Genomic DNA, 113,791 nt, shown 5'->3' with positions numbered 1-113,791 from the left:
CCTAGCAGTGCGCCGGACGGGTAACAATCCGCCACGGAAAATGTAAACGCTTTTCCTATGGTGCAATGCACAATAAATGCGTAAAGCCGTATGCCATTGCGGCAGAATATTCCCGCCGCGAATATTAAAGGCCTCAATATGCTTTACACCGGATATGACCTTCAACGCGGCTGGCTTGCTGGCGCAGGCTGGGTTGCGCAAAAACAGGCAGAATGGCTCAGCGCGCTGCCTTCGCCGTTCAATTACGGCGGCATGGCGCCAGTTGCGGCTTCTGCGCTTGAGGTTTTTGCACATTCGGTTCTGCCGCGCGGAAAACCTGCGTTTGGATTAAATGAAGTTGTCATCGGTGACAAAAGTTTCGCGGTTCAGGAAGAAAATCTCGCGCGCAAGCCCTTCGGTCAATTGAAGCGTTTCGTCTATGAAGGCAGCAGCGAAAAGCCACGGCTTCTCATCTGCGCGCCTATGTCCGGGCATTTTGCGACGCTCTTGCGCAGGACAGTCGAGCGCATGATGGTCACGCATGATGTGTATATCACCGACTGGAAAGACGCGCGCGATGTGCCGCTGACGGGCGGCGGTTTCGATCTTGAAACCTATATTGATTATCTGATCGAGTGGCTCGAATTCCTTGGCCCCGATGCAGGTGGACGCGGCGCGCATATGTTGGCCGTGTGCCAGCCGTCGGTTCCGGCTTATGCCGCGGCCGCAGTAATGAGCGCAAAGGACCATCCGCTGCGTCCACGCACGTTGACGATGATGGGCGGGCCGATCGATACACGCGAAGCGCCAACGGTGGTGAACAACCACGCGACCCAGCGTCCGCATGAATGGTTTGTGCAAAATGTGATCGCGACTGTCCCGCCTTATTACAAGGGCGCTGGCCGCCGCGTATATCCGGGTTTTCTGCAGCTTTCGGGCTTCATGTCGATGAACCTTGGCAATCATATGATGAGCCATTGGTCGATGTTCTCTGACCTCGTCAAAGGCGATGGCGAGAGTGCGGATCGGCATAAGGAATTTTACGACGAATATCGGGCGGTCTGCGATATGACGGCGGAATTCTACCTGCAAACCGTGGATACAGTGTTCCAGCGCCATTTGCTGCCCAAGGGTGAATTCAACTATCGCGGCCATTTGGTGGATCCTGCGGCCATCACCGATATTGGCTTGCTGGCGATTGAGGGCGAACGCGATGACATTAGCGGTTTGGGCCAGACACAGGCCGCGTTGACTATTGCAACCGGCTTGCCCGCGGCGTTGAAGAAATATCATATGGCGCCAGAAGTTGGCCATTACGGTATTTTCAACGGCAGCAAATGGCGCGAAAAAATTGCGCCCGTTGTGGAAGAATGGATATCTAGCCACAATTGAACGACGATATGTTCCCCGTTATTTGGACCTGCTTAATAGCATTTTGCGTAGCAAGGATTTCTGCGGGTTTTCAGCGATGACCCTGCATATTAACGCCACAGTCGAACGCTGGCCGGTCAATGGCCATTTTACCATCGCACGCGGGGCAAAGAAATGTGTCGATCTGATCGTAGTTGCGGTCAGCGATGGCACACATATCGGACAGGGTGAGGGCACGGCGATTTATTATCGCGGGGAGACCGCCGAAGAATGTCTGCGCCAGATCGCGCGCGTCACCGACACCATCGCCGCGCAGGATGTTCCGATGACACGCGCGCTTTTGCAATCCGAGCTGCCACCCGGCGCGGCGCGTAATGCGTTGGATTGTGCGCTGTGGGATTTGGAGGCCAAGCAGACCGGACAACCCCTTTGGGCATTGACCGGCATGATATCACCGCCCACGCCGCTGGAGACTGCCTTCACCATATCGCTGGGAACGCCCGATGCGATGCATGCCGATGCGCGGACTGCGGCCGAAAGTGGCTATGGCCTGCTGAAGCTCAAACTGAATGGCGATGCCGACCGTGACCGTGTCGCTGCGGTGCGCGCGGGCGCACCCAAAGCGCGTATCATTGTGGACGCCAATGAAAGCTGGGGCGCATTGGATATTGCGGCTGAGGCAGAAGTCCTGAAGATGCTGGGCGTTGCCATGATTGAGCAACCCTTGCCCGCAGGCCAAGACGCAGCGCTTGCCAACCTATCATCGCCCCTGCCCATTTTTGCCGATGAAAGCTGCCATGTTGCGGCGGACGTCCCGCGCCTTGCCGGATTATATCAGGGCGTGAATATCAAGCTGGATAAAGCCGGTGGCCTGACCGCGGCTCTGGCGCTCTCTAAGGCCGCGGAGAACGCAAAGATGGATATTATGGTTGGTTGTATGCTGTCGACCAGCCTTGCCATTCAGGCGGCGTTTCTGGTGGCGCAGACGGCGTCTTGGGTTGACCTTGATGGACCAGCCTTGTTGCAAAAGGATCGGCCGGGCGGATTTCGCTTTGCAGACGGACGCCTGTCCCCGGCCTAATGCAGATTTTAATCCTTATAGCGCGTCAAGATACTCAATCTCGGGTGCGCCGGCGAGGCAGGGGCCAAGCTTGGGGCCAGCGGCCTTGAAATAGGCGCTGGCGCCATGTGCGGTGAGCGCGTCTTGATCGACATATTGTTCAAGCACTTTGTACACTTGCGGGTTGGACCGTGACCGGGTGAGCGTATAAAATAGGTTCCCCGGTTCACGAGGGTCAGGACCACTTAAATCCACCTTCGCGGCGTTAAAATGGCAAAGATATCGAAGTGAAATGGCCGCTGTCAGGCAGTCGTTTTGCCTGCAAAGTCATTTCGCTTTGAGATCGAAGCCATTTTAACGCCGCGAAGGTGGATTTAAGTGGTCCTGACCCTAAGCCCGAACCGCTGCAGACAATTCTGCAAAAACAGCCTCAAAATCTGCGTTCTTGCCTTCGGCAACGGTTAATGTTGCGATTACACCAATGGCGGACATGAGGCTGTTCCTTGTTTTCTTATGTGCGATTAAAAGATTTCGAAGAGGCCAGCGGCGCCCATGCCACCGCCGACGCACATGGTGACGACACCATATTTCGCACCGCGACGCTTGCCTTCGATCAAGGCGTGGCCCGTGCAGCGTGCGCCCGTCATGCCATAAGGATGGCCAATCGAAATTGACCCGCCATTGACGTTCAGCAACTCGTTTGGAATACCCAATTTGTCGCGGCAGTACAGGACTTGCACGGCAAAGGCTTCGTTCAATTCCCAGATGCCGATATCGTCCATCTTCAGACCGAAACGCTGCAGCAATTTGGGGATGGCGAATACGGGACCAATGCCCATTTCGTCTGGTTCCGTGCCTGCAACCGCCATGCCGACATAACGGCCAAGCGGGTTGAGGCCCTTTTTCTCGGCCAATTTTGCTTCCATCAGGATGGAGGCCGACGAACCGTCGGACAGCTGGCTTGCGTTACCGGCTGTGATCGTCATGTCAGGGCCAAGCACGGGCTGAAGCGCCTGTAGACCGGCCAACTGCGTATCGGCGCGATTGCCTTCATCCTTGGCTATGGTCACTTCCTTTTGGCTGACTTCGCCGGTTTCCTTGTTCACGACGTTCATCATCGTGGTTACGGGAGCGATTTCAGCATCGAAATAACCGGCGGCTTGAGCAGCGGCGGTGCGTTGCTGCGATTGCAGGGCATATTCGTCCATCGCATCGCGGCTGACATTGTACCGCTTGGCGACGACTTCAGCGGTCTGCAGCATCGGCATGTAGATCGAATTGTGCATTTCGACTAACGCATGATCAGGCTGAACGCGCATTTCCTTGGTTTGCACCAGTGAAATCGATTCTTGTCCGCCAGCCGCCATAACATCGATATTGTCGACGATGATCTGCTTGGCCGCGGTCGCAATCGACATCAGGCCCGACGAACATTGTCGATCCATCGTCATGCCCGATACGGACACGGGCAGGCCAGCGCGCAGCGCAACTTGGCGCGCAAGATTGCCGCCTTGTGTGCCCTGCTGCAGCGCGGAGCCCCAAAGAACGTCGTCGATTTCGCCGCCTTCGATGCCAGCGCGCGCAACAGCGGCCTTCAACGAATAGCTGCCGAGTGTTGCGCCCGATGTTGCGTTGAACCCGCCGCGATAGGCTTTGCCAATGGCGGTACGGGCGGTGGATACGATTACTGCGTCACGCATGTGAGAAATTCCTTAAAGTGAAAATTATACGAAAAACTGGCTGATCCATTCCGCCTGAAGGGCTGGCTTTTCCTCGCCCTCAATCTCGACAGTGAATTCAAGCGTCTGTTGCCATTGGCCGGGGCGCTTTTCGGTAAGCTCAAGCAGTTTGAAATGGCCGCGTACGCGCTTGCCCGAACGGACAGGGGCGAGAAAACGGGTTTTGTTACCGCCATAATTTACGCCCATTTTGACGCCCGCAACCTTGGGGCAATCGGACTTGGCGCTCATCACCGGGAACAAAGATAAGGTTAGAAAGCCATGGGCAATCGTGCCACCGAACGGTGTCTGCTTCGCCATTTCTTCGTTGATATGAATGAATTGATGGTCGCCCGTGGCATCGGCAAATTTGTTGATCATGTCCTGATCCACCAAAATCCATTCTGATACGCCAATATTCTCGCCGACTTTGGTTGCGAATTCAGCGGGGGTAATTGCGGTCATACGGAGTCTCCTGCTTTCTAATTTCGGCCTATCGTGGCGGTTTCAAACGCGCAATACAAGCCCCGCTTGTTTGCCGTTACGGCATGCTAGCGGCGCTCTGACTTGTAAACGGCGAATCAGCTTTTTGAACGCGCCTTGGCTGTTTTGGGCGGCGCGGCATAGGGCATCACCATTGTGCCGTCTGGCGCGGCGGTGAAAGTCGTCTGCGTCGGATAGGCAAAAGAAATCCCTTCACGCGCGAAGCTATCGATGATCGCAATGCCAATATTGTGGCGCGCCTGAAACATCTCTTCGACATCATCGCTTTCAATGTCGAACACTACATGGAAATCGAGCGAGCTTGCGGCAAAATTGTTGAAACCCGCGCGAATGAATTGCGCATTATTCGCTTCCACCGCTTGGCGTAGAATGTCCGGCACACGGCGGGCAAGGGCAGGGGGTGTTTGATAGACAAGGGTCAGCACGAAGGTGACGCGCCGATACAAGGTCATCGTGTTGTTGGTGATTTCCTTTTCCAGCAATTTGCTGTTGGAAATAATCTTCTCTTCCCCCGTCAGCGCGCGCAGTCGCGTGCTTTTCATGCCGATGACTTCAACCCGCGCAACCGTATTGTCATAAGACACCGTGTCGCCGCGCCGGAACGGCTTGTCGAAAATGATGGATATGGCCGCAAACAGGTCGGAGAATATGCCTTGCGCGGCCAGGCCGATGGCAATGCCGCCCACACCAAGTCCGGCGACAAGACCCGTGACATTGACGCCCAGATTGTCGAGCACGACAATGGCGGCCACCGCAAATAAGACGAAGCTGACGAGCAGGCGAATGAGCACCATCGCGCTTTGCAACGTATCATGTTCATGAATGCCTTCGCCCGCGCGCCGTTCAATCAAGCCCAGGATGATTTCACGCAACCAGATCGCAACCTGAATAACAATCGCGATGGTGAACAATATGTCGACGGTCTGGGTCAGTGCCGCTGGCGCATTGGCAATCTGGTTGACCAATTCAATCGACACCATGACGCGGAAAAATCTGCTTGTCCGTGCCAAGGTGCGGGCAATGATGGATTTTAGATGCGCGCGGTGCTCACTGGCGCGGGCGATATTTGCGGCGATTCTTTGCAGCCAGCTCAGCGCAACGAAAACCATTATCGCCGCGACAATGGCAATGCCCAGTTCGACATAATTGGTCTGCACCCAGATGGTCAGGGCGTCCCAATAGCTTTGGAGATGTAGGCCAATGGCTTCTGGAGCGATGCGCGGTAAGGTCGGTGCGGTTTGTGTGGTCATGCACCCTGTTTACGGTCGATGGCGGCGGCACACAAGTTTTGCGATGTGTTAGCCCTCAAGCAATAAAGCATCGATGATCAGACATTGCACGCCTTGGGCTACAACGGCCCGCGATATCGCAATGTCGGCGACGATGTGGCGGGGCAAATCAAATTCATGTTCGGCTAACATCTGCGATAGCGCCTCCGCGTCGCCGTGCCATGTTCCATCTTGCAATTGCACCGACAGGCATATTTGCATCCCCGAAAAGGTGAGTCTGTGCCATGGCCGTTCGTGCAATATGCGGATGTCGGCAACGGGGATGATTGCGCGTAATGCGTTTATGAGGGCGCCTGCTTGTGTCCGCCTGCTCATATTCCCTTCCTACCGAGGATAGAGGCCTGTTGGCCATAATTTGACATGAACTGCCGCAGTTTTAACTCCATTTCGGGTCTAATTTCTCGGCCCATGCGTATGTCCAGCACAAGCCGCGGATCCCCCGCCGCCAAGCGCCCGAATTTGGTCGGTGGTAGGTCTTGTTCCCGAAGAAACCGTTCAATAAGGCGCGTGATGTGCATGTTGTCTCCTCCACGATCGACCCGGATTGGCTTGCCCGAATCAGTAAGAACAAATATAGAACAAAAATGGTAGGATAAATCCTACAAGTCTAGGAAATTTCCAACCGAACCGGAGGGAACAAAATGGGGGAAGACCCAAGGGCTGCTTTGGAGCGCTTGATTGCGGAAAATGCAGAAGATTTTGCGGGCCTGTCGAAACTGGTCGGCCGTAATCCCACCTATATTCAACAATTTATTAAGCGCGGATCACCCAAAAAACTGCCAGAGACGGAACGCGGGATATTGTCGCGCTATTTTGGTGTGGACGAAAGCGTGCTCGGCGGGCCAGATGCGGGCGCGGCCAGAACGGGGATGCGGCTTATTCCAAAGCTTGCGGTTGACGCGTCGGCGGGGCCCGGTGCCATTCCGGGGCGCGAAACGCTGGCCGGCAAAATCGGCTTTGACGAAAAATGGTTGCGCAAGCAGGGGCTGGATCCGGCCAAGCTCTCCTTGATTCAGGTGGATGGCGATTCGATGGCGCCCACATTGAACCATGGCGATGACATCATGGTCGACAACCGCGCGGCGGCGGGCCCGTTGCGCGACGGCATTCATGTCATTCGGCTGGATGATGTCTTGATGGTCAAACGGCTGGCCGGCGGCCCCAGCGGGCGTTTGTCGGTTTTGTCGGATAATCCGGCCTATCCCGCTTGGCCCGATGTGGACGGCGCAACCGTTGCCATCATCGGCAGGGTGGTATGGGCAGGGCGGCGGCTTTGAAGGCTTGCTTCGGCCGCTTCCGTGCGGCACATGAATATCTATGTCTAACGTCACATCTACGCCCACACAGACGCCGCCGCTAAAGGCTGCGATCATTCCTGTCACCCCGTTGCAGCAGAATTGCACGCTGTTTTGGTGCACCGAAACGAACAAGGGCGCTTTGGTTGACCCCGGCGGTGATCTCGACAAGTTGAAAGCCGCTGTCGCGCAAACGGGCGTTGAGCTTGAAAAATTATTGGTGACGCACGGTCACCTTGACCATTGCGGACAAGCAGGGATGCTAGCCCAAGAATTGGGCTTGAAGATTGAAGGCCCGCATGAGGACGATCGTTTCTGGATCGAGAAGCTCGACGGTGACGGCGCGCGCTATGGCATGGAAGCGCATAGTTTTGAGCCTGACCGCTGGCTGGTCGACGGCGACACCGTGACCGTGGGTAATCTGACGCTCGATGTCATCCACTGCCCCGGCCATACGCCTGGACATGTCATTTTCCATCATCAACCCAGCCGTCTGGCGATTGTCGGGGATGTTTTGTTTCAAGGGTCCATCGGCCGCACCGATTTCCCGCGCGGCAACCATGCCGACCTTATCAACGCGATCACGACGAAGTTGTGGCCATTGGGGGATGATGTGACCTTCATCCCCGGCCACGGTCCGACCAGCCAATTTGGCTATGAGCGCAAGCACAATGCCTTTGTGGCGGACGATGTGCTTGCTGCGCGATAGGTTGGGCGAAGTTAAAGGATCGCTGCGTAGACGTTCCACAAGGCCCAGCCAGCAAGGGCGAGCAAACTAATCATCGTGGTCAGCGTGCCGACCATACGGCCTTTGCCCAATGACCCGCCATCCATGCCGAGGCCATGGGCGAAACGACCGATGATGTAAACGAGGCCAAGCCCCCAAAGCCATTGGTTGGTTCCGCTTGTCGCCTCAAGCGCGGCGATGAGTATCAAGATGAACGGTGCGCTTTCCACGAAGTTCGCGTGCGCGCGCATCCGGCGGATGACAAATTCATTGCCGCCATCGCCAATCGAGACGCTTTCCTTGGTGCGCGCCTGACCACAACGGACCATGAGCCAAATATTCACCAACGCCGCACCTGCGGCTATTGTAAGCGTGACGGGTAAACTCAACATATATTCTCTCCCAGTTTGTGGTCCTGACCCTAACGGCTATCTCTCGGCTTGCAAAGCACCGAAAAACAAGTATAGCGCGCCGCTCACACAGACATGTGCGGACGAATGCGGCTGATTCTGGCGATTGCTTGCCACGACCATCTCTTTCGCCTAAACATGCCTTAGACCTTATTGATTTTGAAATGGAACAGGTGCCGAGATGGCTGTCCCCAAAAGAAAAACATCCCCTTCGAAGCGCGGCATGCGTCGCAGCCATGATTCGCTTAAGGTTGCTGCGTACCAAGAATGCGCTAATTGTGGCGAACTGAAGCGTCCACATCATTTGTGCGATGCCTGTGGCCATTATAATGGTCGCGAAGTGGTGGCAGTCGCCTAATCCTGTACAAGGAGAATAGCTGGTGTCGATGAAACCGCGTATCGCCATTGACGCGATGGGCGGTGACGAAGGCGTCCCTGTGATGATCGCAGGCGCGGCTTTGGCACGGCACCGGCATGAAAGCTTCCAATTTCTATTGGTAGGTGACGAACCGCAGATTAAATCTGCGCTCGATAAACACCCCAATTTGCGCGCAGCATCCGAAATCCTGCATAGCGACGTTGTCGTCACCGCGGATGACAAGGTCAGCGCAGCGTTACGCAAGGCCAAGACCAGTTCGATGGGCATGGCTATTAACGCCTTAAAGTCTGGCCATGCCAGCGCCGCCGTCAGCGCAGGAAACACCGGCGCATTAATGGCTACTGCCAAACTTGCCTTACGCACGATGCCCGGCATTGACCGGCCAGCTTTGTCTGCTTTGCTGCCGACATTAGAAGACACCGATGTGGTGATGCTTGATCTCGGTGCCAACACCGAGTGTGAGGCGAAGAACCTTGTCCAGTTTGCCGTCATGGGTGCGGCCTATTCGCGTATCATTTTCGGCTTTGACCGCCCGCGTGTCCGCTTGTTGAATATCGGTACCGAGGAAATGAAAGGCACGGAGCAACTGCGCGACGCGGCGCAGCATTTGCGCGATGCCACCGGCCTGCATATGGATTTTCAGGGCTTTGTGGAAGCTGACAAGATCAACCGTGGCGAATGTGATGTCGTGGTCTGCGATGGCTTTACCGGCAACATCGCTTTGAAATCTATTGAAGGCACGGCCCGTTTCGTAACCGACCTTTTGCGCCGGGCCTTCACCAGCTCCATCCGTTCGAAATTCGGTTTTCTGGTATCGCGTCCCGCGACCGAATTGCTGCGGCACCATCTTGATCCCAATAACCATAATGGCGCGGTGTTCATGGGACTGAATGGCGTGGTCGTCAAAAGCCACGGCAGCGCCAATATCAAGGGCGTGGCCAATGCGGTCGAGGTTGCGGCGCGATTGGTCGAAGAAGACATTACAGCGCGCATCACCCAAGATTTGGCGCGGATACAGGCCGAATGACGCAAGTCGCTCTTCGCGCCGTTATCAAGGGCACTGGGTCGGCGCTTCCACGCAGCCGCGTGTCGAACGCGGAACTGGCTAGCAAAGTCGATACGACCGACGAATGGATTACCGAGCGGACGGGTATTAAGTTCCGCCATATTGCCGAGCCCGATGAAACAACATCCAGCCTGGCGATCGAAGCATCGCGCAAGGCGCTCGACGCGGCTGGCATGTCGGCGCGTGACATTGATCTCATCATTTTGGCGACCGCAACGCCCGACCAGACATTCCCTGCTTCGGCTACCATCGTGCAACATGCGCTTGGCTGCAATGGCGGTGTTGCCTTTGATGTGGCGGCGGTTTGCTCGGGCTTCCTCTATGCCTTTTCCGTTGCGGAAAGCATGATCCGGGCCGGGTCCGCCTATAATGCATTAGTCATCGGGGCCGAAACATTTAGCCGCATATTGGACTGGGAAGATCGCACGACATGCGTGTTGTTTGGTGACGGCGCTGGCGCGATTGTCCTGTCGGGCGAAGTTGGAACGTGCGGTGCGCTCGCGACGAAATTGCATGCCGATGGCCAACATAATGAATTATTATATGTTGATGGTGGCCCATCCACGACCGGGACTGTCGGCAAATTGCGGATGAAGGGGCGCGAAGTATTCCGCCATGCCGTGACCAATTTGACCAGCGTATTGCATGAGGTGCTTGCCGCGACAGAATTGACGCCAGCCGACGTCGACTGGGTTGTTCCGCATCAGGCAAATGCCCGGATAATCGAGGCGACAGCGAAGAAGCTGGGGCTTGATCCGAGCAAAGTTGTCCTCACCGTTGACCAGCACGCCAATACATCGGCAGCGTCGGTTCCTTTGGCCTTAGATGTCGCAGTGCGCGATGGCCGGATCAGAGCAGGGGACATTGTCGTTTTGGAGGCAATGGGTGGCGGATTTACTTGGGGCGCATCCATCATACGGATGTAGGTTTCAGATAAAATCACTATTTTACAATTTGAAATTCTATTGTATGACATTATTCTGACAATATAAGTTAAGACCCGGAGACGAATATGGCAGAAGCAGGAACATTAACGCGCGCCGATTTGGCCGAGATGCTTAACCGTCAAATCGGTTTGTCGCGCGCAGACGCTGCGGCGATGGTTGAATCGATCCTTGGTCATATGACCAGTGCTTTACTGAATGGCGACAATGTTAAAATTTCCGGTTTTGGCACCTTCGTACTTCGGGACAAAGCGGAGCGTATTGGGCGCAACCCGAAAACGGGCGTTGAAGTGCCGATTACGCCACGCCGGGTTCTTACATTCCGTGCAAGCCAAGGCATGCGTCAAAAGGTAAAATAACTTCTATGCGCGAAAAATCGGCTGACGCTTTCCGTAATATTGGTGAAATGGCGGAGGCGTTGGGCGTTCGGACGCACATATTGCGTTATTGGGAAGAACAGTTCCCCATGTTGCGGCCGCTGACGCGTGCGGGTGGTCGGCGTTTGTATCGACCCGATGATGTTGCCCTGCTGCACACTATCCATCGCTTATTATATACAGAAGGCTATACCGTGAAGGGCGCGCGGCGTTTCCTGACGGAAGGCGGGGCACAGGATGTGCAGCAGAAGGCGGCTGCGCCAGCACTAGCACCAGCACCAGCGCCTGCGCCGATCCAATCATCCTTTGCTACGTTCGACTTTGGGGCTTTGCAGGCGGTGCGTGACCGGCTCGCGACCGCTTTGGCCGCCGCCTGATCAGTTAACGGTCTAACCTATATTCGAGGCGTAGACCAAATCGCGAAATGGCACTGGGCCGACCATGAAGACCGCTTCGCCAATGGCCGCAAAGCCGGCCCGTTCGTAAAAACCCAAGGCGCGCACATTTTTTTCGTAGACGGACAGAAGCAAGCGTTTTGCCCTGCGCTGATCGACCACTGCGAACACCAAATTTAACAGGTCTTTGCCGTTACCAACGCCCTGCCATGGCCCCAGCAAATAGATGCGTTTCAGTTCGATGTCGCCCTCTTGCTGCAACGTAGGATGTGATGGCGGCGTGATCATGGCATAGCCGACAGGCGCGCCCAGCGGTGTTTCACCAATCAAGATATCGGTAGCCGGATCGCGGAGCGCCGCGGCGTAATATTCGGCGCTATGTTCTTGCCCTAGATGCGCAATCAATGGCTTGCCGGGATGGTCAAAGGCGAAGGTTGCCATGAAAGTGGCCGCACCCAGATAAGCAAGCGCTTCGGCATCATCCGCATTGGCGGAGCGCCAGATAATAGGGGTCATTCGTCTTCGGGCCCGAGTTCGGGGTCGAGATCGCGGGGCCGTATGAAGTGGGTGAGTTGCCCACATTTGCGATCCAGTTCGGCCCAGCGCGTGATGTTCAGCTCCATCCGCGCAATGCCGGCTGTGGGATATTTCTCCCACACCAAATCGCGTAAGGGCGAACTGCCATCGTCTGGGCAGATGTCGAATACCAGATCTTCTAGCCCCGGATTATGCCCGACCATCAACAGATTTTTATGCTCATCCGCCTGATCGCGCAGCACATCCATCAACGTCGCAGACGACGCCAGGTAAATCCGGCGGTCCCAATTGGGGTCCATGCGTCCGCCTGTGCCCTTCACAAATTGGTCGATGGTTTCGATCACGCGCACGGCGGGGCTCGCGACCACATGGTCAAAGGCCAATCCGTTGCGTTTGACCCAGACGCCCATGGTAACCGCTGCCTTTTCACCGCGTTTATTGAGCGGACGGTCAAAGTCGCGCGGGACCGTGTCATCCCAGCTCGATTTGGCATGGCGGAACAAGGTAAGGGTAAAGGTCAAATCGGGTTGCTCTCTTCCAACGTGTCTGACGTGTCCTGCCGCAAATTTGTGTCAGACGAAAGACCTGATTTTATGGAATGCACGGCCTCCTCCAGCGTCACGCGGCGAATGGGGGTGCCGGGCGGAAATGCCGACAAGAGCCGGCTGGGCACCGCCGATGACAAGAGCACAAAATGGCCCTTGTCGCCGGCGCTCCGGATCAGGCGGCCAAAGGCCTGTGCCATTTTGGCGCGGATGATGCGATCATCATAGTCCATGCCGCCCTGTTTCAAACGCCGCGCGCGGTGCAATATGTCAGGGCGGGGCCACGGAATTTGCTCCATGACAACCAGCCGCAACGAATGGCCCGGCACATCCACCCCGTCACGCAATGCGTCGGTACCCAGCAAGCTTGCATGCGGGTCATCGCGGAAGATGTCGACCAATGTTCCGGTATCAATGGGGTCCACATGTTGCGCATATAAAGGCAGGCCATCGCGCGCCAAGCGGTCGGCGATGCGCGCATATGTCGATCGCAACCGCCGTATCGCGGTGAACAGGCCCAGCACGCCGCCGCCCGATGCGGTAATCAACGCGGCATAAGCGCCCGCCAAGGCGGCAGCATCGCCCTTTTTAATATCCGTAACGATCAACACTTCGGCCTGCGTGCTATAATCAAACGGGCTGCTTGCCGAAAAATGCGTCGCGGGCTTATCCAGATGGCTGGCCCCTGTCCGCGCTTCGGCATTTTGCCAGTCGCCACCGCTGCGCAAAGTGGCCGAGGTGGCGAGCACGCCATGGCTGGGTTTCAGCACGATTTCTGCCACGGGCTTCATCGGGTCGAGCCAGCGGCGGTGCATGCCAATGTCCATTTCGCGGCCTTCAAACCGCTCAATCGCCAACCAATCAACATATTCAGGGTCAATGGGGCCGACGGCGCGCGCCAACATCGATATCCATGCGCGTAATGTGTCGATGCGCCAGCTCAAGCTTGCGGTTGCGCCCTCAACGCGCGCACGGGCGCTGCCATCGAGCCAATCGGGCGGGTCGGCTATCATCGCCTCCAACCGTTGCCCCAATATCGTCAGCGGCCTTGCCAGCGCCTCCAGCGCGGTTGCGGCGTCGGCGGCGGCGTCAATGACTTGCGGGTCAGGATCGGCAAGCTCGGTCTCCAGACCATAGCCGCTTTCGGTCGCGTTGGTTTCGTCGCGCGCAAATACCATCGCTCGGATCGCGGCGAGCAAATGCTCGATTGGTCCCGATGGCGTGCCTTCGGCCAAGCGCGCAAGCCACCCGTCGCCGGGCAAAGCTTCGGCGGCGACGCGCGCCATTTCAATAGCAAGGCCGCCCTCTTCGTCATAAGAGGCAACATCAGCAAGTCGCGCCGAAAGCCCGCGCCGCCGCCCACGCGCCTTGCCTTCGGGGCCAATGACCCAGCGGCGCAGCTCAATCGTTTCTTGGCCCGTCAGCGCGGCGGCAAACATCGAATCTGCGGCATCAAACAGATGATGGCCTTCGTCAAAAATGATACGGCTTGGCCGATTTTGTTCGTCCCGCCCGCGCGCAGCATTGACCATCATCAACGCGTGATTGGCGATGACGATTTCGGCCTGCACCGATGAACGTGCGGCGCGTTCAATGAAGCATTTTTTATAATGCGGGCATCCGGCATAAATGCATTCGCCGCGCCGGTCGGTTAAAGCATTGGAGCCATTGCGGCGGAACAAGGTCGGCAACCAACCGGGCAAGTCGCCGCCGATCATATCGCCATCATGCGAATAAGCCGCCCAGCGTGCGACCAGATGCGCAAGGATCGCTGCGCGTCCGGCAAATCCGCCTTGCAAGGCATCTTCCAAATTGAGCAAGCACAGATAATTTTCGCGCCCCTTGCGCACCACAACCTTGGACTTGAAGGTTTCATGGTCGGGATACAAGCGCTTTGCCTCGCGCACCAATTGCCGTTGCAGCGCCTTGGTAAAGGTGGAAATCCACACGGTGCCATCGGCGGCGGTGGCCCACAGGCTGGCCGGAGCCAAATAGCCCAGCGTCTTGCCAATACCCGTGCCCGCTTCGGCCAACACCATATGCGGTTCGCCCTTGCCTTTGCGTGGCGCGAAAATATTGGCCGCCGCTTGGGCAAAATCGCGCTGACCCTGCCGCGTTTCTGCAGAGCCGCCGACGAGAGATGCCAAGCGGTCTTGCACGGCATCGGCCTGCAATGTCACGACGCGGGGCGGGGTGCGCGGTGGGGCTTCCTCCCATTCGGGCAGGCGGCTGAACAACCAGCGTTCGGGCCGCTCGGGCTTTTTGAGTGCAGCCAACACCAGATTGGCCCATGGCCAACGCAGCCGCATCAACGCTTGTGCCGAATCCCAAGCGCCCTCACGTTCGGCCCAATCCGCGGCGCGCAGCACCGACAGCAAATAATGCGCGGCGCGCAGTAAGAACAGCGGAACCTCTTGATCGGTGACTGGCGCAGGCAGGCCCAGCGTCTTTGCCAATCCCTTGGGCGTCGGCACGGCAAAGCGCGCGGGGTAGACAAAGGCATATAGTTCCAGAAGGTCCAGCCCCGACAAATCAGGATAGCCAAGCCTTTGTGCGACCAAAGGCGCATTGAGCATGACCATAGGCGTTTCTGCCGCGCGGCCTGCCGCTTCGCCCTTGCTTATAGTTTGCACCTGTCCGTCGCTGTTGCTCATCCAAATACCGGCATGGCTTGCATGGAGCGCAGGAAAGGCTAGTGGAGTTTCCATCAGCCCAGTTGGGCTATTTGGAACGAAAGAGCAACACGTGACTGACCTTCGCGACATAGCATTGGCATCAAAAGCCTGGCCTTATGAAGAGGCGCGGCGTTTGCTGAAACGCTATCCCAATGGCAAGGCCGATGGTCAGGCGATTATCTTTGAATGTGGCTATGGCCCATCGGGCTTGCCGCATATCGGCACCTTTAACGAAGTGCTGCGCACAACTATGGTGCGTAATGCCTTCCGGACATTGTCCGACGCGCCGTCGCGGCTCATCGAATTTTCGGACGATATGGATGGCCTGCGCAAGGTGCCGGACAATGTGCCGAACCAAAAGATGCTCGCCGAACATTTGGGCAAGCCTTTGTCGCGCATCCCTGATCCGTTTGAAAAGTTCGACAGCTTTGCCGCGCATAACAATGCGATGCTGCGCGATTTTCTGGATCAGTTCGGCTTTGAATATGAATTCATCTCATCCGCGTCGCAATATGAAAGCGGCGCGTTTGACGATGCGTTGAAAAATGTGCTGCGATATTATCAGGGCATATTGGACATCATGCTGCCGACGTTGCGCAAGGAGCGCGCCGCGACCTATTCGCCGATATTGCCGATCAGCGAAAAGAGCGGTGTCGTGCTGCAAGTGCCCGTTGAAGTTGTCGATGCCGAGGCGGGGCTTGTCCGGTTCGAGGACGATGGCGACATGGTCACGCAATCGGTCTTGGGCGGCAAGTCAAAGCTGCAATGGAAGGTCGACTGGGCAATGCGCTGGGTCGCGTTGGGCGTTGATTATGAAATGTATGGCAAGGATTTGACCGACAGCGGCGTGCAATCGGGCAAAATCGCGCGCGTGCTCGGCGGACGTCCGCCTGAAAGCCTGATTTACGAAATGTTCCTCGACGAAAAAGGCGAGAAGATTTCCAAGTCCAAGGGCAACGGCCTCGCGCTGGAGGATTGGTTGAAATATGGCACCGAAAATAGCGTAGCTTTTTACGCCTTCCGCGAACCCAAAAGCGCCAAGCAACTGCATTTGGGCGTGGTGCCAAAGGCCGTGGACGAATATTTTCAGTTCCGCGCGCAATGGCATGACCAGCCGATTGAAAAGCGGCTGGGCAACCCTGTACACCATGTCCACAATGGCCAAGTGCCCAGCGGGCAGCCGCCCGTGACCTTCGGCCTGTTGCTGAACCTTGTTGGCGTGATGGGGGCAGGCGCGACAGAGGCGCAGGTTTGGGCTTATCTTGGTAATTATGCCGATAATGTCTCGCCCGAAAACGCGCCGGAGCTGGCTGAGCTTATCCCGATTGCCTTGGCCTATAACCGCGATTTTGTCGCACCGACCTTGCAAAAGCGTAAGCCTGAAGGTGTTGAAATTGCCGCCTTGCAAACGCTGGATGCGCGGTTGGCGGGATTGCCTGCTGATGCCAGCGCTGAGGATATTCAGAACATCGTTTACGAAATCGGCAAAGAGGGCGGATTTGAAAATCTGCGCGACTGGTTCAAGGCCTTGTACGAGACGCTTTTGGGTTCAAGCGCCGGGCCACGCATGGGCAGCTTCATCGCGTTATATGGCTTGGCCAACAGCCGCCAGCTGATTGCGGAGGCGCTTGCATAGCCAAGGCGAGGGCCGTCCGGTTGGAACATTGCAGGAGTGTTATCATGAAAGAACTGCCGTCCGTCGAGAAGCTGGCGATTGATCTCCTGGGAAAGTCGCTGGACCAGTTGGAGGTCGAAGAGGCCAAGATACTGCACCATATTCACCATGTGCAGCTTACCAGCCGTGATGTCGGCGATATTGTCGATGAACAGGCGACCTTTGGTGAGCGCCTGTCGGACAAGGTTGCGGCGGTAGGTGGATCATGGAAATTCATCATGGTCTTTGCCGCTGTGTTGCTTGGCTGGATGCTTTTGAACACAGAGATATTGGGCAAATTGGGCAAAGCCTTTGACCCTTATCCGTTCATTTTTCTGAACCTTATGCTGTCAACCGTTGCCGCGATTCAGGCGCCCATCATCATGATGAGCCAAAATCGCCAGTCGGCCAAAGATCGTATTGCCGCCGCGCATGATTATGAAGTGAATTTGCGGGCCGAACTGGAAATCATGCGCTTGCATGCAAAAATCGATGCGCTTCTGGAAATCATCAAGCGCGAAAATGCCGGCGCATCCTCCGTTAAGTGACCACCTGCGCCAAAACGTCGCGATAATGGGGCGATAAAGTCATCTTTGGATGATGGCCGCCAGCTCCAAGCAAGCGATGGGTTTTTGCCAGATGATAGCAAGGCACGCCCATGAACAGATGATGCTCGCTATGATAATTGACCCAATAAGGCGCGACCGTCGCGCGCGCGATAAGGCCCGCATAAGTCGTCCGCGCATGTGTGAACGGATCACCGCTGCCCGTGGGTGTGCAGGCATGTTCGGCGATGTTGCGGATGCGCAGGAATAATTGAAAACTTGTGGCAAGTGCCGCGAGCCACAGCAGGAATGGCGTCCAGCCCCAGACGAGCAAAGATATCGTCAGCAATATAGCTTGCAAGACCAAGAACCGACCTACGGTGCGCGCGGTGGTGCTGGTCCCGCGCAGAGCAACCGCAAATTGTGCGCGGCGTTGCTTGTAAAATGTTTGCCCCGTCAGGTCGCGGATGCACTTGCGGCGCAGGCTATCGCGGCCGGTGGGGAAGGGCGCGGACAAGGACAAATCGGGGTCTTCGGGCTGCTGCGTATATTTATGATGCGTCAAATGATAGGTGCGATAGGCGAACAAATCGCTACCCGTCGCTGCGCCCGTCGGCCATTGGCCCAGCCAGTTGTTGGTACTGCGGTCAGGGTGCAGCAAACCATGCGCGCCATCATGCATCAGGATCGAAAGCCCCAATTGCCGCCCGCCCAATATCGCCAGCGCCAATGGCGTCACCAACAGCCCTGCAAGCCAATGATAGTCCCATGCCGCCGCGCCGCCAAAGGCCGCGAGTGCGACAAATATCCAAGCATGCAGAACAAGCCAAATGCCACGCCAACGTGACAAGGTGGTGATCGCGCGCCAGTCCTCTGCGGCGAAAACATCGCGCGGGTTGGCGGCCTTTACCGCTGGCATGATGCGTCCTTATTCATGCAAACAGCATAAAGCCTAGATGGCCGGCACGCAAATGCGTCAGGTGACGGCTGGTGCGACAAAATTGGCCATTTTGGCCTGCGCCTTGCGCGATTCAGCAAAGCTGAAAATGGGCCAATCATGCAGCATGCCGGCATGCTCGATAAGCTCCACCGAAGGCAGCTTGGCCTTCAGTGCCCGTGAGTCCGTGACCAAAATGTCGTCGCCACCGGCAAAGGCGAGGATCGGCGGTAATCCGTCCCAATTGCCGAAAATCGGGCTGCATCTTGGGTCATCGCGTGGCAGGTCGCCCGCATATAGCAGGCCGCCTGCGGAAATCCCGCTGATGGTCAGGATGCCGTCGCGTGGTTCCGTCTTCAACTGGTCGGGATGCGCGGGGTCAAGGTTCAACCAGGGGCAGATGAGCAACAGGCTAGCAGGCAAATTATGCCCCGCATCGCGCGCCATGTGCGCCAATGCGGCGGTCAAGCCGCCACCTGCAGAGTCGCCGCCCATGACAAATGTTTTTTCACCCATCTCCGCCAGATAGGCTGTATAATAATCCATCGCCCAATTGGTGATATGCGCGGCCGTATTTTCTGGTGCGAGCGGATAGAGCGGCGCAGTGACGGACCAGCCATGTTGCGCCGCCATCCGCGATAGAAATTTCCAATGGATGTCGGTTGCCGGATAGACATAGCCGCCGCCATGCCAGAACAGGATATGTGCCGATGGTGTGCGGCCCTTGGGCGCAAGGTGCCAAACAGGACGGCCCTGAAATTCACTGTGCCGAATGTCTACCTCTGGATGTGCTTTGGGCGATGGCAAGGGGCCAGAACGGATCTTTGCAATATTTTTTTCAAATTGCGGCCCGCCGCTGAACATTCGGCGATAATAGCCTGTGGTGCGCAGCACAAATCCAGCAAGGCTGGCGGCAAAACTTGGCATAATTCACTCTCCCCTGACAAGGGAGCTATATCAACCCGCCACACCAATCAAGTGCTTCGCCTCCCGGCAAATATTCTTGCCGGGAAGCGCATGCCTTTACTTCGACGTTGATATCCAATCGTCGATTTTCTTTTCGAGAACAGTCAGCGGCAACGCGCCAGTGTTCAAAACCTGATTGTGGAATTCGCGTACGTCGAATTTTTTGCCCAATTGCGTCTTGGCCTTGTCTTTTAGACGCATGATTGTCAGCGCACCGATTTTATACGCTAAGGCTTGTGTCGGAATGGCGATATAGCGCTCCACCTCTGCGGTTGCGTCGGTTTTGCCCATGTCGCTATTGGCGAGCATATAGCCGATCGCTTGTTCGCGCGTCCAACCCTTGCTGTGCAGGCCAGTGTCAACGACAAGACGCATGGCACGGAGCATTTCGTCCGACAATGTGCCGAAGCGTTGATACGGGTCTTTGAAAAGGCCCATGTCATAGCCCAAGGTTTCCGAATAGAGCGCCCAGCCTTCGACATAAGCGGTGTTACCGCCAAAGCGCATGAAGGCAGGCAATTTTTCATTTTCTTGTGCGATGCTGATCTGGAAATGGTGCCCTGGCGCACCTTCGTGCAGATAGAGCGTGGTCATGCCAGGGGTCGTGCGGCTTGGCAGATCATATGCGTTGAAATAAAATGTGCCGGGGCGCGAACCGTCGGGCGTGCCGGACTGATAGCTGCCGCCAGCTTCATATTTCTCGCGGAATTCTTCGTAAGGTTTGATCTCAAGCGGCGCCTTGGGAAGATATTTGAACTGCGTTGAAATCTTTCCATCAACAATCTTGCCGATGTCATAATAGCCTTGAGTCAAGGCATCACGGCTGGCGAGTTTGAACTTTGGATCCGAGCGCAAATGTTCGAAAAATTCCGGCAAAGTGCCTTTGAAGCCAACTTCCTTGCGGATCGCTTCCATGCCCGATGTGATCCGCGCGACTTCGGACAATCCGAGATTGTGGATTTCGTCGGCCTTCAACGGCAAGGTCGTCGTCTGCTCGATCATATATTGATACAGGCCTTCGCCGCCCTTCATCGCCGATAGGCCAACTTGCTCACGCGCCAGTGGCAAATAGCTGTCGCGCAGAAAATCGCGTAGGCTGGCATTGGCGGGGTAGAGGCCGTTTTCGATAATGTCGCGATATTCGGACGTGAGCCGCGCCTTGTCGGCATCGCTGAAACCTTCGGGGAATTTCAGGACTGGACCATAATAAGGCGATTCTTCGGTTTTTTGGGCGAGCTGCGTATTCAATTGATCGACGACGTTTGTGATTGTCATCTTCGTTTCGAACACGCCCGTTGCCATGCCCTGACGGAAGCGGTCAATCGACCGGTCCATGAGCACGATAAACTCCTTATGGCGTTTCAGGTTATTGTCATAATCCTGCATCGTCTTGAACGGCGCAGCACCCTGTCCGCTGGCAAAGGTCGGATAGAAAGTGTGAAAACCGAAAAAGTGATTGAGCGGACGGACAACGGTCAGGTCCATAATCTCTTTGGACAAGCCCTTGAGTGCGTCGGTCTGGTTTTGCTTGAACACGTCATAAGCGATCTTGTCGGTCGCGTTTAGCTTCGTGCGGTCAATGCTTTGCAGCGCCTCCAAATTGGCTTCGGCGGCTTTGCGTTCATTGGCGAAATAGGCATCGCTGATAAAATCACCAAAACGGTCAGCATAGCGCATGTCGCCCCGGAACATCGCGTTCAACGGGTTACGCTGCAGGCTCGCCTCATCATCGGCGGCAAATAATGCCGAGAGCTTCTGGCTTTCGGTGGAGACGGTCTCGGTCGCGGCGGTCTGCGCCTGCGCCGCGATAGGCGATAGCAAGGCAGCGCTGGCGAGAAGAAGGATATGGTGCTTCATTTTCATGCGATATTCTCCGACAATATTTCCGATGCACTTATGGGGGTGCGCTATGAGTATGGGATGGACTGTTGGCGTCCTGACGGCCAAGCGCAATATGGTTTCGACAGACGACAATAAGCGTGGGGCAAGCGAACTGCGATGCCCTTTACGACATTTGTGCAGTCGTAATCTCCAGCCAGTCATTTTGCCGGTACCATTTGGTGATGATATGCTTCACCCCACGCGTGACCGGCGTGCCGGTATGCAATGTTTTATAGTTGAGCGTCCCGTCGGGTTTCGCATTGTTCCACATCAGCATCATTCCGGCCTGCGGACGAATGCCAAGCCCAAGATGCGGAAATTCGGTCGCGCCGCCCTCTTTGGGTTCGTTTAAGAAGATCATTGCGGTCCAACTGCGTTGCCCACCCCCCGGGCCTTCCTGCGCCCAATAGCTTTGGCTTGGGTGGAAAAAATCGTGATGCGCTTTAAACTCTTGTCCGACTTGATAGCGCTGCCCCTGCATGGTTTCGGCATAATTATTGTCGATGCCCAAAACATCGCTCATCCGGGCCTCAACCTTGGCGATGAATGCGTCCCACCGGTTGAGATGGCAGCTATAACTGGTGCGAAAGCCCTCTTGCTCGGTGCCTTTGTACAAGGTGGAGGGCACAGCATCGGCATCAATTTTCGCAATCAATGTCTTGCAGTCTTTGGCGCTTAAAAAGCCTTGATAGATGTATAATTGCGCGTCTTCATGTTCGACCTGTTGCACCAGCAGATTGGCGTTCAACCTTTTGGTCACATGCGCGCCGATCCGCGCCAGCTTGGCGGGATCATTATTGGGATCAAATTCTTTGGCGGGCGTATCTGTCTGCATAAGATCACCGAATCACGGAATGATGCGTCCTCTTACCATGACCCATTCTGCCTTTTCGAGGGTGCGAATATTATTGAGCGGATTTTCATTCACCGCAACCAGATCCGCGGAATAGCCAATGGCAATGCGGCCAATATCATTTTCCATCCCAAGCGTTTTGGCGGCGACCGTGGTGGCGCTGGCCAATGCCTCGGTCGGGGTCATGCCTGCGTTGACCAATAAGGCATATTCGCTGCCATTGCGGCCATGTTCAAATACGCCTGCGTCGGTACCAAAGGCGACGGTGACGCCCATGGCCTTGGCGCGCCGAACCTGACGGCCCGCGGCCTCAACCGCTTGCTTGGCCTTGATCTCAACGGTGGGGGTGTAAATGCCCTTGCCCAAACGGGCGCGCACGCCCTCCAGCGCCATCAATGTTGGAACCAAGGCCGTGCCCTTGGCCTTCATAACCTTTAACGCCGCTTCATCGGCAAATGTGCCATGTTCGATGGAATCAATACCCGCCGCGGATGCCGCCTCAATGCCGCGCGCACCATGGGCATGCGCCATGACCTTTAGGCCAAGCGAATGGGCGGTGTTGGTGATCGAAACCATTTCCTCGCTGGTGAAATGTGCCTCTAGCCCGCGGCCCTGTTGCGACAAGACGCCGCCGGTTGCCGTGATTTTGATGACATCTGCACCCGCGCGCGACGATTTACGCACTTTCTCGGCGCATTCCACGGGGCCTGTGCAGGTGTAGCCCGATTCCAACGTGGCAATGACGTCATTGCGGAAGCCGGACACATCGGCATGGCCGCCGACGATGGATAAAGCCGGGCCGGCCGCGATGATGCGCGGGCCAATGATGCGGCCTTCGGCGGTGCCACGGCGCAGCACAAAGGCGGTATTTTGCGCAGAGCCCGCCTCACGCACTGTCGTAAAGCCAGCCTTGAGGGTCAACGCCGCGTTCTTCACGCCCATGACCACGCCCCATTCATCGGGGTTCACCGCCTCATCGCGATAATCATCGCCGGGGTCGCCCGTTAAATGGACATGGAGGTCAATGAGGCCGGGGACCAAGGTCTTGGTCGAGAGGTCCACGACGCTGTCCGCTTTAAATGGGTTGTTGATGCCTTTGGCGATGTCTTTAATCCGTCCATCTTCGTCCAAAATGACCGCCGGTCCAGTGGGGCCAGTTGCGGCATCGGGGATGAGATTGCCAACGATGATGGCTTGCGTCGTGGCGGACGCTGGCGCGGCCAATGACAAAGCGGCGCTTGCAAGTAATAGACAACGTAACATCAATAACTCTCCCCTTATTAATGGGCGAGTGTTTGGTCAGCTTGGGGCAAGGTTACAAGCAAAAAAGCCCGGAAGATGGGGTCCGGGCCATTTCGTTTTTCCGTGCTTACCAGAAAAAGTCGCGAATGACGTCAACCACACGGCCGTTGCGCACATCGACCAAAAGGACATCGTCATAATAACGCACCCAACGGTAGCTGCCATACGCCGCGGGCAAGCGATACTGCCAAGGATCATTGATCCAAAAGCGCGGACCAAAAAAAGCCGAACCGAGCGAAAACCCTATGGAGATGCGGCTGTATTTACGGTCACGATAGGGGGCGTAATACCGGCCGGGTCGGTAATAATTTCTGTTCTGCTCGCGATATTTGCGCCAATTATAGCGGTTGTCATTGCGCCAATTGTCGTTCCAGCGTCCCATTTGATTGCGGTCTAGCCGGCCGTCGCGGTTCCGGTCGTAACGACGGTCAATGCGTTCATCGTCATTGCGGTCAAAGCGGCGGTCCAGCCGTCCATCACGGTTCCGATCCCAATTCCGGTCCAGATTACCATCGCGATTGCGGTCCCAGCGGCGGTCAAGGTCACCATCACGGTTCCGATCATAATATCGGCCGTCCTGGCGGGCTTCGCGGCGTTCTGTGCGCGTAATATCCCGCTGACGTTCCGCGCGGATGCCATCACGCTGCGGCTCGGCGCGATTTATGACTTCTGCTGGTGTGGGTTCTTGCAATGACTGCCCGCGCTGCCGCTGGTTTTGTTGCCGCTCTGCAGGGCGTTCCGCGCGTTGCTCTGGGGGCTGGTTTGCGCGCGCCTCTTGCCGTTCGGCACGCCGGTCTTCGCGCTGAAAATCCGCAAAGTCTTCCACCATCACGTCGGCGCGAACGGGTGCGGACGGGGTAGCATGCGCCGCAATGGGCGAAAGCGCCGTCGCGGTCACCAAAGTCATGAGAATATATTTTTTCATGGCAGGTCTCCATGGCAGAGGCACCATGCGTCTGCGTTGGACCCTGTCTGCATCGATTCTGCTGAAGCGAAGCTGAACTATGTGTTCACGTTCATGAAAGGAAGCGTTTTGATGAACGAATATGTTAACGGATTTTGTTAAACGGAATATCCATGACGGGGAACTGCTCCCACCCTGTAAAATCAAAATGCCACCATTCGTTGGACAGGCCGACAAAACCTTCGGCTTCCAGATAGCCTGCCAGCCGCGCCCGGTTGGCAATGGCCGCCGCAGACGCCCCCATATAATTGCGGTGCGCTTTTTCCGAAAAATCATCAAACTCGGTCGGCATTTCGACAAGCTGTCCGGTTTGCAGATCATGCAAGGTCAGGTCGACGGCGCAGCCACGATTATGTTTGGACCCGCGTTTGGGGTTGGCGACATATTCCTTTTTCGGGCCAACCGGCGTTGCATCCCACAGCTTTTTGGTAATGCGCCAAGGACGATAGGCATCGTAAATGGTCAGGCCAAAGCCATCTGCCTGTGCCATTTTGCTGGCACGCGCGACGGCCAAAGCCGCTGGGGCCGCCAAAAAGGCGCGGGCTTCGTCATATAAAATACGGCCGGTAAAATTGTTGGCGGTCGCATAGCGCATGTCGAGCCAGATCGCGGGATCGAGCTTTATCAGCTCTAACAGCCGCTTCGGATCATCGGGCGTGAGCGCGGCGGCCTTGTCGGCGGGAATAAACAACACATCCCGGTCGGGGCCGACAGGCGCACAGCCGACGAGCGGCAGGGCCGCCAGCCCTAAGGCCGCCTCACGGCGGGAAAGACTTATTCCGCGTCCTTCGCCAGCCATTCTTCAAGCCATTTGATAGTGTAATTGCCGTTCTGGAAATCAGGCTCTTCCAAAAGCCGTTGATGCAACGGAATGGTGGTCTTCATGCCTTCAATCACAAATTCGCCCAGCGCACGGCGCAAGCGCATCAGGCACCCTTCGCGCGTCTGGCCATAGACAATCAGCTTGGCAATCATGCTGTCATAATAAGGCGGGACTTTATAGCCATGATAGAGGCCGCTATCGACGCGGACATATAGCCCGCCGGGCGGGTGATACCAGCTTACGGTGCCCGGTGACGGCATGAAGGTGCGGGGGTCTTCGGCGTTGATCCGGCATTCCACCGCATGGCCCGTGAAGGTCACATCCTCTTGCTTAAACGAAAGCGGTTTACCCTCGGCCACGCGGATTTGTTCGCGCACCAGGTCAATGCCCGTAATCATTTCGGTGACGGGATGTTCGACCTGCAACCGTGTGTTCATTTCGATGAAATAGAATTCACCATTTTCCCACAAAAATTCGATGGTGCCTGCGCCGCGATAGCCCATATCGGCCATTGCCTTGGCGCAGATATTGCCCATGCGATCCCGCTCGGCCGTTGCCAGCACAGGCGAGGGCGCTTCTTCCAACACTTTCTGGTGCCGTCGTTGCAAGGAACAGTCGCGCTCGCCCAAATGCACGGCATTGCCATTACCATCACCGAAAATCTGAAATTCGATATGGCGCGGGTTGCCGAGATATTTTTCAAGATACACCGTCGCGTCACCAAAGGCGGCTTTTGCTTCGGACCCTGCTTGCTGCATCTGGGTCTCTAGCTCTTCTTCGCTGTTCACGACCTTCATGCCGCGCCCGCCGCCGCCAGAGGCGGCCTTGATAATCACCGGATAGCCAATTTCGCGCGCTATGGCTTTGGCTTCATTGACATCCTCAATTGCGCCGTCGGAACCCGGGACAAGCGGCAAGCCCAGTGCGCCTGCGGTCCGCTTCGCCTCGACCTTGTCGCCCATGGTGCGGATATGTTCGGGCTTGGGGCCAATCCATGTGATGTCATGGCTTTCGACGATCTCGGCAAATTGCGCGTTTTCCGACAAGAAACCATAGCCGGGGTGAATCGCGTCGGCATGGCTAATTTCGGCGGCGGAAATAATCGCCGGAATGTTCAAATAGCTGTCGGTCGCAGAAGGCGGCCCGATGCAAATGGCCTCATCCGCCAACCGCACATGCATGGCGTCGGCGTCTGCGGTGGAATGGACCGCGACCGTCTTGATCCCCATTTCATGCGCCGCACGGTGAATACGCAGCGCAATTTCGCCACGGTTGGCGATAAGGATTTTTTCAATGGCCATGTTTACGCAATCACCATCAGGGGTTGGTCAAATTCAACCGGCTGGCCGCTTTCGACCAAGATTTCGGTGACGGTACCAGACGTGGCGGCGACAATTGGGTTCATGACCTTCATCGCTTCGATAATCAAAACAGTGTCGCCCGCCTTCACTTGTTGGCCGACGCTGACAAAGGGCGCTGCATCAGGCTCAGGCGTCAGATAGGCAGTGCCGACCATCGGTGACTTCATCGCGTTGGCGGAAACGGCAGGGGCGCTTGGCGCGGCAGCTGTTGCGGCGGCTACGGGAGCGGCAGCTGGCGCCGCGGCGGGCGCGGCCATCATCGGTGTGGCCACAGCGGTCATATTGCGGGATACGCGGATTTTGCGTTCGCCGTCCTCAACCTCAATTTCGCTAAGACCTGTGTCATTCAGCATCGCCGCCAGTTCGCGGACGAGGTCTGTGTCGACCTGCATGCTGCCAGTGGTTCCTGTCTTTGCCGCCATGTAAAACTCCTTGGCCCCTGAATTACTTTGGAGCGCCTAATGTCAAAGTTGTAACGCTACGTCCAGCGCCAGTTCGTAAGACTTTGCGCCATGCCCCGCAAACACCGCTTTCGCGGCCATGCTAACATAGCTCAAATGCCGGAAATCTTCCCGTTGATGCGGGTCGGATAAATGCACTTCAAATACCGGAACATTAATCGCCTTGATCGCGTCCAAGATCGCGATGGATGTGTGGGTGTATCCTGCGGCGTTGAGTAATACCGCCTTTGCGCCAACGGCCTGCGCTTCATGCAGCCAATCGATCAAATGGCCTTCATGGTTAGACTGCCGAAAATCAATGACGGCCCCTGCGGCGCGCGCGCGGTCGTCCAAATGGCCAGCGATATCGTCCAGCGTATCGGTGCCGTAAATTTCGGGCTCTCTTGTGCCCAGCAAATTGAGATTTGGTCCATTTAGAACAAAGATTATCGGCTGGTCAGCCAAAGTATATTCCCCAGATAATGTCAAAGCAGCGGTTGCGCACACCGCCCGCCCGTCACTATATGCACGTGAATAAAAATTGCGAGATGAAATGACTTCTACCCTGTCCTCCGATACTATCTCCCTGACGCTCAATGGCGATCTGCGCCGTTTTCGTAGCCATGCCACCGTGGCCGATCTGGTCCGCGATATTGGACTTGATCCGGCAAAGGTCGCGGTGGAGCGCAATTTGGAGATAGTCTCGCGCTCAACGTTGGAAGACGTGGTCTTGGCAGATGGTGACCGTTTGGAAATCGTCCATTTTGTCGGCGGCGGGCAGGACAGTGCCCCGAATGACAGCTGGTCCGTGGCGGGGCGCAATTTTCATTCGCGGCTAATTGTCGGGACCGGCAAATATAAGGATTTTGAACAAAACGCCGCTGCGCTTGTGGCGTCGGGTGCGGAGATTATCACCGTGGCCGTGCGACGCGTCAATGTGTCAGACCCTAAGGCACCGATGCTGACCGATTATATCGATCCCAAAAAATACACTTATTTGCCGAACACCGCCGGATGCTTCACCGCCGATGATGCCATCCGCACCTTGCGGTTGGCGCGCGAAGCTGGCGGCTGGGATCTGGTCAAGCTGGAGGTATTGGGCGAGGCGAAGACGCTTTATCCCGATATGCGCGAAACGTTAAAGGCGACCGAGGTTTTGGCCAAGGAAGGTTTCCTGCCGATGGTCTATTGCGTCGATGACCCCATTGCCGCCAAGCAATTGGAAGATGCTGGCGCCGTGGCCGTGATGCCGTTGGGCGCGCCGATTGGTTCGGGGCTTGGTATCCAAAACCGCGTGACGATCCGCTTGATTGTTGAAGGCGCGAAGGTTCCGGTTCTGGTTGACGCGGGCGTGGGTACGGCGTCCGACGCTGCCGTCGCGATGGAGCTGGGCTGCGAAGGCGTGTTGATGAACACCGCGATTGCCGAGGCCAAAAATCCTATCGCCATGGCAACGGCGATGAAATTGGCGGTCCAGTCAGGCCGGATGGCCTATCTGGCGGGCCGAATGGGCCGGCGTATGTATGCCGATCCCTCCAGTCCGCTTGCGGGATTGATTTAAAAGCATAATTTCATCGACGAAGTGGCCATTTTGGTCGTTGGTCGATCAGCTTGGTGCGTTCGCGGTGACTTTGGTCGGCTCATCGACTGTCTTTGCGCTTCATCGAAACTGTCATGCATGGGTAATACAGTCAGTGTATCTATCTGTCCGTAGGCGGGCTGCCTTTAATGCTCCCCAGCTTCGGATGCATGTCCGCCTGCACCCTCTCCCCCCCTTTGGCGGACTGCGCAATGCAGCGGCCAATTTGAAAGGTATATTTATGGCACTCCCCAAGCACATGATGTTATCGTTAACCCTTGCCTCTGCCGTGATGGTCACCACACCTGCCATGGCCAATGCAAAAACGCAGGAAGTGCGTCACGCCGATCTTGATCTTTCGTCGGTACAAGGACGCACACAGCTCGACACACGTATCCGGCAGGCTGTGAAGCAAGTATGCGGCACCCCGCGCGGATGGACATTGGCCGAACGCCAAGACCAACAGAATTGCGAAGCCGCCGCCTATCGTCAGGTTGCGCCAACGCGGGAGCGCATTGTCGCTACCTATCTGGAAAAGCGCGGCCTTGCTTTCGATAGCCGAGCAAGCGTCGCTACGAACTGATCACTATTGACCCCTAAAACCCCGGTAGACCGCTGCCGGGGTTTTTTATTTTCCGGCAAGCCGTTTGACGTCAGCGAGATATTTCCGCCCGATGCGCATTGCCTGATCCTCACCCAGCAAAGCGTGCCAGACCCCGCCACCTTCATGCCGAAGACCCGTGATGAGATCGCGCCGGACAATATGGCTGCGGTGTATGCGTTGAAATTGTTCGGGGTCCAATCTTTGCTCCAGCGCAGAGATCGTCTGGTGCAGCAAATAGCTGCGGCCATTGGTGTGCAGCCGCATATAATCCCGCTCGGCTTCAATCCGTTCAATGTCCATCGCCGCGACCCGAATAAGCTCCGCGCGGTGGGATACCCAAAATTCATGCGCGTATCGGCTATGCGTTTTTGCCGAAACCTCGGGCACAGCCGCCTCAGCCTCAGGCGCACCAGATGCGCGGGCGATTGCGCGGCCAAGACGCTCGCTCGACACAGGTTTCAGCACATAATCCACAACGTCGAGGTCAAACGCCTCAACCGCGAAATTATCATACGCCGTGATCAGGATGATGGCGGGCTTTTTCGGCATCAACCCCAAGGCGCGGGCGGCGTTGATGCCGTCCATTTTAGGCATGCCAATATCGAGAAAAATCAAGTCCGGCGTCAATGTCTGGGCAATACGCAGCGCCTCCAAACCGTCATTTGCTGTGCCGACGATTTCGATCGTCGGATGATCCGCGCTCAATATTTGTAAGCGTTCAATGGCCAGCGGCTCGTCATCGACAATCAACGTCCGCAGCCGCTTCATGGGGTTATCCTCCGGCTTAGGGGCAAGGTCAGCATGGCGACAAAGCCGCCGCCCGCAATCGCCTGCGCATCCAAGCGCGCGGCCGACTTATAGCGTGCCTCCAATCGGTCGCGGACATTGGCCAAGCCAATACCATTTCCGCCAATATGTTCTGGATCGACGGCTTCGCCATCATCGCGCACGCTGAGGATAAGAACATTGCCCTCAGCTTTGGCGCTGATGGACAATGCTACGGGACGGGTGCTGCGCGAGACACCATATTTAATCGCGTTTTCGACCAAAGGTTGCAGGATCAATGCGGGCACATGCTGCGCCATCAAGGCATCTGGAATGTCGATTTTGACACGTAGCCTTTTGGGATAACGCACGCTTTCAATTTCGAGATAGAGCCGCTGGAGCTCGACTTCTTCTGCAAGGGTAACATCGTCCAGCGGATCGGACGACAGGCTTGTTCGATAAAAATTGGACAGATTCTGGATCATCGCTTCGGCCTCTTTGGGCTTTCCGGTTATGACGAGGCTGGATAGCGAATTGAGCGTATTGAACAGGAAATGCGGATTGACCTGATAGCGCAAGGACCGCAGTTCGGCATCTTGCGCCGCTTGCGCAAAGCGGGAGGTTTTGCGCTCGGCCTCGCGCACTTCACGCGCATAGCCAATGGCAACGTAAAGCGAACCCCATGCGATTAGGAAAAAATAATGCGTTACCGAAATATCGGCAATTTCCTGCCAAAAGGACAGGCCCAATTGCGCCTTTAGATCTTCAACCGAACGGCCAATGCTTGGGTCTTTAAACAAGCTAACGGGGTCATATAGGTTGAAGATATAGAAATTGGCGGATGCCAGAAGCATGGCACACGGAATGGCCCCAACGAAGGCCAGACTAACCCGAAAGCCAAGGGAGCGGCGGTCAGCCATACGCAAACCGACATAGAGCAGCCATGTCACAAGCACGCCGACCAACGCCACGATCAAGCGACGTTCGAACAAGACCGCTTGCGCAGGGAAGTCCAGCAATGCGGCGCGCAGCGACAAGATCAGCGCATAAAATGCCCAAAAGCCAATGATGGTTAGCAATGCCATCTGGTGGCCAATGAGCGGATGCGGGGAAGTAGCTCTCTCCATATCCTGTCATACCGCATTTTGCGCCGCTTGCACCACGTGCATCGTCTCTCGTCGAACGCTTCGCCAATTTCGTCGAATGTTTATCTTCGGCTTAGGTTTCTTTGCGCCGATAGCGGAAATACCATACTTCATGCCCAAGGCGGCGCGCCTTTGCCGCATAGCGGGTTTCGGGCCAGCCGCCGGGGCGGTTCTGAAAATCGGACGCGGTGTTGCACAGCCAATCAAATTGTGGCCGATGCCGCTGCATAATCATCAGCGCGTGGCGGACATAGACAGGATGGTCCGTGCCAAAGCGGAATTCGCCGCCGGGTTTTAGTTTTGCCGCAATCAAATCGACTGGCCCGTCATTCATCATCCGGCGCTTTATATGCCGCGCCTTTGGCCAAGGGTCGGGATGCAGCAGATAGACGAAGGACAATGACCCGTCGGGAACACGGCGCAATATTTCGAGTGCATCACCCATATGGAGGCGCACATTGTGCAATCCGCCTTCTTTTATATGTGACAAAGCTTGCGCAACGCCGTTCAAAAACGGCTCGCAACCAATAAAGCCATGATCGGGCAGCAGGTCGGCGCGAAACGCCAAATGCTCGCCGCCGCCAAAACCGATTTCGAAATGCATCGCGCGGTCGTCTCCGAACAGCTCTCTGCTTCCCAGCGGCCCTTCGTCTGGCACCGAAATCTGTGGCAGAAGATTATCGACCAAGTCATTCTGCTCGGAACGCAGCTTTTTACCCTTTGAACGGCCATAGAGGCGGTTCAAGGTCGTTGGATCACCGATTTTGTTCGCAGTCATGCGGGTGGCGGCTAAACTTTCAGCCGCCACCCTGCAAGTTTAATTAAGCCAGCGCTGCTTTGAGGTCCTCGACCAAGTCAGTGCGTTCCCATGGGAAGAAGTCGCCTTCTGGCTTGCGACCGAAATGGCCATAAGCGGCGGTCTTGCGGTAAATCGGCTTGTTCAGGCCAAGATGCGTGCGAATAGCGCGCGGTGTAAGCCCGCCCAATTTCGCGATGCCCATGATCGCCGCTTCAATCTGATCATCGCCGACCGTGCCAGTGCGGTGCGTGTCGACATACAGTGACAATGGCTTTGACACGCCAATGGCATAAGCAAGCTGAATGGTGCAGCGTGTGGCAAGGCCAGCGGCGACGATATTCTTCGCCAGATAGCGCGTGATATAGGCGGCAGAACGGTCAACCTTCGTCGGGTCCTTACCCGAGAATGCGCCGCCACCATGTGGAGCCGCGCCGCCATAGGTGTCGACAATGATCTTACGGCCGGTCAGGCCAGCATCGCCATCAGGTCCGCCGATTTCGAAGCTGCCCGTTGGGTTGATGTGATATACGGTTTCGGTCAGCAGGCTTGCCGGCAACAGGTCCGCGATGACGCTCTTCACATAATTGTGCAGCTCGGCTTCCTTCGCACCTTGGTCATAACCCGGCGCGTGCTGTGTGGACACGACGATAGCGGTCGCGGCCTCTGGCTTGCCTTCGCTGTTGTAGCGCAAGGTCACTTGGCTTTTGGCATCGGGTTCAAGGAAAGGCGCGACGCCCGAATGACGGTCGGCGGCCATGCGCTCCAGGATCTTGTGGCTGTAATCCAGCGTCGCTGGCATCAGGTCAGGCGTTTCGGTGGATGCATAACCGAACATGATTCCCTGGTCGCCAGCGCCTTCGTCTTTGTCGCCTGAGGCATCTACGCCCTGCGCGATGTGCGCAGACTGGCCGTGCAGGTTATTTTCGAAACGCAGGGTTTCCCAGTGGAAGCCGTCTTCCGCGTAACCGATTTCCTTGACGGTGCGGCGGACGGTGGCTTCGATTTCTTCTTTGGCACCTTGGGCCCATTGACCATTTTCATATACGCCTTTGCAGCGAATTTCGCCCGCGAGCACAACCAATTGCGTCGTGGTCAATGTTTCGCACGCGATGCGCGCTTCGGGGTCTTTGGATAAAAACAGATCGACGATGGCGTCGGAAATCTGGTCCGAAACCTTATCAGGATGTCCTTCGGACACGGATTCGGACGTGAAGAGGTAATTTGAGCGCATGGTTTTTCCAGTCTATTGCTGTGTCTGCGTATAAAGAATTCTTTATATCGTGATGCGCCCTTAGCGAGAAGCGCGACGGTGAGCAAGCGGTAACAATGCCAACAGGATAAGCAGCGCCGCCAGAGCCAGCGGAATGATGTTCCCAAATCGCGCGAACAGGGTTGGTGCTTTGGCGCGCGGCAAAAACGCATCGATGCGGCCATCCGTACCCAAGGGCAGGCTGTGCAATATCCGGCCATCGGCGTCGATTATCGCGCTTATCCCCGTGGGCGTGGACCGGATGACGGGCAAGCCTTCCTCAATCGCGCGCAGCCGGGCCTGTGCCAGATGTTGCGGCGGGCCAATGGGACCAAACCATGCGTCGTTGGACGGGTTGAAGATGAAATCGGGCCGGTTTTTGCGGTCCACCGTCTGGCCGGAGAAAATCATTTCATAACAAATTTGCATGCCAATTTTTACAGGCTTGCCGTCAACGGTCACGGTCATGGTCCGCGCGCCTGGCCCAGGCCAGAAATCAAGGCTGCCCGGCACCAATCGCGCCAACCCAAGTGGTTTCAACAGCCATGGTAAGGGCAGATATTCGCCATAAGGCACCAAATGCGCCTTGTCATAATGGCCAAGTATCCGGCCATAAGCGTCCATGGCGGAGACGCTGTTACGCGCGGCTACCAATGCACGTTTTTCAAAAATAAGGCGGTTGGCACCCGTCACCAACACATCATCATCGGCCATCAGCGTGGTGAGCCGTGCGCGTGCGCCAGCGGCGCTCTCCCCCGGCTGCCCGTAATAAAAACGATAAGGATATCCGTCCTCCAGATAGTCCGGAATAGCGGCCTCCGGCCAAAGGATCAGGCGCGGCGCTTGATTTGGCAGCGGGCGACTGTGCATCGCCAGCTTGGCGAAATTCAGCGCGTCATAGCCGGGCGCATATTTGTCGGCTTGGGAGATATTGGGTTGCACCACAGTGACGGCGGTTCGATCGCTGAGCGACGGCTCCGTCACATACATTTTGGCCGACGACACAATGGCCACGCCGACAATCGCCGCCAAAACAAATCCGTTTGTCCAACGACGACTGCCGAGCAGCGCCATCGCACCGCTGGCCAAGATCATCAGCCCCCCAGCGCCGTAGGTCCCGATTGCCGGAAGCCAAAGATCAAACCAGTGCGAAACAAATCCGACCGCGAGCGGGTTCCAGACATAGCCGGTGAACACCCAACTGCGCAGCCATTCGGTGAGGATCCAAAGACCCGCAAAGGCCAAGATGAGCGGGAGTGTTTGTACAGAAGCTTCCGCCGCGTCCCCTTCGCCTGCGCGAGAAGGACCCACAATTTTCGCCGAGAAACGGCGCAACCAATAAGCGCCACTGGCTGCCAAGGCGGGGTACACCGCCAAATAGAGCGCAAGCCCCACGACAGCGATATAACCCAGCCAAATCGGCATCGCCGCCTGAAAGGTGAAGGCGACCGCAATCCATTGATTGCCAGAGGTGAAATGCCCGACGCCGAAAAGCCAACCAATCGCAAAAGCGCGCTTTGTTTTTTGGGCATGCGCGATCAGGTGGATCAGTAACGCAAAGCAAAGGAGCGTCAGCGGCCAAAGCCCCCAAGGTTCAAAGCCGTAAGCCGACAATGCACCAGCGCCGATAGCGGTCCAGCGCGGAAAACGATGAAGCAGGGCGGAGATTTTCTGCACGCCCCGCCTTTGCCGTCGATATGTGACAAATGCAATCGGGCAAACATCGTCATTGCTTGCGGTTCACAATGGGCCTGCTACTTCAGGTGCATGATATTTTTCACCATTGCGCTTGCCGCCATTACCCCTTCCGCGCTCACCGATGCCCATCAAGGCGATATCGCCTGTGTCGCCGTCATTGCGACCTTGGCCGAGAAACAGCGGACAGGCGCGGCGCCAGCCGATGCGCCCGACGTGCGCCAATCGGGCAAAAGATGGGCCGGCATTGTCGGCAATCGCATCACCACACAAAGCGGGCAACCGCGCGAATTGGTCGCGTTTGCCATGGCCGAAGCCGCCAAAGTGGAATTTCAGCGGCCAAGTGATCTTGCGCGGATCAACACTTGCGCCGTGCAAATGGCGGCGGAGCTTGCTAGTGCCGACAACATCGACAAACCCTTGCCCAAGCCGGTGATATCAAAATGAGCTTACGTCTATTCCATCTGGCCTTTCCCGTCCACGACCTTGCCGAAGCACGGCATTTTTACGGCTCTATCATGGGCTGCGCCGAAGGGCGTTCATCGGACCAATGGATTGATTTCAACTTTTTCGGGCATCAGCTTGTCGCGCATTTAGACGCATCGGCGCGCAGCATATCGACGCATAATCCCGTCGATGGGCATGACGTGCCCGTCCCGCATTTCGGCGTTGTTTTGGACATGGACCAATGGGAAGCCTTGGCCGAGCGCGTGAAGGCGGCGGGCATCCGCTTCGGCATCGAACCGCATGTCCGGTTCAAAGGCCAAGTGGGCGAACAAGCCACGATGTTTTTTTATGACCCAAGCGGCAATGCGTTGGAGTTCAAAGCCTTTGCCGATGATGCGAATTTGTTTGCGCGCTGACGCTTGCTTCTTGCCGCTTTAGGCCACAGCGCAACGTCATGGACCTTCAAAATTTCGACATTGACCAATTTCTGCGAGAATATTGGCAGAAAAAACCGCTGCTGATCCGCAATGCGTTTCGCGACTGGCAAAACCCGCTGGAGCCGAATGAGCTTGCGGGACTGGCGTGCGAAGAGGAAATTGAATCGCGCCTGATTTGTCAGACCGATGCGGGTTGGGAGATGGAGCAAGGGCCGCTGGCTGAAGAACGGCTGTCTGGCCTTCATGAAAGCCATTGGACCTTGCTGGTGCAAGCGGTCGACCATCATGTGCCCGCGGTTGCCGACCTGATCGCGCCGTTTCGTTTCATCCCCAATTGGCGCATTGACGATGTGATGGTCAGCCTTGCCGCCGACCAAGGCGGCGTGGGGCCGCATTTCGACCAATATGATGTTTTCCTCATTCAAGGGCTTGGCCGCCGCCGTTGGCAGATTGGTGGGCACTGCGACGCCGATACTTTGTTGTTGGAGCATGCGGATTTGAAACTGCTCAGCCAGTTTGAGGTGACCGAGGAATGGGTGCTGGAACCTGGCGATGTGCTTTATGTCCCGCCGGGCATCGCGCATAATGGTGTTGCGGTGGGGTCGGATTGCATGACCTATTCGGTTGGTTTCCGCGCACCATCGCGCGCCGACCTTTTGGGGCATTATGTTGACGATGTTCTGGACGGCATTCCAGATGATGAACTCTATCGCGACCCGGGTTTGACGGCCCAAGCCAATGCGGGGGAGATTTTGCCTGAGGCGCTGGCCCGATTGCAGCAGATGGTGCTGGAATCGCTGTCCGACCCCGCCCATTTTGCGCGCTGGTTCGGCACCTTCAACAGCACGCCCAAATATCCCGATATGGATTGGCGACCCGAAGTGCCCGTTGAAGCTGATGAGGTTCGTGAGGCCATTGCCGCTTCGGTGCCGCTTTCGCGTAATCCGGCGAGCCGCTTGGCTTTTGTCACCACGGATGCGGACGCGCTTATGCTATTCGCCGATGGTGTCTGTTTCGACTGTCATGGTGAGACGGCGGCGTTGGCGAAAGATTTGTGCGCTGCGGATAGCGTGGTTCTCGACGTTGAAATGGCGGGCAACGCGGCGGCCATCGATCTCCTCACGCAGCTCTGCAACAATGGTTGCATCGCGTTCGACAGCGAGGATTGATCTGCGCACGCGGTTAAGCATTTGCGCGAAGAAAGCGCGTTATGTGTCAGAGGCTGACGCGCTATCGGCGATTGCAAAGGCGACAATCACGCTGCGACATTATGCCTGCGACCGTTGTGGGCAATTTCATCTCACCAGCCGGACCAAAAGCAAGCGCATCCCCCGGCCCCCGAGCGATTGAAGGCGACGGATTAACCTTCGACTTCGCGCCAAGCGCCCGGCGCAAGGCCATCCATCGTCCATTCCCCAATCGCGCGCCGGACGAGGCGCAAGGTCGGATGCCCGACCGCGGCGGTCATGCGCCGAACCTGACGGTTGCGGCCTTCGCGAATGGTCAGCATGATCCAGCTATCGGGTACCGACAGCCGCACGCGGATGGGCGGGTTGCGCGGCCAGAGCATGGGGTCGGCAATCCGCTCGGTTTCGCAGGGCAGGGTCAAGCCATCCTTCAACGAAACGCCGCGCCGCAATTGCGCCAGCGCCGCGTCGGTCACGTCGCCTTCGACCTGCACCAGATAGCATTTGGCCATTTTATATTTCGGGTCCGAAATCCGCGCCTGCAACCGGCCATCATCGGTCAGCAGCATCAACCCCTCGCTATCCATATCGAGCCGTCCTGCCGGATAGACGCCGGGGACATCGACAAATTGCGACAAAGTCGGCCGCGGCGAGCCCTCCGTCCCCTTGTCGGTAAATTGCGGCAAGACGCCATAAGGTTTGTTGAACAGGATGATGCGCGACATGCAGGTGCTGTAGCGAAAGCGGAGGCGATGCGAAATGCTGTTGTGGGTGGGGGAAGCTAGTTGGCTATATGAGCTTTTGCGTAATAACCAAATAGGCTAAAAAACTATTGACATCGTAACCATAAAAGGTTAGTTTATGTCATAGTCGAAAATTGCGAGTCGCACACTGACCCGCTTTCATCATCACCTTTGGGGTCGAAGCGCAATCTTCGGCCCTTTTTCTTTGCGCTCAGGAGGGCTTTTATGGCCATCAATAAAACAGCCGTGCCGGATGCGCGGTTGAATATGAAAATCCGTAGCCTTTTTCTGGACCATTTGGCGCAGTCCGCCAATGTATCGGCGTCTGCACTGGCGGCAGGCGTAAAGAGCAGTGCGGTCTATGCCGAGCGGCGGCGGACGGCGGCGTTTCGCGATGCATGGGCGCTGGCTTTGGCGGAGGGCTATGCCCGGTTGGAGACAGAATTGCTGGCCGAGGCATTGCAGTCCGCGAGCGGGCGGACCGCCGATGGCACGTTGAAAGCGCGCGCGCAAAAGCATCGGCTGGCGATTGCCTTGCTCAACGCGCACCGTGCATCGGTAAAGGGTGGCGCGCCTGTCGCGGCGGCCAAGCCTGCAGTGCCGGATTTGGCGACATTAAAGGCGCAATTGGTCCTGAAGCTTACGCACATGCGGCAACGCGCCGAAGACAATGCCGCGGCGCGGCCTGCACCTGAAACCGAACCCGAAATTGAGGGCGCACCACATGCCGACGCTTAATGCGCAGACTTTGCTGGCGCTGCCTTATGAACAGATGGTCGAAGTCATCCGCCGCTGGACGCGAAAAAACATCGCCGACACGCAGTGTTGGAATTTTTGGGCGCGCGATGATCAGGCCGAGCCACCGGAAGATTGGCGCATATGGCTGGTGATGGCGGGGCGCGGCTATGGCAAGACGCGCATGGGGGCGGAATGGGTGAGCAAAGCTGGGCAGATCGCGCACTGGGTTGGCGGCAGTTGGCGTTTTGTTGTGCCCCATGAAGGGATGCGGGTTTGGAATAAATCCACACGGCGTCACAGCTGGTTTATAGCGGGCCAATGGACGACCGCACCTTCGATACCTAATCCAACAGGCGGCGCGACCGTCGACAGCGAAGCGCGGGCGGCACTGGTGGCGATTCTAATATATTTCAGATCGATAGGTATATTGGCAACATGAGCCGAGAACACCGAACAATGCCGCAAATATTATGATAAATCCCCAAAAATGGCGACATTTTGGCAACAGTATAGAGACATAGCGACTTGCATCGATGGAACAGAATTGGTAGGCAAACGTTCTCGAATTTCCGTTCCTAAGATAGATAAGGGGAAAGTTAATGCGTAAGTTAGCCATAGGTTTGGCGCTCGCTTCTACTGCTTTGGCGTCACCGGCTTTGGCCCGCGACAACCAGTGGTATGTGGGAGTTGATGGCGGTGCCATGATAGTAGAAGACCTCGCTTTGGATATTGCTGGCCGCAAAGATGCGGCAACAATAGACCCAGACAAAGGTTATGATTTCGGCGGCGTAGTAGGCTATGATTTTGGCGGTTTCCGTCTTGAATCAGAAGTCTCGTTTCGTCAGGCTGATTTGAGTGGCTTCACCAGCCAAGCTCCCCAGATCACCAGTGGCACAGGCACGGCGTTGGTACGCGGCGGCACATATGCCGTAGCTGGTAACGCAAATGCATTGAGCTTCATGGTCAATGGCTTGCTCGATTTCGGTGACGACGACGGCCTTCAGGGCTTTGTTGGCGGCGGCGTTGGTGTTGCACGCGTAGACGTACAGACCGTTTTGGCGGCCCCTGCATTCCTTGATGATTCGGATACGGGTTTGGCATGGCAAGCACTCGCTGGCGTTCGCGCGCCATTGAGCGACAATTGGGATATCGGCCTGAAATATCGTTTCTTTAACGCCAACAAGGTGAGCCTGGTTGATCGCCTTGGTCGTGCAGTGGACACACGCTTCCGTTCGCACAGCGTGATGGGCAGCCTGGTTTACAACTTCGGCGGCGCACCTGCGCCAGTTGAAGTTGTTGCACCACCGCCACCTCCACCATATGTGGCGCCACCACCACCGCCACCACCACCGCCGCCACCTGCGCCGGTTTGCAACACGGGTCCGTATATCGTGTTCTTCGATTGGGATAATTCGAACCTGCGTCCAGACGCGGCTTCGGTTCTCGACAATGCTGTTGCGCAATATGCGAACTGTGGCAGCGCGAAGGTGATGCTTGCAGGTCACGCCGATAAGTCGGGTACAGCAAAGTATAACGTTGGCCTCTCCGAGCGTCGTAACGGTACCGTTCGTGCGTATCTTGAGTCCAAGGGCGTAACAGCTGGCGCGATTGCCACTGAAGCATTCGGTGAAACTGCACCATTGGTAAAAACTGCAGATGGTGAGCGTGAACCGCAAAACCGTCGGGTAGAAGTTACCTACGGTCCAGGTTCGGGAATGTAATTCCCAATCTGATTTCAGGTTACAAGAAAGGCTGGTCGAAAGACCGGCCTTTTTTTTGCGTGGCCTGCATGATCCCGCGCATGGCAGTGCAGATTTTAGGCTGCAGCCTTTGCTTTCACACGCGCCTTCACGGTCGCGGCTTCCAAAAGCCGGGTTTCAAGTGCCTTTAGCTTGTTTTTGTTTTCGATTTTGCCACCGAACAAATCCGTCACATAAAATGTGTCGACGGCGCGCTCCCCGTAAGTTGCGATATGCGCACTGTGCAATGTAACTTTGGAATCAAATAGCGCGAGCGCCAAATTGTTGAGCAAGGCGGGACGATCCAGCGCATTCACCTCAATCACCGTAAACCGGTTGGAAGCTTGGTTATCAATCAACACCGATGGCACGATTTTAAAGGCGTCTGCTCGGCGAAGCGCTTTCGGTTTGGCATCTAATTGCGTCATCAGACGTGCCCGATTGGTGAGCGCCACTTCAATGTTACGCTTGAGGCGGTTTAACTGGATCTGCTCCTGAAAAGGACGGCCCAGAGGGTCTTGGATAAGGAAATTGTCGACCGCCATGCCATCGCTACTGGTGTGAATCCGCGCATCGATAATGTTGCCGCCCGCCAAGTGAATGGCGCCCGCTATCCGGTAAAACAACCCTGGATGATCGACGGCAAAAACTGTGACAAGCGTTGCCCCTCGATCGGGATAGAAACACGCATCAATGGCAAGGTCCGTGCCCGCATTGGAAAGAAGATGCCGCGCGTTGCGCTCAATGATGTCATCGGGCTCCGCGATCCAGTAAGCGTCGGGAAGCGTTTTGGCAAAAGCCGCGAAGGTATCGGCGGGCAGTTGCAAAGCGGATTCTAGCTTTGCCTTTTTCGATGCAATGCGCTCGTCACGACCGCGCTGCTTATGGCCTAAACGCAGCACTTCTTCGGTGGCTTCAAACAGATCCGACAAAAGTTGTCGTTTCCAACCGTTCCACACGCCCGGTCCAACAGCGCGGATGTCAACGACGGTCAAGACCAATAACAGCTTTAACCGCTCGGGTGACTGGACGGCTTGGGCAAAATCCAGGATGGTCTTGAAATCCGCCAAGTCCCGCTTGAACGCGGTGGCCGACATCAACAAATGATGACGGACGAGCCAGGCTACGGTTTCGGTCTCGGCTGGGGACAGGCCAAGCCGTGGGCATAAGGTTTCTGCTACCTCCGCGCCTAACACGCTATGGTCGCCGCCACGTCCCTTCGCAATATCGTGGAGCAATGTGGCCACAAACAAGACCCGCTTGCTGACAATCTGTTGCACCATTGCCGTAGAAAGTGGGTGATCTTGTTTTAGCTGACCCCGGTTGATATCGGCCAGCAAGCCAATGGCACGGATCGAATGTTCATCGACCGTGTAATGGTGGTACATGTCGAACTGCATTTGCGCGACGACACGGCGGAAATCAGGGATAAATCGTCCAAAAACGGTGGATTCATTCATCCAGCGTAACACCGTTTCCGGGTCGCGCGGGGACGTCAATAAATCGAGGAACAACGCGTTCGCTCTTGGGTCCCGTCGCACAACCTTGTCTATCAGCCGGGCATCCCTTTGAGCGGCGCGCATCGCCAGCGGGTGGATTTCCAATTGATGCACATCTGCCAAATGAAATATCTCGAGCAAACGCACGGGGTCTTGCGCAAAAAAATTTTCATCCGGCAGCGCCAAGCGACCACGATCGAGTTGAAAGCCGTTTAGCTTTCGCGGTTTCCGGCCAAAGCTGGGCAAGAAGCGACGGCCTTTTTTGGCCATAGCTTCATCCAAATGCGCAAGGAAAAGTCCCGTTACGTCGCCAACCGTTTTGGCGTTCAAAAAGTAAAATTGCATGAACCGTTCAACTGCCGAGCGTCCGGGGCGGTCGGCAAATTGCATAAGCTCCGCAACTTCGCGTTGCAGATAAAATGTCAGACGCTCTTCCGCACGCCCAGTGATATTGTGCATATGGCAGCGCACGGACCACAAGAAATTCTCGGCTTTTCTAAACCGATTATATTCATCAATTGTTAGCAGGCCAACGTCGACAAGTTCCGATGCGGCGGACACTTTGTGGATATATTTCCCAATCCAATAGAGGGTGTGGAGGTCGCGAAGCCCGCCCTTACCATCCTTGATATTCGGTTCGACCACATATCGGCTGTCCCCCATGCGCCGGTGCCGATCATCGCGTTCCATCATCTTTAGGCGAACAAAGTCAGATGCTGTGTTGGCGACGACTTCATTCCAGAAACGCAGCGAAGCCTCTTCGTAAACGCCCCTGTCGCCCCAAACAAACCGGCTTTCCAACAAAGCGGTGCGAATGGTCAAATCCTCTTGCGCCATCTTGACGGTTTCATCGAGCGATCTGCTCGATTGGCCAACCTTCAACCCAAGATCCCACAGCAAATAAAGGATCGCTTCGACGACCTGCTCTGTCCATGAACTGCGCTTGAAGGGCGTTACGAAAGCGATATCCACGTCGCTGTGTGGGGCCATTTCACCGCGGCCATATCCACCGACCGCCAGAACCGCGATTCTTTCCGATGCAGAGCGGTTGGAAGCGGGATATGCATGGACAGTGACATAATCGTAGATGAGCCGGACGATTTGATCGACGAGAAATGCTTGCTCCGCTGACGCACGATAGCCTTGCGACGGCGCGGCATTTAGACGTTGTTGAATTTCTGCCCGACCGTTAGCCAGAGCTGATTGCAATAAATCGACGACGCGAGGACGGCGTTCCGGGGCCATGCATGCGCGCACAATGGCCTCGATTTGTTCGGTAAGCGCGCTCCGGTCGATAATGTCGCGCTGCTTGAATATCCGTTCTGCTGTTGATGCCATCGCGCGACCTTAGTCGCGATCCGGCATCATGTCAGCATTAAGCAGATATTTTGGCATTATATTCGCGGCGGAGCGTCACCCGGTCGATTTTCTGTGTCCCCAGACGGGGGAGAGGTTCGGCAACTTGCCAGAAATGCACAGGAAGCTTGTACGGTGCGAGGCGCGGGGCCAAAAACGCTTTCAGCGCATCTTCGGTGAGCGTGACGCCTTCCTTTGTGTGATAGACAATGCCGGGCACTTCACCATATTTGTCATCAGCGATGCCAAATACTGACAATTCGACGATCGAGTCATGCTCATAGGCCGCTGCTTCAACCTCTGGGCAACTGATATTCTCACCGCCCCGGATGATGATATCTTTCTTGCGGTCGACGATGAATAAATAGCCATCTTCGTCGAGATAGCCGATGTCGCCGGTCCGGAAAAATCCATCGGCGGTGAAGGCATCGCGCGTGGCATCTTCGTTATTCCAATAGCCATTGAAATTGGCAATTGTCCGAATGCCCACTTCGCCGCGATCACCCTGTGGCAAGACATTTCCGACATCGTCGAGCATTTGGACCTCGACAAGTGGCTTGGTCGCGGGGCCAGTGCTGGTTGGCTTTTCCAGATAATTGTCCGTAAAGTTGCCGCAACCAACGCCGTTGGTTTCAGTAAGGCCGTAGCCCAATAATGGATAGCCCCAGCTCATTTCCTTGCGGATTTTCTTGACATGCTCGACAGGACGCGGCGCGCCGCCGGCGGCAAATGCGGTGCAACTGGTGAGGTCATATTTATGGCGTGCCGGGTGCGTCGCAAGTTCAATGCTCATCAATGGAACGCCTACGAAATAGGTGATGCGTTCTTTTTCAATAATCCGCATCGCGTCTTCGGCATCCCATTTGGGCATCAACACCAGCTTGCGGCCAATAGCGAAGCTTTGCAGCACCAAGGGTATCGATGCGGTAACGTGGAACAATGGTACGTTGACGAGCGCCGAAGGTTGCGCCGGCATCGCCTGGCCACTTGCGGACATAAGCTCGAAGAAAACAAGCGTCTGGCCGACATAGCTCATGGCGCCTTGGACAACAGCACGGTGGTCTGACACCGCACCCTTTGACTGTCCGGTTGAGCCTGAGGTATATAAAATCGTCGCGTTATCGAGCGGATCTAGCGTTGGAAGCGCTGTTGCCGCGCCGCCACCTTTAGCGGTCAAAACGGATAAACCGTCCAAGGGTCGGGAATCATGGTTGATGATAAGGAGTTCGCAATGGCCAATATCTTGTCCGGCCATCCGTGCTGCACGCTGTTCATCGGCGAGGACAAAACGGCAGCCGACCATACGAATACCGTCGGCCAGCTCCCCGCCTTGCCACCAGCCATTGAGCAAAGTGGCAACACCGCCAGCCATCACAATCGCCATATAGGCAATGATCCAATTGGCCGAATTACGCGCAGCAATGCCAAAGCGCTCGCCCTTTTGCAGCTTGTGACCTTCAACCAGACCACCTGCCAAGGCGCGGGCTGCTCCATAAGTTTCTGCGAAACTTAAGCGGATGTCGCCATCGACCAAAAATTCCTTGTCGGCATGGGTTGCGCAGAAAAATGCGAAATAGTCGGCCATGTTGCCTGGCGCTTTGGCGAAAACGGGCATTTGGACACCGTTTTTCTCGGCATATGTAATGGCCAAGGGGCCACCATCGGACATGAGTCGGTTAATGGTGGCATCAATTGCAAGGTCCAACTGCGACGGCATGTGATTCTCTCCTAAACTCTTTGTGAGTCTTCTATTTGGCTCTATAGGAATGTCAAAAGATCCTGAGGAAATATCGTGTCATTCGAGATTATTTCAACGGCCGCTGGCTATATTCAATTTACTGACCTTGGCGTGGGTCCGGTTGCGCTCGATTTGGGCTTCTTCCAAATCCGCTGGTATTCGCTTGGATATTTGGTCGGCATTTTGCTGGGCTATTGGATGTTGCTGAAATTGCTTGTCCGTCCGGGTGCGCCAATGTCACGCGAGCAAGCCGATGATATAATCCTGTACACCACTTTGGGCATTATTTTAGGTGGACGGATTGGGTATATTTTATTCTACCAGCCCTCTATTTTGCAGAACCCGATGGATATCTTTAAATTGTGGGAAGGGGGAATGTCTTTCCATGGCGGCGCGATTGGTATCATATTTTCGATCTGGCTTTTGGCGCGCAAGCATAAGCTCTCTTTCCTAAGAGTCTGTGATTATGTCGCCTGCGTTGTGCCCTTTGGCTTGTTCCTCGTGCGCTTGGCGAATTTTGTGAATGATGAACTTTGGGGCCGCGTCACTGATGTGCCTTGGGCCGTTGTCTTTCCCAATGGCGGAGATTTGCCGCGCCACCCAAGCCAGCTTTATGAAGCGGTGTTTGAAGGATTATTGATGGCCGCAATTTTATGGCCATTATTTTGGAAAACTGACGCGCGGTATAAACCTGGGTTCCTGACGGGTATGGCCGCAATCATTTACGGCACAGCCCGATTTGCCATCGAGTTTGTCAGGGAACCGGACCAGCAGCTGCAGTGGCTCGTGGAAACGAGCGGCTTGAGCATGGGGCAGTGGCTTACCATGCCGATGATATTGGTAGGACTGTTCCTGATATTCACCGCAAGTGCTCGCAGGCAGCGCGCTGAGTTTTAACAGTGTCGTCTGACAGTGAGGAAGTATCCGTCCGCCTCAGGCAAAAGATAGAGGCATCAGGACCTATCAGTGTTGCCGAATATATGCGTGTGGCCAACACCGCATATTATGGGCGCGCTGACCCGCTGGGCGTAGAAGGGGATTTCATCACTGCGCCCGAAATCAGCCAGATGTTTGGCGAGATGGTGGGTATTTGGTTGAGCGATCTATGGCTGCGCCATCGCCCCGCTCGCTGCCATTATGTGGAGCTTGGCCCTGGCCGTGGGACGTTGGCAGCAGACGCGCTGCGCACAATGCAGCGTTTTGGTTGGACGCCTTCGGTGCATTTCGTTGAAAACAGCCCCGCATTGCGCGCCAAGCAGTTACAGGCAGTGCCGGAGGCTATGTTCCATGACACTCTGGAAAGCCTCCCGACCGATGCGCCTTTGTTCCTCGTGGCAAATGAGTTTTTTGATGCACTGCCGGTTCGGCAGATGGTTTCAACACAAGCCGGCTGGCGGGAGCGGGTCGTTGTGTGGAATAAGGAGGCGGGTTTTGCCGCAATGCCCGGCGCTACTGCGACCGATGACCTCATCCCCGAACAATTTCGTTCTGCTGCCATGGGTAGTATTTATGAAATCTGCCCGGATGCATCTTCGATCATGCAGCAGCTTTCGGCTAGGCTCGCAAAGCAAGGCGGGGTGATGTTGATCATCGACTATGGCTATACACAGCCTGCGTTGGGCAACACTTTGCAAGCAGTTCAAGGCCACACATATGCCGACCCCTTCCCTAATCCAGGCCAAGTTGATTTGACGGCGCACGTTGATTTTTCTGAATTGTCGAAGTGTGCGAAAAAATATGGTCTTTTGGTAGCCGGACCCAAGGACCAAGGCGCATGGCTCTCTGGTCTTGGTATTGACCAGCGGGCGCAGCATTTGGTGGCGTCGAATCCTGGCAGGGCCGCAGAAATCGCCGCCGCACATAACCGGCTGGTCGCGCCGGACGCCATGGGGGCCTTATTCAAGGTCTTGGCCGCTTATGCCCAAGGTTGGCCGCAGCCGCAGGGGTTCGGTCTTTAGCCCGCCCAGTCGGCGATCTGACCCGCAACATCATTTGCGGCGGCATTTAAAGCTGCACCCGCCGGAGCTGGCGCAATCGCGGTTACGGGCCGGCGCGCCTCAAAGCGGCGCTTTTCCGTGGCGCTGCCGCGGATGATTTTGACCACGTCATAGACCACAACGGCCTCGCTCGTTTCGGCATCAATGCCGAATTCTAGCAGGCTGCCCGATATATAGCGCACCGCCTTGCCGCCCGCGTCCACTTCATTGAGGACAAGATTGCCGCTTTTCGCCGACACAGTTTCAGCGACCAACATCTGCATCAAGCGAGCGGGCTTATCCGCCCAAAATGCCTCTTTCAAATAAGCAATGTTGCTGGCGTCAATTTGGACCGGCACACGATTGGTATCCAGCTTGGGCGGGACTTGCGGTATCTGGATAACCAAGGCGTCGGCCACAGACGCTGTTCGGGCAGTTCCGGCAGCTACGACATTGTCGGCTGTCAGGACCAGCATGGAGGCTGGTGCCTTGCCGCCGAAGCTGACGCACGCGCCAAGGGCCATGATGAGCGGTAAGGCACATAGCCGCGGGCCGGAGATTTTGCTGAACATCATTTTGGGTTCCTGCTGCCGGGTTTATAATCGGGTAAGGCGGGGGCGCCGACGACGCTACCGATGCCGCCTTGGTCCACTTTCTCTGTCACCGACTTTAACGATACCGACACGTCTCTCAAGTCGCGTGCCAGTTGCGTGACCTCGGGCAAAGTCTGCGTATTTAAAGTTTCAATCGCCGGGTTAGCGTTGTTTAAGGTCGTTTCCAACGCAGCCAGACTCCCATTTGCGGACCGCAGTGTTTTGCGTAATTCATCCAGCATCGGGCGGCCTTCGCTGTCGAGTAGCTTATTAGTCGTGCCTGCCATTTTGGTGATTTCATCCGCGGCCAGGCCTGCTTTTTGCAAGGTAATGCGTGATTCCTGTATCGCCGCACGTAAGTCCGGACCTTGCGTTGCTAATGTTCCCGAAAGGCTCTCCACATTGTCCAAAATTTGTTCGATGGATTGCTCATTCTTGTCGGACAATATGTTGGTCAGTCGCTCGGTCAACGTCGATAGCCGCTCCAAAAGCAAAGGCGCGTTGTTGAGCAGTTCGCCTAAAGCGCCGGGCTTTGTGGGAATGACGGGTACGCCGGTTGGACATGCGCTTTGTGGATTCACCTTAGGGCAAGCCAGTGCAGGTGCGCCTTTGACCGCGCCATCCAGCTGAATTTCCGAGACACCGGTAAAGCCGACGCCGTTGATCGTTGCGGTCGTACCCAAAAGAATGGGCACCGTATCCTTGATACTGATGCGCACCCGAACGAACTCCGGATCGGGTTCCCATAATTCGATGCTCTCTATCTGACCCACCGGAACGCCGGAGAAGGACACGCCGGAGCCCTTGGCCAAGCCATTGACCGATTGCTGAAAGAATATGTCATATTCTTTCTTGTCGCCATCGCTGGTCCGCGACAGCCAAACGGTAAAGGCCGCCAGCAGCGCCAGAAGGAGAAGCGTGACAGCACCCACCATCACATAGTTGGATTTGGTTTCCATCGTACTGCCTTATGACCTTTCTAGCCGCTGTGTCTTTGCATGTGCGGATTCGCCTTGGTCGCTGTGACCGCGCCGTGCCGCGCGACCCCGTGGGCCGCTGAAATACTCGTTGACCCACGGGTGATCGATGGCCAGCAATTCTTCAATCGCGCCTATGGCTATCACTTTCCGATCGGCCAAAACGGCCACGCGGTCACAAATGGAATAAAGCGTATCCAGGTCATGCGTAATCAAAAAAACCGTGAGGCCAAGTGTCTCTTTCAAATCACGTGTTAAACTGTCGAATTTGGCAGCGCCGATGGGATCAAGCCCAGCGGTTGGCTCATCCAGAAATAACAATTCCGGATCCATCGCCAATGCCCGCGCTACACCCGCACGCTTACGCATGCCGCCCGATAACTCAGATGGATATTTATGCGCAGCTTCTGGTGGAAGGCCGCTTAAGAAGATTTTGTAGCGTGCGATTTCGTCCAGCAGTTCTTTGCTAAAATCCGGGTAAAATTCGCGCAAGGGCACTTGCACATTTTCCGCAACAGTTAAGGTCGAAAACAATGCGCCACCCTGAAACAAGACACCCCAGCGCCGACGGACATCGGTTGCTTCGTCTTCCTCCTTACCAATCATGCCTTCGTCAAAGACGCGGATTTCCCCTGAATCTGGTTGTTGCAGGCCGATAATTGATCGCATCAGTACGGATTTACCCGTTCCCGAACCGCCAACGACGCCCAATATCTCGCCACGGCGTACTTCAATATCGAGATCTTGATGGATGACTTGGTCGCCAAAGCTATTGCACAGGCCCGTCACGGAAATGATGTTGGGTGGGTTCATCACTTAATCCCAACCAATTTCACTAAAGAACACTGCGAAAAATGCGTCGAGGACGATGACAAGAAAAATGGCCTGCACGACGGCAGCGGTGGTCTTGAGGCCAACTTGCTCGGCATTGCCTTTGACCTGCATCCCCTGGAAACAGCCGGCCATCGCGATGATTGCGCCAAAGACCGGGGCTTTGATCATGCCAATCCAAAAATCGGTCATAGGCGTTACTTCGCGCAGTCGCTGCACAAATGTAGCCGGCGGGATATCCAGAACAATCCAGCACAATAACCCGCCGCCGATGATGGACATTAATGAGGCGAAAATGCCCAGCAATGGCATCATCACCACCGCCGCAATCACGCGCGGCACGACCAATGCTTCGACGGGGACAACGCCAATCGTGCGCATCGCGTCAATTTCCTCGGTAATCTTCATCGTCCCAATCTGTGCGGCAAAGGCAGATCCGGACCGGCCCGCGACCATGATTGCGGTCATCAATATGCCCAGTTCACGAAACGTGAGTCGCCCGATCAGGTTGATCGTAAATACCTCCGCGCCAAATTGGCGCAATTGCACCGCGCCTTGCTGCGCAATGACAATGCCGATGAGGAAGCTCATCAGGCCAACAATGCCCAAGGCGCGCACACCAACCATATCGAAATGTTGAACAACCGCGTGCCAGCGAAAGCGGCGCGGGTTCATCAACAAAGTGAAGAATGCTTTGACCACTTGTCCGACAAAGCCAAGGAATTGCAAAAAAGTTGTTATACCGACGACAACACCGCCGCCAACTTCGGCCAAAAAGTGATACAGCGACGAAATAGGTGGTTTGGGGATAGCTTCGGCTTGATCCACACCGCTAACGGCATCAATCAAGCGACTTGCGTCATGTGCGCTACCGGTAATCTTTGCATTATGTTCCTTAGCTGTGCGGTGGACGAGCCAAGCACCGACGGTGTCCATATGCGTGATGCCGGAAATGTCGATTTCAGAGACAGAAGCGCTAATCTCCCGCAAACTGCGGTCTACATCACCAATTGATCCAATGGCGAAGGTACCGGACAGCCGGAGAACTTGCCCGCTGGGGAGATCTTCAACAGTGAATTCGGCAGAGTTAGCCATGGCCATATAATTGGCCTATTATGGGGACTATCACAAGCCTGTAGACTTCTTAGGTAAAGTTATGCCTTTAAGGTTATGATGACTAAGCCCAAACCGACCCTGCTGGCCATATATGATATGGACAAGACCGTTACACGACGTGCCACCTATAATGGGTTTCTTCTGCATATGGCGTTTAACAAGGCACCGTGGCGATTGTTGCTTGCACCATTTTTGCCAGTTGGTTTGGCCCTATATGCGCTGAAGATCTGGGACCGGGCGCGGCTGAAGCAGTTTTCACAAATTCTGCTGATCGGCAGACGCGTACCAAAGACGCATTTTGCCAAATATGTGGAAAGCCATGCGGATCTGGTTGTTGGCAAAAACGTCTATCCGCAATTGCTAGCACGCGTGGCCGAGGAGAAAGCGGCGGGTTATCGTCATGTCATGGCAACTGCCTCTTATCGTTTATATGTGGAGGCGATTGCCAAAAGGCTGGGCTTTGATGATGTCATTGCAACAGACCTATCGACCGACAGCAGCGGCCATGTACTGGCGCGGATTGACGGGCATAATTGCTATGACGCGGCAAAGCTGGAGCTAGTGAAGCGGTGGATGGAACGACACGGCTTTGACCGCGCCACTTGCCACATCCGGGCTTATTCGGACCATGTATCCGACGCGCCATTGCTTGGTTATGCCGACGAGCCCTTCGCCACCAACCCGCATGGCCCGCTTGCGCGATTGGCGGGGGCCAAGGGCTGGCCGATACTCGACTGGCGCGTCGCGAAAACCTGATCCTAAGCTATAGCACCGCTAGCGCACCCACGAGCCAGACCGCCCCCACAATCAGAGGAATGCCCGCAAGGTCGAGAAAAAATCCGGCCTTTACCATTTTGGGCAAGGCAATATGCCCGCTGGCCCATGCAATGGCATTCGGTCCTGTGCCTGACGGCATCATAAAGCCCCAGCTTGCCGCCATGGATGCCGCCATCGCCATCAACCATGGGTCAGCGCCCGTTGCGGCCACAAGGCCAGCCACCACAGGCAGCACACCACTGGCAGTCGCGACATTGCTAGCAAATTCGGTGATCAAAATGACCAAAGCGGTCAGCGCTAGCGCAATGATGACGGGATGCACCACCGATAATGGCTCCAGCGCCTCTCCAAGCCACGCAGCGAGCCCGGACTGTGTGATACCAGCCGCGAGCGCCAGACCACCCCCAAACATCATGATGACGCCCCACGGGGCTCTGTCTGCCTCCTGCCATGTCAGCAAGGGACGCCCTGTACCATCGGGTATCAGGAATAATAAAAACGACCCCGCAATTGCAATGCTGCCATCGGTTATCCCGCCCTTGGGCAATAGCGGTTCCAACACAGGTTGCCCAATCCATAAGCCGATGACCAAGAGAAATATTGGAATGAGCCGTTTTTCCGCCACGGACATGGGCTGTGCCTTGCCAATTGACGCGCGCGCGGCATCCACGTCGAAACTACCAGCAGTGACATTCTGCACGCGCATCAGGATGAACGCGCATAAAGGCACGCCGATAATCACGACGGGCAGGCCATAGAGCATCCATGTCAAAAAGCTGATCTGGATACCCAATTGCTTTTCCACGAGCGCCGCTGCAATCGCGTTGGTTGGCGACCCGACAAGCGTCCCAAGCCCGCCAATCGACGCGGCAAAGGCTACGCCCATGATAAGCGCGCCTGCTATTCCGTCGGTTTCTCCGGGCTTGGTTCCGCCAGCTGCCAGCACCGCGATCGCGATCGGCACCATGATCAGCGCGATGGAGGTGTTGGACATCACCATGCTGAGCAATGCGGTTGAACCCATGAACGCGATCATGAGGCCCGTGACGCTATGTCCAGATTTTCCCAATATGGCGAGGGCGACGCGGCGGTGCATGCCCGTACGTTCAATGGTGAGCGCCAAAAACGCGCCGCCAAGAATAAGGAACAGGATAGGCGAATAATATTCCTTCGCGACATCCGGCGCGGTCATAATGTTCATTAACGGCAGCGCTAAAAACGGCAGAAATGCGGTGACCGTCAGCGGCAAGGCTTGCGTCATCCACCATGTTGCCATCAAGATGGTGAGCGCGGAAACATGCCATGCGGAGGGTTCCATCCCCGCAGGTGCGGGCAAAAACAGCATGACGGCGAAGACAATTAGTCCGCCCCAAAAGCCTATTTTTTCTGCCGTCATGGGCGCAGGCCAATCAGCGAGAGTTGGCGGCCATATCCGGGTTCGCCCAAATGGCAACTGCGCCGGTAGCTGAAGAAACGATCCGGCTGGCTATAGGTGTCTTCGCCCAGACATTCGACCGTCCGGATACCCGCCGCCGCCAATCGTGCCGCGACATAGCCTTCGATATCAAATTGATAATGGCCGGCTTTGCCATCGGCGAAGAAGCGTTCGTTGGACGCGGCGTGTTCCATGAAATTGCGGAAAAAGCCTTCATCTACTTCATAGCTTTTCTGTGCAATGCAGGGGCCAATGGCGCAGCTTATGCGACCCGCCTGCGCGCCCAATTTTTCCATAAAGGCGATGGTGTTTTCCAGCACGCCACTTATCGCGCCTTTCCAACCTGCATGGGCCGCGCCGATCACGCCTGCCTCAACATCGGCAAACAGGACAGGCACGCAATCGGCGGTCACAATACCCAAAAGCACATTGGGTTGGTCGGTCACCATAGCGTCGCCGTGTGGTGGGTCATCTTGCGAAATGGCATTGTCGACCTGCACAACATCGGCAGAATGAAACTGATGGACGCGGGCAAGCATCGCACCAGGCAGAACCGACTGCACGCCGAGTAGCCGATTTGCAATGACGGATTCCCGCGCATCTTCAGAGCCCAGCCCGACGTTTAGGCCGGCATAGATCCCCGTCGACACGCCGCCCTTTCGTCCGAGGAAACCATGGGCGACGTTGCCCAGCACGCCTGATTGGATTACCTCAACTGCCATGCCTTGCATGTCCTCCCTTCGCCTCTATTCGCAACTGCCGCGCTTGACGGCAAGCCATTAGATTGCGAACCAGAATATATGCAGCGACATATGCTTATATTTGGAATGGGCTACACCGCCACCCGCCTTGCCGACACTTTGCGCGCCGATGGTTGGCTGGTGACGGGCACAAGGCGGATGAGCGATGGTGAAGCCATTGCCTTTGACGATCAAGCGGCGGTCCTGACGGCGCTGGAGACCGCAACGCATTTATTGTCGAGCGTGCCACCCATGGCCGAGGGCGGCGATCCGGTGCTACAAAAATATGGCGCGGCGATTGCGGCGCGCAGGCCCACATGGATTGGCTATCTTTCCTCCACCGGAGTCTATGGTGATACCGGCGGTGCATGGGTTGATGAAAGCGCAGCCGTGGGCAGCGGGCGACGCACCGCACGGGCCGAAGCTGACCTTGCGTGGCAAGCCTTGCGCGACGATGTGCATGTTTTCCGTTTACCCGGCATTTACGGCCCGGGCAGATCGGCGCTGGAGCGGGTAGTGGAGGGCAAGGCGCACCGCATCGATATGCCGGATCAGATTTTCAGCCGCGTGCATGTTGATGACATTGTCGGTGCGGTCATTGCCGCCTTTGATGGTCGGGCGGGCGTTTACAATATCGCTGATGACATGCCCGCGCCGCAAAATGATGTCATCACATATGCGTGCGACCTGCTGCACCGCGATTGGCCGCCATTGCAATCCATTGCGGAGGCTGGCCTATCGCTTATGGCGCGCGGATTTTATGCCGAAAACCGCCGCGTCGCGAATGATAAGGCGAAACGGCTGCTCAACTGGACGCTGCGATATGCCAATTACCGGCTGGGCTTAGGTGCCTGCATGGCGACGACCAAGCCCAGCATAGCCAACCCGCCGCCCGCTAGCGCCAGCATTGACCAGACATAGCCTTCGAATATCGTCGACAGGATCATCGCGACCACGGGAATGATCACGCCCGTATAGGCCGCCTTGCCAGGGCCAATGTCACGGATCAGGCGGAAATAGAGCGGGAAGGTGACAACCGTTCCAATGATGCTGAGATATAGGACACCGCCGATATAGCCCGGGCGCATGTCAATCACAGGCGGACCCGCCGTGATGAAAGCAAAAATGCTATTGCCAATGCTGCCCCAAAACATCGACCATGCCAATATCGTGATCGTTGGAAAACGCGCGATCTTTGGTGTGACTTGCAGCACGTTAGACACAGACGCCGTCGTCACCGCACATAAGACCAAAGTTAGCCCAAGCAGGACATCTGCCCCGCCCATTGGCGCAGCGCGATATTCCTGCAACATCAATAGCCCCACCCCAAGGCTGGCAATGACAGAGCCCCATTTGAACGCCCCGCTTATGGGCCGCCCCAACCAATATTTGGCCAACAATGCATTGGGCACAATCAACAAAGCGAACACCACCGCGACAAGACCGGACGTCACATAATGTTCAGCCGTATAGACAAAGTTAAAGTTCAACCCGAATTGCAGCAGGCCAAGCAACATCGTCCAACCGACCATCGACCGGTCAATTTTCAGCGATTGCCGCATCACCAGCGCGAGGATGAACGTGCCGATTGCCGCCACGATGAAACGATAGGTCACCGACCATGTTGCGGGCACAGTGCCCAATTGGTCGCGGATCACCAGCCAAGTCGAACCCCAGATCAATGATGTCACCATGAAGGGTATCCATACCCGTGGCGTCAGAAAACCGGGTTCCTCGGTGCGCTGCGTTTCGGACATGCTCATAAGGCCTCTATCGCGCGGGCCAATGGGGCCACATCGGTTTCTGTATGTTGCCAACTGGTTACCAACCGCGCCGCACCCCAGACATCGTCGATCACGCCCCAATCGTAAAAGTCAAAACCCTGCGCCCGTAACGCCGCCGCTTCGGCGGGCGTGAGGCGCAGGAACAGCTCATTGGCTTGCACAGGGTATAACAAGCGTTCACCCGCGGCCTGCGCAATGACCATCGCTGCCGCATTGGCGGACCGCGCATTGTGCAGCCATAGATCATCCTTCAGCATGGCGAGCAATTGCACGGCAAGGAACCGGCCCTTCGACTGCAAATGCCCCGCCCGTTTGCGGCGATAGCGCGCAGCATCAGCCAGAGCGGGATCAAAATAGACCAAGGCCTCCGCGCCCATGCCGCCATTTTTGACAAAGCCGAAGCTTAAAATATCGACGCCTGCGTTCACCGTGACATCGGCGGGCGTGCAGCCCAGATGCGCCACCGCATTGGCAAATCGCGCGCCGTCCATATGCAGGCCAAGCCCGCGTTCGCGGCACAAGGCCCCCAAAGCCGCGACCTCGGCTGGGGTGTAGACCATGCCATATTCGGTGGCGTTGGTGATCGACACCGCGGCGGCCTGCACCTGATGCACATCCTTGCGAATGGCGTCGAGCGTGGAGGAGACGGTCGCGGGCGTTATCTTCGCCCCGTCGCCTTCGACCAACATCAATTTCGCGCCAGCGGTGTAGAAACCCGGCGCGCCGCATTCATCTACCTCAATATGTGCCTCACTATGGCAAATAACGCCCTGATGCGGTTGCACCATGGAGGCAAGCGCAAGGCAGTTGGCGCTGGTGCCCGTCGCTACCCACAGAACCGCGGCATCGCGGCCAAAAAGTTCGGAAAACGCCGCATCCAACCGCGCGCTATATTGGTCCCCGTCATAAGCGGTGTCGATATGGTTGGCATCGGCCATGGCTTGCATGACAGCGGGATGCACCGGGGCGGCATTGTCGGAAAAGAAACGCATGGGCAGCGCATGGCGGGAAACCCCGTGCGGCGTCAAGGGGGTAAGGGGAGGGGAGCGGTATATAGTATTCCCACCTCAACAGCCTGCGCTGGTGCGACGGCATTTTTGCTGAACGGCTATCTTACACATTTCCACACGCGCCATGATGGACAAATTGCGACACCGCGGCCAAGGTGTTGGGATATGCCATAAACGATAAGGATGCCCCATATGCCATTGACCGCCGGTTTGCTGATAATCGCTTCTTTAGGCGCAACGATGACGCCTGCGAAAGGCGATGATGTGGTGCAGAAGGTGGCGCAAAGCGCACGTTATAATGCTTTGGTGCAGCAGCTTGATTCCGAACATGACCGTATCGTGGATGAGATTATCACCCTCGTCGAAATTCCCGCGCCGCCGTTCAAAGAGGCTGAGCGGGCCAAGGCCTATCACGACATGTTGCTCGCGGCAGGGCGTCAGATTTTGAAATAGATACCGAGGGTAATGCGATGGGCCTATATCGCGGGTCGGGCCCAGCAGGTGGGCCAGTGCTCGTCCTTGCGGCGCATCTTGATACGGTCTTTCCCGAAGGCACGCCGTTGAAGGTGCGCCGGGACGGCACCCGATTATATGCGCCGGGCATTGGCGATGACACACGAAGCCTTGCCGTCCTTTTGGCCTATGCACGGGCGATGAAGGACAAGAATGTCCGTCCGCGGACCGATATATTGTTTGTCGGCAATGTGGGCGAAGAGGGGCCGGGCGACTTGCGCGGTGTGCGTTATCTGCTCACCAAGGGCAAATATAAAGATCGGGTGAAAGCCTTTGTGTCGATGGACGGCACTGACCCCGAACGCGTGGTCAATGGCGGCGTGGGATCGCGGCGGTACCGGGTTAGCTATAAGGGGCCGGGCGGCCATAGCTATGGCGCCTTTGGTCTGGTGAACCCCATGGTGGCGATGGGCCAGACGGTTACTGAATTATATAAAATACCCGTGCCGGCTTCCCCGAAAACCACCTATGCGGCGTCGGTCACAGGTGGCGGCACGTCGGTAAACTCCATTCCCAATGAAGTGTTTATGGAATTTGATTTCCGGTCCGAAAGTCCGGCGGAGCTGACCAAAATCGAGCAACGGTTTTTGTCGATCGTGCAGGACAGCGTAAATGCTGAAAACAATGCCCGCGCGGTTAGAGAGGGTAAGATTGTCGCGGAAACGAAGCTGATTGGTGACCGGCCAGCGGGGATGACGGCGCAAAGTGCCGCGATTACGCAAATTGCGGCGGCGGCCATTCGCGCCAAAGGTATGACGCCGCAATTGTCCGCGTCTTCGACCGATTCCAATTTGCCCATGAGCTTAAGCGTGCCTGCCATAACCATCGGATCGGGCGGCAGTGGCGGCCGCGCGCACGCGCTCGACGAATGGATTGACGTCGAAAAAGCGCAAAGCGTCAAGGGCATGTCGACAGGATTGCTGATGTTATTGACCTTGGCGGATATGCCATAGCCCCCCGCATAACCTAGGATAACATCTAGGTTGTTGCGCGGCGCTTTAGGCAGTAGCAGCGAGGCAATTAGGGGTAATCCGGAATGTTGCGACGTAAAGCAGTTGTCATTGGTGCAGGTATTGGCGGCATAGCATGCGCCATGCGGTTACAAAGCCTTGGCTTTGACACCGAGATATTGGAGGCGTTGGACGCCCCTGGCGGCCGCGCTTATGTCCGCAAGGCCGATGGCTTTGTCTTTGATATGGGGCCAACGGTTTTGACCGTACCGCATTTCATCGAGGAATTGTTTAGCCTGCAGCAAGACCATGCCATGCTGGGAGAGCCCGACTTTCCAGCCCATGTTTTGGACGAAGATAACCGCGTGCGTGAAGGCATTTCGGGCGGGCCGAATACCAGCAAATATGTCGAGATAGTGCCAATTCTTCCGTTCTACCGCATCTATTTTGACGACGGCACATATTTTGATTATGACGGTGATCCTGTCAGCACGCGGACGCAGATCCAGCGCTTGGCGCCGGAGGATCTTGCAGGATATGAAGCCTTTCACGAACAAGCCCGCGCGATTTTTAAACGCGGCTTTTTGACATTGGGCTATACTTATTTCGGCAGCCTTGGCTCGATGCTACGCGTGGTGCCCGATTTGCTGAAGCTTGGCGCGGTGCGGTCGCTGTTCGGCATGGTCAGCAAATATTTCAAATCCGACAAAATGCGTCAGGTGTTCAGTTTTGAACCCTTACTTGTTGGCGGCAACCCCATGAAGGTGCCGGCAATTTATGCGATGATCCATTTTGTCGAAAAAACCTGGGGCATTCATTATGCCAAGGGCGGCACGGGCGCTTTGGTGGCTGGTTTAGTCAAAAAATATGAAGATATGGCCGGCCGGTTGCGGCTGAATGCACCCGTGCAGCGCATATTAGTGGAAGATGGCGTTGCCAAAGGCGTCGAGCTGGCAAGCGGTGAGGCGATAATTGCCGATGTTGTGGTGTCGAATGCCGATTATGCCACCACTTATCTTAAGCTGGTCGATAAGGCGCATCGGCGCATTAACCGTGATGCTTTGGTGAAATTCCGTAAGCAATCCATGTCGCTCATGGTGATTTATTTCGGCTATGAATGCCGCGACAATGACCCAGATTTGCGCCATCATAACATCATATTGGGCCCGCGCTACGAAGCGTTGCTGGATGAGATTTTCGAGAAAAAGGTGATGAGCCCGGACTTCTCGCAATATCTGCATATTCCGACGCTGACAGACCCAAGCTTGGCACCTGCGGGGCATCATGCGGCCTATACGCTTATCCCCGTGCCCAATAACGCCAGCGGCATCGACTGGGATGTCGAAGGGCCAAAGCTCAGCGCGCGGGTGCTGACCTTCTTGGAAGAGCGCGGCTATATCCCCGATCTTGCCGCGCGGTTGAAACATATGAGCTTCATCACGCCCGATTATTTTGCGGAAACCTTGGGGTCTTATCTGGGCAATGGGTTTGGCGTCGAACCTGTCCTAATCCAAACCGCTTTCTTCCGTCCGCATAATAAATCGGAAGATGTGCACAATCTCTATCTGGTCGGTCAAGGGACGCAGCCCGGCGGTGGCACGCCGTCCGTAATGATGTCCGCCAAAATGACCGCCCGCGAAATCGCCCGCGACCTGAGCGTGGATGAATCCATCGTCAATGGCGTGCCAAGTCAGCGGTAAAATAGGCGATACCAAGTGACAGACATTGCCGGGTAATTATCACCGGAAGCCAATGATCGGAAATTGTCCGGTATATGGAAGACATTCTGGTGCTGCTGGGGAGGATTGAACTCCCGACCTCGTCATTACCAATGACGCGCTCTACCACTGAGCTACAGCAGCAATACCGAAGGTGCGGCCCTATGCGAAGGCTGGGGCTTAATGTCAAGCGGCTTGCGCGCCGCCTTGCCATTTGGCATCGCGCGGACAGGGCGATAGCACGCACAGGAGAATGGCATTGGCAAAAGATGCAGAGGATAAAGAGCGGATCAAGGCAGAGCGGCTGCGCGAAGCCCTGCGGGCCAATTTGCGTCGACGCAAGGCAAAGCCGCCAGTTGCCGCAGCCGAAGACAATGCGGCAACGCCTTTACCGGAGAAAATCCGCCCCAAGGCATGACTATCGTCGTTGCACCTAGCGTGATAGTCGTGAATAGACCCAGTCATGTTGTACCAGTTCGCACGCCCCCTTTTGTTCAAGGCTGATGCCGAGACCGCACATAATCTGTCGCTGACCGCGCTAACGTTCATGCCGATTCCGCCGCTTGGTTCGGATAGTCCTATCCTTGCCCAGACATTTGCGGGTTTGCACTTTGCTAACCCTGTCGGCCTTGCACCTGGCTATGACAAAAATGCCGAGGTTCCGGTCGAAATCCTAAAATTGGGTTTTGGCTTTACCGAGGTGGGGACGCTGACCCCGTTGCCGCAAGAAGGCAATCCCAAGCCGCGGCTGTTTCGCTTGGTTGAGGACGAGGCTGTCATCAACCGCATGGGCTTTAACAATGCAGGGCAGCAGGCGGCCAGTGCGCTGCTGCAGAATATTCCTGAACAGGCACGCACTGGCCCAATTGGTATCAACATTGGGGCCAATAAGGACAGCGCCGACCGTGTGGCGGATTATGTCATTGGCGTGCGCAATATGGAGGCGCTGGCCGATTATTTGACCGTCAACATTAGCTCGCCCAATACGCCGGGCCTTCGCGCCTTGCAGGACAAGGCCGCGCTGGACGATTTGCTCGCGCAGGTCATGGCGGCGCGGACGCGGGACACGCCTGTATTCTTGAAAGTTGCCCCTGATCTGCAGCCTGCGGACATTGATGATATTGTCGGCGTTGCCATGGCACGGGGCATTGCAGCGTTGATTGTGTCGAACACGACGATATCGCGCCCCGAGTTGGTATCACGGCATGCGGTAGAAGCAGGCGGTTTATCCGGGGCTCCTTTGCGCGATATGGCGCAGCAGCGCATAATCGACTTCCGCAAGGCAAGCGGTAGGCTGATGCCGCTGATTGGCGTGGGCGGCATTGCGTCGGCACAGGACGCCTATGCCCGCATCCGCGCTGGGGCGTCTTTGGTGCAAATTTATAGCGCTTTGGTATATCAAGGGCCAGGACTCGCGCGCAGGATCAACAAGCAGCTTGCGCGCCTTTTGCAGGCCGATGGCTTTACCAACATAGCCAAGGCGATTGGCGTCGACGGTTAAATCTGCGCTTGGCTTTATCCTCCCAAGGCGGCTAAGTTGCGTGCATGAAAAAATCATTGCTCGCGTTTACCGCGTCCGCCCTCCTTTTCACCCAAGCGGCATCTGCCGAAAATGTCGGCGTAACGTCTTCTGCGGATCCTCGTGTCACTGAAGCAGGGATTGAAATGCTGCGCCAAGGCGGCTCGGCCGCTGATGCGGCGATGGCGATGATGCTTGCCCTCACGGTGGTCGAACCGCAATCGAGCGGTATCGGCGGTGGTGGATTCTTGCTGTATCAAGATAGCGCGAAGGGCGTGTTGACCACAATAAATGGACGCGAAACTGCGCCCGCGGCGGCGAAGGCGGACCGTTTTGTTGGACCCGATGGCAAACCACTCGGCTTTCTCGCGGCGTTTCAAGGTGGGCATTCGGTCGGTGTGCCGGGCAATATACAGCTGATGGCGCAAGCCCACCAAAAATGGGGCAAGTTACCATGGGCGACCGTGTTTAAGCCTGCGATCCGCCTTTCGGACAAAGGCTTCATTGTAAACAAAACGCTTGAATCACGGTTGCAGGGTATAGAAAGGCTATGGCCGAATTTCGATGAAGCGCGGGCGATATATTGGCGCGATGGCAAGCCAGTAAAGGCAGGCACAACGCTCAAAAATCCCAAACTTGCGGCCACGTTGAAGCTGCTGGCAAAAAAAGGGCCTGACGCTTTTTATACAGGGACCGTCGCAAGCCAGATTGTACAGGCTGTGACCACCAGCAAGCTCAGCCCTGGTGACATGACGATGACCGATCTCGCGCAATATCGTGCCAAAGAGCAGCAGGCGGTATGCGCGCCCTACCGAGTCTATGTCGTGTGCGGCATGGCGCCGCCTTCGTCGGGCGCAACCACCGTGCTTCAGATTTTGGGCACGTTACAGCGTTTTGATTTGGCTGCAACGGGCAAGGACAGCCCCAAAAGCTGGTACCTAATTGGCCAAGCGATGCAGTTGGCTTATGCGGACCGCGAAAAATATCTGGCGGATGATGCTTTTGTCGATGTGCCGGTCGCTGGGCTTTTGAACCCCGAATATATACAGGAGCGCTCAGCGCTGATTGATCCGGAAAAAGCGCGTAGCGACTATCCCGCCGGTAAACCACCCGGTGCCGCGCCGCGCACAGCCGCGATTTCGAGCGAAGTTGCGGGCACGACGCATTTCACGGCGGTCGACGCAAACGGCAACATCGCCAATATGACGTCCACAATTGAAGGTCCTTTTGGCAGCCAGCTCGTCGCAGGCGGATTCTTTTTAAACAATGAACTCACGGACTTTACCTTCGCCCCTGAAAAGGACGGTGCGCCTGTGGCAAATCGGGTGGCCGGCGGAAAGCGACCTTTGTCCTCCATGTCGCCGACGATGGTTTTTGACCGCAATGGTAGGGCGGTACTGACGCTGGGTTCGGCCGGTGGTAAGCGGATCATCATGCATGTGACCAAAACGCTGATTGGCGTGATTGATTTCGGCTTGCCGCTTGATCAAGCGATAGCGTTGCCAAATATTTATTTTGCAGGTGGCCAGTTGGCATTGGAACAAGACACGCCACTCGCCGCAATGGCGGAGCAGATTTCTGCATTCGGGCAGAAGGCTATTGTGTCTGACCTCGGGTCGAAGGTGAATGGCGCGCAATATCTCAACGGCGCTTGGACAGGTGCCGCAGATCCACGGAGCGAAGGGACATCGGCGACCATAGATGCAAAGGGTCAGGTTACGATTATCCGGCCCCCCGCCGCCGCGGAAGTGCCGTTGCCCAGCGTCGGATAAAAGACGCGCATTGCACCAAATTGCGAGTGGCGCTACCGCAAATAGGATAACAAAACAGGTTAACACATGGCTGGAAACGTGCAGGAGAGCATATATGGCTGCTGAACAGTTTGACGACTTTGACAGCTTCCCCAATCTTGTAACCATGTTTTTCGCGCGTGCGCGTCACCGCGGCAACGCGCCATTTTTATGGGCAAAGCATGACGGGGATTGGCATTCAATCAGCTGGTCGGATGCTGCGCGGCAAGTGGCGGGCTTTGCAAAATCGCTGCGTCAACTGGGGCTGCAAAAGGGCGACCGGGTCATGCTGGTGTCGGAAAACCGGCCCGAATGGTGCATCGCCGATTTGGGTATCATGGCAGCAGGTTGCGTGACCGTGCCGACCTATGTCACCAACACCGAACGAGATCATCAGCATATCTTGGACAATAGCGACGCGCGCGCCGTCATCGTATCCACGGCCAAGCTTGCCAAGACATTGACGCCAGCGGCTCTGCGGTCATCGCAGGCGGAATTCATCATTGCGATTGACCCCCAGCCAGCGATGCAAAAGGGCCAGTTATCGATGCATCACTGGGCCGACATGGTCAAAGGCACGGATTCAGACGTGCGCGCCAGTGAAGCGGCAATGGCGAGTGTTACGCGCGATGATTTGGCGTGTATTATCTACACCAGCGGCACTGGCGGGGCACCCCGCGGCGTGATGCAGCATCATGGGGCGATTTTGCATAACGCCGACGGCGCAGCGGCCGTCCTGCGGGAAGATTTTGGCCTGGACGAGGAAGAAGTTTTCTTGTCGTTCCTGCCTTTGTCGCATGCCTATGAACATAGCGGTGGGCAATTCCTGCCGATCGGCGTGGGTGCGCAAATTTATTATGCCGAAGGGCTAGAGAAACTGGCCTCTAACATTGAAGAAACGCGACCAACGGTCATGGTGGTGGTCCCGCGTCTTTTTGAAGTGCTACGCCAACGGATGATCAAGACTGTCGAAAAGCAGGGCAAGCTGCCCAATTATCTGCTCGATAAGGCGCTGACCATCGGAGAACGCGATTATTCTGGGCGCAAGCGTCTCGTCGATGCGCCGATGCGGTTGATTTTATCGCGCACGATTAAGCCAAAAATCCAGGCGCGTTTTGGCGGCCGGATGAAGGCAATGGTGTCCGGTGGCGCACCGCTGAACCCTGATATCGGGGTGTTCTTCCAATCCTTGGGGATTACGCTGCTGCAAGGCTATGGCCAGACCGAGTCCGGCCCTGTCATCAGTTGCAACCGGCCCAGCGCAGGTATCAAAATGGACACGGTTGGTCCGCCGTTGAAAAACACGGAGGTCAAAATCGCCGAAGATGGCGAGATATTGGTGCGCGGACCTTTGGTGATGAAGGGATATTGGCGCAATCAGGCCGAAACCGATCGCGTTCTCATTGATGGTTGGCTGCACACGGGCGACATCGGCCATATTGATGACGCTGGCCGCATTGCCATTACCGACCGCAAGAAAGACCTGATCGTCAACGACAAGGGCGACAATATCGCGCCGCAAAAGATTGAGGGCATGCTCACGTTGCAGCCCGAGATATTGCAGGCGATGGTATCAGGCGACAAAAGGCCATATGTCGTTGGCCTCATCGTGCCAGATCCCGAATGGGCGTTGGAATGGGCGCAGGCGCAAGACATGAAATATGACTTTGCCGACCTGCAAGCCAATCCACAATTCCGCGCCGCTGTGCGTGCGGCTGTGGATCGCGTCAATGCGGATGTATCGGTCACCGAAAAAGTGCGGCAGTTCGAATTTGCGGATGAACCCTTTTCCATCGAGAATGGCGAGATGACACCCAGCATGAAAATTCGGCGTCATGTCATTCGTGAGCGTTACGCGGTGCGCGTTAATGGCATGTACAAGGATTAAAGAGGCGTTGTGACGGGGATATGGGGGCTAAGCGTTTTGCGCCCATATTAGAAATTCGACATTGCCTTGCGGCCCGGTAATCGGACTGGTGGTTAGGCCGAGCACGGCCCAATTTTGGCTGACGAGCCATGCTCTTACTTCGTCACAGACGCGTGTGTGCACGTCTGCGTCCCGGACAACACCGCCTTTGCCTACTTCTTCGCGGCCTGCTTCAAATTGCGGCTTAATGAGCGCGATGAGCTGCGCCTTGCTCTTGGCGAAGGATAAGGGCCGCTCAAGCACCTTGGCCAAGCCAATGAAGCTCGCGTCACACACGATAAGGTCGACCGGCTCATGTATGTGGGCGTCGGTCAAGATGCGCGCGCTTGTTTGTTCATGAACAATGACGCGCGGGTCTTGGCGTAGCTTCCACGCTAGCTGGTTTGTGCCGCTATCGACGGCGTATACGCGTGTTGCGCCATGGGTTAGTAGCACATCTGTAAAGCCGCCCGTCGAGGACCCCACATCGATGGCAATATTGTTGGTGACATTAATAGCGAACGCCTCAAGCGCATGTGCAAGTTTAATGCCGCCGCGCGATACCCAAGGATGGTCGCTGCCCCGCACGCTGATCTCGGCATCTTCGGCGATTTGCTGTCCGGGCTTTTGCGCCTTAACATCGCCAATAAAGACAACGCCCGCCATAACCAGCGCCTGGGCGCGGGTTTTGCTTTCGGCAAGGCCGCGATCAAGGATGATTTGATCTAATCGTATTTTTTTGGTCGCCATGCCGCAACGCGCTAGCGCAGCGTGGACGATTTGGCCATAAGACAAAGCTATGCAAACGCGTTACCTGACCTTCTTCGCCGTTTTGGGCCTCGCTGCGTGCGTTGCGCCGCCGATCCCACCCGCGCCAAAGATACTGGCAGCGCCGCCGCCTGTGGCTGCTGCGCCGCCACCGCCGCGATTGACGGGTGATTGGAATGACTGGCCCTTTACGCCTGGCAATTGGACTTACCGCCGCGATGGCCGCACTTCGGTTGCGCAGTTTGGGGCGCCGGGACGTAACCCGACCATCAACTTTCGCTGCGATGCAGAGAACCGCCGCGTCACAATATCGCGTGAAGCAGCTGCACTGGGTGGGCCTATGATTATCCGCACCTCATCCATGACAAAAACCTTGGCAGCAATGGCACGTGATGCAAATCCGGCCTATCTGGTGGCCGACATCGCAACCACTGATCCCATCTTAGATGCCATGGCCTTTAGTCGGGGCCGCGTGTTGGTTGAAATGGAAGGGCAGCAACCCGTCATCCTGCCATCATGGGCCGAAATCACGCGCATAATTGAAGATTGCCGGGGATAATCACGGCGCGATTTATTGCAGCGCAGAATGACGACTTTTGGCAGAAAAAAAATTTATTACAAGACTTGTTTGTGCTCGCCGTTTGATTCACCTTGCGAATTGCGGAGGGCAGATAAATGTTTGATGCAAGCAAATTCCATTCAACGAAAGGAGGTGATCCGATGTCTCATGGTTCAGTTAAGAGGTCGGACAATTCCGTTCGGGAGATCGGCCGCTGAGCAAATCAGCGATGCCGCTCACGGCATGAAAGCAACTTCCGGCAGCGGGTGTCCGACCGCTGACCCATGTTTAAGGGCCGCTGGTTCGCTCCAGTGGCCCTTTTTCTGTTGTCCATACGCATCCACTTTTTGCCATACCGATGTTTTTTGTCGAACATTGTTGGCATTTCCTGCTGAAATGATTACATTCTTTGTAAGACTTTTAAGGAATTTGAGAAATGCAGTTTATGCGCGTGAGCTGGAAAATTTTGGTCGGTGTCAAAGACCTGTTTGTGCTGCTGTTTCTGGCGCTTTTCTTTGTAGCCATTTTCGCGCTGCTGAATGCAAATCCAAACCCGGCGATGGTCCGCGATGGTGCGTTGCTGCTCAAGCTGGATGGCGTGGTGGCCGAACAGCCGGCCGAAATCGACCCGCTGATGGCGCTGACCTCGTCGGCGTCCCCTGTCGGCGAAATCCGTCAACGTGATATCATTCGCGCGTTGAAGCTTGCCCAAAGCGATAAGCGGGTAAAAGTCGTTGTATTGGACATGGAGCGCTTCATGGGCGGCGGGCAAGCGAGCCTTACCGCAATTGGAGATAGCATTGATGCCGTTAAAAAGGCGGGCAAACCCGTTTATGCCTTTGCAACCGCTTACACCGATGACAGCTATCAACTGGCTGCCCACGCTACGCAGATCTGGATGGATCCGTTGGGCGGTGCATTATTAGTAGGTCCAGGGGGATCGCAGCCTTATTTTAAAGGATTGCTCGACCAATTGGGGGTAAAGGCCAATATCTACCGCGTGGGCACGTTCAAAAGTGCCGTCGAACCCTTTATGCGGTCTGACCAGTCGCCTGAATCAAAAATGGCGATCAAGGGTGTGTATGATGAGGTGTGGGGCCAATGGAAAGCTGACGTCGCCAAGGCCCGCCCGCAGGCGCAATTGGATCAATTGCTGACCAATCCCGCTGATGCGGTTGAGGGCGCAAAAGGCGACCTTGGCCAGTTGGCGCTATCGACAAAATTGGTCGATAAACTGGGTGACAAAATTGCCTTTGGAAAGTTCATCGCCAGCAAAGTGGGCGCGGATGAAAAGATGACGACCGGTGGCTTTGCGCACACGCCTATGGATGCGTTGCTGGCCAGTTACGGCCCGCCATCGGCAGGAGAGCAGATTGGCGTTGTGACGGTTGCGGGAACCATCGTTGATGGTGAGGGCGGCCCAGGCTCAGCGGCTGGCGATACTATCAGCGCGCTGATTTATGAGGCACTCGATACCAAGGATTTGAAGGCACTTGTTGTGCGCGTGGATTCGCCTGGTGGATCCGTAACCGCATCGGAAAAAATCCGCCTCGCGATTGCCGCGGCTAAGGCCAAGGATATTCCGGTTATTGTGTCCATGGCCAATCTGGCGGCCAGCGGTGGCTATTGGGTTTCATTACCCGCCGATGTGATATTTGCTGACCCTTCGACGATCACGGGTTCCATCGGTATCTTCGGTGTTATCCCAAGTGCCGAGGCGGGCCTTGCGAAAATCGGTGTGAATGCCGATGGGGTCAAGACGACGCCATTGTCCGGCGAGCCCGATGTCCTGAACGGTTTCAGCCCCGAATTTGACCGCGTGGCACAAAGCGCGATTGAAAATGGCTATCGTCAGTTTCTAACGCGGGTTGCGACAGCGCGCAAAAAGACGCCTGAGCAAGTGGATGCCGTTGCACAAGGGCGCGTGTGGGCTGGCGGCACCGCGCGTCAGCTTGGTTTGGTCGACCGGTCAGGCAATATGAATGATGCTTTGGCGGAGGCAGCAAAGCAGGCGGGGTTAAAACCGGATGGTTGGCACGCGGTGTATATTGAACCGCCCACCAGCTTTGCCGATACGCTGCTTCAGGGGTTGATGCCGAAAAAGGCGCAATCGAACGCACCGATGGATATATTTGCGCATGCCGCATGGCAGCAAAGCCTTTTCATGCAGCGCGTTGCGGCGGATCTCGAGTTGTTGACAGGCGTAAAAGGCGTGCAGGCGAAATGTCTGGAATGCGGCGACTTCGCGCCGCCTGCTCCTGTCGCGGCGGAAAAAACCTGGCTGTCTGTTTTGCTGAAGGCCTTCAGCTAAAACGTGCGGTGAAGCTTATGTCTTCACCGCGCAGATTAATCCGGAGGATGTTGTAACGCCCACTATTTCCGGGTCTTGCAATGCACGGGTGCGCCGCAGAAATTCCTCGACGGTTATCTTGCGCATATCTTGCCCGCGCAGTTTCTTAAGGCCCTTCAGCTTGTTCAGTTGGATCAGCGAAAGGCGGTCAACCATCCGGTCGGCCATGCACCCGGCAATGGGTTGCGAAAGCCCCGCATCCATCAATGCCGTGCGGACGCGGGTTTCGGGGGTGGCGCAAGCCGAAAGCGCGAAGGATATCATGCCGACCAGCGCAATCCGTTTCATATACCTTTTTCCTTCGCACGTTCAACGCCTTCAATAATAATGCGTTTTGCGTCCGTTTCATCACCCCAACCATTCAGCTTGGCCCATTTTCCGGGCTCCAGATCTTTATAATGGGTGAAAAAATGCTCGATCTGTTGCAGGACAATAGGGGGCATGTCCTTATAGGTCACGACGTCGGAATAATAAGGGAAGGTTTCGTTCACCGGAACGCATAGCAATTTTTCGTCGCCGCCCTTATCGTCTTCCATCATGAGCACGCCAATCGGACGGCATTTGACAACCGCGCCGGCGATGATGGGGGAGCGGGCGACGACCAAAGCGTCCAAGGGATCGCCATCTTCGCCCAAGGTGTGCGGAACAAAGCCATAATTGGCTGGATAGCGCATCGGCGTATGCAGGAAGCGGTCAACGAATAAGGCGCCCGATGCCTTGTCGAATTCATATTTCACGGGCTCACCGCCAATGGGGACTTCGATCAGGACGTTGAGGTTTTCGGGTACATTGTCGCCCGCAGGGATGAGGTCAATACGCATGGGAGAATGCTTTCAGTTTGATATTCGTTGGTCTGTCATGGGCTGAGCAGACAATCCATCGCGGTCTTGCCTTGGCCTGTGACTTCGCAGTGCGGATAGCGTAAACCATGCGAATAGGCGATGTCTATTTGTGTAAAACGCTTCTTGCACTCTACTTGCAACCGAACCGGCGTGTTGTAATCTTCTGCTCGGCGTGTGCGGAACAATGTGCGTGAGTTCATTGGCGCAGATTTGGAGAAAGCGCGGCGTTGCATCCAGCCCTATTCCACTCAAAGCAATTAGCCGCTAGGGCGCTTCATTATGGCAAAGATACAGACACCCCAAGCCGTGCGCGGCACGCAAGACATGTTCGGTGAGACCGAGGAGCGCTTTGCGCATGTGGTTGCGACCTTTGAACGTGTGCGCAGGCTGTATGGTTTCAAGGGCCTGCAACTGCCAGTCATTGAGCCTACAGCGGTTTTTTCGCGCAGCCTGGGTGAGGCAACCGATGTCGTCTCGAAGGAAATGTACAGTTTTGAAGACCGCGGCGGTGATTCCATAACGCTGCGGCCCGAATTCACCGCTGGCATCGCGCGCGCTTACCTCACCAACGGCTGGCAGCAATTTGCGCCGATGAAGCTGTCGGTGCATGGGCCATTGTTCCGCTATGAACGCCCGCAAAAGGGTCGCTATCGCCAGTTTCACCAAATTGACGCCGAAATCATTGGTGCAGCGGAGCCTGCGGCAGATGTCGAATTGCTGGTCATGGCGGACCAGTTGCTTAAAGAATTGGGCATCCATGAAGGCGTGACGTTGCAGTTAAACACGCTGGGTGACACGCCGAGCCGCGATGCATGGCGCGCGGCGTTGGTTGGCTATTTCAATGAGCATAAGGGCATGTTGTCCGAAGACAGCCTATCGCGGCTGGAGAAAAATCCGCTGCGTATCTTGGACAGTAAAGACCCCAAGGACCGCCCCGTGGCCGATGCGGCGCCTGTTATCGACGATTATCTATCGGGCGAAGCGCAGGATTTCTTCGGCGCTGTCACCGCAGGCCTTGATGCCGCGGGCGTTGCGTGGACCCGCAATGCGGCGTTGGTGCGCGGCCTTGATTATTACCGCCATACCGCATTTGAATTTGTGACCGACCGGTTGGGTGCGCAAGGCACTGTGCTTGGCGGCGGACGTTATGACGGCTTGATCGAGAATCTCGGTGGCCCTGCGACGCCAGCGGTCGGCTGGGCCGCGGGGATTGAACGGTTGGCGATGTTATTAGATGCGCCAACAGGTCGTGAAATGACTTTTGCAGTCGTCGCCGATGCACCAGAGCTAGACGAGGAAGCCCAGCGCGTAGCCAATAAACTGCGCCGGGAGGGCGTACCCGTTTTCCGCTCATTCAAAACCAATCCAAAGCGGCAAATCGAATCTGCTCGGAAAGCCAACGTAGACGGTCTACTGTTCATTCGGCCTGGCCAGCAATTGCACATCACGCATGTTCAGGGGTCTCCATACGCATTGAGAGATCTGATTACCAAAGCTCTGGCGCATGTCCCTGACGGTTATCAGGCTGCCAGTGGCGACGGCGAATGAGCCGTCCTACCGTAGATGTCCACCGTCACCTTGAACTTGTTTCAGGGTCCATTTCGCCTCTCTGCCCTTCGGTATCGGCTTCACGGTGGATGCTGAAACAAGTTCAGCATGACGTGGAGGGAAACGTCGCGATTATGCTCCGCTGGAGCGACGGTGTGTGTGGGGACGCAAATTGAAAATTTCCCCGCACCGCATCGCGCAAATTGAATCGCGCTTTTCCGAGCTTGAGGCGCGGATGGCTTCGGGGCAGCTGGAGGGCGACGCTTTTGTCGCTGCCTCCCGCGAATATGCCGAGCTCGAGCCTGTGGCCAAGGCTGCCGCCGAAGTCCGGCGCTTGCGTGCAGAAATCGAAACGCTTGGCGCTATGGCGCAAGATACTTCCGACCCTGATTTGCATGCCATGGCGGTCGAGGAGCTCGATGTTGTCACGCAGCAGCTATCGGACGCGGAAACGTCGCTCGCGATTTCGTTGCTGCCGCGCGATTCTGCGGATGACAGACCAGCGATGCTGGAAATTCGGGCGGGCACGGGCGGCGACGAAGCCGCTTTGTTCGCGGGCGATCTCTATCGCATGTATGAACGTTACGCCGCGGGGCAGGGTTGGAAGATTGAACCAATTTCGGTCAGCGCCTCCGACGTGGGCGGCTATAAAGAAGTGGTCGTTGCGATTAAAGGCACGGGCGTGTTTGCCAAGCTGAAATATGAAAGCGGCGTCCACCGCGTGCAGCGCGTGCCGGTGACCGAAAGCGGTGGGCGGATCCACACCAGCGCGGCAACGGTGGCGGTTCTGCCGGAGCCGACGGAAGTGGATATACAGATCGAGGCCCGCGACCTGAAAATCGACGTGTACCGTGCGTCGGGTGCAGGTGGACAGCATGTTAACACCACGGACTCCGCCGTGCGCATCACCCACTTGCCCACGGGTATTGTGGTGACGTGTCAGGACGGGCGTAGCCAGCACAAGAACAAGGAGCAGGCGATGCAGGTCCTGCGCGCCCGCATGTATGAAAAAGAGCGTGAGGAGGCCCAGGGCGCCGAAGCCGAAGCCCGCAAGGCCATGGTTGGCTCCGGCGATCGTTCCGAACGCATCCGCACCTATAACTTTCCCCAAGGCCGCGTGACCGACCACCGGATCAACCTGACGCTGCATAAGCTGCCCGAGATATTGGAGGGCGGTGGCTTGGGCGAACTGGTTGACGCGTTGATTGCCGAGGATCAGGCCGAGCGTATGGCGGGGTTGGGGGATTAACTGTTCGATTTTCCCGTCACCCTGAACTTGTTTCAAGGTCCATTTATCAGCCGGAAACATGGCTTAGTGCTGCACGATGGATGCTGAAACAAGTTCAGGGTGACGGCTCAAGAAATCAGGGGGGGTTAATCTACCGCCAACCGCCCATGTTCCAGCTTCGGCAACACATAACGCGCAAACATGTCGCATTCGTTGATGTGCGGATAGCCCGACAATATGAACGCCTCGATACCTATGTCGCGATAGGCGTTAATCTTGGCAAGCACTTGGTCCGGATCTCCGACGATGGCCGCGCCGCAACCTGAACGGGCGCGGCCAATGCCGGTCCACAGATTATCTTCCAGATATCCATCATTTGCCGCAGCTTGCGCCCGCAATTCGGCCTGATGCGCGACGCCGAAGGTCTGCGTGTCGAGCGATTTGTTGCGGATAGCCTCGCCCTGATCGGCATCAAGCTTGGACAGCAAATGGTTGGCATACGCGCGGGCCTCTGCCTCGGTTTCGCGGACGATGACATGGGCGCGGAAACCATATTTCAGCGTGCGGCCGAACTTGGCGGCGCGGGCGGTCATGTCTTCTACCAAGTCCTTGGCACCCTGCACCGTTTCGGGCCACATGAGATAGACGTCGCAACCTTCGGCAGCGGCATCCTTTGCGGCTGGCGAGAGGCCACCAAAATAAAGCGGGGGGCATTTACCGCTGACCGTTTTTATGCGCGGCGGGTCGATGTCGATCTTGTAATGCTCCCCATCGATCGACAGATGTTCGCCGTTCAGCAACGTCTTCAAGATGTGCATCGCCTCAACGGTGCGGCGATAGCGGGGCTCGGAATCCATCTTGTCGCCGGGCAAATCCGACGAGATGATGTTGACATTCAACCGCCCGCCCGAAATCTGGTCCAGCGTTGCGATTTGCCGTGCAAGCTGGGGAGGCCAGCTTTCGCCGATACGCACAGCCATCAGCAATTTGATCCGCGTGGTTAGCGCCGCAATCGCGCTTGCAAAGGCGGTTGTATCGAGGCCAAGGGTATAGCCCGATGGCAGCAAGATATTGTCAAACCCGCCTTTTTCGGCAGCCAAAACGATATTGCGGCAATGTTCCCAGCTGGAGGCCAAATTGGCGTCAGGCACGCCCAGAAATTCATAGTCGTCATCGCACAACGCGGAGAACCAGCTCACTTCGACAGGCGTGTTCATGGCAGCGGCACTCCACGTGCGGCGACAAGGACGCTGTACCAATCCGCGCGGGTCCATTGAATTTTGAAAGCGTCGGCGGCTTCGGCAATCCGCGCCGGGTTTTGTGAACCGACAATCGGGATGGGGCGGGCGGGGTGCGCCATGATCCAGCTATAGGCCGCTGCTGTGCGCGAAACGCCGTGCGCGGCTGCAACCGCCGAAAGGGCTGCAGCGACATTTTGTTCACGCGCATTTTGTGGGTCCCCAATGCGCCCGCCGCCCAAAGGCGACCACGCTAGGACCGCAAGGTCCATCGCTATCGCTTGATCCAACTCGCCATTTTCGATGGTGTCGATCCGCAAGGGGGACAGTTCGGGTTGTGTTGAGACAATGGGAACCGTGCTAAATTGCGCCAGCGTTGTAATCTGCGCTTGCGTAAAGTTGGACACGCCGAATGCGCGAATTTTGCCTGACTTATGCGCGTTTTCGATGGTGCGGGCGATTTCCTGCGGGTGGGTCAGCACATCGGGGCGGTGAATTTGCCATAGGTCGATACGGTCCGTGCGCAATCGGGTCAGACTGTCATCAATGGCTTTGGTTAGATATTCCGCGCTGCTGTCATAAGGCGTTGGCGGGGTGATGCCACCCTTTGTCGCCAGTATCATGCGGTCCCGATATTCAGGGGCTTGTGCAAATATTTGGCCCAGCAGTTCTTCGGCCTTGCCAAAACCCTGCTCGCCAAAACCGTAAATGTCGGCGGTGTCAAACAAAGTAATACCAGCATCAAATGCGGCATCAATCGCGGCGCGCGCTGCAGACAAATCAAGTCCAGCAAAGCGCCACATGCCCCATGCGAGGGAAGAGATTTCTATGCCACTTTTGCCCAATGGACGCGTGCGTGACGGGGAAGGAAGGGTCATGATTTTTTGCTCTTTTTTGGTGCAGGAAAATAAGGTGGGGCCACGGATTCGCGGCTGATAAGTTCGTGGGGCAGACGACGATGCTCAATTCCGCCTTCGCCAAATAAAAGGTCAGCGGCGGTGGAGGCAAGGTCTCGAACGGGTTGGCGCACCGTGGTTAAGGGCGGCCAGACAACACGCGCCAGTGTCGTATCGTCAAAGCCAGCAACCGAAAGCTGCTCGGGGATTTGAATGCCGCGCCGATGCGCGACCGCAAGCACGCCCGATGCCATGTCGTCGTTCGATGCGAAAATCGCGGTGGGTGGAAGCTTGAGCGACAGAAACTGTTCCGTGGCCGATACGCCGCTTTCGAAATCAAACCGTCCCTCGGCAATTAGGTCAGAATCAACCGAGATGCCGACGCGTCCCAGTGCACGTTCGTAACCCGCTTGTCGTTCACTACTCGCCTTATGATTTGGGTGGCCCTTGATAAAGCCAATCCGCCGATGGCCGATGTTGATGAGCTTCGTCGTCATGTCGTCAGCGGCCTGCATATCATCCATGAAGACGGAACTGGTCAACGCATGGTTAGTGCCCGGTGAGATGCGGACAAAGGGAATGTTGAGCGCTTCAAGCGCATTCAGCACCGGCACGCAATCGGTTACGGGGGAGGAGAGTATTGCGCCGTCAACATGTGTTTGCCGGACCATGCCCAGAACCTGTTCGCCGACGTCTGGGTCGGCGACATCCACCGGCTGCGCAATCAAGCGCATGCCTTCTTGATGGCATCGGTCCCAGCATCCCTGCATGATCTGGTGCATATAATAAGGGCTATGATTGTCGTAGATGAGGGCAATCTGCCCGGATTTGGTGCCAGCAAGAATGCGTGCTGCGATGCTGGGGCTAAAGCCAAGCTCGGACATGGCGGCGTCCACTTTGGCCTTAGTCGCCGCGCTCACATAAGGATGGTCGTTCAGCACGCGGCTAACGGTTTTGACCGCTACGCCAGCCAGCTTTGCGACATCGCGTATGTTGGCGCGAGGGTTCATGCAGAAAACGCCGTGCGGATGGCCGCGAACAGGTCCGCATATGCGCTGTCGGTGCGGGTGAAGACGGCTGGCTGACCATGCGGTGCAGCGATCTCATGCGTGCCTTTGCCATAGGCCGTGCCGGACCAGAGATGGACCCAATCGCCATCGGGTATTGCCACCGGACGGCTGTCCTGACCTTGTTCAACAACCGGTGCGACGATCATGTCAGCGCCATAAAGATATTGGTCCTGAATGTCGAAATATGCAGGGTCATCATAATGCAGGAATAGTGGCCGTTGCAGCGGCAGGCCCTTAGCCAATGCTTCGTCACACAATGCGCGGACATAAGGCGCAAGCTGCGCATGGACTTGGCTCATCCGTGCAAAATGGTTCAGGATTTCGGGGCTGCTGTCCAGTTGTAGATTATCCGCGGGACGGTTGCCCTCATGGCTGCGCATGACGGGTGCAAAGGCGGCAAGGTCGATCCAGCGGTGCATAAGTTCTGCCGTCCGCACCACGCCGTGCAGGCTCGTATAGCCGCCCAAGTCGCTATGATGATAGGCGTTGCCCAACATGCCCGACGACAAAGCGGCCGTTATCACCGTATTGATGCCGTCATGGCGGGTGAAATCAACACTTTGGTCGCCCGCCCATAATAAGGGGCAATGTGCCTGAACGCCGGAAAAGCCCGCACGCATGAAGAAGGTCGCGTCGTGCGTTTTGCCGCGTGACGCTATCGCATCGGCGTTGACCTTCGCCCATAAAACGGGCCAGCGATTATGCGCCTCCATCGGGTCTGATCCGTCGAACAGCCGCACATCGGTTGGCAGATATTCGCCAAAGTCGGCCATCCAACCTGACAATCCGAAATCGAGCATTTCCTGGCCAATGATACGGTCGGCAAACCAATTGGCGGCGTCAGGATTGGTGAAATCGACAACGCCAGCGTCAAATTCGCCGAAGTCGACCGCATAGGCGTCGTCACTGTACTGCCGCAATGCGAGATAATTATTGGCCAATGCTTCTAAATAGAGAGCGCCGTCCACCGCCAGATAGGGGTTCACATAGCCCAAAAAGCGAATGCCCCGTTTGGCCAGCGACGCGATCTGTGCAGGCAGGTCGGGATAGCGTGCGGCGTTCCATTTCCAGTCCCAGAACAAGCGTTTGCCAAAACTGGTTTGGCGGATGCCCACCCAATCCTCGCACCACAGCCCCGTAATGGACGCGCCAGAGGCAGCTATGGTCTCGAAGCGGTCAAATGTGTCCACGCCGTCCTTAAGGCCGACAATTGCCCCAGAAATCGCCCAGTCGGGCAAGGGCGGTTGACGCCCGAAACGGTTGGACAATTTGGTCACCAGATTGGGCAGCGATGGCGCATCGAAAAGCTCTAAATCGACATTGGCCGACCAGCATTCGACGCCAACCCGGCTTGCTTCCGTAAGATCGAGTACGGCATAAGCTGCCGTTTCGAGGTGCACGGCATAACGCGCACTGCTTACCCATGTCGGTTGCGGGTAATTGGTCGTCCAATAATCACCGCCCGCCAGGCCATTCGCATCCATGGTCTGGGTAAGGGCGGTCGATTTATCGCGGCCTACCCCAGGCTCCGACGTCCAGAACGGAAAGCGACGCCCGTTCAGCCGTAAATAGGACATTTGCTCCCCGCCGCCCCAAAGGGCTTCGGTGGTTGCGCATTGCATATCTATCCAAAGCCGGTTGAAGGCGGGATCGTTGCAGCGAAATTTGAGGATGGATCGCTGCGCCTTTTCCTCAAACTCCAGCGTTGCGACAATGTCGGGTCGTTTTGCGTTCCAAAGCCGGATACAGCCGTCGACTTGGGAGGAGCAATCCAGCTTCAATCGTGTTTCAACGATGTCGTCGATGCGAAAATTGCCGCGAACCATTTCAAGGTCCGGTGATCCAACGCCAATGCTGATAACTGGAGCGCCCGCGCGATGTGACAGCATGCAGTTGTTATCGCGCAGCAGGTCAAAGCCGTCTGATTGCATGATGACTGAAAATGGCAACTTCCGTCCCTCTCGCCGTTTCGAACCTGCTACTATGACAACATTGCAACAGTTCGGACTTAAAAATCGTCGCCATATGACACCGCTAGACATATTGAGTCAATCTGGTAACAACCCAGCCATTGCTAAGGTATATCCTCACATAGCTTTTATTGCTTGCGCAAACTCAAGTGATTTAGTTGAGAAGCGGATGGCCATTTTTAGGGAGGTACATATGATGTTCAGTTCTGAATTTAAGAAATCGTCTTTCATCCGCGCTTCATTGTTCGCAAGCGCTGCTATCATGGCAGGGGTAAGCCTGCCCGTAATGGCGCAGACCGCTCCAGCAGAAGATGATTCTGCCAATGCAGAAATCATCGTAACCGCGCAAAAGCGTGAAGAGCGTTTGCAGGATATTCCGCTTGCTGTCTCCGTTGTTGGCGGAGAGGCTGTCGCCAATAATGGCGGCATCACCCTTGAAAATGCCCAGTATCTCGTTCCAAGTTTGAACTTCCGCAAGGCGGGTACGTCACTGAACCAGGCATTGTTCCTGCGCGGCGTTGGCACCATCAACTTCTCGATTGCTGCTGAGCCATCGGTCGCTGCTGTTCTCGATGGTGTGGTCTTGAGCCGTGCTGGTGAAGGCTTCACGGATTTGTTCGACGTTGAGCGTATCGAAGTTTTGCGCGGACCACAGGGCACATTGTTCGGAAAGAACGCATCCGCTGGTGTAGTAAGCATCGTGACGAAGCGTCCGACGGCTGAATATGGCGCGACGGTCGAAGGTTCATTTTTCACGAAATCCGAATATCGCGGTCGTGCGACGGTTAACTTGTCGCTAAGCGCCAATGTGCGTTCGCGCTTCACCGGATTTTACGGAAGCTATGACGGCAACATTAACAATTTGACCACGGGTAAAAAGGTCAATGGCTATGAACATTATAGTGTTCGCGGCGCGATTGAAGCCGACGTTAGCGAAAAAGTAATGCTGACGCTGCGCGCCGATTACCGTAAAGCCGATGACGATTGCTGTGCCGAAATTATTGGCAACACGCCAACCAACGCGGCCGCTCTGGCGCTGGTTGGAACTGGCTTTGATCGTTCGGACTCACGCAACATTCGGCAGAACCTCGTCACTGCGACGAAGGAAGAAAGCTGGGGCATTGCGCTGCAAGCAGACATGGAACTGGGCGAGCATAGCGTGACTTCAATTACCAGCTATCGTGGCTGGGATAACACTGAAATCCGCGACGGCGACTGGCTCGATCGGCCCTATGTTGGTTTGAACCAATTACATGATAATGGCCCGCAAACATCGAATACCTTAACTCAGGAAATTCGAATTGCTTCACCAACCGGGCAGTTCCTCGAATATGTCATCGGAGCATATTATTCGAAGGCGGAATCGGACCGGACATTCACGCGCAATGTGATCACATGTTCAGCATCAACGCTTGCTGCGGTGGTGCCGGGCCTCACACCTTGTTCAACGGCTGCGGGGGCGTCGACGATCACAACTCCTGCCGGAACGGCTGACTTTGGTTCGACATTCAAAAATATGTCGGTATTTGGACAGGCGACGTTGAACCTGTCCGAAAGTCTGCGCTTCATTGGTGGTCTGCGCTACACACATGACGAATTGGACGTGAACCATATTCGCCGTACATCCTTGGCGGGCCCAGGCGTACAACCAAGTTTTGACGCGGGCGTATATAATAAAGGTCTCGTGGCAACAGCCCCGGCAACAGGCTTTGTGGCCGGCGCGTCAAACGGTGTTCCCTTCACCACCAGCACCAGCAACAATAACGTTTCGGGCAAGGCAGCCGTGCAGGCTGACCTCACGCAAAACAATATGGCTTATGCAAGCTATACCCGTGGCTATAAAGGTCCAGCCTACAATATATTCTACAACCTAACGACGCCGGGCGCCGGTGTTATCGCACCGGAAACGGTCAACGCGTATGAAGTGGGATTGAAAAATACGCTTCTTGACGGTGATCTGATTGTTAACCTCGCGGCATATTATGCCAAGTATAACAACTATCAGGCAAACAGCCCCGATTTCGTGGCCGGTGTGCGTACCACGCGCCTTACAAATGCTGGCTCGGTTTCAACAAAGGGTTTCGAGGTTGATTTTGTTGCATCGCCATTGCGGAACTTCAGCCTTTCGGGCGGCGTTGCATACAACAAGGCACAGGTTGAGAATTTCCGTTTGCCACCAGGTGCCGATGCATCACAATTGGTCGCCAAGGGTACGCCTCTAGCGAATGCTCCAAAGTGGAAAATGTCGCTTGGCGCGCAATATGACATTGAAACTTCAGGTTTTGCGAATATCGAATTGGGAAGCCAAATCGCAATGCAGTCCGACCAAATTTACGAAGCAAGTGCGAACCCGGCTGTGCGCCTTGGTTCGACCGTAGATGGCTACGCGATTGTCGATTTGTCCGCAGCTTTGGTTGATCCGAATGATGGCTGGCGACTTGCGTTTCAGGTTAAGAACCTGTTCGACAAGAGTTTTGCATCTTCGATCGTATCGGGTGGTCCCGGTGGTGCATATCGCTACATCATCCCCCGCGAGGCAGATCGTTATTTTGGCGTAACAGCGAAAATCAATTTCGGCGCGAAATAACAAAAAGCCCTTTAGGCTCAAAAAAAGGCTGGAATCCACAATGGGTTTCGGCCTTTTTTCGATTTTTTGGGGAGGAGAAATTGGATGGCGCGAGATAATTGATGAAGTCCGCATCTCCCTCTCTATTGTGCCTTTTTGGGTTCAACCCGGTCGCGTGGTTGAGTTGGAACGTCTTTCGCGTTGACCAAGAAGTGGCGTGCGATGCGCGTGTCTTAGCGGTGAAAGGTGCCGAGGAACGCGTCATTTATGGACGGGCATTGGCGCGGACAGCGTTTGGCGGCGTGCCGATCTTTGCGACCGCACTGAATTCACCAAAAACTATCATCGAACGATTGAGGAGACTGAATATGAAAAATGCCAGCACGAAACGGCGCTTGTTTGGGAAAATCGGTGTTATGGCCGCCGCTGCTATTGTCCTGCCGCTTACAGCAACAGTTGTGCCCGCCGTGGTTGCACAGGATGCAACTGCTGCCGATAGCAAGGCCGAAGCGGTCAAGCGCGATGTCCGGATCATCAAGATAAAGCGCGACGGGAAAGAGGTCGATATCGTCGGCCATGACGGCGATAACAAAGATGTCACCAAGGTCGAACGTGACGGTAAAATCTTCATCTTCCGGACCGACAAGAAGCTGACGGAGGAGGAAGTCGAAAAAATGGTCGGCGAGGCTGAAGCGTCTGGCAAAGCGGCCGATGCGGCTATGGCCGAAGGCGCGCGCGGGATATTGGAACCCAAGCGGATCATCATAAAAGCCGCCGCCGATATACCTGAGATCGACATTCAAGAAATGACCGAAAACTGCACTGCCGCCGAGCAACCCGTCACTGCCGATGTCGAAGGTTCGGATGGTACGAAAAAGGCGCGCGTCCGCCTTGTAATGTGCGGCAAGGGGCAAGCAAAGATTGCCCGAATTGAAGCGATAAAAGGCTTGCGCGAGGCACGTAGTGAGATTGCTTCGGAAAAAGATATTCCCAAAGCCGTGCGCAAAGATGTGATCGAAAAGCTGGATCAAGAGATCCGCCAGCTCGAGGCGCAAACCGACAAGTAAATTGACTGGCAAACTATCACAGAACCTCTGGCTGCGCTTTTCGGTTCTAGGGTCAGAACTCTAATGGGGCGGTTTTTACGGGCCGCCCCTTTCTCTTTTGTCTGATATGCGCCATATCGCCGGAATGAAATGGCCCGACACCATCAAAGCCGGCGAAATTGAGCAGCATGAGCCACTTGTGCGGCGCGTTCTGGCGCCTAATGCCTCGCCTTATACCTATACGGGCACGCAGACCTGGATTGTCGGCAATAAGACGGACGTTGCTATCATCGACCCTGGCCCCGTTGGGAGTGGTCAAAGCGTTGGTGACCCCGCAGACATTCATGGCGAGGGCCATGTGGAGGCGATTTTGAGCGCAGTGGGCGACGCAAAAGTCACCGCGATCCTGTGCACACATACCCATCGCGACCATTCGCCAGCCGCTGCGCCCTTGAAAGTCGCCACGGGCGCGCCGATCATTGGCTGCGCGCCATTGGTGCTGCGCGATGATGGTCCGCGCGCCGACAGTGCCTTTGACCCTGATTACCAGCCGGATCGCATCCTTAAGGACGCAGAAACCATTTCAGGCGATGGGTGGACGCTAGAGGCCGTGGCGACGCCGGGGCACACCAGCAACCATCTCTGCTTCGCTTTGCGGGAAAGCGGGGCGTTGTTCACGGGCGACCATGTGATGAAATGGTCGACCAGCGTTGTCAGCCCACCTGACGGCGATATGAGCGATTATATGGCGAGCTTGCAGAAATTATATGAACGCGACGACCGCGTCTATTATCCGGCGCATGGCCCGGCGGTAAACAACCCGCGCCAGCTTGTGCGGGGAATGATTGGCCATCGCCGGCAACGCGAACGCCAGATTGTGACTTTGCTTGAGGGCGGTGAGGGGCACATTCCCAACATGGTGGCCGCGATGTATAAGGGTTTAGACCCACGCCTGTTTGGCGCTGCTGGGCGCTCGGTTCTTGCACATCTTGTCGATTTGCAAAATCAGGGGCGTGTCGCAGTACAAGGTGATGGTTGGCATCTTGTCACAGAAACGTGAAGGCATAGTGGCTGTTCCCAATATGCGTAAAAACCGATAAGAGCCTGAAGTTAGCCTTGTTTCGCGAACCCAAATCGACCACATAGGCGATCAATTCAGCTGCCGGAATAGGTTCGGCATGGCAAAGGTAGTACCGCATGAACGCCCCAACGCTCCGCGAAAATTTGCAAGGCCTTGATCTACTCGCAGAAATCAACCGGCTGAAAAAAGAACGAAATGCCGTCATTCTCGCGCATTATTATCAAAAGCCCGAGATTCAGGACTTGGCGGACTTCGTGGGCGATAGCCTTGAGTTGAGCAAGCGTGCGGCAGAGACTGATGCAGACGTCATCGCCTTTTGCGGCGTAAAATTCATGGCGGAAACCGCAAAGATTTTAAGTCCGCAGAAAACCGTCATTTTACCGGACATGGCCGCTGGCTGTTCATTGGAAGATGCGTGCCCGCCGGGTAAATTCAAGGCGTTTCGTGCGGCCCATCCTGATCATATCGCGCTGACCTACATCAACTGCTCGGCGGAAGTGAAGGCGCTTTCGGACATCATCGTCACCAGCAGCAGTGCTGAAACAATTCTGAGCCAAATTCCGCCAGAGCAGAAAATTATTTTTGGTCCAGACCGGCATTTGGGCGGCTATCTTGCCCGCAAGTTCAACCGCGAGATGCTGTTGTGGCCTGGTGTATGCATTGTGCATGAGGCATTTTCGGAAACCGAACTTTTGAAGCTAAAGGCGCAATATCCGGGCGTTCCTGTTGCGGCCCACCCCGAATGCCCGCCGCATATCATCGATCATGCGGATTATGTCGGCAGCACCAGCGGTATCTTGCAATATGCGCAGACGTTGGAGGGGGATACCTTGATCGTCGCCACGGAGCCGCACATCATACACCAGATGGAAAAGGCGGAACCAAGCAAGACGTTTATCGGCGCACCGGGTGCAGATGGTAACTGCGCCTGCAATATCTGCCCTTATATGGCACTCAATACGATGGAGAAACTATATCTCGCGCTGCGTGATTTGACCCCGCAGATCGAACTTGATGAAACAGTTCGATTGGGCGCAAAGAAAAGCCTCGACCGGATGTTAGAGATGGCGAGCGGAACCGTCGGCAAGGGCGATCTCGGTCGGGCGTGATGGGATGATGGCGTGGTGCATCAAATATCTACTCGCCTTCACCGTTATATCGATATAATACAGCCACGCGATGCTTTTCCGGCGATCTTCTTCAAATAAAAATACGGATATCGATGGTCGGCTTGCTGCTTTCGATGATAATTATGCGCAGCAATTTCCCGACGATCCGCAGCCATGGAATGATGCTGCTCCTGTGCCGGCTAAGCGCCTGTTTTTAGGCAAGACGCGCTGGTGGTGGTTCCGACGAACGGTCGCAGGCCTGATTGCGATGTTCGTGCTCCTCTTGCTTTGGCTAGCGATCACTGCACCATTATCAAAATCGCTTCAGCCGATTGCGCCGCCGCGGATTACATTGCTTGCCTCCGACGGCACACCTATCGCGCGCAACGGCGCAATCGTTGATCGACCTGTCGACGTTACTGAATTGCCCCCGCATGTAGTGCAGGCTTTTTTGTCGATCGAGGATCGGCGTTTTTATTCGCATTGGGGCATTGATCCGCGCGGCCTCGCGCGCGCAGCATGGTCAAACGTTTTTGGCAGCGGGATTACCCAAGGCGGCAGCACTATTACGCAGCAGCTTGCCAAATTCACCTTTCTGACGCCCGAACGTAGCCTCACCCGCAAGGCGCGTGAAATGCTCATTGCCTTCTGGCTTGAAGGGCGCCTGACGAAGGACGAAATACTCGGACGTTATCTGTCGAATGTCTATTTTGGTGACAATGTCTACGGCCTGCGCGCCGCATCGCTGCATTATTTTTATCGACAGCCGGAGCGTTTAACGCTGAGTCAATCGGTCATGCTGGCGGGCCTTGTGCAAGCGCCGTCACGCCTGGCCCCGACTAAGAACCCCGAACGTGCCGCAAAGCGCGCCAAGCTTGTTCTCAGGGCGATGGTGGCCAATCAGGCCATTACACAGGCCAAAGCCGATGCCACCCCCGTCGCACGGTTGGACGTGCGTGTCCGCGAGACATTGCCGACGGGTACATATTTTGCCGACTGGGCCATTCCGCAGGCGCGGCTGCTGACCGAAAGCGGATATTCCGACGTGCGGATAACCACAACACTAGACGCGCGTTTGCAGAATATTGCCCGCAAGGTTGTCGCCCGCGCGGGCGTTGGTAGCGCGCAAATCGCGCTGGTGGCGATGCGCCCAAATGGTGAGGTCGTCGCCATGGTTGGGGGCAAAAGCTATAAGCAATCCGCCTTTAACCGGGCTACGCAAGCCAAAAGGCAGCCCGGATCGACATTCAAACTTTTTGTGTATCTGGCGGCCCTTCGTTCGGGCATGACGCCGCAGTCGATGATTGCCGATACCCCCATTAATGAAGGCAGTTATCGACCGAAAAACTCTGGATTGCGCTACCGGGGCGACATCACATTGGAGCAAGCCTTTGCCCAATCGAGCAACGTCGCTGCTGTGCGGCTTTACCAAAAAGTAGACGGCAAAGAGGTGGAGCAAGCTGCGAAAGACCTTGGCATCCGCAGTCCGCTCACTTTGGACCCGAGCCTAGCGCTCGGAAGTTCAGGCGTCACTTTGTTAGAATTGACGGCGGCCTATGCGGGTGTGGCGGGCAACCAATGGCCCGTTGAACCACACGCCTTCAAACAAGAAGAGCAAGGCTGGATTGAGTGGTTGTTCTCCGGACCGCGTTCTTTCAGTGGACGTATGCACCGGATGTTGCTGGATTTATTGGGGGCATCGGTGAAGCAAGGCACAGGACGGGCCGCGCGGCTTTCGATTCCGGCCTATGGAAAAACCGGTACCAGTCAGGATAATCGCGATGCCTTATTTGTCGGCTTCGCGGGCAATCTCGTCGTCGGGGTATGGATCGGCAATGACGACAACAGCCCGCTAAGGGGTATTAACGGCGGCGGCTTGCCAGCGCGGATTTGGCGGGATTTCATGTCCCAGTCTATCCGCAATGCAGCGCCGGTGAACAGACCAAAAACCGTTGAGACGCCCGATCCGGAAGGTCCGATTGAACCGCTTGATCTTCTGGAGTTGCAAGAATTGCCAGTCGACATAGGCAATTCAGAAATACGCGTCGATCAGGGGCAGGGCGTGACCGTGAACACAGACGTGAATGGCGTTCCGTTTGAAATTACACTTGATCGCGATGGCGCCAATATTCAGCCTACGCCCAGCGCGGAACGTCCCGCGCCGGAACCACGTTGATGCGTGTTCTTTTCTGTCATGACTAAACTCATGCGATATTTTGCGGCGCTGTGCTTGATACTGTCTCCGTCATTCGCTGCACCTGCGCTTGCCGATGCAAGTGACATCAGCGCCGCCGCCCGTAGCGTCGTGCGAGTCATCGTATATAGTTCCACCGAAGGACAGCAGAGCATCGTGAGCATCGGCTCTGGCGTGGCTGTTGCGCGCGACAAAATCGTTACCAATGCCCATGTTGTTGAAATGGCCAGCGGTGATGACAGTGTGCAGATCGTCATCGTACCCTCCGATGGCACGCAAAGCTATCGTGCAAGAGTTTCGGCCAGCCTGCCGGGTAAAGACCTCGCCTTATTGCAATTGACGTCTGGCGCGCTCGTGCCTGCGAGCATTTTTGCAGGAACGCCGGAAGATGGCGCAGACGTATTTGCCATTGGTTATCCCGCGAGCGTGGATGTCGCCTTGGAACAGAGCGAAGCCGATGTGCTCCGTCCGCAGCAACCCGTAAAAACGCGGGGAACGGTCTCTTCTGGACGAACGTCCAAGTCCGTAGAATCGCTTTTGCATACAGCGCCTATTGCCCCGGGTAATAGCGGCGGGCCCATTGTTGATGCCTGCGGACGCGTGCTGGGCATCAATAGTTTCGGGTCCGTCCCTACGGATGGCGGTGCGGAATTTTACTTCGCGATATCTGCGCGCGAATTGTCGGCATTTCTTGCCAATCGCGGGGTCACGTTCCGCTCTGTGCGGGGGGATTGCCGGTCGGTCGCTGAGTTAACGCGCGCCGAGGCGGAGCTTGAGGCATCCACACGCGCCAAGATAGAACAAGAGGCGCGCGTTGCCTTAGAACTGCGCCGCAGCCGTGAAGGCAAGGTACGCAGCGATGCCGAACATGCCGTTATCGGTGAACGGGAAAACCATCTCGCACTCGCTGGGCTGTTGCTGGTTTTAAGCGCCGTCGCAGGCGGCGCTGCATGGCAGTTTTCCGAACGGGAGCAGCGGGATAGATTTAAGTCCGCCGTTGCCGCCGGCGCCGTGCTTTTTGTCATGGCGGTAGGAATTTTTGCAGCTCGTCCATCGTTTGACGAAGTCGACGATCGTGTCCGGGCTGCATTGACCGCTGATATGCCAGACGATGGCGTTTCCCAAAATAGTGCCGTTTCTGCCGAACCGCTGGCGAAGATTTGCGTGTTGCAGCCCCAACGCAGCCGTGTCACTATGTCCGACACCGCGGACGTCGAATTTACGTGGCAGTCCGATGGATGCATAAACGGACGAACACAATATGTCGAAAGCGGTGGCCGTTGGGTGCGCAGCTTTGTGCCCAATAATGACGCGCAAATTTCGGTTATCAGCTACGCTCCAGAAACCGATATCTACCGTATTGAACGTTTCTTGCCGGGCAATGATGCCATGCAATCCGCCCGTGCGGCACGGCAACTCTATGACGTAAAAACTTGCACTGCCGACCCAGAGCAACTGACCAACATTGAAAATATGAACAAGACCATATCGGCGCAATTACCGACCACGCCGAACGAGATATTGCTGTTCACATGCTCTGACCGTTGAATCTTGGATTGTGCGTCAGGACTTAGGGCTTATGGTGGCGACATGATCCGTTCGCTGTCGATTTTGTTGTTGCTATTGTCCGCAACACTTGCCGGATGCTTTGAAGGCGTCGACAATGAACGCGTCCGGGTTGATGTGATTGAAAATCGCCCTAGGCCTCTAAAAATATCCGCAACGCCGCTACCGTTGGCGTCGGCCTATCTGCGCGCTGCAACGGCGCAGGGGTTGGTGACGTTCGATGAAAAAGGACGGGTCGCGCCCGGCCTCGCCAATCGCTGGATCGTGACCGAAGACGGCATGAGTTATATCTTCCGCCTCAATAAAGGACGGTGGAATGACGGGCGTGAGGTCGAATCGAGGGAGGTTGCACGTCTTCTGACTGCCCGCATCCGGGAATTGCGTAAGGGACGCCTTGGTGCCGAACTGGGTGTTATTGACCGTGTCGTCGCCATGACGGGTAAGGTGGTAGAAATTAGGCTGAAGGCCCCAATGCCCTATCTGCTGGAATTGCTGGCCTTGCCCGAATTCGGGTTGCTCAGCAAAGGCGCCGGATCGGGTCCGATGCAGGCCAAGAAATTTGGACAGGTCATGCAGTTGCGGCGCAATGAAACCGATGACGAAGGCGGACAGGTCTTGGGCAATGCGATGGTAACATTGCGGCGTGGTGACGCATCCACGGTGATTGCCCGTTATGCATTGGGACAAAGCGACTTTGTCGAAGGTGGGCGTTTTGAAAGCTTCCCGTTGCTCGATGCGGCCAACATTCGGGCTGATCAAATCCAATTTGACGCGGTTCCGGGTTTATTCGGTCTGCAGGTGGTCAAGGACGGTCCATTTTTGTCCGACATAGCCAATCGAACGGCAATCGCCATGGCTATTGATCGCCCCAAATTGCTGACGGCGTTCGACATTGTGGCGTGGCAGGAAACGGTCACATTGGTTCCTGAAAGCTTACCAAATCGTGCGAGCATAAAGCGGCCAATATGGTCAACGCCGTCCGTGGAAGAACGCAGAACTATGGCGCGGGATACTGTTGCCAAATGGGAAAATGCCAATGGCGCCCTTCGGCCATTACGCGTGGCTTTGCCGCGTGGTTATGGCAGCCGGATATTCTTTGCGCGCTTGCGGGCGGATCTTGCAACAGTCGGCATTGATATTGAGCGTGTGACGGTGGACCGACCGCATGACTTGTTGCTCGTTGACCGAACCGCGCAGCAATCCAGTCCTATCTGGTATCTGGATCAGCTGTCATGCAAGTTTGCCACTATCTGTAGTGCGCGGGCGGACCAGATTGTGGCCGAAGCCCGCCGCACGACCGATAGCGCGGTTCGCGCGCAGTTATTGGGTGAGGCAGAGGCCGAATTGCAGACCAGCGTTGCCTTTATTCCCATTGCAAATCCTTTGCGTTGGTCAGTCGTCCGGCCCGGCCTATTGGGGCATTTCGCTAATGGCCGTGGCTGGCACCTGTTGCAATATCTTGGGCGTGACCCGACATAGGCGCAAAGGAGTAACTGCAGTGCCGATTTCGCAGGAACAATTTGCGCGTATTGCCAAGGATTTGCCAGCTATGGGTAATGACCCTCATGCCGTGCGCGCGCGCGTGGAAGCGCTTGAGAAGATATTGGAGCGTGCCTTCATTATCCCGGGCACGAAAATTCCATTTGGGTTGGATAGTGTGATTGGTTTTGTCCCTGTTTTGGGTGACTTGGTGACCGCGGCCATGGGCGCCTATATTGTGTGGGAAGGCCGCAATCTAGGCATGTCCAAATGGCAGCTTATCCGTATGAGCGCAAATATCGGTGTGGATACCGCGATTGGCGCAATCCCTTTTGTCGGCGATGCTTTTGACCTTGTCTGGCGTTCCAACAGCCGGAATCTAAGGATAATCAAAAAACATCTCGACAAACATCATCCCGCAACGCGGATTATTGAGGGTTAGGCCTAACGCCCGCGCCAAATTTTGATCTGCGCTGTAGTTGGGGCGCCGCGGGTAAATGCCGGACACCGCCGAGGTTTGAAATCCTTGCCAAGACAGATGCGCACTTCTTGAAGCCAGCCCTTGGCATTGCTCTTAACTGCTATGGCGTCGGCTGGCAGGCCTTCATTCAGATCGGCCAATCGTTCAGCCAGCACTTGCACCGTCAACGGCGTCCCGCGCTCGGGTTCGCGGGACAGTCGTGCCATGTCGGGAAATTCAATCGCGTGGAACAGCAAACGCCCTGCCCCGAAATAAGCGTCAGGGCTATTAGTCATGCAACTGCCATGCTTTGCCCATTGATGCTGCAGCAATTGCGGAGCGGGGCTGAGACAGATATTGTCTGTGACTGTCCGCCGGGGCAGAACGCCAACCGCACGGCAATATTGCGGGTAGTTGGCCCCTTTGGTTTCAGGCCACAGCCCATGCAGGATAAAGCCAAAGTCGCCCATTTCGCCTGAACATTGGAACCGTGCAGCAGGGTCGCGCGTCCGCCCGCGGCAATATTCCGGGCTCCAACTCAGTGCCAACACATAGCCGTCTATTGCCGTGCGCCTTATTTGGCCGGACGGCGGCAATTCCAAGGCCGGACGTGGAAGAAATCGTGGTGGTTGACATTGCCAAGCTTGCGCCGTGGTCGGTGCAGGTTGGAACGCTGCCACGATGCCTAAAAAAGCAAAAAGCCTAAGCCTGCGCAAAATCCAGCCCGATGTCCGCCGCCGGTGCGCTTTGGGTGAGGCGGCCAACCGAGATATAGGTAACGCCGGTCTCTGCCTTGGCGCGGATCGTTTCCAACGTCACCCCGCCCGATGCCTCGGTCGGCACACGGCCAGCGATCAGCTTTACCGCTTCCCGCAACATATTCGCGTCCATATTGTCGAGCAGCAAATGGCTTGCTCCCGCCGCCAGACCAGGCTCGATCTGGGTGATGCTGTCCACCTCAAGAATGATGCGTTCAACCCCAGCATTTTTCGCGCGGGCAACGGCTTCCGCTACACCGCCTGCAACGGCAACATGATTGTCCTTGATCATGGCTGCATCCCAAAGGCCCATGCGATGGTTCGTAGCGCCACCTAAGCGCGTCGCGTATTTTTCAAGCAGCCGGAGACCGGGAATGGTTTTTCTTGTGTCCAAAAGGGTGCAACCTGTTCCAGCGATGGCATCGACATATTGCCGTGTCATTGTCGCAATCCCCGAAAGATGCTGCACGGTATTCAACGCCGAGCGTTCTGCGGTGAGCATGGCGCGGGCATGGCCCCTTAAGCGCATGAGGTCGGTGCCCGCAGGCACTTGTGCGCCCTCTTCGACCAATAAATCTATCTCCATCAAAGGGTCGAGCGCTTGGAAAAATGCGACTGCGATCGGCAGGCCAGCCACGGTTATGGCATCGCGGCTGTCCATGACCCCGTCGAAACGGACATCGGCCGGAATGACGCTTTCGGATGTCACATCTCTGCCCGTCGGACCCAAATCTTCGGCCAGCGTCGCACGGACGAAAGCGTCGATATCGAATGAAGGAATCTGAAAAGGCATATTGCTGTTATCCGGCCTGAACATGATTGGCGACTATGCCCCAAATATGGGTAAGTTCGCTATCGCCAACAATAACTGAAAACCTTTTATCGAGGGGTCAATAGCCCATCAGGCTCATGACTTCCCTGCGGCTCGATTGATCGTCTAGGAAACAGCCAATGAGCTTTGATGTCACCATGCCAACGCCGTGCACCTTCACCCCGCGCCCGGTCATGCAACCATGCTGCGCTTCAATGACAACCGCAACGCCTTCTGGCTTCAAATTTTCCCAGATGCAGTTCGCAACTTCGGCCGTCAGGCGTTCCTGCACCTGAAGGCGCTGGGCGAAGCCGTGCAAAACGCGCGCAAGTTTCGAAATGCCCACAACCTTATCGGTTGGCATATACGCAATCGACGCCTTGCCGATAATGGGTGCCATGTGATGTTCACAATGCGACTGGAAGGGGATGTCCTTAAGCAATACGAGCTCATGATATCCGCCGACTTCCTGAAAGGTGCGCGACAAATGCGCTGCGGGGTCTTCGCCATAGCCAGCGCAATATTCGCGCCACGCGCGGCCCACGCGCGCGGGCGTATCGAGCAGGCCTTCGCGCTCAGGATTATCGCCTGACCAGCGGATGAGTGTGCGAATGGCGTCTTGAACGTCATCAGGAACGACAATTTTGCCATTCTCACCGATTTCGTCTTCATAATGGATATGTGCGATGGGAAATACCTTTTCGGGCTTGTTCATCTTTAGGCTCCGGCAGGCAATGTGCCCACCTCTTCAGCGTTTAAGATATTTCGGCCTGCCTTTAAAAACTATACGGACAATAGCCCATACGGGCCGTATCACAATACATGGCGATATAGCCTCAGAAGCTGGAATGCTATTTTTTGCTGAAAAAATCAGCCAATCGCCTGACCGGTTTTGGCCCAATCGGCCAAAAAGCCCTCAATGCCCTTGTCCGTCAGGATATGTTTGAACAGGCCTTTGATAACCGACGGCGGCGCAGTCATCACGTCAGCACCAATTTTCGCGGCTTCAAGAACATGGACACCGTGCCGGACGCTCGCGACGAGGATTTCGGTGTCAAAAGCGTAATTGTCGTAGATCAAACGAATGTCGCTGATAAGCTGCATACCGTCAAAGCCATTGTCGTCATGGCGACCAACAAAGGGCGATACGAATGTCGCACCAGCCTTTGCCGCCAAAAGCGCCTGATTGGCAGAGAAACATAAGGTCACATTGACCAATGTGCCTTCAGAGGTAAGTGCCTTGCACGTTTTCAGTCCGTCGATGGTCAATGGTACCTTGATGCAGACATTGTCGGCAATCTTCCGCAGGATTTCGGCTTCCTTCATCATCGTCGCATGATCTAGCGCAACGACTTCTGCCGATACCGGGCCATCGGTCAGGGCGCAGATTTCGCGCGTGACTTCAATAAAATCCCGGCCGGATTTGGCGATCAACGAGGGGTTGGTGGTCACGCCGTCGAGCAAACCCGTCGCTGCCAAATCCTTAATGTCGGCAATGTCAGCGGTATCGGCAAAAAATTTCATAGGACTATTTCCTGATTGGAGATTCGGTTTCATGTCTCTTGGCAAAATATCGGCCAAAACAACAGACCTATTGGAAACAGATCTGCGATGGTGTGGGATCATCATCCAGATGGTGACGTTCGCCGCATCATTGCCTATACGCGCTTCATGAGCTTGCCCACTAACCGCGTCCGTGTTGTCTTGTTGACACAAGCAATTGGTCCGCTCGATTACCGGCTGCCCGATGATATGATTGCAGGGCCGGGCAGCGTCGTGATGGTGCCGCTTGGCCCGCGCAAATTGCCCGGCGTCATCTGGGATGATGATGTTTTTGGCGAAGAGGCGATAGAAGGCAGCAAATTGCGCGCGGTGCTTGAAATTGTCGATTGTCCTCCGGTTACGCTGGGCTTGCGTCGCCTGATAAACTGGGTCGCGGATTATTATCTCACGAGCCATGCGGCAGTCTTGCGAATGGTATTGTCGTCTTCGGCAGCGTTCACGGCGACGGGAACCATTGTCGAATATCGCCGCACAGGTTTTGAGCCTGCGCGGTTGACACCGCAACGCGCTGCCGCGCTGGACGCCTTGGAGGGCGCGCAAGGCCTTGTGCGCGAGCTAGCGGCAGAAGCTGGCGTGAGTGACGCCGTCATTCGCGGTCTGATTAAAGCAGGCGCGTTTGAACCCGTGACCATCAGCGTCGATACGCCGCTGCCCGAACCGCTTGCGGAATTTGCCAAGCCAAAATTGAACGATGCGCAGCAATTGGCCGCAAACAGCATGGTCAATGCGGTGCGCGCGAGCGGCTTTGACACCTTCGTGCTGGATGGCGTCACGGGATCAGGCAAAACCGAAACCTATTTTGAGGCGGTGGCTGAGGCAATACGGCTGGGTAAACAGGTTTTGGTGCTTCTCCCCGAAATCGCGCTGACCGCGCCGTTCCTTGCCCGCTTCGAGGCGCGTTTTGGCGTCGAGCCAGCGGTCTGGCACAGCAACCTGCGATCCACACAGCGCCGCCGTGTCTGGCGCGCCGTCGCCGATGGCAGCGCAAAGGTACTAGTGGGAGCGCGCTCGGCGCTTTTCCTGCCCTTTGCCAATTTGCGCCTGATTATCGTCGATGAAGCGCATGAGACCAGTTTCAAGCAGGAAGATGGCGTTCGCTATCATGCCCGCGACGTTGCCGTCATGCGGGGCCATTTTGAAGGATTCCCGGTGGTGTTGGCATCGGCAACGCCAGCACTGGAATCGCGGCATATGGTAGCCATTGGCCGCTATAAGGGCCTTGAAATTCCGTCGCGCTTTGGCGCGGCCAAGATGCCAGAGATCAAGGCGATTGATTTGACGCTCGACGCGCCGGACGCACAGCATTGGATTGCCCCGACATTGCTTAAGGCGTTGGAAGAACGCGCCGAACGTGGCGAACAGAGCCTGTTGTTCCTCAACCGTCGCGGCTATGCGCCTTTGACCTTGTGCCGGACCTGTGGCCACCGGTTCCAATGCCCCAACTGCACAAGCTGGATGGTCGAACACCGCCTCGTGCGGCGGCTTGCCTGCCACCATTGCGGCCATGTCATGCCACCGCCAGAGCAATGCCCCGAATGCGGTGAAAGCGATACTCTGGTTGCCTGCGGTCCTGGCGTTGAACGTATCAGCGACGAGGTAAACCGCCTGCTGCCCAATGCGCGGACCATCGTTGCCACATCGGACACTTTATGGTCGCCAGAAAAGGCGGCGGAGTTCGTGTCACGTGTCGAGAACAAGGCGGTAGACATCATCATCGGCACGCAATTGGTAACGAAGGGCTATCATTTTCCCGAACTGACTTTAGTCGGGGTAATTGACGCCGATCTGGGGCTTGAGGGTGGGGATTTGCGCGCCGCTGAACGCACCTTCCAGCAAATTGCGCAGGCCGCTGGTCGGGCAGGGCGCGGTGAGAAGCCTGGCGAGGTCTTCATCCAGACACGTAATCCCAATCATCCCGTGATCGCTGCCTTGGTCGCGGGTGACCGGGATGCATTTTATGACGCCGAGACCGCGCAACGCAAATCCGCTGGTGCGCCACCGTTTGGGCGCTTCGCCGCAATCATTATTTCGTCCGAGGATGAACGCGAAGCCATTGAGGCGGCGCGCGCCGTCGGTGGAGCAGCGCCGCAGGTGGATGGCATGCATGTCTATGGCCCTGCACCAGCGCCGCTCGCCATGTTGCGTGGCCGTTATCGGCAACGCCTTTTGGTGCATGCGCAGCGCTCGGTCGAGGTACAGAATATCATTCGGGAATGGCTAGGTAGCCTACAATTTCCGCGCGGTGTGCGGGTGGGGATCGACGTCGATCCTTATAGTTTTCTCTAACAAACCGCGGGACGCTTAAATAGCGGATTTACCTAATGCGCCTAATGTTGCATCGTCCAGTCAAAATATTGGGGGAGGATAAGATGCATAAAATATTATTGGCAGCGTTATTGAGCTCTGCATCGGCAACAAGCGCATTTGCGCAAGACGCAAAGCCAGCTTCCGATGCAACCATCGCCGCGCAACGCAGCGTCGGGACGCAGCTTCCCGCCGATGATGGCCGTGACCTCGATTTTGCCGACAGGGGTTTTATCGGCACTTTGTCGGACCCCGTCATTACCAACAAAGATGGCAAGCCTGTCTGGAACCTTGGCGCTTATGACTGGATGACCGGCGGCCAATCCCCCGATACGGTGAACCCAAGCCTGTGGCGGCATATGGGCCTGTTGCGTAAACATGGTTTATACGCGTTGACGGACAATGTCTGGCAAGTGCGGGGCTTTGATGTGTCGAACATGACCGTGATCAAAGGCCAAACGGGTTGGATCATCATCGACCCGCTGACCAGCCGGGATACCGCGGCGGCGGCGCTGAAGCTTGTGAACGAAAAGCTGGGCACACGGCCGGTCACGGCTGTTATCTATAGCCACAGCCATGGCGACCATTTTGGCGGTGTGCGCGGGATCATCAATGAGGCCGACGTAAAGGCAGGCAAGGTTTCAGTCATTGCACCGGAGCATTTTCTGGCCGAGACGGCGTCTGAAAATGTCATGGCTGGTCCTGCGATGAGCAGGCGCGCGACGTTCCAATTTGGTAGTAACCTGACGCCCGGCCCGCAGGGGCAAATGGGCAGTGGCATCGGCAACGGCATTGGCGGAGGCGACATAACGCTGATTCCACCCACAATCGACATTCGCAAAACGGGAGAATTGCGCGAAGTTGATGGCGTTATGTTGGAGTTCCAAATGGTGCCACACACGGAAGCACCGGCCGAAATGAACGTCTATCTGCCAGCGGCGCGTACGTTTCTGTCCGCCGAAATTGCGACGTGCAGTCTCCATAATATCCTGACCCCGCGCGGGGCGAAAGTGCGTGACGCATTGAGTTGGTCCGTATTTCTAAACGAAGCCGTCAACCTATATGGCGGGCGGAGCGATGTTATCGCCTCCAGCCATTGCTGGCCGCGCTTTGGCCAGTCAGAGGTTAAGGGCTGGCTAGCGGGGCAGCGCGACAATTATCGGTATTTGCACGACCAAACGGTGCGTATGATGAACAAGGGCATGACTCAAGCCGAGATCGCAGAAGTTTTAAAGGCGCCACCAACGATTGGCGACCAATGGTTTAATAAAGGCTATTACGGCACTTACAGCCATAATTCGAAGGCTATCTATCAATATTATCTGGGTTGGTATGATGCCGTCCCCGCCAATCTTAACCCGCATTCGCCGGAGGTCCGCGCGGCCAAGATGGTCGCGGCGATGGGCGGCGCAAAGAAGGTACTGGCAGAAGCGCGAAAGGCAATGAAGGCAGGCGATTATCGCTGGTCATCCGACCTGTTGAACCAACTCGTCTTTGCCGAACCCAAAAATGTTGAAGGGCGGGCCTTGCTTGCCGACAGCTATGAACAGCAAGGCTATCAGTCCGAATCCGCGATCTGGCGCAACATGTTCCTGACAGGCGCGCGCGAACTGCGTGCCGGCATGAAGGCGGGCATTAACGCGCAAAGCATCGATATGATTTCGGCGATACCAACGGGCTTGTTGTTGGATTCGGTTTCGACGCGGTTAGACCCCAATGTCATTGGTAACGCCGCGCTGGCGCTGAATTTCGTGATTTCTGACCGAAAGGAAACCGCGAAAGTCACGGTTGGCAATTCGGTGATGTTCAGCGAAATGGGTCAAGTCCACGCCGCACCTAAGGTGACGGTCACTGGTCCACGCCAATTGTTTCTGGCCTTATTATTCCTGAAAATGCCGGCGGCGCAGTTGCAGGCCGCTGGATTGAAGATTGAAGGTGACAGGGCCGCAATTGAAAAGCTTCAGGCTGCGCTTGACCCGATGCCGGGTGCCTTCAATATTGTGGAGCCTTAGGGTCAGGACCCTAAAGAGACTACATTTCCCCACGCTGGCGGCGGAGGGCGTACCATTTTGCCACATTGGCATTGTGTTCTTGCAACGTGTCGGCAAAAATATGGCCGCCTTTTCCGTCGGCGACGAAATAAAATGCGCTGGTCTTTTGCGGGTTTAGCACGGCGGCAATGGCGGCGCGTGACGGGTTGGCGATGGGCCCTTTCGGCAGGCCAGCCATAGCGTAAGTGTTATAGTCGTTCACATCCCGGATTTCGGATTTGCGAATGCGCCTGCCAAGCGACTTACCCTTTGTGATGGGATAAATGATCGTCGGGTCGGCTTGCAGCCGCATGCCCGTGCGTAAGCGATTTGAATACACGCCGGATACCATGCGCAATTCTGATTTAAGCGCCGTTTCCTTTTCAACAATGGATGCGAGTGTCAGCGCCTCTAACGGTGTTTTAACCATCGTGTTCGCGCTGCGCTCTGGCCACAGCTCGGCCATCGTTTTTGTCATGGCATCCTGCATGCGTTTCAGGACAGCAGCGCGCGGTTCGTTTTTGTCAAAGGCGTAGCTATCCGGCAAAACCGATCCCTCGGCCGGTATGGAAATACGCCCGGTAAGCTGGTCATTGGCCATGAGCCGTTCATACACCATGATCGACGGCATGCCCTCGGGAATAGTAACCATGCGTTGCACGGTTTTTCCATCTGTCAGGATCGACAATATGTCGGAATTGGAGGCCTTTGACGGAATAACAAATTCGCCTGCTTTGATCGTATCGGACGCGCCAAAAATCTTTGCTCGGCTCACAAAGGCGTCGGCGGATTTAACCACGCCGCTTTTTTCAAGCTGCCGTGCCGCCGACATCATGCTTGAGCCTGGCTTGATAATGACGGTCGTCTCACGCTCTAGCGGTCCGGGCGCTGTCCAGCCTTGGATGAAGTTACCGGCGACTAATGCCAGCAGCAATGCTGCCGCAACGACTGCCCATTTGGCGATGCGGCGGCTTGCCTGTTGTCCAGACCGTTTCGCCACAATTAACCCCTCTCATTCCCGCCGTCAGTTCCCGCACGCGCTGGAATGACAGGTTGAGAGATATGCGATGATACTAGCACGTTGGTTTATTCAGCCAATTTCATGATGAGGCTGGCGTTCGTCCCGCCAAAGCCAAAACTATTGTTCAAAACAGCCTTCACTTCGCGTTTCTTTGCGACATGTGGAACAAGGTCAACGCCTTCGGTGCCTTCATCTGGATTGTCGAGATTGAGCGTTGGCGGCACAATTTGGTCCCGCAGCGCAAGGATGCAGAAAATGCTCTCCACTGCACCAGCGCCACCGAGCAAATGGCCGATGGCGGACTTGGTCGAGCTCATGGACACATTTGCCATGGCGTCACCAAATAACCGCTTTACCGCGCCCAGCTCAATCGTATCGGCCATGGTCGATGTGCCATGTGCGTTGATATAATCAATGTCGGATGGCGTCATGCCTGCCTTTTTCAGGGCCATCTGCATGGAACGAAACGCGCCGTCACCTTCGGGGTGCGGTGCGGTGACGTGATAGGCATCACCTGACAAGCCATAGCCAACGACCTCGGCATAGATTTTCGCGCCGCGCGCCTTGGCATGTTCATATTCTTCCAACACAACAACGCCTGCACCTTCGCCCATCACAAAACCGTCACGGTCCTTGTCATAAGGGCGGCTTGCAGCTTCTGGGCGGTCATTGTAGCTCATATTCAACGCACGCGCCTGCGCGAAACCTGCAATACCCAGCGGGTTCACAGTACCTTCTGCGCCACCGGCCACCATGATGTCAGCATCATCGTCGCGGATCATGCGTGCTGCATCGCCAATCGAGTGTGCGCCTGTGGAGCACGCGGTGACAACAGCATGATTGGGGCCTTTGAGGCCATATTTGATGCTGACTTGGCCCGAGATCAAATTGATCAAGCGGCCGTGCACAAAATGCGGGCTCACGCGGCCCGGACCTTTTTCCGCCAGCAGCAATGCTTCGCTTTCAATGCCGGGTAGGCCGCCGATCCCGGACCCAATCGAGCAACCGGCGCGCACTTTTTGCTCTTCGGTCAATTCGGTGAGGCCAGCATCTTCCAATGCTTGGCCGGCGGCATCAATGCCGTATATGATGAATGGATCGACCTGACGCTGCACTTTGTGGTCCACGCGTTTGTCGGGGTCAAATCCCCAAGGGTGATCCTTGCCCTTCACTTCGCACGCGATCAGGCATTTCTGGTCGCTCGCGTCGAAATGCGTAATCATGCCCGCGCCAGATTTTCCGGCAATCAGGTTGGACCAAGTGGTTTCAACATCTGCACCCAAGGGTGTAACCAGACCTAATCCAGTGACCACGACACGACGCATTGCGTTATCTCCAAAATCTAATCTTTACGGCCCATTACTGCGAACAGGGGCCAAAAAGCAAACGGCTTTCCGACGGAAGCGCACTTAACGCTGGTCGGAAAGCCGTTTGAATTTTTATCTGACCGCGCATCATCGCGCGTTACGGCTTAGCCGTTGCTGTTGATGAAATCGATTGCGTCCTTGACGGTCGCAATTTTTTCAGCAGCATCGTCAGGAATCTCAACGTTGAATTCTTCTTCAAACGCCATAACCAGTTCAACGATATCAAGGCTGTCCGCACCCAGATCATCAATGAAGCTTGCAGCTTCCGTGACCTTGTCGGCTTCAACGCCCAGATGTTCAACGACGATCTTTTTGACCCGTTCTGCGGTATCGCTCATTTTTTGTGCCCCTTATTTGGTTGGGAGGATGAATTTCAGCTATCGCCCTAATGTGCAGAATAGCCGCTGGCAAGTGGCAAGCGATGCTTATCCACTAAAGCATCGCCATGCCGCCATTTACATGGATTGTTTGGCCCGTAACATAACCAGCTTCTCTTGAGGCGAGATAGGCAACGGCGGCACCAATGTCGGCGCCTTCGCCCATGCGGCCCATCGGAATACGCGCATTCAACGCTTCTTTTTGGGCGTCAGCTAGGCTTTCGGTCATCGCGGTTGCGATGAAGCCGGGTGCGACGCAATTGGCTGTCATATTGCGGCTAGCGAGTTCCTGCGCGATTGCTTTGGTCATTGCTGTCAGGCCGCCTTTGGAAGCGGCGTAATTGGCTTGGCCGGGGTTGCCCGTGGTGCCGACGACGCTGGTGATGGTAATGATACGGCCAAAGCGCGCCTTCATCATGGGTTTCGTGGCTGCGCGCATCAGGCGAAATGTTGCCTCAAGGTTGATACGGATGACGTCATCCCATTCCTCATCCTTCATACGCATCGTCAAATTGTCGCGCGTAACGCCGGCGTTGTTTACCAGAATGTCGATCTGGCCCAATTTCTCAAGCGCCTCGGGAACCAACGCCTCAACGCTATCTTTGTCGCCCAGATTGCAGGGAACGGCAACATGGTCGCCGCCTAAGGATGCCCTAAATGCTTCCAGCTTTTCCTCGTTGGAGCCGGATACCGCAAGGCGCGCGCCTTGCGCCGCCAGCGCGTGACAAATGGCACTACCAATCCCGCCCGATGCGCCCGTAACGAGCGCGGTCATGCCGGTTAGATCAAACATTTCATTCTCCCTTAAATTCGGGGGCGCGCTTTTCCAGAAACGCAGTTATGGCCTCATCATTGTCCGCAGTGGCATGCGCAAGGCTCTGCATCGCGGCGGACATTTCAAGGATGTTTTTGAGATCCGCTGTTTGCCCTTCGCGCAACAGGCGCTTGGTCATGCGGACGGCATGTGGCGGATTTGCGGCGATTTTGTCAGCAATCGTGCGAGCGGCAGCCATAAGGTCGGCATCCTCGACCACTTGCGTTACCAGCCCGATACGTAATGCTTCGGCAGCGTCAATAGTTTCGCCGGTCAGGGCCAACTCGGTCGCTTTTGAAAAACCAACGATGCGCGGCAACAGCCATGCGCCGCCATCACCCGGCGTAATGCCCAATCGCACAAAGCTTTCGGCAAATTTGGCTGAAGACGCGGCGATTCGAATGTCGCACATCGTGGTAAGGTCAAGCCCTGCACCAATGGCCGCACCGTTGACCGCCGCGATGACCGGAACCTCAAGTGCTTGAAACATCAAAGGCAGACGCTGGATCCCATATTTGTAATTGCGGCGTGTTTCTGCAGGCAATCCTGCCCGCAAGCCACCGCTATCCGGACGCATTTGTTTTAGATCACCGCCGGAGGAAAACACCGTCCCTGCGCCTGTCAAAATGACGCAGCGCACCGACATATCCTGATCCGCCGTCATGAATGCATCGCACATTTGTTCGACGACAGACACATCGGAAATCGGATTACGCTTTTCGGGCATATTCAGCGTGATGGTCAGTATACCGCCCTCGCGCGACTGGAGAATTTGGTCGGTCATTAGATATCTTTCAACAAGGCTTCGATGTCATCCATGCTGATGACGGTTGATGCGTTAATGTCTTCGCCTGCACTGCGCTTTACCATGGGCGACAGCACCTTCCCCCCAAATTCCACGAAATGTGTGACGCCGGCCTCAGCCATGGCAATTGCCGACTCGCGCCATCGGACTCGGCCAGTGACCTGCTGCACCAATTGGGCGGATATGGTCGCAGGGTCGGATACAGGCGCAGCGGTCACGTTGGCGAACAAGGGTACTAATGGCGCTTGGATATTGGTCGTTGCAAGCGCGCTTTGCATTTCGTCGGCGGCAGGTTGCATCAACGGACAGTGAAATGGCGCGGATACGGGTAACAATATGCCGCGTTTGATACCATGGTCCTTCGCCAACGCAATAGCGCGGTCAATCGCGCCTTTATGGCCGGAAATCACGACTTGTGACGGGTCATTGTCATTGGCGACGGTGCAGGTTTCGCCTTCCGCGGCAGCAGCGGCCAAGCTTTCCGCTTTTTCAATATCCGCGCCAAGCAACGCGGCCATTGCGCCTACGCCAACAGGCACCGCGGCCTGCATTGCACGGCCACGCAGCTTCAGCAATGCCGCCGTTACCGACAAAGGTAATGCGCCAGCGGCACATAAAGCCGTATATTCGCCCAAGGAATGCCCAGCGACAAAATTGCATTTTTCCGACAAGCGAACGGCGCCTTCCTTTTCCAGTACGCGCAAGGTGGCGATGGCATTGGCCATGATCGCAGGCTGCGCATTTTCGGTCAGTGTTAGGTCGCTTTCCGGGCCTTCGCACATCAGGCGGAACAAATGTTGACCCAAGGCTTCATCGACCTCTTCAAACACCGCGCGCGCGATTGGGCTGGCTTCGGCGAGTGCCTTGCCCATGCCAACGGCTTGGCTGCCTTGCCCGGGGAAAATGAATGCGCGCATAACTGCTCCTGTTGGTCGGTGTTTGTGCAAGATCGCCTATGGCGCGGCGCTGCATGTTGCAAGCCCGAACGGCACAATCCGGTTGTCCGCATCATGACCAATATCCGCGCTGCCTAGATATTCGATCCCCATTTTTGCGCACCAGCGTCGGGCAATTTCTTCGGCGTCTTCGCCAAAGGGGCGGTCATTTTCGGGCGCATCACTAACGCGGCCAAGCCGTAATCCGGCCAGCCCTGCAGATTGCAAATGGCTGGTGACGTGGAAAAAGGCGCGATCGTAGCTGTAGAGATACTCGCTGACCTCCTCGACCATCAACACATGGCCTTTCAGATCAGGCATTAACGGCGTGCCGACCATCATCGCCAAGGTCATCAGATTGAACGCCGCGTATTTTGTGCCTGACTGCAGATGTGGTTCAAGCGATTGCGGCGATTCATGCAGCATCCAGTCGAGTGCGCGCAGGACCGCGGCCTCACCGCCATCGCGCCGGATATCGGCTGGCATTGGACCATGGCATACGCGGCCGATTTTTGCGGCGTATAAAGCACCGAGCAGATTGCCGGCGTCGCTATATCCCATATAGATTTTATCCGCCGCTGCTGACGTTAGCGCGGCAACGGCATCTTGTGCTATCCGGCAAGCCCCATAACCACCGCGCACGAACCAGACCGCGTCAAAGCTTGGGTCATTGGCAACGTCCACAAACGCGGCGCAGCGCACATCGTCGGGTCCAGCGAAATGGCCAGCTTCGGCAAAACATTGGTCGTGAAAGACGAGTTCAGCGGTCGGGTGGACAGTGCCGGCAAGCGCAGAAACGCGCGCGGCGTCTTCGCGCGTAAATGGCGTTGATGGCGCGCAGATAGCTATCCGCATATTTCACTCTTTCCCTCGTATGTCACATCAGCCTTCGCTGGTGCGACGTGGTTTTGAAACAGAGCGTTCAGCGTCTTATTGCAAAAACGCGCGCCAACTCATAACCGCCAATAATGCACAAAAACAAATCCTATTTCTTTTGCGGCATTGGTGGTTCGGGCATGTTGCCCTTGGCCAATATCGTCCGTGATGCAGGCGCAAACGTCGCCGGTTCCGACCGCGCGCTGGACCAAGGCCGGTTGGGACCGAAATTTGCATGGCTGCAAAGCCTTGGTATCGAACTGTTTCCGCAAGACGGCAGTGGCCTTATGAACGGCGACCAAATCCTGATTGCTTCTGCCGCAATTGAGGACAGTGTGCCGGACATCGCCCAAGCTATCGCGCTTGGCTGCGCCCGCATGACGCGCGCTGAACTCCTCGCTGACCTGTTCAACAATGCCCCGCGCAGCGTTGCGGTTGGCGGAACCAGCGGCAAATCGACGGTGACGGGTATGATCGGCTGGATATTGACCGATGCTGGCCTTGATCCGACGATCATGAACGGTGCGGTGATGAAGAACTTTGTCGCCGATGATGCGCCCTTTGCAAGCGCGCGCGTGGGACAAGGGGGTGTCTTTGTTTCCGAGGTGGATGAAAGCGATGGCTCCATCGCCCTTTTCACGCCCGAAGTTGCGGTGCTCAACAATGTCAGTCTTGATCACAAAACCCTACAAGAGCTGCGGCAGCTATTCGGGGACTTTGCCCAAAAGGCGAAAGTCTGTGTTTGGAATGCCGATGACGCGGAGACTGCGGCATTGGTCGCGCCAATGGTATTGCAAGACGCCATCAGCTTTGGCTTTTCAGCTGAAGCAAGTTTTCGCGCTGTTAATGTCACCGACCTTCCGCTCGGCAGCCGCTTTACCTTGCATGCTATGGGCGAGGCTTATCCCGTTACCCTTATCGTTCCCGGTCGGCACAATATCGCCAATGCCCTTTCCGCCATCGCCGCCAGCGTCGCGCTTGGCGTCTCCGTCACGCAAGCGGTGCACAGCGTGGAAAGTTTCTGTGGCCTCGCCCGTCGTTTTGACATTGTTGGCAGGGCCAATGACATCACCGTGATTGACGATTTTGGTCACAACCCGGACAAGATTGCCGCAACACTTGCGACGTTAAAGGCGTTTCCTGGCCGCATCATCGCCTTCTTCCAACCCCATGGCTACGGCCCCATCCGCGTGATGGGCGCTGAACTGGCTGGCGTCTTTGCGGATAAATTGGGCCAGGATGACCATCTTATCCTGTGCGATCCCGTCTATTTCGGCGGCACGGTGGACAAAAGCATCGGCAGCCAAAGCATCACCGACGCAGTTGCCAAAGCTGGCCGCAACGCCGAATATATACCGACCCGCGAAGACTGCGGCAACCGCATCGTCGAATTGGCACGGTCCGGTGACAGGATTGTCATCATGGGGGCACGGGATGATACGCTGAGTGCGTTTGCGGGCGACATCTTATGGCGGTTAAAGCTGTAGGGGGCGGGTAGCGCTTTTCCGCAATCCCGCGAATCGCTTGCATTCCGCACCAATCCCCCCTAAGCGCGCCACTTCGCTCAGGTCCGCCTGACTGAAATCAAAGAAAGCCGGAGGGGCGTATGCATGGTGCTGCGTCAGCGATCGGTAGGAACAAGGAAACGCCCATGCCGCTGTACGAGCATGTATTTTTGGCGCGTCAGGACCTTTCACAGGCCCAGGTTGATGCGCTGGCTGAAAACGCCACCAAGATTGTAGAAGACAATAAAGGCAAGGTCGTAAAGACCGAAACCTGGGGTCTTCGTACCTTGACTTACAAGATTCAAAAGAACCGCAAAGCGCATTTCGTAATGCTCGACATTGAAGCTTCGGGCGACACGATCGCTGAGCTTGAGCGTCAGACACGCATGAACGAAGATGTGATCCGTTACATGACCGTCCGCGTAGACGCGCATGAAAAGGGCCCATCGGTCATGATGCGCAAGAGCGACCGTCCAGAGCGCAGCGAGCGCGGTGAGCGTGGCGGTTTTGGTGGCGGCGACCGTGATCGCGGCGCCCCTCGTCCAGACCGCGCACCACGCGCAGAGCAGGAGGCTTAAATCATGGCACGTCCGTTTTTCCGTCGCCGCAAGTCCTGCCCATTTCAGGGTAAGGATGCGCCGCAAATCGATTATAAAGATGTACGCCTGTTGCAAGGTTACATTTCAGAGCGCGGCAAGATTGTCCCATCGCGCATCACCGCCGTTTCGGCCAAGAAGCAGCGTGAGCTGGGTCAAGCTATCAAGCGCGCCCGCCACATCGGCCTTCTGCCGTATATCGTGAAGTAAGGAGCCGAAACATGGATATCATACTTCTCGAACGCGTTGAAAAGCTTGGTGCAATTGGTGACGTTGTCACCGTGAAGGACGGCTATGCCCGTAACTTCTTGCTACCAAACAAAAAAGCGCTCCGTGCAAACGACGCTAACCGCAAGGTTTTTGAAGCCAACCGCGCGAAAATTGAAAGCGATAACGCAAGCCGCCGTGACGAAGCGCAAAAGGCATCGGGCAGTGTTGAAGGTAAGCAGATCGTTCTGATCCGCGCAGCTTCACAAACTGGCCAGCTTTACGGTTCGGTTTCGGTCAAGGATATCGTTGACGGTCTGGTCGCCCAGGACGCTAAGGTTTCCAAGAGCATGATCGTGCTTGAGCGCCCAATCAAAACACTTGGTGTATTTGGCGTGAAGGTTGTTCTGCACCCCGAAGTTTCCGTTAATGTTCAGGTCAATGTGGCCCGTTCGGACGACGAAGCCGAGTTGCAGAAGGACGGCGTCAACGTTCTCGACCAGATGTTCGAAGACGAACAGGCTGAGATCGCTGCGGAAGCCATCGAAGCACAGGTTGAAGCCGAAGTTGCAGCCGACGCAGCCGACGCTGCCGAAGCCGCTGCCAATGCAAAGCGCCGCGAAGAGCAAGCTGCTGCCAAGGCTGCTGCTGAAGCCGCTGGCCTTTCGGCGGAAGCAAGCGACGAAGCGTAAAGCTTTCGACTGCTATATACAAAAAGCCGCCTTGTTGCAAGACAGGGCGGCTTTTTTGTGCCTCCACTGCAGGTCATCCTGACACTAGTTCAGGGTGACGTGTGTTCCTAATGTGCTGTTTCATTGTTAGGAACACGTGCTAGCAGTCACCCCATGACCGCGCCGATCATCATCACCGCCGACATGGGCAAGACCGACCAAGCCTGGGCGAATGGCCTACGCCGCGCACATTATCCGCCAGAGCGGAATTTTGTCGATGCGCATATCACTTTGTTCCACCATTTGCCGCCAAGCCATTTGCCAGAGATAAAATCGCGGATGGCGGCGTTGGTTAAGGATTATCCTGCGCCAGCGGCTTATCTCAGTGACGTGATGTTATTCGGTAAAGCCGTGGCGTTCCGTGTCGATAGCCCTGAATTGCTTGCTATGCGCGACGAGCTAGCCGATGCGTTTCGCGGGCTTTTAATCCCGCAAGATCAAGCACCACCCAAATTGCATATCACGGTCCAGAACAAGGTCAAGCCATCCGTCGCCAAGGTGCTCCATGGACAATTATTGGACAGCTTCCACCCGCGCCCGTTCGCCATTTCGGGCCTATCCGCGCATTATTATCGCGGCGGACCTTGGGAGCATATCGGAAGATGGTCATTTCGCGGCTGACAATGCTTGACCCGTATAACCCCCGCGCTTATAGCGCCGCGTGCTTCCCCGCAAATGCTGGGGATTCACGCTTGGATGGCGAAGTAGCTCAGCTGGTTAGAGCGGTGGAATCATAATCCATAGGTCGGGGGTTCAAGTCCCTCCTTCGCTACCATCTTTCGTGTGTGCCCTGACAGCAGCGCGATCTACCCACTCCATATCAGAGCAACCGACCAGCGTAATGCAGCCGCGCTTTGTGCGGTTGCCGTGCTTTGCTGCGTCGGCTACACTAAGTATATGAAAGATTGCTCTCAATGCATTGTAAGGAACCGTGCAATTTGCGCTGGGCTCGAAACAGCTGAGCTTGAGCTACTGGGGCGGCTGGGCCGAAAGCACAAAGTATCTAAGGGGCAAACTATTTTTTGGGAGGGTGATGACGCCGTCGTTGTCGCCAACGTCATCGAAGGCGTGCTGAAGGTTTCGATCAGCATGTCCGATGGCCGCGAGCAGATTGTCGGGATTGTTTTTTCATCGGATTTTATTGGCCGGCCCTTTGGCCAGCAAAGCCCGTATAGCGTAACTGCGCTCACCGATGCGGAACTGTGTGTTTTTCCGCGATCCACCTTTGACAGCTTCGCGCGACAACATCCTGAACTGGAACATAAGCTGCTGCGCCGTACGTTGAATGAACTGGATCGTGCGCACGCATGGATGCTGCTGCTCGGAAAGAAAAACGCGACGGAACGGATCGCGACTTTGTTACTCGAAATGTCTGTTCGTCTGGGCGAAACAGGCTGCACGGTTGACAACGGGGCATTGGACGCATTTGAACTGCCGCTTGATCGCCGACAAATTGGCGATGTTCTGGGGCTAACGATTGAAACCGTAAGCCGTCAGTTTTCTAAGTTAAAGGCCGATGGCGTTATCCATTTGCCGGACCGTAGGACTGTTTCCATACGCGACCGTGCGCGGCTTCAGTATCTTTCGGCTGCCGCCTGAATGGCGGTTTAGCAACGCTTGGGCTTAGCTTAGCCTGGAATGTTATCCGCCGGGCCGCCAATGAGCACAAAATGCCGGTCGCAATAGCCGCAATCGACATAGCCTTTTTCATCAATTTGAAGCCAGACGCGGGGATGGCCCAATGCGGCGGGAATATCTCCACTGCCGTCGCAAGCGACACGCGGTTCGCGGACTCGGATTGTTTCAGGGGCGCTGTTGTTCATGTGCGCCGCTTAGCAAAGCCGCAACGGGGCTGCAACGGCTGAGAAACAGTAAGGTCACGATAATCGCACGGTCACGAAATTCCGACCGATGGGTTCCATATGATTGCGCTGACACCATGCGTTCGCTATCGCACGGACATGTCTGAACAAGCTATCTCGATCCATAACCTGTCCAAAAAATATGCAGGGGGCAAACAAGCGCTAAGCGATGTCAGTTTTGACGTCGCGCAAGGGTCGATTTTCGGTCTTCTTGGGCCCAATGGTGCGGGCAAATCCACGTTGATTAACATCCTGGCCGGGCTGGTGATGAAGACATCGGGCAGCGCGTCGATCTGGGGGTTCGACATCGACGCCCATCCGCGCAATGCCAAGGCGTCCATTGGCATCGTGCCACAGGAAATTATGTTCGACCCGTTCTTTACACCGAAAGAAGCGCTTGAGTTGCAAGCGGGTCTTTATGGCGTGCCTAAGTCGAAACGGCGGACGATGGAATTGTTGAAGGCCGTAAGGTTGGAGGACAAGGCCGATGCTTATGCGCGGACCCTGTCGGGCGGGATGAAGCGTCGCTTGCTGGTGGCTAAAGCCATGGTCCATGCACCGCCCGTTATCGTGCTTGATGAACCGACAGCTGGTGTCGATATCGAGCTACGTCAGCAATTATGGGATTATGTGCAGGAACTGAACCGCCAAGGCGTAACGGTTGTGCTCACCACCCATTATCTCGAAGAAGCCGAGCAATTGTGCGATCGGATTGCGATCATCAACCATGGGCAGTTGATTGCCAACAAGCCGACGCGCGAACTGGTCGGCATGGCGCGCGAGAAGGCGGTGGTATTGACGCTGGACCGAGACGTTACCAGCGCGCCAACGCATGCAGCCTTTGAAAAGGCCGAGTTGGTGGGCGAGCGCACGGTTGAGATTACCTACAACAAAGACCGCATGAACGCAGGCGAAGTGCTCTCTGTCATTCAAGGCCTTGGATTGGGCATCATCGACGTAACCACCAAGGAGGCTGACCTTGAAGATGTCTTCCTCCGCCTGACAAGCACCGCATAAATGGAAGCGGATGTTCTGATCATTGGGTCGGGCGCGGCGGGGTTGACGGCTGCGTTGCAACTGGCGGCTACCCGCAAGGTTGTGGTGTTGGCAAAGGGAGCGATCTCCGACGGCGCTACGGCTTGGGCGCAAGGCGGTATTGCCGCAGTGCTGGAACCCGGTGACAATTTTGCGAACCATATCGAGGATACGATGGTCGCAGGTGCGGGGCTGAATAACCGCTCCACGGTGGAATTTGTTGTCGAAAACGCGCCACTCGCGATCGAACGGTTGGCAAAGCTTGGTGTGCCGTTCAATTTAGAAGGAAATGACTGGCATCTGACCCGCGAAGGCGGGCATAGCCACCGGCGTATCGTCCATGTTGACGACGCCACTGGTTGGGCTGTGCAGCAAGCGTTGGAAGCGGCGGCCAGAGCGCATCCGAATATCAGTTTGGTTCCGGACATGGTTGCGGTCGACCTAATTCTGGGGCGGCATCAGGAGCGCTTTTCGACCTCAGGCCGCATTCACGGCGTTTACGCGCTCAACCGTAAAACGGGCCGAGTCGAGACCTTCACTGCGCGCGCGACCATTCTCGCGAGCGGCGGCGCTGGCCGGACATATCTATATTCCACAGCGCCGCGCGGTGCGACGGGCGACGGCATTGCCATGGCGTGGCGCGCGGGGTGCCGCGTTTCCAACATGGAATTTATGCAATTCCACCCGACATGCCTCTACAATCTTGAGGTCAAAAATTTCCTCATAACCGAAGCTGTGCGCGGTGAGGGCGGGATCCTTAAAAATCCAAAAACCGGGCATCGTTACATGCCTGATTATGACGATCGCGCAGAGCTTGCGCCGCGTGACATTGTCGCCCGCGCCAATGACGCCGAAATCAAGCGCGACGGTCTGGATTATGTCCATCTCGACATCAGCCACAGGCCCGCGGAATTTGTCAAAGCGCATTTCCCGAACATTTACGAAAAGCTGCTTGGGCTTGGCATCGACATCACGCGCGAGCCAATCCCCGTGGTGCCAGCGCAGCATTATACCTGCGGCGGTGTGATTGTCGATCTGGACGGCCGAACCGACGCGCCAGGCCTATATGCCGCAGGCGAAGTGACGCAAAGCGGCCTGCATGGTGCAAACCGTCTAGCGTCGAATTCCTTGCTGGAATGTTTTGTTTTTGGAGATGCTTGTGCGCGCCATATCGAGGCCAATTGGAAAAGCCTGCCGCCCCCGCCAAAAATTCGGCAGTGGGACGAAAGCCGGGTGACCGACAGCGACGAAGAGGTTGTGATTGCCCAATGCTGGCGCGAAATTCGGCAGTTTATGTGGAATTTTGTAGGTATTGTGCGCACGACCAAACGGTTGGAGCGGGCGCAGCACCGGATTGATTTATTGCGTAGCGAGGTTGAGGATTATTACAGCCATTTCCGCGTTACCCCTGATCTGATTGAATTGCGTAACCTTGTTGAGGTTGCCGCGATGATTATCCGGTCGGCGCTAGCGCGGCATGAGAGCCGGGGGCTGCATTTTACACTCGATTTTCCCGAAATGGCTGACGAAGCGCGCGATACGATTTTGATGTCATAGCCACAAAACACTTTCCTAAAGATGGCAAACTCAGGCAGCATCGTATCTGTTTATTTGGAGGGTATTATGATCGTTCGAAATCAAGTCGCAGCTTTTCGCGCGCGTAAATTCTTGCAACTGCCTGCCTTAGCGCTGCTGGCGGCCATTGCGATGCCTGCCGTCGCCGCGACGCCGGAGCAAACCGCGCGCGAAGTGCTGGCCAAATCGCCTATCATCGACGGCCATAATGACACACCGCACCAAATTGCTGCATTGTTTAACCGCGATTTTTCAAAGTTTGATCTAGCTGCGTTGCCAGCAGACGTGCTCGCGAAAACGCATACTGACATAAAAACCGCGCGCGCTGGATATTTGGGCGGGCAATATTGGTCGGTTTATGTCGATGCCGCATTGCCCAAGCATGAGGCCGTAACCCGCACTATCCAGCAAATCGATGTCGTGCGGCAGATGATGGCGCGATATCCAGAAACATTCAGCTATGCTGCAACAGCGGCAGAGGTTGAAGCGGCTATGAAAAAGGGCAAAATCGCTTCGCTTATTGGGATGGAGGGTGGCCATTCTATTGGCAGTTCGCTGGACATCCTGCGGCAGACTTATGCGCTAGGCGCGCGTTACATGACACTCACGCACAGTCTGACCACTGATTGGGCGGACAGTTCTACCGACGCGCCAAAGCATGACGGATTGTCGCCCTTTGGTTTTGAAGTGCTCACCGAAATGAACCAATTGGGTATGATTGCGGACATCAGCCATGTGTCAGAGGCAACCATGCATGACGTGCTGGATAAGAGTACGGCACCGGTTTTGTTTACGCATAGCAACGCTCGTGCCATCACACCGCACCCCCGCAATGTACCCGATTCGGTCCTGAAGCGCCTGCCGCAAAATGGCGGTGTCGTTATGGTGACCTTTGTTCCGGGCTTCACCTCGGCCGAACGGCGGCAATGGGAATTTGAACGCTCGGCCATCGCCGGTCGCGCGAAGACTGAATTTTCTGGAAATCCCGTTGGCGAAAAGGCCGCTGTCGACGCATGGATTGCTGCCAACCCGCAACCAAAGGCAACGCTGGCGCAAGTCGCCGATCATATCGACCATATCCGCAAAGTTGCAGGGGTTGACCATATCGGTATTGGCGGTGACTTTGGCGGCGTGGACGAACTGCCAGTTGGCCTGGAAAATGTGTCAACCTATCCCGCCTTATTCGCCGAACTCGTCCGCCGTGGTTATGCGAAGGCGGACCTAGCCAAAATCGCCCAAGGTAATGTGCTGCGCGTAATGCGCGGAGTGGAGAAGGCCGCGCGGAAATAGGTTAGGCGGCAAACCCGTCGGCCAGATACCGCTCGGCGATAGCGGCATGAAGGGCGGCACCTCGCGCCATAACGCTGTCGTCGAGGACCATGCGGTTGGAGTGTAGGCCACAGCAAGTGCGCCAGTCGTCGCCTTCGTGTGATGCGCCTAAGAAGAACATCGCGCCGGGAACTTTTTCGAGGACATAGGCAAAGTCCTCTGCGCCCATGATGGGCGTGTCGAGCGTAATCCAGCTTTCGGGGCCGAACATATCCTCGACAACCGCCTTGCCGAACTGAACGGCGCGGTCATCGCAGACGGTGACGGGGAAGCCCTGTTCGATATGAACCTCGGCACTGCAACCATGGGCGGCGGCGATGCCGGGGGCGAGGCGGTGCAGCTCTTCAGCCACACGCGCGCGCGACTGCGGCGACAATGTACGGATCGTGCCTAGCAAATGCGCAGTTTCGGGAATAATATTGTTGGTGGTGCCTGCCGATATTTTGGCGATAGTGATGACCGCCGGATTGAATACCGAAATCTTGCGTGTCACCATTGTCTGGATTGCCGAAACGATTTCGCAAGCGACGGGGATAGGGTCAATGGCGTCATGCGGCATCGAGGCGTGGCCGCCAGCGCCCTTGACGGTGATCGTTAGGACATCGGAGGATGCCAGTAACGGACCACTTCGCCCACTAAACACCCCGCGCGGGGCGTTAGGCATGATGTGCAAGGCAAAGGCAGCGTCGGGTAGGGGGTCAATCAGGCCATCATCCAGCATAAAGCGTGCGCCATGATGGCCTTCTTCGCCGGGCTGGAACATGAACTGCACCGTGCCCGCCAATTGGTCGCGTTTGGCACATAGCATTTTGGCTGCACCCACCAGCATCGCGACATGGGTATCATGCCCGCACGCATGCATCGCGCCTTCAGTCAGCGAGCTATATGCAAGGCCCGTATCTTCATGCAGCGGCAGCGCATCCATATCGCCGCGCAGCAACACCGTGCGGCCATTGGCAGGGCCTTTGAGGGTCGCAATCAGGCCAGTGGTCGATGGCCCCTCTCGGAACTCCAGGGGAAGGCCAGCAAGCGCAGCCTTTATTTTTGCCAAAGTCTTGGGATTTTGCAGGCCCAGCTCCGGCTCGGCATGAATAGCCCGGCGTAGGTCAATAAGGTCGGGAAGGATATGTTCGGCGTCGGCGCGCCAGTCGGTGCTGATTAAGTCCATAGCTTAACTAGCACCACCCCGGCGCGACCGACAACAAACTTTAATCTTCTAAACGCACAGCCACATATTGAGTCGCCGCACCACGCCGTTTTACGCCGAGCAGGATTGCGCCGCGACCTGCGGCTTTAGCGTCCTTAATGGCACCTGCGAGTCCAGCGGCTGTGTTCAAGTCGCGATAATTCGCCGACACGATGACATCGCCGCGTCGCAAACCGACCTGCGCACCTGTGCCAGCGCCTGGAACGTCGATGACCACGCCCTTTACATCGGCCGTCATACCCAAGGCCCGCGCAATTTCGGCATCCAACGGAATGACGCTGAGGCCAAGCGCATCACGAATGACCTTGGAATCAGGCGTATCAGTTTGTTTGTCGAAGTCTTTATTCTCTTCCGGGTTGAAGTTGCGTTGGGCTAGCTTCTCTTCCGGTGGGCGGGCGCCAACCGTAGCGGTCAGCTTCATCGGCTTGCTTTCGCGCAAAATGTCGAGGGGAATGCGTGTCCCGGGTTTGATGTTCGCGACAATATAGGACAAAGTCTCTTCGGGCGTCACTTCGCGGTCATTGACGCGAAGGACAATGTCACCTTCTTTCAGTCCAGCCTTGTCCGCTGCTTCACCTGCAACAATACGTGCGACAAATTCCCCGCGATTCTTTTCAAGGCCAAGGGCGTCTGCAGCCTGTTCGCTAACCGGTTGGATGCTGATGCCAAGATAGCCACGTTCCGGCCGAACACCCTTTTTCAGGGACTCAATAACCGGAATGGCATCTTCAGCCGGAATGGCAAAACCTACACCGATGTTCGCGCCGACTGGTGAAATTAGACGGTTGTTGATCCCGACAACCTCACCCTTCAGGTTGAACAATGGGCCACCGGAGTTGCCGGGGTTAATTGCTGTGTCGGTTTGAATGAAGCGGTCATAAGCGCCGCCAGCGCCGATATTACGTTGAAGTGCCGAGATGATACCTGCGGTCACTGTATTGCCGAGGCCGAGGGGGTTACCAATGGCGATAACCCAATCACCCACACGGCTTTTCTGCGGCTCTACCATTTTCACAAAAGGGAGGCCCGAAGCGCGGATCTTGAGCAAAGCAATATCCGATGATGGGTCGCGGCCAACGATTTCGGCCTCATATTCCTTACCATCGAAAAGGGTGACGGTCACGCGGTCAACGGCGTCGCCAGCCGGGCCACCGGCCACCACATGATTATTCGTGACGATGTAGCCGTCGGCCGAGATCAGAAAGCCTGAGCCGCCACTGGCCTGTTCCTGAGTCACAGGGCGGCGTTCGCCCGTCATCGGGTTCAGGCTGGTGGCTACCTGCACCTTTTGCCGTGTAGCGATATTGACCACCGCTGGCTGCAATTGTGCGGCAAGATCCGCAAAGCTGGAAGGCGCACCGCCGGGGGCGAGGTTAACCTGTTCCGAAACCGATAGTCCGGTTTGCGCGGTGACAGGGTTGCCGTTGACTAAAGCAACTGTTCCGCCAGCCATCAAAAGCGCGGTGGTAACTGCATAAGCGTAACGCACGGATTTCATTCCTCTCGTCTATTCAATTGGGCACATGGCCCAGAAAATCTGTTCATCTTTGACCCGGTAAAGCTGAACGCCGATTGAATGGATACCATTCAACTGGTCAACAGCATTTGTCCGTCGATTAAATGCCTTTACGGAATTTTTCCAGATAGGCGTTTTGCGGTGACAAGATGATATTGCTTGCACCTTCACCATTCTGGAACGTCTGACGATAGCTCTGCATCGCGCGATAGAAATCATAGAAAGCCGGATCCTTGCCATAGCTT

Annotated in this window: 110 protein-coding genes, 2 tRNA genes and 1 pseudogene; 54 read left to right on the top strand and 59 right to left on the bottom strand. The window is 56.1% G+C overall.

Annotation, left to right across the window (positions count from 1 at the left end; genetic code table 11):
* Positions 1 to 138 precede the first annotated feature (138 nt).
* Together phaZ and dgcA are read left to right on the top strand one after the other, a co-directional pair.
* Positions 139 to 1,371 carry a polyhydroxyalkanoate depolymerase gene (gene phaZ / locus Q0O33_RS02550; RefSeq protein ID WP_295495740.1) on the top strand — a complete coding sequence of 411 codons (1,233 nt, stop codon included), beginning with the start codon at positions 139 to 141 and terminating at the stop codon, positions 1,369 to 1,371.
* Between the two features lie 76 nt (positions 1,372 to 1,447).
* Positions 1,448 to 2,431, top strand: coding sequence for an N-acetyl-D-Glu racemase DgcA (dgcA, locus tag Q0O33_RS02545; RefSeq protein WP_295495615.1), 984 nt, complete (start codon positions 1,448 to 1,450; stop codon positions 2,429 to 2,431).
* A gap of 15 nt (positions 2,432 to 2,446) precedes the next feature.
* Here the strand turns inward: dgcA and Q0O33_RS02540 are convergent, their stop codons facing one another.
* The 5 genes from Q0O33_RS02540 to Q0O33_RS02520 form a co-directional block, all read right to left on the bottom strand.
* Complete coding sequence (locus Q0O33_RS02540) at positions 2,447 to 2,665, bottom strand: putative quinol monooxygenase (RefSeq protein WP_295495613.1); 219 nt, start codon at positions 2,663 to 2,665, stop codon at positions 2,447 to 2,449.
* 266 nt (positions 2,666 to 2,931) lie between these two features.
* Entirely contained in the window at positions 2,932 to 4,110 is a 1,179-nt protein-coding gene (locus Q0O33_RS02535) for an acetyl-CoA C-acyltransferase (RefSeq protein WP_295495610.1), read from the bottom strand.
* Positions 4,111 to 4,134: 24 nt separating this feature from the next.
* A complete protein-coding gene (locus tag Q0O33_RS02530) occupies positions 4,135 to 4,593 on the bottom strand; it encodes a MaoC family dehydratase (protein WP_295495606.1) in 459 nt (152 codons plus the stop codon).
* Between the two features lie 116 nt (positions 4,594 to 4,709).
* The gene (locus Q0O33_RS02525) at positions 4,710 to 5,882 is read right to left on the bottom strand and encodes a mechanosensitive ion channel family protein (RefSeq protein WP_295495604.1); all 1,173 of its coding nucleotides are present in this window, start codon (positions 5,880 to 5,882) and stop codon (positions 4,710 to 4,712) included.
* Positions 5,883 to 5,930: 48 nt separating this feature from the next.
* Positions 5,931 to 6,236, bottom strand: a complete 306-nt coding sequence (locus Q0O33_RS02520) for a hypothetical protein (protein ID WP_295495601.1) — start codon at positions 6,234 to 6,236, stop codon at positions 5,931 to 5,933.
* Positions 6,237 to 6,562: 326 nt separating this feature from the next.
* Between Q0O33_RS02520 and Q0O33_RS02510 the strand changes: the two genes are divergently transcribed.
* Both Q0O33_RS02510 and Q0O33_RS02505 read left to right on the top strand, forming a co-directional pair.
* Positions 6,563 to 7,198, top strand: coding sequence for a S24 family peptidase (locus Q0O33_RS02510; protein WP_295495596.1), 636 nt, complete (start codon positions 6,563 to 6,565; stop codon positions 7,196 to 7,198).
* 40 nt (positions 7,199 to 7,238) lie between these two features.
* Positions 7,239 to 7,925 (top strand): MBL fold metallo-hydrolase, encoded by a 687-nt coding sequence (locus Q0O33_RS02505; RefSeq protein WP_295495593.1) that lies wholly within the window; start codon positions 7,239 to 7,241, stop codon positions 7,923 to 7,925.
* Positions 7,926 to 7,936: 11 nt separating this feature from the next.
* Here Q0O33_RS02505 and Q0O33_RS02500 read toward each other — a convergent pair whose 3' ends face one another.
* On the bottom strand, positions 7,937 to 8,335 hold the full coding sequence (locus Q0O33_RS02500; RefSeq protein WP_295495590.1) for an MAPEG family protein: 399 nt from the start codon (positions 8,333 to 8,335) through the stop codon (positions 7,937 to 7,939).
* 199 nt (positions 8,336 to 8,534) lie between these two features.
* On the opposite strand from Q0O33_RS02500, the gene rpmF reads away from it, so the two are divergent.
* From rpmF to Q0O33_RS02475, 5 genes are all read left to right on the top strand, one after another.
* Entirely contained in the window at positions 8,535 to 8,711 is a 177-nt protein-coding gene (gene rpmF / locus Q0O33_RS02495) for a 50S ribosomal protein L32 (protein ID WP_125229645.1), read from the top strand.
* A gap of 28 nt (positions 8,712 to 8,739) precedes the next feature.
* The gene (gene plsX, locus Q0O33_RS02490; protein ID WP_295495737.1) at positions 8,740 to 9,759 is read left to right on the top strand and encodes a phosphate acyltransferase PlsX; all 1,020 of its coding nucleotides are present in this window, start codon (positions 8,740 to 8,742) and stop codon (positions 9,757 to 9,759) included.
* Entirely contained in the window at positions 9,756 to 10,724 is a 969-nt protein-coding gene (locus tag Q0O33_RS02485) for a beta-ketoacyl-ACP synthase III (protein WP_295495587.1), read from the top strand. The genes plsX and Q0O33_RS02485 overlap by 4 nt, the downstream gene beginning before the upstream one ends.
* An 86-nt stretch (positions 10,725 to 10,810) precedes the next feature.
* Complete coding sequence (locus Q0O33_RS02480) at positions 10,811 to 11,101, top strand: integration host factor subunit alpha (protein ID WP_295495585.1); 291 nt, start codon at positions 10,811 to 10,813, stop codon at positions 11,099 to 11,101.
* 5 nt (positions 11,102 to 11,106) lie between these two features.
* Positions 11,107 to 11,496 (top strand): MerR family transcriptional regulator, encoded by a 390-nt coding sequence (locus Q0O33_RS02475; RefSeq protein WP_295495583.1) that lies wholly within the window; start codon positions 11,107 to 11,109, stop codon positions 11,494 to 11,496.
* 12 nt (positions 11,497 to 11,508) lie between these two features.
* Here Q0O33_RS02475 and Q0O33_RS02470 read toward each other — a convergent pair whose 3' ends face one another.
* From Q0O33_RS02470 to Q0O33_RS02460, 3 genes are read right to left on the bottom strand one after another with little or no spacing between them, the layout of a single operon-like run.
* The gene (locus Q0O33_RS02470; RefSeq protein ID WP_295495580.1) at positions 11,509 to 12,030 is read right to left on the bottom strand and encodes a GNAT family N-acetyltransferase; all 522 of its coding nucleotides are present in this window, start codon (positions 12,028 to 12,030) and stop codon (positions 11,509 to 11,511) included.
* The gene (locus tag Q0O33_RS02465; RefSeq protein WP_295495577.1) at positions 12,027 to 12,572 is read right to left on the bottom strand and encodes a histidine phosphatase family protein; all 546 of its coding nucleotides are present in this window, start codon (positions 12,570 to 12,572) and stop codon (positions 12,027 to 12,029) included. Before Q0O33_RS02465 ends, Q0O33_RS02470 begins: the two co-directional genes overlap by 4 nt.
* The gene (locus Q0O33_RS02460) at positions 12,569 to 15,304 is read right to left on the bottom strand and encodes an ATP-dependent DNA helicase (RefSeq protein ID WP_295495574.1); all 2,736 of its coding nucleotides are present in this window, start codon (positions 15,302 to 15,304) and stop codon (positions 12,569 to 12,571) included. The genes Q0O33_RS02465 and Q0O33_RS02460 overlap by 4 nt, the downstream gene beginning before the upstream one ends.
* A 37-nt stretch (positions 15,305 to 15,341) precedes the next feature.
* Between Q0O33_RS02460 and Q0O33_RS02455 the strand changes: the two genes are divergently transcribed.
* Both Q0O33_RS02455 and Q0O33_RS02450 read left to right on the top strand, forming a co-directional pair.
* Entirely contained in the window at positions 15,342 to 16,907 is a 1,566-nt protein-coding gene (locus Q0O33_RS02455; protein ID WP_295495570.1) for a lysine--tRNA ligase, read from the top strand.
* 44 nt (positions 16,908 to 16,951) lie between these two features.
* Positions 16,952 to 17,473 (top strand): DUF1003 domain-containing protein, encoded by a 522-nt coding sequence (locus tag Q0O33_RS02450; RefSeq protein WP_295495567.1) that lies wholly within the window; start codon positions 16,952 to 16,954, stop codon positions 17,471 to 17,473.
* Here Q0O33_RS02450 and Q0O33_RS02445 read toward each other — a convergent pair.
* The 10 genes from Q0O33_RS02445 to Q0O33_RS02400 all read right to left on the bottom strand — a co-directional run bounded on the left by Q0O33_RS02445 (position 17,466) and on the right by Q0O33_RS02400 (position 27,462).
* On the bottom strand, positions 17,466 to 18,389 hold the full coding sequence (locus Q0O33_RS02445; protein WP_295495565.1) for a fatty acid desaturase family protein: 924 nt from the start codon (positions 18,387 to 18,389) through the stop codon (positions 17,466 to 17,468). The two genes, Q0O33_RS02450 and Q0O33_RS02445, sit on opposite strands and share 8 nt — an antisense overlap.
* Before the next feature lie 57 nt (positions 18,390 to 18,446).
* The gene (locus tag Q0O33_RS02440) at positions 18,447 to 19,334 is read right to left on the bottom strand and encodes an alpha/beta hydrolase fold domain-containing protein (protein WP_295495563.1); all 888 of its coding nucleotides are present in this window, start codon (positions 19,332 to 19,334) and stop codon (positions 18,447 to 18,449) included.
* A gap of 96 nt (positions 19,335 to 19,430) precedes the next feature.
* Entirely contained in the window at positions 19,431 to 21,236 is a 1,806-nt protein-coding gene (locus Q0O33_RS02435; protein ID WP_295495561.1) for a DUF885 domain-containing protein, read from the bottom strand.
* A gap of 142 nt (positions 21,237 to 21,378) precedes the next feature.
* Positions 21,379 to 22,089: a 2OG-Fe(II) oxygenase gene (locus Q0O33_RS02430; protein WP_295495559.1), complete on the bottom strand. Its 711-nt coding sequence runs from the start codon at positions 22,087 to 22,089 to the stop codon at positions 21,379 to 21,381.
* Positions 22,090 to 22,101: 12 nt separating this feature from the next.
* Positions 22,102 to 23,370, bottom strand: a complete 1,269-nt coding sequence (locus Q0O33_RS02425) for an amidohydrolase family protein (protein ID WP_295495734.1) — start codon at positions 23,368 to 23,370, stop codon at positions 22,102 to 22,104.
* A gap of 106 nt (positions 23,371 to 23,476) precedes the next feature.
* A complete protein-coding gene (locus Q0O33_RS02420) occupies positions 23,477 to 24,334 on the bottom strand; it encodes an RcnB family protein (RefSeq protein ID WP_295495557.1) in 858 nt (285 codons plus the stop codon).
* Between the two features lie 124 nt (positions 24,335 to 24,458).
* Entirely contained in the window at positions 24,459 to 25,172 is a 714-nt protein-coding gene (locus Q0O33_RS02415; RefSeq protein WP_295495554.1) for a M15 family metallopeptidase, read from the bottom strand.
* Positions 25,148 to 26,497 carry an acetyl-CoA carboxylase biotin carboxylase subunit gene (accC, locus tag Q0O33_RS02410; RefSeq protein ID WP_295495551.1) on the bottom strand — a complete coding sequence of 450 codons (1,350 nt, stop codon included), beginning with the start codon at positions 26,495 to 26,497 and terminating at the stop codon, positions 25,148 to 25,150. The genes Q0O33_RS02415 and accC overlap by 25 nt, the downstream gene beginning before the upstream one ends.
* A gap of 2 nt (positions 26,498 to 26,499) precedes the next feature.
* Positions 26,500 to 26,979, bottom strand: coding sequence for an acetyl-CoA carboxylase biotin carboxyl carrier protein (accB, locus tag Q0O33_RS02405; protein ID WP_295495546.1), 480 nt, complete (start codon positions 26,977 to 26,979; stop codon positions 26,500 to 26,502).
* A 42-nt stretch (positions 26,980 to 27,021) separates the two neighbouring features.
* A complete protein-coding gene (locus tag Q0O33_RS02400) occupies positions 27,022 to 27,462 on the bottom strand; it encodes a type II 3-dehydroquinate dehydratase (RefSeq protein ID WP_295495543.1) in 441 nt (146 codons plus the stop codon).
* 88 nt (positions 27,463 to 27,550) lie between these two features.
* Here Q0O33_RS02400 and thiS point away from each other — a divergent pair, with 88 nt between their 5' ends.
* Positions 27,551 to 28,558, top strand: coding sequence for a sulfur carrier protein ThiS (gene thiS, locus Q0O33_RS02395; protein WP_295495541.1), 1,008 nt, complete (start codon positions 27,551 to 27,553; stop codon positions 28,556 to 28,558).
* Between the two features lie 259 nt (positions 28,559 to 28,817).
* A complete protein-coding gene (locus Q0O33_RS02390; RefSeq protein WP_295495538.1) occupies positions 28,818 to 29,159 on the top strand; it encodes a UrcA family protein in 342 nt (113 codons plus the stop codon).
* Between the two features lie 45 nt (positions 29,160 to 29,204).
* Here Q0O33_RS02390 and Q0O33_RS02385 read toward each other — a convergent pair whose 3' ends face one another.
* The 5 genes from Q0O33_RS02385 to lnt form a co-directional block, all read right to left on the bottom strand.
* On the bottom strand, positions 29,205 to 29,948 hold the full coding sequence (locus Q0O33_RS02385; protein ID WP_295495535.1) for a LytTR family DNA-binding domain-containing protein: 744 nt from the start codon (positions 29,946 to 29,948) through the stop codon (positions 29,205 to 29,207).
* A complete protein-coding gene (locus tag Q0O33_RS02380; protein WP_295495532.1) occupies positions 29,945 to 31,030 on the bottom strand; it encodes a histidine kinase in 1,086 nt (361 codons plus the stop codon). The genes Q0O33_RS02385 and Q0O33_RS02380 overlap by 4 nt, the downstream gene beginning before the upstream one ends.
* 133 nt (positions 31,031 to 31,163) lie before the next feature.
* Positions 31,164 to 31,868, bottom strand: coding sequence for a tRNA (guanine(46)-N(7))-methyltransferase TrmB (locus Q0O33_RS02375; protein ID WP_295495529.1), 705 nt, complete (start codon positions 31,866 to 31,868; stop codon positions 31,164 to 31,166).
* A 43-nt stretch (positions 31,869 to 31,911) separates the two neighbouring features.
* Positions 31,912 to 33,120 (bottom strand): methionine adenosyltransferase, encoded by a 1,209-nt coding sequence (gene metK, locus Q0O33_RS02370; RefSeq protein WP_295495526.1) that lies wholly within the window; start codon positions 33,118 to 33,120, stop codon positions 31,912 to 31,914.
* A 60-nt stretch (positions 33,121 to 33,180) separates the two neighbouring features.
* Positions 33,181 to 34,815: an apolipoprotein N-acyltransferase gene (gene lnt, locus Q0O33_RS02365; protein WP_295495523.1), complete on the bottom strand. Its 1,635-nt coding sequence runs from the start codon at positions 34,813 to 34,815 to the stop codon at positions 33,181 to 33,183.
* A gap of 90 nt (positions 34,816 to 34,905) precedes the next feature.
* On the opposite strand from lnt, the gene Q0O33_RS02360 reads away from it, so the two are divergent.
* The 3 genes from Q0O33_RS02360 to Q0O33_RS02350 are packed head-to-tail and all read left to right on the top strand — an operon-like array spanning position 34,906 to position 36,886.
* Positions 34,906 to 35,280, top strand: coding sequence for a hypothetical protein (locus Q0O33_RS02360; protein WP_295495521.1), 375 nt, complete (start codon positions 34,906 to 34,908; stop codon positions 35,278 to 35,280).
* Positions 35,277 to 35,696 carry a VOC family protein gene (locus Q0O33_RS02355; protein WP_295495518.1) on the top strand — a complete coding sequence of 140 codons (420 nt, stop codon included), beginning with the start codon at positions 35,277 to 35,279 and terminating at the stop codon, positions 35,694 to 35,696. The genes Q0O33_RS02360 and Q0O33_RS02355 overlap by 4 nt, the downstream gene beginning before the upstream one ends.
* A gap of 38 nt (positions 35,697 to 35,734) precedes the next feature.
* Positions 35,735 to 36,886 (top strand): cupin domain-containing protein, encoded by a 1,152-nt coding sequence (locus Q0O33_RS02350; protein WP_295495516.1) that lies wholly within the window; start codon positions 35,735 to 35,737, stop codon positions 36,884 to 36,886.
* Positions 36,887 to 37,077: 191 nt separating this feature from the next.
* Here the strand turns inward: Q0O33_RS02350 and Q0O33_RS02345 are convergent, their stop codons facing one another.
* A complete protein-coding gene (locus Q0O33_RS02345; protein WP_295495515.1) occupies positions 37,078 to 37,629 on the bottom strand; it encodes a pseudouridine synthase in 552 nt (183 codons plus the stop codon).
* A gap of 243 nt (positions 37,630 to 37,872) precedes the next feature.
* On the opposite strand from Q0O33_RS02345, the gene Q0O33_RS02340 reads away from it, so the two are divergent.
* The 3 genes from Q0O33_RS02340 (at position 37,873) to Q0O33_RS02330 (ending at position 40,106) form a co-directional block, all read left to right on the top strand.
* On the top strand, positions 37,873 to 38,385 hold the full coding sequence (locus Q0O33_RS02340) for a hypothetical protein (RefSeq protein ID WP_295495514.1): 513 nt from the start codon (positions 37,873 to 37,875) through the stop codon (positions 38,383 to 38,385).
* On the top strand, positions 38,372 to 38,824 hold the full coding sequence (locus Q0O33_RS02335; RefSeq protein ID WP_366048118.1) for a DUF2793 domain-containing protein: 453 nt from the start codon (positions 38,372 to 38,374) through the stop codon (positions 38,822 to 38,824). The genes Q0O33_RS02340 and Q0O33_RS02335 overlap by 14 nt, the downstream gene beginning before the upstream one ends.
* A 160-nt stretch (positions 38,825 to 38,984) precedes the next feature.
* A complete protein-coding gene (locus tag Q0O33_RS02330) occupies positions 38,985 to 40,106 on the top strand; it encodes an OmpA family protein (RefSeq protein WP_295495512.1) in 1,122 nt (373 codons plus the stop codon).
* A 95-nt stretch (positions 40,107 to 40,201) separates the two neighbouring features.
* Here Q0O33_RS02330 and Q0O33_RS02325 read toward each other — a convergent pair whose 3' ends face one another.
* Together Q0O33_RS02325 and Q0O33_RS02320 are read right to left on the bottom strand one after the other, a co-directional pair.
* Complete coding sequence (locus tag Q0O33_RS02325; protein WP_295495510.1) at positions 40,202 to 42,961, bottom strand: [protein-PII] uridylyltransferase; 2,760 nt, start codon at positions 42,959 to 42,961, stop codon at positions 40,202 to 40,204.
* 37 nt (positions 42,962 to 42,998) lie between these two features.
* Positions 42,999 to 44,696 carry a class I adenylate-forming enzyme family protein gene (locus Q0O33_RS02320; protein ID WP_295495508.1) on the bottom strand — a complete coding sequence of 566 codons (1,698 nt, stop codon included), beginning with the start codon at positions 44,694 to 44,696 and terminating at the stop codon, positions 42,999 to 43,001.
* A 75-nt stretch (positions 44,697 to 44,771) separates the two neighbouring features.
* On the opposite strand from Q0O33_RS02320, the gene lgt reads away from it, so the two are divergent.
* Together lgt and Q0O33_RS02310 are read left to right on the top strand one after the other, a co-directional pair.
* Complete coding sequence (lgt, locus tag Q0O33_RS02315) at positions 44,772 to 45,614, top strand: prolipoprotein diacylglyceryl transferase (protein WP_295495506.1); 843 nt, start codon at positions 44,772 to 44,774, stop codon at positions 45,612 to 45,614.
* A gap of 2 nt (positions 45,615 to 45,616) precedes the next feature.
* The gene (locus Q0O33_RS02310; RefSeq protein WP_295495504.1) at positions 45,617 to 46,675 is read left to right on the top strand and encodes an SAM-dependent methyltransferase; all 1,059 of its coding nucleotides are present in this window, start codon (positions 45,617 to 45,619) and stop codon (positions 46,673 to 46,675) included.
* On the opposite strand, the gene Q0O33_RS02305 is transcribed toward Q0O33_RS02310, so the two are convergent.
* The 4 genes from Q0O33_RS02305 to Q0O33_RS02290 are packed head-to-tail and all read right to left on the bottom strand — an operon-like array spanning position 46,672 to position 50,189.
* Positions 46,672 to 47,268, bottom strand: a complete 597-nt coding sequence (locus Q0O33_RS02305) for an ABC-type transport auxiliary lipoprotein family protein (protein WP_295495502.1) — start codon at positions 47,266 to 47,268, stop codon at positions 46,672 to 46,674. The two genes, Q0O33_RS02310 and Q0O33_RS02305, sit on opposite strands and share 4 nt — an antisense overlap.
* Positions 47,265 to 48,245, bottom strand: a complete 981-nt coding sequence (locus Q0O33_RS02300) for an MlaD family protein (RefSeq protein ID WP_295495500.1) — start codon at positions 48,243 to 48,245, stop codon at positions 47,265 to 47,267. Before Q0O33_RS02300 ends, Q0O33_RS02305 begins: the two co-directional genes overlap by 4 nt.
* Positions 48,246 to 48,254: 9 nt before the next feature.
* A complete protein-coding gene (locus Q0O33_RS02295; protein WP_295495498.1) occupies positions 48,255 to 49,076 on the bottom strand; it encodes an ABC transporter ATP-binding protein in 822 nt (273 codons plus the stop codon).
* 3 nt (positions 49,077 to 49,079) lie between these two features.
* The gene (locus Q0O33_RS02290) at positions 49,080 to 50,189 is read right to left on the bottom strand and encodes an ABC transporter permease (RefSeq protein WP_295495731.1); all 1,110 of its coding nucleotides are present in this window, start codon (positions 50,187 to 50,189) and stop codon (positions 49,080 to 49,082) included.
* Between the two features lie 75 nt (positions 50,190 to 50,264).
* On the opposite strand from Q0O33_RS02290, the gene Q0O33_RS02285 reads away from it, so the two are divergent.
* Entirely contained in the window at positions 50,265 to 50,966 is a 702-nt protein-coding gene (locus Q0O33_RS02285; RefSeq protein WP_295495496.1) for an HAD-IB family hydrolase, read from the top strand.
* A gap of 7 nt (positions 50,967 to 50,973) precedes the next feature.
* Here Q0O33_RS02285 and Q0O33_RS02280 read toward each other — a convergent pair whose 3' ends face one another.
* A complete protein-coding gene (locus tag Q0O33_RS02280) occupies positions 50,974 to 52,383 on the bottom strand; it encodes a DASS family sodium-coupled anion symporter (RefSeq protein ID WP_295495494.1) in 1,410 nt (469 codons plus the stop codon).
* Positions 52,380 to 53,144, bottom strand: coding sequence for a peptidoglycan editing factor PgeF (pgeF, locus tag Q0O33_RS02275; protein ID WP_295495492.1), 765 nt, complete (start codon positions 53,142 to 53,144; stop codon positions 52,380 to 52,382). The genes Q0O33_RS02280 and pgeF overlap by 4 nt, the downstream gene beginning before the upstream one ends.
* A 90-nt stretch (positions 53,145 to 53,234) precedes the next feature.
* Between pgeF and Q0O33_RS02270 the strand changes: the two genes are divergently transcribed.
* Positions 53,235 to 54,083, top strand: a complete 849-nt coding sequence (locus Q0O33_RS02270; protein WP_295495490.1) for an SDR family oxidoreductase — start codon at positions 53,235 to 53,237, stop codon at positions 54,081 to 54,083.
* On the opposite strand, the gene Q0O33_RS02265 is transcribed toward Q0O33_RS02270, so the two are convergent.
* Both Q0O33_RS02265 and Q0O33_RS02260 read right to left on the bottom strand, forming a co-directional pair.
* Positions 53,993 to 54,919, bottom strand: a complete 927-nt coding sequence (locus Q0O33_RS02265; RefSeq protein ID WP_295495488.1) for an EamA family transporter — start codon at positions 54,917 to 54,919, stop codon at positions 53,993 to 53,995. The genes Q0O33_RS02270 and Q0O33_RS02265 overlap by 91 nt on opposite strands.
* A gap of 2 nt (positions 54,920 to 54,921) precedes the next feature.
* Positions 54,922 to 55,938 (bottom strand): beta-eliminating lyase-related protein, encoded by a 1,017-nt coding sequence (locus tag Q0O33_RS02260; RefSeq protein ID WP_295495485.1) that lies wholly within the window; start codon positions 55,936 to 55,938, stop codon positions 54,922 to 54,924.
* A 210-nt stretch (positions 55,939 to 56,148) separates the two neighbouring features.
* On the opposite strand from Q0O33_RS02260, the gene Q0O33_RS02255 reads away from it, so the two are divergent.
* The 3 genes from Q0O33_RS02255 (at position 56,149) to crtI (ending at position 59,119) form a co-directional block, all read left to right on the top strand.
* Positions 56,149 to 56,409 carry a hypothetical protein gene (locus tag Q0O33_RS02255; protein ID WP_295495482.1) on the top strand — a complete coding sequence of 87 codons (261 nt, stop codon included), beginning with the start codon at positions 56,149 to 56,151 and terminating at the stop codon, positions 56,407 to 56,409.
* Between the two features lie 17 nt (positions 56,410 to 56,426).
* The gene (locus tag Q0O33_RS02250; protein WP_295495477.1) at positions 56,427 to 57,422 is read left to right on the top strand and encodes a M20/M25/M40 family metallo-hydrolase; all 996 of its coding nucleotides are present in this window, start codon (positions 56,427 to 56,429) and stop codon (positions 57,420 to 57,422) included.
* Positions 57,423 to 57,505: 83 nt separating this feature from the next.
* Positions 57,506 to 59,119, top strand: coding sequence for a phytoene desaturase family protein (gene crtI / locus Q0O33_RS02245; RefSeq protein WP_295495475.1), 1,614 nt, complete (start codon positions 57,506 to 57,508; stop codon positions 59,117 to 59,119).
* Positions 59,120 to 59,206: 87 nt separating this feature from the next.
* On the opposite strand, the gene Q0O33_RS02240 is transcribed toward crtI, so the two are convergent.
* A tRNA-Thr gene (locus Q0O33_RS02240) sits at positions 59,207 to 59,281 on the bottom strand.
* Positions 59,282 to 59,390: 109 nt separating this feature from the next.
* Between Q0O33_RS02240 and Q0O33_RS02235 the strand changes: the two genes are divergently transcribed.
* The 4 genes from Q0O33_RS02235 (at position 59,391) to Q0O33_RS02220 (ending at position 64,334) form a co-directional block, all read left to right on the top strand.
* Complete coding sequence (locus Q0O33_RS02235) at positions 59,391 to 59,555, top strand: hypothetical protein (RefSeq protein ID WP_295495472.1); 165 nt, start codon at positions 59,391 to 59,393, stop codon at positions 59,553 to 59,555.
* Positions 59,556 to 59,600: 45 nt separating this feature from the next.
* On the top strand, positions 59,601 to 60,638 hold the full coding sequence (locus tag Q0O33_RS02230) for a quinone-dependent dihydroorotate dehydrogenase (RefSeq protein ID WP_295495469.1): 1,038 nt from the start codon (positions 59,601 to 59,603) through the stop codon (positions 60,636 to 60,638).
* Positions 60,639 to 60,682: 44 nt separating this feature from the next.
* Positions 60,683 to 62,428 carry a gamma-glutamyltransferase gene (gene ggt / locus Q0O33_RS02225; RefSeq protein WP_295495465.1) on the top strand — a complete coding sequence of 582 codons (1,746 nt, stop codon included), beginning with the start codon at positions 60,683 to 60,685 and terminating at the stop codon, positions 62,426 to 62,428.
* 94 nt (positions 62,429 to 62,522) lie between these two features.
* Positions 62,523 to 64,334, top strand: a complete 1,812-nt coding sequence (locus tag Q0O33_RS02220; RefSeq protein WP_295495463.1) for an AMP-dependent synthetase/ligase — start codon at positions 62,523 to 62,525, stop codon at positions 64,332 to 64,334.
* A gap of 27 nt (positions 64,335 to 64,361) precedes the next feature.
* Here the strand turns inward: Q0O33_RS02220 and Q0O33_RS02215 are convergent, their stop codons facing one another.
* Entirely contained in the window at positions 64,362 to 65,102 is a 741-nt protein-coding gene (locus Q0O33_RS02215; RefSeq protein WP_295495460.1) for a TlyA family RNA methyltransferase, read from the bottom strand.
* 49 nt (positions 65,103 to 65,151) lie between these two features.
* Here Q0O33_RS02215 and Q0O33_RS02210 point away from each other — a divergent pair, with 49 nt between their 5' ends.
* Positions 65,152 to 65,679 carry a hypothetical protein gene (locus Q0O33_RS02210; protein ID WP_295495456.1) on the top strand — a complete coding sequence of 176 codons (528 nt, stop codon included), beginning with the start codon at positions 65,152 to 65,154 and terminating at the stop codon, positions 65,677 to 65,679.
* A 436-nt stretch (positions 65,680 to 66,115) separates the two neighbouring features.
* Complete coding sequence (gene sppA / locus Q0O33_RS02205) at positions 66,116 to 67,990, top strand: signal peptide peptidase SppA (protein ID WP_295495452.1); 1,875 nt, start codon at positions 66,116 to 66,118, stop codon at positions 67,988 to 67,990.
* 15 nt (positions 67,991 to 68,005) lie between these two features.
* Here sppA and Q0O33_RS02200 read toward each other — a convergent pair whose 3' ends face one another.
* Genes Q0O33_RS02200 through Q0O33_RS02190 form a run of 3 tightly spaced genes read right to left on the bottom strand, consistent with a single transcriptional unit; the run spans position 68,006 to position 69,104 of the window.
* Positions 68,006 to 68,317, bottom strand: coding sequence for a hypothetical protein (locus Q0O33_RS02200; RefSeq protein ID WP_295495449.1), 312 nt, complete (start codon positions 68,315 to 68,317; stop codon positions 68,006 to 68,008).
* Positions 68,314 to 68,850, bottom strand: a complete 537-nt coding sequence (ppa, locus tag Q0O33_RS02195; protein ID WP_295495445.1) for an inorganic diphosphatase — start codon at positions 68,848 to 68,850, stop codon at positions 68,314 to 68,316. The genes Q0O33_RS02200 and ppa overlap by 4 nt, the downstream gene beginning before the upstream one ends.
* A gap of 35 nt (positions 68,851 to 68,885) precedes the next feature.
* A complete protein-coding gene (locus Q0O33_RS02190; RefSeq protein WP_295495442.1) occupies positions 68,886 to 69,104 on the bottom strand; it encodes a hypothetical protein in 219 nt (72 codons plus the stop codon).
* 46 nt (positions 69,105 to 69,150) lie between these two features.
* On the opposite strand from Q0O33_RS02190, the gene hisS reads away from it, so the two are divergent.
* Positions 69,151 to 70,419, top strand: coding sequence for a histidine--tRNA ligase (hisS, locus tag Q0O33_RS02185; RefSeq protein ID WP_295495439.1), 1,269 nt, complete (start codon positions 69,151 to 69,153; stop codon positions 70,417 to 70,419).
* 172 nt (positions 70,420 to 70,591) lie between these two features.
* Entirely contained in the window at positions 70,592 to 71,668 is a 1,077-nt protein-coding gene (gene prfA, locus Q0O33_RS02180) for a peptide chain release factor 1 (RefSeq protein ID WP_295495436.1), read from the top strand.
* A gap of 125 nt (positions 71,669 to 71,793) precedes the next feature.
* Here prfA and Q0O33_RS02175 read toward each other — a convergent pair whose 3' ends face one another.
* Genes Q0O33_RS02175 through Q0O33_RS02160 form a run of 4 tightly spaced genes read right to left on the bottom strand, consistent with a single transcriptional unit; the run spans position 71,794 to position 76,800 of the window.
* The gene (locus Q0O33_RS02175) at positions 71,794 to 72,864 is read right to left on the bottom strand and encodes an LLM class flavin-dependent oxidoreductase (protein ID WP_295495433.1); all 1,071 of its coding nucleotides are present in this window, start codon (positions 72,862 to 72,864) and stop codon (positions 71,794 to 71,796) included.
* Positions 72,861 to 73,763: an aldo/keto reductase gene (locus tag Q0O33_RS02170; protein ID WP_295495430.1), complete on the bottom strand. Its 903-nt coding sequence runs from the start codon at positions 73,761 to 73,763 to the stop codon at positions 72,861 to 72,863. Before Q0O33_RS02170 ends, Q0O33_RS02175 begins: the two co-directional genes overlap by 4 nt.
* Complete coding sequence (locus tag Q0O33_RS02165; RefSeq protein ID WP_295495427.1) at positions 73,760 to 74,791, bottom strand: LacI family DNA-binding transcriptional regulator; 1,032 nt, start codon at positions 74,789 to 74,791, stop codon at positions 73,760 to 73,762. Before Q0O33_RS02165 ends, Q0O33_RS02170 begins: the two co-directional genes overlap by 4 nt.
* Positions 74,788 to 76,800 carry an alpha-glucosidase gene (locus Q0O33_RS02160; protein WP_295495425.1) on the bottom strand — a complete coding sequence of 671 codons (2,013 nt, stop codon included), beginning with the start codon at positions 76,798 to 76,800 and terminating at the stop codon, positions 74,788 to 74,790. The genes Q0O33_RS02165 and Q0O33_RS02160 overlap by 4 nt, the downstream gene beginning before the upstream one ends.
* A 214-nt stretch (positions 76,801 to 77,014) precedes the next feature.
* On the opposite strand from Q0O33_RS02160, the gene Q0O33_RS02155 reads away from it, so the two are divergent.
* The 8 genes from Q0O33_RS02155 to Q0O33_RS02120 all read left to right on the top strand — a co-directional run bounded on the left by Q0O33_RS02155 (position 77,015) and on the right by Q0O33_RS02120 (position 88,304).
* Positions 77,015 to 79,408 carry a TonB-dependent receptor gene (locus tag Q0O33_RS02155; protein WP_295495422.1) on the top strand — a complete coding sequence of 798 codons (2,394 nt, stop codon included), beginning with the start codon at positions 77,015 to 77,017 and terminating at the stop codon, positions 79,406 to 79,408.
* Positions 79,409 to 79,509: 101 nt separating this feature from the next.
* The gene (locus Q0O33_RS02150; RefSeq protein WP_295495418.1) at positions 79,510 to 80,454 is read left to right on the top strand and encodes a M56 family metallopeptidase; all 945 of its coding nucleotides are present in this window, start codon (positions 79,510 to 79,512) and stop codon (positions 80,452 to 80,454) included.
* Positions 80,455 to 80,578: 124 nt separating this feature from the next.
* Positions 80,579 to 81,493 (top strand): MBL fold metallo-hydrolase, encoded by a 915-nt coding sequence (locus Q0O33_RS02145; protein ID WP_295495728.1) that lies wholly within the window; start codon positions 80,579 to 80,581, stop codon positions 81,491 to 81,493.
* Positions 81,494 to 81,630: 137 nt separating this feature from the next.
* Positions 81,631 to 82,623 carry a quinolinate synthase NadA gene (gene nadA / locus Q0O33_RS02140; protein ID WP_295495415.1) on the top strand — a complete coding sequence of 331 codons (993 nt, stop codon included), beginning with the start codon at positions 81,631 to 81,633 and terminating at the stop codon, positions 82,621 to 82,623.
* A gap of 70 nt (positions 82,624 to 82,693) precedes the next feature.
* The gene (locus Q0O33_RS02135) at positions 82,694 to 84,799 is read left to right on the top strand and encodes a transglycosylase domain-containing protein (protein WP_295495412.1); all 2,106 of its coding nucleotides are present in this window, start codon (positions 82,694 to 82,696) and stop codon (positions 84,797 to 84,799) included.
* A gap of 54 nt (positions 84,800 to 84,853) precedes the next feature.
* Complete coding sequence (locus Q0O33_RS02130) at positions 84,854 to 86,365, top strand: serine protease (RefSeq protein WP_295495409.1); 1,512 nt, start codon at positions 84,854 to 84,856, stop codon at positions 86,363 to 86,365.
* 42 nt (positions 86,366 to 86,407) lie between these two features.
* Positions 86,408 to 87,862, top strand: a complete 1,455-nt coding sequence (locus tag Q0O33_RS02125; protein ID WP_295495406.1) for an ABC transporter substrate-binding protein — start codon at positions 86,408 to 86,410, stop codon at positions 87,860 to 87,862.
* 19 nt (positions 87,863 to 87,881) lie between these two features.
* Entirely contained in the window at positions 87,882 to 88,304 is a 423-nt protein-coding gene (locus tag Q0O33_RS02120; RefSeq protein ID WP_295495403.1) for a DUF4112 domain-containing protein, read from the top strand.
* Positions 88,305 to 88,306: 2 nt separating this feature from the next.
* Here the strand turns inward: Q0O33_RS02120 and Q0O33_RS02115 are convergent, their stop codons facing one another.
* The 4 genes from Q0O33_RS02115 to fsa form a co-directional block, all read right to left on the bottom strand.
* The gene (locus tag Q0O33_RS02115) at positions 88,307 to 88,873 is read right to left on the bottom strand and encodes a ribonuclease T (RefSeq protein WP_295495725.1); all 567 of its coding nucleotides are present in this window, start codon (positions 88,871 to 88,873) and stop codon (positions 88,307 to 88,309) included.
* A 151-nt stretch (positions 88,874 to 89,024) separates the two neighbouring features.
* On the bottom strand, positions 89,025 to 89,873 hold the full coding sequence (nadC, locus tag Q0O33_RS02110) for a carboxylating nicotinate-nucleotide diphosphorylase (RefSeq protein WP_295495400.1): 849 nt from the start codon (positions 89,871 to 89,873) through the stop codon (positions 89,025 to 89,027).
* A 97-nt stretch (positions 89,874 to 89,970) separates the two neighbouring features.
* On the bottom strand, positions 89,971 to 90,606 hold the full coding sequence (folE, locus tag Q0O33_RS02105) for a GTP cyclohydrolase I FolE (RefSeq protein ID WP_295495397.1): 636 nt from the start codon (positions 90,604 to 90,606) through the stop codon (positions 89,971 to 89,973).
* 155 nt (positions 90,607 to 90,761) lie between these two features.
* Positions 90,762 to 91,415, bottom strand: coding sequence for a fructose-6-phosphate aldolase (gene fsa, locus Q0O33_RS02100; RefSeq protein ID WP_125229735.1), 654 nt, complete (start codon positions 91,413 to 91,415; stop codon positions 90,762 to 90,764).
* A gap of 147 nt (positions 91,416 to 91,562) precedes the next feature.
* On the opposite strand from fsa, the gene Q0O33_RS02095 reads away from it, so the two are divergent.
* Together Q0O33_RS02095 and Q0O33_RS02090 are read left to right on the top strand one after the other, a co-directional pair.
* Positions 91,563 to 93,740, top strand: a complete 2,178-nt coding sequence (locus tag Q0O33_RS02095) for a primosomal protein N' (protein ID WP_295495723.1) — start codon at positions 91,563 to 91,565, stop codon at positions 93,738 to 93,740.
* An 83-nt stretch (positions 93,741 to 93,823) separates the two neighbouring features.
* A complete protein-coding gene (locus Q0O33_RS02090) occupies positions 93,824 to 95,770 on the top strand; it encodes an alkyl sulfatase dimerization domain-containing protein (protein ID WP_295495394.1) in 1,947 nt (648 codons plus the stop codon).
* A gap of 19 nt (positions 95,771 to 95,789) precedes the next feature.
* On the opposite strand, the gene mltG is transcribed toward Q0O33_RS02090, so the two are convergent.
* From mltG to Q0O33_RS02055, 7 genes are all read right to left on the bottom strand, one after another.
* Positions 95,790 to 96,752 carry an endolytic transglycosylase MltG gene (gene mltG, locus Q0O33_RS02085; protein ID WP_295495720.1) on the bottom strand — a complete coding sequence of 321 codons (963 nt, stop codon included), beginning with the start codon at positions 96,750 to 96,752 and terminating at the stop codon, positions 95,790 to 95,792.
* Positions 96,753 to 96,874: 122 nt separating this feature from the next.
* Entirely contained in the window at positions 96,875 to 98,134 is a 1,260-nt protein-coding gene (gene fabF / locus Q0O33_RS02080; RefSeq protein ID WP_295495392.1) for a beta-ketoacyl-ACP synthase II, read from the bottom strand.
* 146 nt (positions 98,135 to 98,280) lie between these two features.
* Positions 98,281 to 98,514, bottom strand: coding sequence for an acyl carrier protein (locus Q0O33_RS02075; protein ID WP_125229739.1), 234 nt, complete (start codon positions 98,512 to 98,514; stop codon positions 98,281 to 98,283).
* A gap of 94 nt (positions 98,515 to 98,608) precedes the next feature.
* Positions 98,609 to 99,346, bottom strand: a complete 738-nt coding sequence (gene fabG / locus Q0O33_RS02070; protein WP_295495389.1) for a 3-oxoacyl-[acyl-carrier-protein] reductase — start codon at positions 99,344 to 99,346, stop codon at positions 98,609 to 98,611.
* Between the two features lies 1 nt (position 99,347).
* Positions 99,348 to 100,151: a crotonase/enoyl-CoA hydratase family protein gene (locus Q0O33_RS02065; protein ID WP_295495386.1), complete on the bottom strand. Its 804-nt coding sequence runs from the start codon at positions 100,149 to 100,151 to the stop codon at positions 99,348 to 99,350.
* Positions 100,151 to 101,089, bottom strand: coding sequence for an ACP S-malonyltransferase (fabD, locus tag Q0O33_RS02060; RefSeq protein ID WP_295495383.1), 939 nt, complete (start codon positions 101,087 to 101,089; stop codon positions 100,151 to 100,153). The genes Q0O33_RS02065 and fabD overlap by 1 nt, the downstream gene beginning before the upstream one ends.
* 36 nt (positions 101,090 to 101,125) lie before the next feature.
* Positions 101,126 to 101,962 (bottom strand): LD-carboxypeptidase, encoded by an 837-nt coding sequence (locus Q0O33_RS02055; RefSeq protein ID WP_295495380.1) that lies wholly within the window; start codon positions 101,960 to 101,962, stop codon positions 101,126 to 101,128.
* Positions 101,963 to 102,075: 113 nt separating this feature from the next.
* On the opposite strand from Q0O33_RS02055, the gene Q0O33_RS02050 reads away from it, so the two are divergent.
* From Q0O33_RS02050 to Q0O33_RS02020, 7 genes are all read left to right on the top strand, one after another.
* Positions 102,076 to 103,470, top strand: a complete 1,395-nt coding sequence (locus tag Q0O33_RS02050; protein ID WP_295495377.1) for a Mur ligase family protein — start codon at positions 102,076 to 102,078, stop codon at positions 103,468 to 103,470.
* Positions 103,471 to 103,634: 164 nt separating this feature from the next.
* Positions 103,635 to 104,066 (top strand): 30S ribosomal protein S6, encoded by a 432-nt coding sequence (gene rpsF, locus Q0O33_RS02045; protein WP_295495373.1) that lies wholly within the window; start codon positions 103,635 to 103,637, stop codon positions 104,064 to 104,066.
* A 3-nt stretch (positions 104,067 to 104,069) separates the two neighbouring features.
* Positions 104,070 to 104,294: a 30S ribosomal protein S18 gene (rpsR, locus tag Q0O33_RS02040; protein ID WP_125229746.1), complete on the top strand. Its 225-nt coding sequence runs from the start codon at positions 104,070 to 104,072 to the stop codon at positions 104,292 to 104,294.
* 11 nt (positions 104,295 to 104,305) lie between these two features.
* On the top strand, positions 104,306 to 104,983 hold the full coding sequence (gene rplI, locus Q0O33_RS02035) for a 50S ribosomal protein L9 (protein ID WP_295495370.1): 678 nt from the start codon (positions 104,306 to 104,308) through the stop codon (positions 104,981 to 104,983).
* A 153-nt stretch (positions 104,984 to 105,136) separates the two neighbouring features.
* A complete protein-coding gene (locus Q0O33_RS02030) occupies positions 105,137 to 105,643 on the top strand; it encodes a 2'-5' RNA ligase family protein (RefSeq protein ID WP_295495367.1) in 507 nt (168 codons plus the stop codon).
* Positions 105,644 to 105,720: 77 nt separating this feature from the next.
* Positions 105,721 to 105,797: transfer RNA gene (locus tag Q0O33_RS02025), tRNA-Met, on the top strand.
* Positions 105,798 to 105,919: 122 nt separating this feature from the next.
* A complete protein-coding gene (locus Q0O33_RS02020) occupies positions 105,920 to 106,621 on the top strand; it encodes a Crp/Fnr family transcriptional regulator (RefSeq protein WP_295495364.1) in 702 nt (233 codons plus the stop codon).
* Between the two features lie 29 nt (positions 106,622 to 106,650).
* Here Q0O33_RS02020 and Q0O33_RS02015 read toward each other — a convergent pair whose 3' ends face one another.
* Entirely contained in the window at positions 106,651 to 106,845 is a 195-nt protein-coding gene (locus tag Q0O33_RS02015) for a zinc-finger domain-containing protein (RefSeq protein ID WP_295495360.1), read from the bottom strand.
* A 138-nt stretch (positions 106,846 to 106,983) separates the two neighbouring features.
* On the opposite strand from Q0O33_RS02015, the gene Q0O33_RS02010 reads away from it, so the two are divergent.
* From Q0O33_RS02010 to Q0O33_RS02000, 3 genes are all read left to right on the top strand, one after another.
* Positions 106,984 to 107,901 carry an ABC transporter ATP-binding protein gene (locus tag Q0O33_RS02010; protein WP_295495357.1) on the top strand — a complete coding sequence of 306 codons (918 nt, stop codon included), beginning with the start codon at positions 106,984 to 106,986 and terminating at the stop codon, positions 107,899 to 107,901.
* Entirely contained in the window at positions 107,902 to 109,476 is a 1,575-nt protein-coding gene (gene nadB, locus Q0O33_RS02005) for an L-aspartate oxidase (protein ID WP_295495355.1), read from the top strand.
* A gap of 66 nt (positions 109,477 to 109,542) precedes the next feature.
* A complete protein-coding gene (locus Q0O33_RS02000; RefSeq protein ID WP_295495352.1) occupies positions 109,543 to 110,784 on the top strand; it encodes a dipeptidase in 1,242 nt (413 codons plus the stop codon).
* 1 nt (position 110,785) lies between these two features.
* Here Q0O33_RS02000 and Q0O33_RS01995 read toward each other — a convergent pair whose 3' ends face one another.
* The 3 genes and pseudogenes from Q0O33_RS01995 to Q0O33_RS01985 all read right to left on the bottom strand — a co-directional run.
* Complete coding sequence (locus Q0O33_RS01995; RefSeq protein ID WP_295495349.1) at positions 110,786 to 111,991, bottom strand: M20 family metallopeptidase; 1,206 nt, start codon at positions 111,989 to 111,991, stop codon at positions 110,786 to 110,788.
* Positions 111,992 to 112,031: 40 nt separating this feature from the next.
* Positions 112,032 to 113,528, bottom strand: coding sequence for a trypsin-like peptidase domain-containing protein (locus tag Q0O33_RS01990; protein ID WP_366048097.1), 1,497 nt, complete (start codon positions 113,526 to 113,528; stop codon positions 112,032 to 112,034).
* Positions 113,529 to 113,646: 118 nt separating this feature from the next.
* Positions 113,647 to 113,791, bottom strand: a pseudogene (locus Q0O33_RS01985) (protease modulator HflC); the annotation flags it as partial.

The organism is Sphingorhabdus sp. EL138, from assembly GCF_945862485.1.
GTDB lineage: Bacteria > Pseudomonadota > Alphaproteobacteria > Sphingomonadales > Sphingomonadaceae > Sphingorhabdus_B.
The sequence above is the reverse complement of the archived record's forward strand: the minus strand, read 5'-3'. Positions and strand labels throughout refer to the sequence as shown.

Bases quoted from the DNA above. Each gene is read 5' to 3' on its own strand.
- phaZ (WP_295495740.1), top strand. From the start codon at position 139: ATGCTTTACACCGGATATGACCTTCAACGCGGCTGGCTTGCTGGCGCA.
- dgcA (WP_295495615.1), top strand. From the start codon at position 1,448: ATGACCCTGCATATTAACGCCACAGTCGAACGCTGGCCGGTCAATGGC.
- Q0O33_RS02535 (WP_295495610.1), bottom strand. From the start codon at position 4,110: ATGCGTGACGCAGTAATCGTATCCACCGCCCGTACCGCCATTGGCAAA.
- Q0O33_RS02530 (WP_295495606.1), bottom strand. From the start codon at position 4,593: ATGACCGCAATTACCCCCGCTGAATTCGCAACCAAAGTCGGCGAGAAT.
- Q0O33_RS02525 (WP_295495604.1), bottom strand. From the start codon at position 5,882: ATGACCACACAAACCGCACCGACCTTACCGCGCATCGCTCCAGAAGCC.
- Q0O33_RS02520 (WP_295495601.1), bottom strand. From the start codon at position 6,236: ATGAGCAGGCGGACACAAGCAGGCGCCCTCATAAACGCATTACGCGCA.
- Q0O33_RS02510 (WP_295495596.1), top strand. From the start codon at position 6,563: ATGGGGGAAGACCCAAGGGCTGCTTTGGAGCGCTTGATTGCGGAAAAT.
- Q0O33_RS02505 (WP_295495593.1), top strand. From the start codon at position 7,239: ATGTCTAACGTCACATCTACGCCCACACAGACGCCGCCGCTAAAGGCT.
- Q0O33_RS02500 (WP_295495590.1), bottom strand. From the start codon at position 8,335: ATGTTGAGTTTACCCGTCACGCTTACAATAGCCGCAGGTGCGGCGTTG.
- rpmF (WP_125229645.1), top strand. From the start codon at position 8,535: ATGGCTGTCCCCAAAAGAAAAACATCCCCTTCGAAGCGCGGCATGCGT.
- plsX (WP_295495737.1), top strand. From the start codon at position 8,740: ATGAAACCGCGTATCGCCATTGACGCGATGGGCGGTGACGAAGGCGTC.
- Q0O33_RS02485 (WP_295495587.1), top strand. From the start codon at position 9,756: ATGACGCAAGTCGCTCTTCGCGCCGTTATCAAGGGCACTGGGTCGGCG.
- Q0O33_RS02480 (WP_295495585.1), top strand. From the start codon at position 10,811: ATGGCAGAAGCAGGAACATTAACGCGCGCCGATTTGGCCGAGATGCTT.
- Q0O33_RS02475 (WP_295495583.1), top strand. From the start codon at position 11,107: ATGCGCGAAAAATCGGCTGACGCTTTCCGTAATATTGGTGAAATGGCG.
- Q0O33_RS02470 (WP_295495580.1), bottom strand. From the start codon at position 12,030: ATGACCCCTATTATCTGGCGCTCCGCCAATGCGGATGATGCCGAAGCG.
- Q0O33_RS02460 (WP_295495574.1), bottom strand. From the start codon at position 15,304: ATGGAAACTCCACTAGCCTTTCCTGCGCTCCATGCAAGCCATGCCGGT.
- Q0O33_RS02450 (WP_295495567.1), top strand. From the start codon at position 16,952: ATGAAAGAACTGCCGTCCGTCGAGAAGCTGGCGATTGATCTCCTGGGA.
- Q0O33_RS02445 (WP_295495565.1), bottom strand. From the start codon at position 18,389: ATGCCAGCGGTAAAGGCCGCCAACCCGCGCGATGTTTTCGCCGCAGAG.
- Q0O33_RS02440 (WP_295495563.1), bottom strand. From the start codon at position 19,334: ATGCCAAGTTTTGCCGCCAGCCTTGCTGGATTTGTGCTGCGCACCACA.
- Q0O33_RS02435 (WP_295495561.1), bottom strand. From the start codon at position 21,236: ATGAAAATGAAGCACCATATCCTTCTTCTCGCCAGCGCTGCCTTGCTA.
- Q0O33_RS02430 (WP_295495559.1), bottom strand. From the start codon at position 22,089: ATGCAGACAGATACGCCCGCCAAAGAATTTGATCCCAATAATGATCCC.
- Q0O33_RS02425 (WP_295495734.1), bottom strand. From the start codon at position 23,370: ATGTTACGTTGTCTATTACTTGCAAGCGCCGCTTTGTCATTGGCCGCG.
- Q0O33_RS02420 (WP_295495557.1), bottom strand. From the start codon at position 24,334: ATGAAAAAATATATTCTCATGACTTTGGTGACCGCGACGGCGCTTTCG.
- Q0O33_RS02415 (WP_295495554.1), bottom strand. From the start codon at position 25,172: ATGGCTGGCGAAGGACGCGGAATAAGTCTTTCCCGCCGTGAGGCGGCC.
- accC (WP_295495551.1), bottom strand. From the start codon at position 26,497: ATGGCCATTGAAAAAATCCTTATCGCCAACCGTGGCGAAATTGCGCTG.
- accB (WP_295495546.1), bottom strand. From the start codon at position 26,979: ATGGCGGCAAAGACAGGAACCACTGGCAGCATGCAGGTCGACACAGAC.
- thiS (WP_295495541.1), top strand. From the start codon at position 27,551: ATGACTTCTACCCTGTCCTCCGATACTATCTCCCTGACGCTCAATGGC.
- Q0O33_RS02390 (WP_295495538.1), top strand. From the start codon at position 28,818: ATGGCACTCCCCAAGCACATGATGTTATCGTTAACCCTTGCCTCTGCC.
- Q0O33_RS02385 (WP_295495535.1), bottom strand. From the start codon at position 29,948: ATGAAGCGGCTGCGGACGTTGATTGTCGATGACGAGCCGCTGGCCATT.
- Q0O33_RS02380 (WP_295495532.1), bottom strand. From the start codon at position 31,030: ATGGCATTGCTAACCATCATTGGCTTTTGGGCATTTTATGCGCTGATC.
- Q0O33_RS02375 (WP_295495529.1), bottom strand. From the start codon at position 31,868: ATGACTGCGAACAAAATCGGTGATCCAACGACCTTGAACCGCCTCTAT.
- metK (WP_295495526.1), bottom strand. From the start codon at position 33,120: ATGCGCTCAAATTACCTCTTCACGTCCGAATCCGTGTCCGAAGGACAT.
- Q0O33_RS02360 (WP_295495521.1), top strand. From the start codon at position 34,906: ATGATATTTTTCACCATTGCGCTTGCCGCCATTACCCCTTCCGCGCTC.
- Q0O33_RS02355 (WP_295495518.1), top strand. From the start codon at position 35,277: ATGAGCTTACGTCTATTCCATCTGGCCTTTCCCGTCCACGACCTTGCC.
- Q0O33_RS02350 (WP_295495516.1), top strand. From the start codon at position 35,735: ATGGACCTTCAAAATTTCGACATTGACCAATTTCTGCGAGAATATTGG.
- Q0O33_RS02345 (WP_295495515.1), bottom strand. From the start codon at position 37,629: ATGTCGCGCATCATCCTGTTCAACAAACCTTATGGCGTCTTGCCGCAA.
- Q0O33_RS02340 (WP_295495514.1), top strand. From the start codon at position 37,873: ATGGCCATCAATAAAACAGCCGTGCCGGATGCGCGGTTGAATATGAAA.
- Q0O33_RS02335 (WP_366048118.1), top strand. From the start codon at position 38,372: ATGCCGACGCTTAATGCGCAGACTTTGCTGGCGCTGCCTTATGAACAG.
- Q0O33_RS02330 (WP_295495512.1), top strand. From the start codon at position 38,985: ATGCGTAAGTTAGCCATAGGTTTGGCGCTCGCTTCTACTGCTTTGGCG.
- Q0O33_RS02325 (WP_295495510.1), bottom strand. From the start codon at position 42,961: ATGGCATCAACAGCAGAACGGATATTCAAGCAGCGCGACATTATCGAC.
- Q0O33_RS02320 (WP_295495508.1), bottom strand. From the start codon at position 44,696: ATGCCGTCGCAGTTGGACCTTGCAATTGATGCCACCATTAACCGACTC.
- Q0O33_RS02305 (WP_295495502.1), bottom strand. From the start codon at position 47,268: ATGATGTTCAGCAAAATCTCCGGCCCGCGGCTATGTGCCTTACCGCTC.
- Q0O33_RS02300 (WP_295495500.1), bottom strand. From the start codon at position 48,245: ATGGAAACCAAATCCAACTATGTGATGGTGGGTGCTGTCACGCTTCTC.
- Q0O33_RS02295 (WP_295495498.1), bottom strand. From the start codon at position 49,076: ATGAACCCACCCAACATCATTTCCGTGACGGGCCTGTGCAATAGCTTT.
- Q0O33_RS02290 (WP_295495731.1), bottom strand. From the start codon at position 50,189: ATGGCTAACTCTGCCGAATTCACTGTTGAAGATCTCCCCAGCGGGCAA.
- Q0O33_RS02285 (WP_295495496.1), top strand. From the start codon at position 50,265: ATGATGACTAAGCCCAAACCGACCCTGCTGGCCATATATGATATGGAC.
- Q0O33_RS02280 (WP_295495494.1), bottom strand. From the start codon at position 52,383: ATGACGGCAGAAAAAATAGGCTTTTGGGGCGGACTAATTGTCTTCGCC.
- pgeF (WP_295495492.1), bottom strand. From the start codon at position 53,144: ATGGCAGTTGAGGTAATCCAATCAGGCGTGCTGGGCAACGTCGCCCAT.
- Q0O33_RS02270 (WP_295495490.1), top strand. From the start codon at position 53,235: ATGCTTATATTTGGAATGGGCTACACCGCCACCCGCCTTGCCGACACT.
- Q0O33_RS02265 (WP_295495488.1), bottom strand. From the start codon at position 54,919: ATGTCCGAAACGCAGCGCACCGAGGAACCCGGTTTTCTGACGCCACGG.
- Q0O33_RS02260 (WP_295495485.1), bottom strand. From the start codon at position 55,938: ATGCGTTTCTTTTCCGACAATGCCGCCCCGGTGCATCCCGCTGTCATG.
- Q0O33_RS02255 (WP_295495482.1), top strand. From the start codon at position 56,149: ATGCCATTGACCGCCGGTTTGCTGATAATCGCTTCTTTAGGCGCAACG.
- Q0O33_RS02250 (WP_295495477.1), top strand. From the start codon at position 56,427: ATGGGCCTATATCGCGGGTCGGGCCCAGCAGGTGGGCCAGTGCTCGTC.
- crtI (WP_295495475.1), top strand. From the start codon at position 57,506: ATGTTGCGACGTAAAGCAGTTGTCATTGGTGCAGGTATTGGCGGCATA.
- Q0O33_RS02235 (WP_295495472.1), top strand. From the start codon at position 59,391: ATGGCATTGGCAAAAGATGCAGAGGATAAAGAGCGGATCAAGGCAGAG.
- Q0O33_RS02230 (WP_295495469.1), top strand. From the start codon at position 59,601: ATGTTGTACCAGTTCGCACGCCCCCTTTTGTTCAAGGCTGATGCCGAG.
- ggt (WP_295495465.1), top strand. From the start codon at position 60,683: ATGAAAAAATCATTGCTCGCGTTTACCGCGTCCGCCCTCCTTTTCACC.
- Q0O33_RS02220 (WP_295495463.1), top strand. From the start codon at position 62,523: ATGGCTGCTGAACAGTTTGACGACTTTGACAGCTTCCCCAATCTTGTA.
- Q0O33_RS02215 (WP_295495460.1), bottom strand. From the start codon at position 65,102: ATGGCGACCAAAAAAATACGATTAGATCAAATCATCCTTGATCGCGGC.
- Q0O33_RS02210 (WP_295495456.1), top strand. From the start codon at position 65,152: ATGCAAACGCGTTACCTGACCTTCTTCGCCGTTTTGGGCCTCGCTGCG.
- sppA (WP_295495452.1), top strand. From the start codon at position 66,116: ATGCAGTTTATGCGCGTGAGCTGGAAAATTTTGGTCGGTGTCAAAGAC.
- Q0O33_RS02200 (WP_295495449.1), bottom strand. From the start codon at position 68,317: ATGAAACGGATTGCGCTGGTCGGCATGATATCCTTCGCGCTTTCGGCT.
- ppa (WP_295495445.1), bottom strand. From the start codon at position 68,850: ATGCGTATTGACCTCATCCCTGCGGGCGACAATGTACCCGAAAACCTC.
- Q0O33_RS02190 (WP_295495442.1), bottom strand. From the start codon at position 69,104: ATGCAACGCCGCGCTTTCTCCAAATCTGCGCCAATGAACTCACGCACA.
- hisS (WP_295495439.1), top strand. From the start codon at position 69,151: ATGGCAAAGATACAGACACCCCAAGCCGTGCGCGGCACGCAAGACATG.
- Q0O33_RS02175 (WP_295495433.1), bottom strand. From the start codon at position 72,864: ATGAACACGCCTGTCGAAGTGAGCTGGTTCTCCGCGTTGTGCGATGAC.
- Q0O33_RS02170 (WP_295495430.1), bottom strand. From the start codon at position 73,763: ATGACCCTTCCTTCCCCGTCACGCACGCGTCCATTGGGCAAAAGTGGC.
- Q0O33_RS02165 (WP_295495427.1), bottom strand. From the start codon at position 74,791: ATGAACCCTCGCGCCAACATACGCGATGTCGCAAAGCTGGCTGGCGTA.
- Q0O33_RS02155 (WP_295495422.1), top strand. From the start codon at position 77,015: ATGATGTTCAGTTCTGAATTTAAGAAATCGTCTTTCATCCGCGCTTCA.
- Q0O33_RS02150 (WP_295495418.1), top strand. From the start codon at position 79,510: ATGAAGTCCGCATCTCCCTCTCTATTGTGCCTTTTTGGGTTCAACCCG.
- Q0O33_RS02145 (WP_295495728.1), top strand. From the start codon at position 80,579: ATGAAATGGCCCGACACCATCAAAGCCGGCGAAATTGAGCAGCATGAG.
- nadA (WP_295495415.1), top strand. From the start codon at position 81,631: ATGAACGCCCCAACGCTCCGCGAAAATTTGCAAGGCCTTGATCTACTC.
- Q0O33_RS02135 (WP_295495412.1), top strand. From the start codon at position 82,694: ATGCTTTTCCGGCGATCTTCTTCAAATAAAAATACGGATATCGATGGT.
- Q0O33_RS02125 (WP_295495406.1), top strand. From the start codon at position 86,408: ATGATCCGTTCGCTGTCGATTTTGTTGTTGCTATTGTCCGCAACACTT.
- nadC (WP_295495400.1), bottom strand. From the start codon at position 89,873: ATGCCTTTTCAGATTCCTTCATTCGATATCGACGCTTTCGTCCGTGCG.
- folE (WP_295495397.1), bottom strand. From the start codon at position 90,606: ATGAACAAGCCCGAAAAGGTATTTCCCATCGCACATATCCATTATGAA.
- fsa (WP_125229735.1), bottom strand. From the start codon at position 91,415: ATGAAATTTTTTGCCGATACCGCTGACATTGCCGACATTAAGGATTTG.
- Q0O33_RS02095 (WP_295495723.1), top strand. From the start codon at position 91,563: ATGAGCTTGCCCACTAACCGCGTCCGTGTTGTCTTGTTGACACAAGCA.
- Q0O33_RS02090 (WP_295495394.1), top strand. From the start codon at position 93,824: ATGCATAAAATATTATTGGCAGCGTTATTGAGCTCTGCATCGGCAACA.
- fabF (WP_295495392.1), bottom strand. From the start codon at position 98,134: ATGCGTCGTGTCGTGGTCACTGGATTAGGTCTGGTTACACCCTTGGGT.
- Q0O33_RS02075 (WP_125229739.1), bottom strand. From the start codon at position 98,514: ATGAGCGATACCGCAGAACGGGTCAAAAAGATCGTCGTTGAACATCTG.
- fabG (WP_295495389.1), bottom strand. From the start codon at position 99,346: ATGTTTGATCTAACCGGCATGACCGCGCTCGTTACGGGCGCATCGGGC.
- Q0O33_RS02065 (WP_295495386.1), bottom strand. From the start codon at position 100,151: ATGACCGACCAAATTCTCCAGTCGCGCGAGGGCGGTATACTGACCATC.
- fabD (WP_295495383.1), bottom strand. From the start codon at position 101,089: ATGCGCGCATTCATTTTCCCCGGGCAAGGCAGCCAAGCCGTTGGCATG.
- Q0O33_RS02055 (WP_295495380.1), bottom strand. From the start codon at position 101,962: ATGCGGATAGCTATCTGCGCGCCATCAACGCCATTTACGCGCGAAGAC.
- Q0O33_RS02050 (WP_295495377.1), top strand. From the start codon at position 102,076: ATGCACAAAAACAAATCCTATTTCTTTTGCGGCATTGGTGGTTCGGGC.
- rpsF (WP_295495373.1), top strand. From the start codon at position 103,635: ATGCCGCTGTACGAGCATGTATTTTTGGCGCGTCAGGACCTTTCACAG.
- rpsR (WP_125229746.1), top strand. From the start codon at position 104,070: ATGGCACGTCCGTTTTTCCGTCGCCGCAAGTCCTGCCCATTTCAGGGT.
- rplI (WP_295495370.1), top strand. From the start codon at position 104,306: ATGGATATCATACTTCTCGAACGCGTTGAAAAGCTTGGTGCAATTGGT.
- Q0O33_RS02030 (WP_295495367.1), top strand. From the start codon at position 105,137: ATGACCGCGCCGATCATCATCACCGCCGACATGGGCAAGACCGACCAA.
- Q0O33_RS02020 (WP_295495364.1), top strand. From the start codon at position 105,920: ATGAAAGATTGCTCTCAATGCATTGTAAGGAACCGTGCAATTTGCGCT.
- Q0O33_RS02015 (WP_295495360.1), bottom strand. From the start codon at position 106,845: ATGAACAACAGCGCCCCTGAAACAATCCGAGTCCGCGAACCGCGTGTC.
- Q0O33_RS02010 (WP_295495357.1), top strand. From the start codon at position 106,984: ATGTCTGAACAAGCTATCTCGATCCATAACCTGTCCAAAAAATATGCA.
- nadB (WP_295495355.1), top strand. From the start codon at position 107,902: ATGGAAGCGGATGTTCTGATCATTGGGTCGGGCGCGGCGGGGTTGACG.
- Q0O33_RS02000 (WP_295495352.1), top strand. From the start codon at position 109,543: ATGATCGTTCGAAATCAAGTCGCAGCTTTTCGCGCGCGTAAATTCTTG.
- Q0O33_RS01995 (WP_295495349.1), bottom strand. From the start codon at position 111,991: ATGGACTTAATCAGCACCGACTGGCGCGCCGACGCCGAACATATCCTT.
- Q0O33_RS01990 (WP_366048097.1), bottom strand. From the start codon at position 113,528: ATGAAATCCGTGCGTTACGCTTATGCAGTTACCACCGCGCTTTTGATG.